113 protein-coding genes and 6 pseudogenes (2 of these 119 cut by a window edge) are annotated in these 111,697 nt (G+C 72.4%); 76 read left to right on the top strand and 43 right to left on the bottom strand.

Annotated features, from left to right (window positions below):
- The 20 genes and pseudogenes from FIV44_RS02185 to FIV44_RS02090 all read left to right on the top strand — a co-directional run.
- Positions 1-1,034: pseudogene (locus tag FIV44_RS02185) on the top strand (homoserine dehydrogenase) (its annotated part extends 259 nt beyond the left edge of the window); the annotation flags it as partial.
- 10 nt (positions 1,035-1,044) lie between these two features.
- The gene (gene thrC / locus FIV44_RS02180) at positions 1,045-2,106 is read left to right on the top strand and encodes a threonine synthase (protein WP_141003059.1); all 1,062 of its coding nucleotides are present in this window, start codon (positions 1,045-1,047) and stop codon (positions 2,104-2,106) included.
- A complete protein-coding gene (gene thrB / locus FIV44_RS02175) occupies positions 2,103-3,014 on the top strand; it encodes a homoserine kinase (protein ID WP_141007695.1) in 912 nt (303 codons plus the stop codon). The genes thrC and thrB overlap by 4 nt, the downstream gene beginning before the upstream one ends.
- Positions 3,015-3,168: 154 nt before the next feature.
- Positions 3,169-4,977: a transcription termination factor Rho gene (gene rho / locus FIV44_RS02170; protein WP_181410936.1), complete on the top strand. Its 1,809-nt coding sequence runs from the start codon at positions 3,169-3,171 to the stop codon at positions 4,975-4,977.
- A gap of 112 nt (positions 4,978-5,089) precedes the next feature.
- The gene (rpmE, locus tag FIV44_RS02165; RefSeq protein ID WP_141003058.1) at positions 5,090-5,305 is read left to right on the top strand and encodes a 50S ribosomal protein L31; all 216 of its coding nucleotides are present in this window, start codon (positions 5,090-5,092) and stop codon (positions 5,303-5,305) included.
- A 157-nt stretch (positions 5,306-5,462) separates the two neighbouring features.
- Positions 5,463-6,536, top strand: coding sequence for a peptide chain release factor 1 (gene prfA, locus FIV44_RS02160; protein WP_141003057.1), 1,074 nt, complete (start codon positions 5,463-5,465; stop codon positions 6,534-6,536).
- Positions 6,536-7,390 (top strand): peptide chain release factor N(5)-glutamine methyltransferase, encoded by an 855-nt coding sequence (gene prmC / locus FIV44_RS02155; RefSeq protein WP_181410935.1) that lies wholly within the window; start codon positions 6,536-6,538, stop codon positions 7,388-7,390. Before prfA ends, prmC begins: the two co-directional genes overlap by 1 nt.
- Before the next feature lie 207 nt (positions 7,391-7,597).
- The gene (locus tag FIV44_RS02150; RefSeq protein WP_141003055.1) at positions 7,598-8,293 is read left to right on the top strand and encodes an L-threonylcarbamoyladenylate synthase; all 696 of its coding nucleotides are present in this window, start codon (positions 7,598-7,600) and stop codon (positions 8,291-8,293) included.
- Positions 8,286-9,545, top strand: a complete 1,260-nt coding sequence (locus FIV44_RS02145; RefSeq protein WP_141003054.1) for a glycosyltransferase family 4 protein — start codon at positions 8,286-8,288, stop codon at positions 9,543-9,545. Before FIV44_RS02150 ends, FIV44_RS02145 begins: the two co-directional genes overlap by 8 nt.
- Positions 9,546-9,616: 71 nt before the next feature.
- The gene (locus FIV44_RS02140; protein ID WP_141003053.1) at positions 9,617-10,063 is read left to right on the top strand and encodes a hypothetical protein; all 447 of its coding nucleotides are present in this window, start codon (positions 9,617-9,619) and stop codon (positions 10,061-10,063) included.
- Between the two features lie 30 nt (positions 10,064-10,093).
- The gene (locus FIV44_RS02135; protein WP_141003052.1) at positions 10,094-10,339 is read left to right on the top strand and encodes an AtpZ/AtpI family protein; all 246 of its coding nucleotides are present in this window, start codon (positions 10,094-10,096) and stop codon (positions 10,337-10,339) included.
- A 16-nt stretch (positions 10,340-10,355) separates the two neighbouring features.
- On the top strand, positions 10,356-11,153 hold the full coding sequence (gene atpB / locus FIV44_RS02130) for a F0F1 ATP synthase subunit A (RefSeq protein ID WP_246086770.1): 798 nt from the start codon (positions 10,356-10,358) through the stop codon (positions 11,151-11,153).
- A 62-nt stretch (positions 11,154-11,215) separates the two neighbouring features.
- Complete coding sequence (atpE, locus tag FIV44_RS02125; protein ID WP_281285795.1) at positions 11,216-11,419, top strand: ATP synthase F0 subunit C; 204 nt, start codon at positions 11,216-11,218, stop codon at positions 11,417-11,419.
- 31 nt (positions 11,420-11,450) lie between these two features.
- On the top strand, positions 11,451-12,014 hold the full coding sequence (locus FIV44_RS02120; protein ID WP_141003051.1) for a F0F1 ATP synthase subunit B: 564 nt from the start codon (positions 11,451-11,453) through the stop codon (positions 12,012-12,014).
- Positions 12,014-12,820 (top strand): F0F1 ATP synthase subunit delta, encoded by an 807-nt coding sequence (locus FIV44_RS02115; protein WP_141003050.1) that lies wholly within the window; start codon positions 12,014-12,016, stop codon positions 12,818-12,820. Before FIV44_RS02120 ends, FIV44_RS02115 begins: the two co-directional genes overlap by 1 nt.
- Positions 12,821-12,871: 51 nt before the next feature.
- Positions 12,872-14,509 (top strand): F0F1 ATP synthase subunit alpha, encoded by a 1,638-nt coding sequence (atpA, locus tag FIV44_RS02110; RefSeq protein ID WP_141003049.1) that lies wholly within the window; start codon positions 12,872-12,874, stop codon positions 14,507-14,509.
- Positions 14,510-14,512: 3 nt separating this feature from the next.
- Positions 14,513-15,427: a F0F1 ATP synthase subunit gamma gene (locus FIV44_RS02105; RefSeq protein ID WP_141003048.1), complete on the top strand. Its 915-nt coding sequence runs from the start codon at positions 14,513-14,515 to the stop codon at positions 15,425-15,427.
- A 33-nt stretch (positions 15,428-15,460) separates the two neighbouring features.
- Positions 15,461-16,914 (top strand): annotated as a pseudogene (gene atpD / locus FIV44_RS02100) (F0F1 ATP synthase subunit beta).
- Positions 16,915-16,916: 2 nt separating this feature from the next.
- Positions 16,917-17,324 (top strand): F0F1 ATP synthase subunit epsilon, encoded by a 408-nt coding sequence (locus tag FIV44_RS02095; protein ID WP_141003047.1) that lies wholly within the window; start codon positions 16,917-16,919, stop codon positions 17,322-17,324.
- Between the two features lie 18 nt (positions 17,325-17,342).
- On the top strand, positions 17,343-17,786 hold the full coding sequence (locus tag FIV44_RS02090; protein WP_141003046.1) for a DUF2550 domain-containing protein: 444 nt from the start codon (positions 17,343-17,345) through the stop codon (positions 17,784-17,786).
- Positions 17,787-17,789: 3 nt separating this feature from the next.
- On the opposite strand, the gene FIV44_RS02085 is transcribed toward FIV44_RS02090, so the two are convergent.
- The 3 genes from FIV44_RS02085 to FIV44_RS02075 form a co-directional block, all read right to left on the bottom strand.
- Positions 17,790-18,821 carry a hypothetical protein gene (locus FIV44_RS02085; protein WP_141003045.1) on the bottom strand — a complete coding sequence of 344 codons (1,032 nt, stop codon included), beginning with the start codon at positions 18,819-18,821 and terminating at the stop codon, positions 17,790-17,792.
- Positions 18,822-18,918: 97 nt separating this feature from the next.
- Positions 18,919-22,092: a DEAD/DEAH box helicase gene (locus FIV44_RS02080; RefSeq protein WP_141003044.1), complete on the bottom strand. Its 3,174-nt coding sequence runs from the start codon at positions 22,090-22,092 to the stop codon at positions 18,919-18,921.
- Between the two features lie 67 nt (positions 22,093-22,159).
- Entirely contained in the window at positions 22,160-22,693 is a 534-nt protein-coding gene (locus FIV44_RS02075) for a hypothetical protein (RefSeq protein ID WP_219996250.1), read from the bottom strand.
- 54 nt (positions 22,694-22,747) lie between these two features.
- On the opposite strand from FIV44_RS02075, the gene FIV44_RS02070 reads away from it, so the two are divergent.
- Positions 22,748-23,050, top strand: coding sequence for an Rdx family protein (locus FIV44_RS02070; RefSeq protein WP_141003043.1), 303 nt, complete (start codon positions 22,748-22,750; stop codon positions 23,048-23,050).
- A 21-nt stretch (positions 23,051-23,071) separates the two neighbouring features.
- Here the strand turns inward: FIV44_RS02070 and FIV44_RS31695 are convergent, their stop codons facing one another.
- Both FIV44_RS31695 and FIV44_RS02060 read right to left on the bottom strand, forming a co-directional pair.
- The gene (locus FIV44_RS31695) at positions 23,072-24,058 is read right to left on the bottom strand and encodes a lytic transglycosylase domain-containing protein (protein ID WP_141003042.1); all 987 of its coding nucleotides are present in this window, start codon (positions 24,056-24,058) and stop codon (positions 23,072-23,074) included.
- Complete coding sequence (locus FIV44_RS02060; protein ID WP_141003041.1) at positions 24,055-24,633, bottom strand: cob(I)yrinic acid a,c-diamide adenosyltransferase; 579 nt, start codon at positions 24,631-24,633, stop codon at positions 24,055-24,057. Before FIV44_RS02060 ends, FIV44_RS31695 begins: the two co-directional genes overlap by 4 nt.
- 129 nt (positions 24,634-24,762) lie before the next feature.
- Between FIV44_RS02060 and FIV44_RS02055 the strand changes: the two genes are divergently transcribed.
- Positions 24,763-25,113, top strand: a complete 351-nt coding sequence (locus tag FIV44_RS02055; RefSeq protein WP_141003040.1) for an STAS domain-containing protein — start codon at positions 24,763-24,765, stop codon at positions 25,111-25,113.
- A gap of 130 nt (positions 25,114-25,243) precedes the next feature.
- Positions 25,244-27,277: a protein meaA gene (locus FIV44_RS02050; protein ID WP_141003039.1), complete on the top strand. Its 2,034-nt coding sequence runs from the start codon at positions 25,244-25,246 to the stop codon at positions 27,275-27,277.
- A gap of 12 nt (positions 27,278-27,289) precedes the next feature.
- Here the strand turns inward: FIV44_RS02050 and FIV44_RS02045 are convergent, their stop codons facing one another.
- On the bottom strand, positions 27,290-27,649 hold the full coding sequence (locus tag FIV44_RS02045) for an ArsC/Spx/MgsR family protein (RefSeq protein WP_246086769.1): 360 nt from the start codon (positions 27,647-27,649) through the stop codon (positions 27,290-27,292).
- Positions 27,650-27,753: 104 nt separating this feature from the next.
- Between FIV44_RS02045 and FIV44_RS02040 the strand changes: the two genes are divergently transcribed.
- Positions 27,754-27,960: a hypothetical protein gene (locus tag FIV44_RS02040; protein ID WP_141003038.1), complete on the top strand. Its 207-nt coding sequence runs from the start codon at positions 27,754-27,756 to the stop codon at positions 27,958-27,960.
- Positions 27,961-27,996: 36 nt separating this feature from the next.
- Positions 27,997-28,521, top strand: coding sequence for a ferritin (locus FIV44_RS02035; RefSeq protein WP_141003037.1), 525 nt, complete (start codon positions 27,997-27,999; stop codon positions 28,519-28,521).
- A gap of 4 nt (positions 28,522-28,525) precedes the next feature.
- Here FIV44_RS02035 and FIV44_RS30145 read toward each other — a convergent pair whose 3' ends face one another.
- Entirely contained in the window at positions 28,526-29,116 is a 591-nt protein-coding gene (locus FIV44_RS30145; protein WP_181410934.1) for a DUF952 domain-containing protein, read from the bottom strand.
- 14 nt (positions 29,117-29,130) lie between these two features.
- Positions 29,131-29,838 (bottom strand): endonuclease NucS, encoded by a 708-nt coding sequence (gene nucS, locus FIV44_RS02025; protein WP_141003036.1) that lies wholly within the window; start codon positions 29,836-29,838, stop codon positions 29,131-29,133.
- 25 nt (positions 29,839-29,863) lie between these two features.
- On the opposite strand from nucS, the gene FIV44_RS02020 reads away from it, so the two are divergent.
- The 6 genes from FIV44_RS02020 (at position 29,864) to FIV44_RS01995 (ending at position 34,798) form a co-directional block, all read left to right on the top strand.
- Positions 29,864-30,166, top strand: coding sequence for a DUF167 domain-containing protein (locus FIV44_RS02020; RefSeq protein WP_219996249.1), 303 nt, complete (start codon positions 29,864-29,866; stop codon positions 30,164-30,166).
- Between the two features lie 83 nt (positions 30,167-30,249).
- Positions 30,250-31,416 (top strand): 3-hydroxyacyl-CoA dehydrogenase NAD-binding domain-containing protein, encoded by a 1,167-nt coding sequence (locus FIV44_RS02015; RefSeq protein ID WP_141003035.1) that lies wholly within the window; start codon positions 30,250-30,252, stop codon positions 31,414-31,416.
- Positions 31,417-31,546: 130 nt separating this feature from the next.
- Positions 31,547-32,332, top strand: a complete 786-nt coding sequence (locus tag FIV44_RS02010; protein WP_141003034.1) for an alpha/beta fold hydrolase — start codon at positions 31,547-31,549, stop codon at positions 32,330-32,332.
- A 51-nt stretch (positions 32,333-32,383) separates the two neighbouring features.
- Positions 32,384-32,968, top strand: coding sequence for an NADPH-dependent FMN reductase (locus tag FIV44_RS02005; RefSeq protein ID WP_141003033.1), 585 nt, complete (start codon positions 32,384-32,386; stop codon positions 32,966-32,968).
- Positions 32,965-33,771 carry an MFS transporter gene (locus FIV44_RS31005; protein ID WP_219996248.1) on the top strand — a complete coding sequence of 269 codons (807 nt, stop codon included), beginning with the start codon at positions 32,965-32,967 and terminating at the stop codon, positions 33,769-33,771. Before FIV44_RS02005 ends, FIV44_RS31005 begins: the two co-directional genes overlap by 4 nt.
- A 658-nt stretch (positions 33,772-34,429) precedes the next feature.
- On the top strand, positions 34,430-34,798 hold the full coding sequence (locus FIV44_RS01995) for a MerR family transcriptional regulator (RefSeq protein WP_141003032.1): 369 nt from the start codon (positions 34,430-34,432) through the stop codon (positions 34,796-34,798).
- Between the two features lie 18 nt (positions 34,799-34,816).
- On the opposite strand, the gene FIV44_RS01990 is transcribed toward FIV44_RS01995, so the two are convergent.
- Entirely contained in the window at positions 34,817-35,356 is a 540-nt protein-coding gene (locus tag FIV44_RS01990; RefSeq protein WP_141003031.1) for a CGNR zinc finger domain-containing protein, read from the bottom strand.
- A gap of 39 nt (positions 35,357-35,395) precedes the next feature.
- Here FIV44_RS01990 and FIV44_RS01985 point away from each other — a divergent pair, with 39 nt between their 5' ends.
- On the top strand, positions 35,396-36,355 hold the full coding sequence (locus FIV44_RS01985; protein WP_141003030.1) for an EamA family transporter: 960 nt from the start codon (positions 35,396-35,398) through the stop codon (positions 36,353-36,355).
- Positions 36,356-36,500: 145 nt separating this feature from the next.
- Here FIV44_RS01985 and FIV44_RS01980 read toward each other — a convergent pair whose 3' ends face one another.
- From FIV44_RS01980 to FIV44_RS33800, 4 genes are all read right to left on the bottom strand, one after another.
- Positions 36,501-37,655: an AI-2E family transporter gene (locus FIV44_RS01980; RefSeq protein WP_141003029.1), complete on the bottom strand. Its 1,155-nt coding sequence runs from the start codon at positions 37,653-37,655 to the stop codon at positions 36,501-36,503.
- Positions 37,652-38,893, bottom strand: a complete 1,242-nt coding sequence (locus tag FIV44_RS01975) for a coiled-coil domain-containing protein (protein ID WP_141003028.1) — start codon at positions 38,891-38,893, stop codon at positions 37,652-37,654. The genes FIV44_RS01980 and FIV44_RS01975 overlap by 4 nt, the downstream gene beginning before the upstream one ends.
- Before the next feature lie 400 nt (positions 38,894-39,293).
- The gene (gene ccrA, locus FIV44_RS01970) at positions 39,294-40,241 is read right to left on the bottom strand and encodes a crotonyl-CoA carboxylase/reductase (RefSeq protein WP_246086768.1); all 948 of its coding nucleotides are present in this window, start codon (positions 40,239-40,241) and stop codon (positions 39,294-39,296) included.
- The gene (locus tag FIV44_RS33800; RefSeq protein WP_246086767.1) at positions 40,238-40,507 is read right to left on the bottom strand and encodes an MDR/zinc-dependent alcohol dehydrogenase-like family protein; all 270 of its coding nucleotides are present in this window, start codon (positions 40,505-40,507) and stop codon (positions 40,238-40,240) included. The genes ccrA and FIV44_RS33800 overlap by 4 nt, the downstream gene beginning before the upstream one ends.
- A gap of 305 nt (positions 40,508-40,812) precedes the next feature.
- Here FIV44_RS33800 and FIV44_RS01965 point away from each other — a divergent pair, with 305 nt between their 5' ends.
- From FIV44_RS01965 to FIV44_RS01955, 3 genes are read left to right on the top strand one after another with little or no spacing between them, the layout of a single operon-like run.
- The gene (locus FIV44_RS01965; protein WP_141003027.1) at positions 40,813-41,565 is read left to right on the top strand and encodes a LamB/YcsF family protein; all 753 of its coding nucleotides are present in this window, start codon (positions 40,813-40,815) and stop codon (positions 41,563-41,565) included.
- Positions 41,562-42,203, top strand: a complete 642-nt coding sequence (locus FIV44_RS01960) for a 5-oxoprolinase subunit B family protein (protein ID WP_141003026.1) — start codon at positions 41,562-41,564, stop codon at positions 42,201-42,203. Before FIV44_RS01965 ends, FIV44_RS01960 begins: the two co-directional genes overlap by 4 nt.
- 7 nt (positions 42,204-42,210) lie before the next feature.
- A complete protein-coding gene (locus tag FIV44_RS01955) occupies positions 42,211-43,065 on the top strand; it encodes a 5-oxoprolinase subunit C family protein (protein ID WP_219996247.1) in 855 nt (284 codons plus the stop codon).
- Here FIV44_RS01955 and mce read toward each other — a convergent pair.
- Positions 43,059-43,520 carry a methylmalonyl-CoA epimerase gene (mce, locus tag FIV44_RS01950; protein WP_425465165.1) on the bottom strand — a complete coding sequence of 154 codons (462 nt, stop codon included), beginning with the start codon at positions 43,518-43,520 and terminating at the stop codon, positions 43,059-43,061. The two genes, FIV44_RS01955 and mce, sit on opposite strands and share 7 nt — an antisense overlap.
- A 143-nt stretch (positions 43,521-43,663) precedes the next feature.
- On the opposite strand from mce, the gene FIV44_RS01945 reads away from it, so the two are divergent.
- Positions 43,664-44,860: an acetyl-CoA C-acetyltransferase gene (locus tag FIV44_RS01945; protein WP_141003024.1), complete on the top strand. Its 1,197-nt coding sequence runs from the start codon at positions 43,664-43,666 to the stop codon at positions 44,858-44,860.
- An 11-nt stretch (positions 44,861-44,871) separates the two neighbouring features.
- Positions 44,872-45,867, top strand: a complete 996-nt coding sequence (meaB, locus tag FIV44_RS01940; RefSeq protein WP_246086766.1) for a methylmalonyl Co-A mutase-associated GTPase MeaB — start codon at positions 44,872-44,874, stop codon at positions 45,865-45,867.
- Here the strand turns inward: meaB and FIV44_RS01935 are convergent.
- On the bottom strand, positions 45,864-46,958 hold the full coding sequence (locus FIV44_RS01935; protein WP_181410933.1) for a polysaccharide deacetylase family protein: 1,095 nt from the start codon (positions 46,956-46,958) through the stop codon (positions 45,864-45,866). The two genes, meaB and FIV44_RS01935, sit on opposite strands and share 4 nt — an antisense overlap.
- A gap of 111 nt (positions 46,959-47,069) precedes the next feature.
- Here FIV44_RS01935 and dxr point away from each other — a divergent pair.
- Together dxr and FIV44_RS01925 are read left to right on the top strand one after the other, a co-directional pair.
- A pseudogene (gene dxr / locus FIV44_RS01930) lies at positions 47,070-48,172 on the top strand (1-deoxy-D-xylulose-5-phosphate reductoisomerase).
- Positions 48,169-49,524 (top strand): M50 family metallopeptidase, encoded by a 1,356-nt coding sequence (locus FIV44_RS01925; RefSeq protein ID WP_141003022.1) that lies wholly within the window; start codon positions 48,169-48,171, stop codon positions 49,522-49,524. The pseudogene dxr and the gene FIV44_RS01925 overlap by 4 nt, the downstream one beginning before the upstream one ends.
- Positions 49,525-49,564: 40 nt before the next feature.
- Here FIV44_RS01925 and FIV44_RS01920 read toward each other — a convergent pair whose 3' ends face one another.
- Positions 49,565-49,978 carry a VOC family protein gene (locus FIV44_RS01920; protein WP_141003021.1) on the bottom strand — a complete coding sequence of 138 codons (414 nt, stop codon included), beginning with the start codon at positions 49,976-49,978 and terminating at the stop codon, positions 49,565-49,567.
- 72 nt (positions 49,979-50,050) lie between these two features.
- Between FIV44_RS01920 and FIV44_RS01915 the strand changes: the two genes are divergently transcribed.
- Both FIV44_RS01915 and ispG read left to right on the top strand, forming a co-directional pair.
- Complete coding sequence (locus FIV44_RS01915; protein WP_141003020.1) at positions 50,051-50,821, top strand: TetR/AcrR family transcriptional regulator C-terminal domain-containing protein; 771 nt, start codon at positions 50,051-50,053, stop codon at positions 50,819-50,821.
- 25 nt (positions 50,822-50,846) lie between these two features.
- A complete protein-coding gene (gene ispG / locus FIV44_RS01910) occupies positions 50,847-51,998 on the top strand; it encodes a flavodoxin-dependent (E)-4-hydroxy-3-methylbut-2-enyl-diphosphate synthase (RefSeq protein ID WP_141003019.1) in 1,152 nt (383 codons plus the stop codon).
- A gap of 59 nt (positions 51,999-52,057) precedes the next feature.
- Here ispG and FIV44_RS01905 read toward each other — a convergent pair whose 3' ends face one another.
- Positions 52,058-53,617: a helix-turn-helix domain-containing protein gene (locus tag FIV44_RS01905; RefSeq protein ID WP_181410932.1), complete on the bottom strand. Its 1,560-nt coding sequence runs from the start codon at positions 53,615-53,617 to the stop codon at positions 52,058-52,060.
- Between the two features lie 104 nt (positions 53,618-53,721).
- On the opposite strand from FIV44_RS01905, the gene FIV44_RS01900 reads away from it, so the two are divergent.
- The 4 genes from FIV44_RS01900 to FIV44_RS01885 are packed head-to-tail and all read left to right on the top strand — an operon-like array spanning position 53,722 to position 57,692.
- On the top strand, positions 53,722-54,756 hold the full coding sequence (locus FIV44_RS01900) for an ABC transporter substrate-binding protein (RefSeq protein WP_219996246.1): 1,035 nt from the start codon (positions 53,722-53,724) through the stop codon (positions 54,754-54,756).
- A complete protein-coding gene (locus tag FIV44_RS01895; protein ID WP_181410931.1) occupies positions 54,746-55,765 on the top strand; it encodes an iron chelate uptake ABC transporter family permease subunit in 1,020 nt (339 codons plus the stop codon). Before FIV44_RS01900 ends, FIV44_RS01895 begins: the two co-directional genes overlap by 11 nt.
- Entirely contained in the window at positions 55,762-56,820 is a 1,059-nt protein-coding gene (locus FIV44_RS01890) for a FecCD family ABC transporter permease (RefSeq protein ID WP_141003017.1), read from the top strand. The genes FIV44_RS01895 and FIV44_RS01890 overlap by 4 nt, the downstream gene beginning before the upstream one ends.
- A gap of 26 nt (positions 56,821-56,846) precedes the next feature.
- Entirely contained in the window at positions 56,847-57,692 is an 846-nt protein-coding gene (locus tag FIV44_RS01885; RefSeq protein ID WP_141003016.1) for a GNAT family N-acetyltransferase, read from the top strand.
- On the opposite strand, the gene FIV44_RS01880 is transcribed toward FIV44_RS01885, so the two are convergent.
- The gene (locus tag FIV44_RS01880; protein WP_219996245.1) at positions 57,682-58,308 is read right to left on the bottom strand and encodes a TetR/AcrR family transcriptional regulator; all 627 of its coding nucleotides are present in this window, start codon (positions 58,306-58,308) and stop codon (positions 57,682-57,684) included. The genes FIV44_RS01885 and FIV44_RS01880 overlap by 11 nt on opposite strands.
- Before the next feature lie 147 nt (positions 58,309-58,455).
- Between FIV44_RS01880 and FIV44_RS01875 the strand changes: the two genes are divergently transcribed.
- From FIV44_RS01875 to FIV44_RS01855, 5 genes are all read left to right on the top strand, one after another.
- On the top strand, positions 58,456-60,204 hold the full coding sequence (locus FIV44_RS01875) for a hydroxysqualene dehydroxylase (RefSeq protein WP_141003015.1): 1,749 nt from the start codon (positions 58,456-58,458) through the stop codon (positions 60,202-60,204).
- 23 nt (positions 60,205-60,227) lie between these two features.
- Positions 60,228-60,593 (top strand): DoxX family protein, encoded by a 366-nt coding sequence (locus tag FIV44_RS01870; RefSeq protein WP_141003014.1) that lies wholly within the window; start codon positions 60,228-60,230, stop codon positions 60,591-60,593.
- 115 nt (positions 60,594-60,708) lie between these two features.
- Positions 60,709-62,475, top strand: a complete 1,767-nt coding sequence (locus FIV44_RS01865) for a proline--tRNA ligase (protein ID WP_141003013.1) — start codon at positions 60,709-60,711, stop codon at positions 62,473-62,475.
- A 4-nt stretch (positions 62,476-62,479) separates the two neighbouring features.
- Positions 62,480-63,985, top strand: a complete 1,506-nt coding sequence (gene scpC / locus FIV44_RS01860; RefSeq protein WP_141003012.1) for a succinyl-CoA:acetate CoA-transferase ScpC — start codon at positions 62,480-62,482, stop codon at positions 63,983-63,985.
- Positions 63,986-64,049: 64 nt separating this feature from the next.
- Entirely contained in the window at positions 64,050-64,712 is a 663-nt protein-coding gene (locus FIV44_RS01855; RefSeq protein WP_246086765.1) for an HAD family hydrolase, read from the top strand.
- Positions 64,713-65,088: 376 nt separating this feature from the next.
- Here the strand turns inward: FIV44_RS01855 and FIV44_RS30140 are convergent, their stop codons facing one another.
- Both FIV44_RS30140 and FIV44_RS30135 read right to left on the bottom strand, forming a co-directional pair.
- Entirely contained in the window at positions 65,089-65,574 is a 486-nt protein-coding gene (locus tag FIV44_RS30140; protein ID WP_181410930.1) for a ferritin-like domain-containing protein, read from the bottom strand.
- Positions 65,571-66,074, bottom strand: coding sequence for a hypothetical protein (locus tag FIV44_RS30135; protein ID WP_181410929.1), 504 nt, complete (start codon positions 66,072-66,074; stop codon positions 65,571-65,573). Before FIV44_RS30135 ends, FIV44_RS30140 begins: the two co-directional genes overlap by 4 nt.
- Before the next feature lie 68 nt (positions 66,075-66,142).
- Between FIV44_RS30135 and rimP the strand changes: the two genes are divergently transcribed.
- From rimP to FIV44_RS01805, 9 genes and pseudogenes are all read left to right on the top strand, one after another.
- On the top strand, positions 66,143-66,661 hold the full coding sequence (gene rimP / locus FIV44_RS01845) for a ribosome maturation factor RimP (protein WP_141003011.1): 519 nt from the start codon (positions 66,143-66,145) through the stop codon (positions 66,659-66,661).
- On the top strand, positions 66,661-67,641 hold the full coding sequence (nusA, locus tag FIV44_RS01840; RefSeq protein ID WP_141003010.1) for a transcription termination factor NusA: 981 nt from the start codon (positions 66,661-66,663) through the stop codon (positions 67,639-67,641). Before rimP ends, nusA begins: the two co-directional genes overlap by 1 nt.
- A 108-nt stretch (positions 67,642-67,749) precedes the next feature.
- On the top strand, positions 67,750-68,112 hold the full coding sequence (locus FIV44_RS01835) for a YlxR family protein (RefSeq protein WP_281285793.1): 363 nt from the start codon (positions 67,750-67,752) through the stop codon (positions 68,110-68,112).
- A gap of 95 nt (positions 68,113-68,207) precedes the next feature.
- Positions 68,208-71,061: pseudogene (gene infB / locus FIV44_RS33795) on the top strand (translation initiation factor IF-2).
- 108 nt (positions 71,062-71,169) lie between these two features.
- Complete coding sequence (rbfA, locus tag FIV44_RS01825; protein ID WP_141003009.1) at positions 71,170-71,622, top strand: 30S ribosome-binding factor RbfA; 453 nt, start codon at positions 71,170-71,172, stop codon at positions 71,620-71,622.
- On the top strand, positions 71,619-72,485 hold the full coding sequence (truB, locus tag FIV44_RS01820; RefSeq protein ID WP_219996244.1) for a tRNA pseudouridine(55) synthase TruB: 867 nt from the start codon (positions 71,619-71,621) through the stop codon (positions 72,483-72,485). Before rbfA ends, truB begins: the two co-directional genes overlap by 4 nt.
- Positions 72,486-72,695: 210 nt before the next feature.
- Positions 72,696-73,643 (top strand): bifunctional riboflavin kinase/FAD synthetase, encoded by a 948-nt coding sequence (locus tag FIV44_RS01815; protein WP_141003008.1) that lies wholly within the window; start codon positions 72,696-72,698, stop codon positions 73,641-73,643.
- Between the two features lie 7 nt (positions 73,644-73,650).
- Positions 73,651-74,556 carry a hypothetical protein gene (locus FIV44_RS01810; protein WP_141003007.1) on the top strand — a complete coding sequence of 302 codons (906 nt, stop codon included), beginning with the start codon at positions 73,651-73,653 and terminating at the stop codon, positions 74,554-74,556.
- Complete coding sequence (locus FIV44_RS01805; protein ID WP_141003006.1) at positions 74,553-75,500, top strand: nucleoside hydrolase; 948 nt, start codon at positions 74,553-74,555, stop codon at positions 75,498-75,500. Before FIV44_RS01810 ends, FIV44_RS01805 begins: the two co-directional genes overlap by 4 nt.
- A gap of 16 nt (positions 75,501-75,516) precedes the next feature.
- On the opposite strand, the gene FIV44_RS30130 is transcribed toward FIV44_RS01805, so the two are convergent.
- From FIV44_RS30130 to FIV44_RS01785, 5 genes are read right to left on the bottom strand one after another with little or no spacing between them, the layout of a single operon-like run.
- Entirely contained in the window at positions 75,517-75,930 is a 414-nt protein-coding gene (locus FIV44_RS30130; protein WP_181410928.1) for a type II toxin-antitoxin system VapC family toxin, read from the bottom strand.
- Positions 75,927-76,247: a ribbon-helix-helix protein, CopG family gene (locus tag FIV44_RS30125; RefSeq protein WP_181410927.1), complete on the bottom strand. Its 321-nt coding sequence runs from the start codon at positions 76,245-76,247 to the stop codon at positions 75,927-75,929. Before FIV44_RS30125 ends, FIV44_RS30130 begins: the two co-directional genes overlap by 4 nt.
- Positions 76,248-76,276: 29 nt before the next feature.
- Complete coding sequence (locus tag FIV44_RS01795; protein ID WP_141003004.1) at positions 76,277-76,522, bottom strand: HPr family phosphocarrier protein; 246 nt, start codon at positions 76,520-76,522, stop codon at positions 76,277-76,279.
- A gap of 47 nt (positions 76,523-76,569) precedes the next feature.
- A complete protein-coding gene (locus FIV44_RS01790) occupies positions 76,570-77,523 on the bottom strand; it encodes a 1-phosphofructokinase family hexose kinase (protein ID WP_246086761.1) in 954 nt (317 codons plus the stop codon).
- Positions 77,520-78,287 carry a DeoR/GlpR family DNA-binding transcription regulator gene (locus FIV44_RS01785; RefSeq protein WP_141003003.1) on the bottom strand — a complete coding sequence of 256 codons (768 nt, stop codon included), beginning with the start codon at positions 78,285-78,287 and terminating at the stop codon, positions 77,520-77,522. Before FIV44_RS01785 ends, FIV44_RS01790 begins: the two co-directional genes overlap by 4 nt.
- 111 nt (positions 78,288-78,398) lie before the next feature.
- On the opposite strand from FIV44_RS01785, the gene ptsP reads away from it, so the two are divergent.
- Positions 78,399-80,105: a phosphoenolpyruvate--protein phosphotransferase gene (ptsP, locus tag FIV44_RS01780; protein ID WP_141003002.1), complete on the top strand. Its 1,707-nt coding sequence runs from the start codon at positions 78,399-78,401 to the stop codon at positions 80,103-80,105.
- Here the strand turns inward: ptsP and FIV44_RS01775 are convergent.
- Complete coding sequence (locus FIV44_RS01775) at positions 80,089-81,147, bottom strand: zinc-dependent dehydrogenase (RefSeq protein ID WP_141003001.1); 1,059 nt, start codon at positions 81,145-81,147, stop codon at positions 80,089-80,091. The two genes, ptsP and FIV44_RS01775, sit on opposite strands and share 17 nt — an antisense overlap.
- Before the next feature lie 214 nt (positions 81,148-81,361).
- Here FIV44_RS01775 and FIV44_RS01770 point away from each other — a divergent pair, with 214 nt between their 5' ends.
- Entirely contained in the window at positions 81,362-83,344 is a 1,983-nt protein-coding gene (locus FIV44_RS01770; protein ID WP_246086760.1) for a PTS mannitol transporter subunit IICBA, read from the top strand.
- 6 nt (positions 83,345-83,350) lie between these two features.
- Here the strand turns inward: FIV44_RS01770 and FIV44_RS01765 are convergent, their stop codons facing one another.
- Both FIV44_RS01765 and arfB read right to left on the bottom strand, forming a co-directional pair.
- A complete protein-coding gene (locus tag FIV44_RS01765) occupies positions 83,351-84,097 on the bottom strand; it encodes an MgtC/SapB family protein (RefSeq protein WP_141003000.1) in 747 nt (248 codons plus the stop codon).
- Between the two features lie 47 nt (positions 84,098-84,144).
- Entirely contained in the window at positions 84,145-84,579 is a 435-nt protein-coding gene (gene arfB, locus FIV44_RS01760) for an alternative ribosome rescue aminoacyl-tRNA hydrolase ArfB (RefSeq protein WP_141002999.1), read from the bottom strand.
- A gap of 132 nt (positions 84,580-84,711) precedes the next feature.
- Here arfB and rpsO point away from each other — a divergent pair, with 132 nt between their 5' ends.
- From rpsO to FIV44_RS01745, 3 genes are all read left to right on the top strand, one after another.
- Complete coding sequence (gene rpsO, locus FIV44_RS01755; RefSeq protein ID WP_036542197.1) at positions 84,712-84,987, top strand: 30S ribosomal protein S15; 276 nt, start codon at positions 84,712-84,714, stop codon at positions 84,985-84,987.
- 191 nt (positions 84,988-85,178) lie between these two features.
- The gene (locus tag FIV44_RS01750) at positions 85,179-87,416 is read left to right on the top strand and encodes a polyribonucleotide nucleotidyltransferase (RefSeq protein WP_141002998.1); all 2,238 of its coding nucleotides are present in this window, start codon (positions 85,179-85,181) and stop codon (positions 87,414-87,416) included.
- Positions 87,413-88,786: a M16 family metallopeptidase gene (locus tag FIV44_RS01745; protein WP_141002997.1), complete on the top strand. Its 1,374-nt coding sequence runs from the start codon at positions 87,413-87,415 to the stop codon at positions 88,784-88,786. Before FIV44_RS01750 ends, FIV44_RS01745 begins: the two co-directional genes overlap by 4 nt.
- Positions 88,787-88,796: 10 nt before the next feature.
- Here FIV44_RS01745 and FIV44_RS01740 read toward each other — a convergent pair whose 3' ends face one another.
- On the bottom strand, positions 88,797-90,542 hold the full coding sequence (locus FIV44_RS01740; RefSeq protein ID WP_141002996.1) for a BCCT family transporter: 1,746 nt from the start codon (positions 90,540-90,542) through the stop codon (positions 88,797-88,799).
- A gap of 224 nt (positions 90,543-90,766) precedes the next feature.
- Positions 90,767-91,282, bottom strand: a complete 516-nt coding sequence (locus tag FIV44_RS01735; RefSeq protein WP_141002995.1) for a class I SAM-dependent methyltransferase — start codon at positions 91,280-91,282, stop codon at positions 90,767-90,769.
- Positions 91,283-91,332: 50 nt separating this feature from the next.
- Here FIV44_RS01735 and dapB point away from each other — a divergent pair, with 50 nt between their 5' ends.
- Complete coding sequence (gene dapB, locus FIV44_RS01730; RefSeq protein WP_141002994.1) at positions 91,333-92,115, top strand: 4-hydroxy-tetrahydrodipicolinate reductase; 783 nt, start codon at positions 91,333-91,335, stop codon at positions 92,113-92,115.
- Here dapB and FIV44_RS01725 read toward each other — a convergent pair.
- Genes FIV44_RS01725 through FIV44_RS01715 form a run of 3 tightly spaced genes read right to left on the bottom strand, consistent with a single transcriptional unit; the run spans position 92,112 to position 93,622 of the window.
- Entirely contained in the window at positions 92,112-92,417 is a 306-nt protein-coding gene (locus FIV44_RS01725; RefSeq protein ID WP_141002993.1) for an AzlD domain-containing protein, read from the bottom strand. The two genes, dapB and FIV44_RS01725, sit on opposite strands and share 4 nt — an antisense overlap.
- Positions 92,414-93,082, bottom strand: coding sequence for an AzlC family ABC transporter permease (locus tag FIV44_RS01720; protein ID WP_141002992.1), 669 nt, complete (start codon positions 93,080-93,082; stop codon positions 92,414-92,416). The genes FIV44_RS01725 and FIV44_RS01720 overlap by 4 nt, the downstream gene beginning before the upstream one ends.
- A gap of 6 nt (positions 93,083-93,088) precedes the next feature.
- Positions 93,089-93,622, bottom strand: coding sequence for a GNAT family N-acetyltransferase (locus FIV44_RS01715; RefSeq protein WP_141002991.1), 534 nt, complete (start codon positions 93,620-93,622; stop codon positions 93,089-93,091).
- A gap of 52 nt (positions 93,623-93,674) precedes the next feature.
- Here FIV44_RS01715 and FIV44_RS01710 point away from each other — a divergent pair, with 52 nt between their 5' ends.
- Positions 93,675-94,685: an aldo/keto reductase family protein gene (locus FIV44_RS01710; RefSeq protein ID WP_141002990.1), complete on the top strand. Its 1,011-nt coding sequence runs from the start codon at positions 93,675-93,677 to the stop codon at positions 94,683-94,685.
- A 225-nt stretch (positions 94,686-94,910) separates the two neighbouring features.
- On the opposite strand, the gene FIV44_RS01705 is transcribed toward FIV44_RS01710, so the two are convergent.
- Positions 94,911-95,498, bottom strand: coding sequence for a DUF3043 domain-containing protein (locus FIV44_RS01705; protein WP_141002989.1), 588 nt, complete (start codon positions 95,496-95,498; stop codon positions 94,911-94,913).
- A 63-nt stretch (positions 95,499-95,561) separates the two neighbouring features.
- The gene (nadA, locus tag FIV44_RS01700) at positions 95,562-96,737 is read right to left on the bottom strand and encodes a quinolinate synthase NadA (protein ID WP_141002988.1); all 1,176 of its coding nucleotides are present in this window, start codon (positions 96,735-96,737) and stop codon (positions 95,562-95,564) included.
- An 82-nt stretch (positions 96,738-96,819) separates the two neighbouring features.
- Between nadA and FIV44_RS33790 the strand changes: the two are divergent.
- From FIV44_RS33790 to FIV44_RS01680, 5 genes and pseudogenes are all read left to right on the top strand, one after another.
- A pseudogene (locus FIV44_RS33790) lies at positions 96,820-97,904 on the top strand (glycerate kinase family protein).
- A 115-nt stretch (positions 97,905-98,019) separates the two neighbouring features.
- Entirely contained in the window at positions 98,020-98,490 is a 471-nt protein-coding gene (locus FIV44_RS01690; RefSeq protein WP_219996242.1) for a DUF4334 domain-containing protein, read from the top strand.
- Positions 98,487-98,618 (top strand): hypothetical protein, encoded by a 132-nt coding sequence (locus FIV44_RS33005; RefSeq protein ID WP_281285792.1) that lies wholly within the window; start codon positions 98,487-98,489, stop codon positions 98,616-98,618. Before FIV44_RS01690 ends, FIV44_RS33005 begins: the two co-directional genes overlap by 4 nt.
- On the top strand, positions 98,573-99,607 hold the full coding sequence (locus FIV44_RS01685; RefSeq protein ID WP_219996241.1) for an NAD(P)-dependent alcohol dehydrogenase: 1,035 nt from the start codon (positions 98,573-98,575) through the stop codon (positions 99,605-99,607). The genes FIV44_RS33005 and FIV44_RS01685 overlap by 46 nt, the downstream gene beginning before the upstream one ends.
- A gap of 58 nt (positions 99,608-99,665) precedes the next feature.
- The gene (locus FIV44_RS01680) at positions 99,666-100,082 is read left to right on the top strand and encodes a HesB/IscA family protein (RefSeq protein ID WP_246086759.1); all 417 of its coding nucleotides are present in this window, start codon (positions 99,666-99,668) and stop codon (positions 100,080-100,082) included.
- 86 nt (positions 100,083-100,168) lie between these two features.
- Here the strand turns inward: FIV44_RS01680 and FIV44_RS01675 are convergent, their stop codons facing one another.
- The gene (locus FIV44_RS01675; RefSeq protein ID WP_141002986.1) at positions 100,169-100,381 is read right to left on the bottom strand and encodes a hypothetical protein; all 213 of its coding nucleotides are present in this window, start codon (positions 100,379-100,381) and stop codon (positions 100,169-100,171) included.
- A 140-nt stretch (positions 100,382-100,521) separates the two neighbouring features.
- Here FIV44_RS01675 and FIV44_RS01670 point away from each other — a divergent pair, with 140 nt between their 5' ends.
- Positions 100,522-101,457, top strand: a complete 936-nt coding sequence (locus FIV44_RS01670; protein ID WP_141007677.1) for a carbohydrate kinase family protein — start codon at positions 100,522-100,524, stop codon at positions 101,455-101,457.
- Here FIV44_RS01670 and FIV44_RS01665 read toward each other — a convergent pair.
- From FIV44_RS01665 to FIV44_RS01655, 3 genes are all read right to left on the bottom strand, one after another.
- Positions 101,454-102,047: a Uma2 family endonuclease gene (locus FIV44_RS01665; RefSeq protein WP_181410926.1), complete on the bottom strand. Its 594-nt coding sequence runs from the start codon at positions 102,045-102,047 to the stop codon at positions 101,454-101,456. The genes FIV44_RS01670 and FIV44_RS01665 overlap by 4 nt on opposite strands.
- A 173-nt stretch (positions 102,048-102,220) precedes the next feature.
- The gene (locus FIV44_RS01660) at positions 102,221-102,445 is read right to left on the bottom strand and encodes a sulfurtransferase TusA family protein (RefSeq protein WP_246086758.1); all 225 of its coding nucleotides are present in this window, start codon (positions 102,443-102,445) and stop codon (positions 102,221-102,223) included.
- Positions 102,446-102,453: 8 nt separating this feature from the next.
- Entirely contained in the window at positions 102,454-103,572 is a 1,119-nt protein-coding gene (locus tag FIV44_RS01655) for a cysteine desulfurase family protein (RefSeq protein ID WP_141002983.1), read from the bottom strand.
- Positions 103,573-103,948: 376 nt separating this feature from the next.
- On the opposite strand from FIV44_RS01655, the gene FIV44_RS01650 reads away from it, so the two are divergent.
- From FIV44_RS01650 to FIV44_RS01635, 4 genes and pseudogenes are all read left to right on the top strand, one after another.
- Positions 103,949-104,542, top strand: a complete 594-nt coding sequence (locus FIV44_RS01650) for a cytochrome c oxidase subunit II (RefSeq protein WP_181410925.1) — start codon at positions 103,949-103,951, stop codon at positions 104,540-104,542.
- A pseudogene (gene ctaD, locus FIV44_RS01645) lies at positions 104,539-106,226 on the top strand (aa3-type cytochrome oxidase subunit I). The gene FIV44_RS01650 and the pseudogene ctaD overlap by 4 nt, the downstream one beginning before the upstream one ends.
- The gene (locus FIV44_RS01640; protein WP_141002981.1) at positions 106,226-106,642 is read left to right on the top strand and encodes a cytochrome c oxidase subunit 4; all 417 of its coding nucleotides are present in this window, start codon (positions 106,226-106,228) and stop codon (positions 106,640-106,642) included. The pseudogene ctaD and the gene FIV44_RS01640 overlap by 1 nt, the downstream one beginning before the upstream one ends.
- A 284-nt stretch (positions 106,643-106,926) precedes the next feature.
- Positions 106,927-108,138 (top strand): L,D-transpeptidase, encoded by a 1,212-nt coding sequence (locus FIV44_RS01635; protein ID WP_246086757.1) that lies wholly within the window; start codon positions 106,927-106,929, stop codon positions 108,136-108,138.
- Here the strand turns inward: FIV44_RS01635 and FIV44_RS01630 are convergent.
- The 4 genes from FIV44_RS01630 to qcrA all read right to left on the bottom strand — a co-directional run.
- Positions 108,111-108,605: a hypothetical protein gene (locus FIV44_RS01630; protein WP_141002980.1), complete on the bottom strand. Its 495-nt coding sequence runs from the start codon at positions 108,603-108,605 to the stop codon at positions 108,111-108,113. The genes FIV44_RS01635 and FIV44_RS01630 overlap by 28 nt on opposite strands.
- Entirely contained in the window at positions 108,590-109,504 is a 915-nt protein-coding gene (locus FIV44_RS01625; RefSeq protein WP_141002979.1) for a hypothetical protein, read from the bottom strand. The genes FIV44_RS01630 and FIV44_RS01625 overlap by 16 nt, the downstream gene beginning before the upstream one ends.
- A 105-nt stretch (positions 109,505-109,609) precedes the next feature.
- Positions 109,610-111,325 carry a cytochrome bc1 complex cytochrome b subunit gene (gene qcrB, locus FIV44_RS01620; protein WP_141002978.1) on the bottom strand — a complete coding sequence of 572 codons (1,716 nt, stop codon included), beginning with the start codon at positions 111,323-111,325 and terminating at the stop codon, positions 109,610-109,612.
- Positions 111,315-111,697, bottom strand: partial view of a cytochrome bc1 complex Rieske iron-sulfur subunit gene (qcrA, locus tag FIV44_RS01615; protein WP_141002977.1) — the final stretch only. The gene runs 721 nt beyond the window's last position; only the last 383 of its 1,104 coding nucleotides appear in the window; its start codon lies beyond the right edge, outside the window; the stop codon is at positions 111,315-111,317. The genes qcrB and qcrA overlap by 11 nt, the downstream gene beginning before the upstream one ends.

Raw genomic sequence — 111,697 nt, 5'->3', positions numbered from 1 at the left:
CCCGCTCCCTCATCCTCTCCGCGCTCGAGCACGGCGCCTCGGTCGTCACCGCCAACAAGGCCCTGCTCGCCGAGGACGGCGCGACGCTCTTCGAGGCGGCCGAGAAGGCCGGCCGCGACCTCTACTACGAGGCGGCCGTCGCCGGCGCCATCCCGATCCTCCGTCCGCTGCGCGAGTCGCTCGCCGGCGACAAGGTGACCCGGGTGCTCGGCATCGTCAACGGCACCACCAACTTCATCCTCGACAAGATGGACACCTCCGGCGCCGGCTTCGGCGACGCGCTCGAGGAGGCCCAGGCGCTCGGGTACGCCGAGGCGGACCCGACCGCCGACGTCGAGGGCTTCGACGCCGCCGCGAAGGCCGCGATCCTGGCCAGTCTGGCGTTCCACTCGCGCGTCACCGCCGCCGACGTCCACCGCGAGGGCATCACCGACGTCACCGCCGGCGACGTCCGCTCCGCGCGCGACATGGGCAGCGTCGTCAAGCTGCTGGCGATCGCCGAGCTGCGCGAGGACTCCGAGGGGGAGGAGGCGGTCAGCGTCCGCGTCCACCCGGCGATGATCCCGCGGTCCCACCCGCTGGCCAGCGTCCGCGAGGCCTACAACGCGGTCTTCGTCGAGTCCGAGGCCGCCGGCCAGCTGATGTTCTACGGCCCCGGCGCCGGCGGCTCGCCGACCGCGAGCGCCGTGCTCGGCGACCTGGTCACGGTCGCCCGCAACCACCGCCAGGGCACGCGCGGCGTCGGCGAGTCGGCGTACGCCGACCGGGCGGTGCTGCCGATGGGGGAGACCCGCACCCGCTACCACGTCGCGATCGACGTCGACGACCGCGCCGGCGTGCTGGCCGCGGTCGCGCACGCCTTCGCCGAGCACGGCGTCTCGATCCAGACCGTCCGCCAGGAGGGCCGGGGCAACGACGCCCAGCTCGTCGTCGTGTCGCACGAGGCGACCGATGCAGCTCTCGCCGCGACGGTCGAGCAGCTGCGGGACATGGAGATCGTCCGCGAGGTCACCTCGGTGATGCGCGTCGAGGGGCAGAAGAGCAGTGAGCGCGCATCAGTGGCGGGGCGTCATCGAGGAGTACCGCGAGCTCCTCGACATCCCGGACGACACCCCCGCGGTCACCCTGCGCGAGGGCGGCACCCCGCTGGTCCACTCCGACTGGCTCTCCGGGCTGACCGGCGCCCAGGTGTGGCTCAAGGTCGAGGGCTGCAATCCCACCGGCTCGTTCAAGGACCGCGGCATGACCACGGCCCTCTCGGTCGCCGTCCACGAGGGCGCCCAGGCCGTGGTCTGCGCGTCCACCGGCAACACGTCCGCCTCGATGGCGGCGTACGCCGCGAAGGCCGGCGTCACCCCGATCGTGCTGGTCCCCGAGGGCAAGATCGCCGCCGGCAAGATGGCGCAGGCCGTGCTCCACGGCTCGCAGGTCATCCAGGTCCGCGGCAACTTCGACGACTGTCTGCGGATGGCCCGCGAGATGGCATGGAAGTACCCCGTCGCGCTGGTCAACTCGGTCAACCCGGCCCGTCTCGAGGGCCAGAAGACCGCCGCCTTCGAGATCGTCGACTTCCTCGGCGACGCCCCCGACTTCCACCTGCTGCCGGTCGGCAACGCCGGCAACATCTCCGCCTACTGGCTCGGCTACACGCAGTACGCCGGCCTCGGCCGCGCCTCGAAGAAGCCGGTGATGCGCGGCTTCCAGGCCGAGGGTGCCGCGCCGCTGGTGACCGGCGAGCCGTTCCCCGACCCGGAGACCCGCGCGACGGCGATCCGGATCGGCAACCCCGCCTCCTGGAAGCTCGCCGAGGCGGCGCGCGACGAGTCGGGCGGCCGGTTCGCCGCGGTCTCCGACGCCCAGATCCTGGCGGCTCAGAAGGCGCTCGCGTCCCACGACGGCGTCTTCGTCGAGCCCGCGTCCGCCGCCGGCATCGCCGGACTGCTCGCCGAGCTGGAGGCGGGGGAGTCCTACCAGGGCGCCACCGTCGCCATCACCGTCACCGGCCACGGCCTCAAGGACATCGCCACCGCGCTCGAGGGACTGGTGCTGCCCGACACCGTCGTGGACGCCGACGTCGACGCCGCCGCGCAGGCAGCCGGTCTGTGACCTTCGTGCAGGGCCCGGTCCGGGTCCGGGTGCCCGCGACGTCGGCCAACCTCGGTCCCGGCTTCGACACCCTCGGCCTCGCCCTCGACCTGCACGACGAGCTGGAGGCCGAGGTCGCCGCGAGCGGCCTGCTCGTCGAGATCGGCGGGTACGGCGACGGGGAGGTCCCGCTCGACGAGCGACATCTCGTCGTCCGCGCGATGCGCGCGACCTTCGAGCGCCTCGGCAAGCAGCCCAGCGGCCTGCGGCTGTCCTGCACGAACGTCATCCCGCACGCCCGCGGGCTCGGCTCGTCCTCGGCCGCGATCGTCGGCGGTGTCTGGCTGGCCCGCGAGCTGGTCGCCGGCGGCCGGCTGCTGCTCGACGACGCCGCGCTCCTCGACCTCGCCGCCCAGCTCGAGGGACATCCCGACAACGTCGCGCCGGCGCTGCTCGGCGGCTTCGTCATCTCCGGCCAGGACGCCGACGGCTCCTTCTGGGCGGTCCCGGGCAGCGTCGACCCGCGGATCGGCGCCGTGGTGCTCGTGCCGGGCTCCCCGGTCTCGACCGAGGCCGCGCGGGGGCTGCTGCCCGCCGACGTACCCCATGCCGACGCGGCGGCGAACGCCGGCCGGGCGGCGCTCCTGGTCGCCGCACTGGCGGGCCACCCCGAGGAGCTGCTGCGGGCGACGGAGGACCGGCTGCACCAGCAGTACCGGCGCCCCGCCATGCCGGAGAGCCTCGCCCTCGTCGAGGCGCTGCGCGCGGACGGCGTCCCGGCGGTGATCTCCGGGGCCGGGCCGACCGTGCTCGCCCTCACCGACGGCCCCGGCTCGGTCACGACCTCCGAGCTGCTCGCCCGCTGCCCCGACGGCTGGGACGCGCGGGCGCTGGCGATCAGCGCCACCGGCGCCGTGGTGGTACATTGACCGTGCGTCGCACTTCTCGGCGCCTCGGCGGGCGCGTCCCGCCCTCTCTTCCAGGTCCGGCCCGGCACCGATCGGGTGGGCCTTCGCAGAACCAGACCAGTGTGCCGTCCCGCTCCGATCGGGCGCCGGGACGTGCGAGATATCTAGGACTCACGTGACAGAGACTCCCGACTCCACCGCGCCCGCCGCGCCCGCCAAGACGGCCCCGAAGAAGCGCGCGGGTGGACTCAACGCCATGCTGCTCGCCGACCTCAAGGCGATGGCGAACGGCATGGGCATCCCCGGCGCCGGCTCGATGAAGAAGGCCGCGCTCGTCGACGCGATCAAGGCCGCCCAGGCCGGGTCGTCGGCGCAGCGCAGCGCTCCCGCCGCTCGGGCGGAGAAGCCCAAGGCCGAGCAGCCCAAGGCTGAGCAGCCGAAGGCTGAGCAGCCGAAGGCCGAACAGCCCAAGGCCGAACAGCCCAAGGCCGAACAGCCCAAGGCCGAACAGCCCAAGGCCGAACAGCCCAAGGCCGAACAGCCCAAGGCGCAGCAGGGCAAGCAGCAGGACCCGAAGCAGCAGGACCAGCGCAAGGCCGACGAGCCGAAGGCCCAACAGCAGCCCAAGGGCGGCCAGCGCCAGGGCAAGCAGGACGGCCAGGGCAAGCAGCAGGACCGCCCGAAGCAGCAGGATCAGAGGCAGCAGGACCAGCCGAAGCCCGACGCCGCCCGCGACGGCGACGACGCGGACGATGCCGACGGCGAGGGCGGCGAGGGCGGCAGCCGCCGCAACCGGCGCCGCCGCGGCCGGGACCGCGACCGGGCCAACCGGACCAGCCGCGAGCCCGACACGGAGGTCCGCGAGGACGACGTCCTGGTGCCCGCGGCCGGCATCCTCGACGTCCTCGACAACTATGCGTTCGTCCGCACCGGCGGCTACCTCGCCGGGCCCGACGACGTCTACCTGTCGCTCTCGATGGTCCGCAAGTACGGTCTGCGCCGCGGCGACGCCGTCACCGGCCAGGTCCGCCAGCCCCGCGAGGGCGAGCGCCGCGAGAAGTTCAACCCGATGGTCCGCATCGATTCGGTCAACGGCGTCGACCCGGAGCAGGCGCGGAACCGGGTCGAGTTCACCCAGCTCACGCCGGTGTCGCCGACCGAGCGGCTCCGCCTGGAGACCGGCCCGGACGACCTGACCGGACGCCTCATCGACATGGCGGCGCCCGTCGGCAAGGGCCAGCGCGGCCTCATCGTCTCGCCCGCGCGGGCCGGCAAGACCACGCTGCTGCAGTCGGTCGCCAACGCGATCACGGCCAACAACCCCGAGTGCCACCTCATGGTCGTCCTCGTCGACGAGCGGCCCGAGGAGGTCACCGACTTCGAGCGCTCGATCAAGGGCGAGGTCATCGCCAGCACCTTCGACCGGCCGGCCGCCGACCACACCACCGTGGCCGAGCTGGCCGTCGAGCGGGCCAAGCGGCTGGTCGAGCTGGGCCACGACGTCGTCGTACTCCTCGACGGCCTGACCCGACTCGGCCGCGCCTACAACCTCGCCGCCCCCGCGAGCGGCCGGATCCTGTCCGGCGGCGTCGACTCCTCGGCGCTGTTCCCGCCGAAGCGGTTCTTCGGCGCGGCCCGCAACATCGAGAACGGCGGCTCGCTGACCATCCTCGCCACCGCGGTCGTCGACTCCGGATCCCGCGTCGACGAGGTGATCTTCGAGGAGCTCCGCGGCACCGAGAACCTCGAGCTGCGACTGCGCAGCGACTTCGCCGAGAAGCGGCTGTTCCCCGCCATCGACCTGGTCGCCTCCGGCACCCGCCGCGAGGAGCTGCTGCTCGGCAAGGAGGAGCTCGAGATCATCTGGAAGCTCCGCCGCGAGCTGGCCGAGGGCGACCGCACCGAGGCGCACGCCGCCCTCCTGCAGCGCCTGCGCAACAGCCGGACCAACTACGAGTTCCTGCTGCGCGTCCAGCGCGACTGAGCACCCGCCGCCGGGCATTTGGGCGGCGTGCCCGGCGCCCGTAGAATCGTCTGTTGGCTCCGGTTCACGCCCCGCAACCCGCGCGGCGACCCGGACCCCGTGAGAGGACACCATGAAGAAGGACATCCACCCCGAGTACGTCGTGACCCAGGTGACCTGCACCTGCGGCGCGTCGTTCACCACCCGCAGCACCGCGACCTCCGGCACCATCCACGCCGACGTCTGCTCGCAGTGCCACCCGTTCTACACCGGCAAGCAGAAGATCCTCGACACCGGCGGCCGCGTCGCCCGCTTCGAGGCCCGCTACGCCAAGGCTGCCAAGAAGTAGCTGCCTCCGAGCGCCGGTCCGTCCCCGTGGGGTGGGCCGGCGCTCGTCATTTGCCGCGGACTTGTCAGGTGTTTCATGCGCTTGTCAGGGGTTGCAACCCCTGACAAGCGCATGAATCCCCGGACATCCGGGGATTCATGCACCCGAAGGAGCCCAGGTGTTCGAAGCCGTCGAGGGCATGCTCACCGAGCACGCCGAGCTGGAGAAGCGGCTCGCGCTGCCGGAGACCCACGCCGACGCCCGGCTGGCGCGCACCCTCAACCGCCGCTACGCCGAGCTCAACGCGGTGATCGCGACCTGGCGGGAGTGGCAGCGGTACGCCGAGGACGCCGACGCCGCACGCGAGCTGGCCGCCGACGACCCGGCCTTCGCGGAGGAGGTCGACTCCCTCCTCGACCAACGCGAGGAGGCCGCCGAGCGGCTGCGCCGGCTGCTCGTGCCGCGCCACCCCGCCGATGACAAGGACGTGCTGCTCGAGGTGAAGTCGGGGGAGGGCGGCGAGGAGAGCGCGCTCTTCGCCGGCGACCTGCTGCGCATGTACACCCGATACGCCGAGCGCCGCGGCTGGAAGACCGAGATCCTCGACGCCACCGAGTCCGACCTGGGCGGCTACAAGTCCGTCACGGTGGCGGTGAAGAGCACCGGCAGCCCGGAGGCCGGGCAGACGCCGTACGCGCTGCTCAAGTTCGAGGGTGGCGTGCACCGCGTGCAGCGGGTGCCCGTCACGGAGTCGCAGGGCCGGATCCACACCAGCGCTGCCGGCGTGCTCGTCATGCCGGAGGCCGAGCAGGTCGACGTCGAGATCAACGACGCCGACCTGCGCATCGACGTCTTCCGTTCCTCGGGCCCGGGCGGGCAGAGCGTCAACACGACCGACTCGGCCGTGCGGATCACCCACCTCCCGACCGGCATCGTGGTCAGCTGCCAGAACGAGAAGTCGCAGCTGCAGAACAAGGAGCAGGCGCTGCGCATCCTGCGCGCCCGGCTGCTCCAGGCCGCGCAGGAGGCCGCGGACGCCGAGGCCAGCGACGCCCGGCGCAGCCAGGTCCGCACCGTCGACCGCTCGGAGCGGATCCGCACCTACAACTTCCCGGAGAACCGGATCTCCGACCACCGCACCGGCTACAAGGCCTACAACCTCGACCAGGTGCTCGACGGCGACCTCCAGCCGGTCCTCGACTCCTGCGTGGAGGCCGACCTGGCGGCCCGCTTGGCCGCCCTCGAGGACTGATGAGCGCGACCCGACAGCTGCTCCGCGACGCCGCCGACCGGCTCCGCGCCGCCGGCGTCGCCAGCCCCGAGCACGACGCCGCCGAGCTGCTCGCCCACGTCCTCGGCACCACCCGGGGTCAGCTCCTCCTCGCCCCCGAGATCGGCGACGACCAGCAGCAGCGGTACGACGACCTGCTGGCCCGCCGCGCCGCGCGCGAGCCGCTGCAGCACCTCACCGGCACCGCCGCCTTCCGCCACGTCGAGGTCGCCGTCGGCCCGGGGGTGTTCGTCCCGCGTCCGGAGACCGAGCTCCTGGCCGGCTGGGCGATCGAGCACGCCGCCGCGATCACGGCGGCAGGGGAGACGCCGGTCGTGGTCGACCTGTGCACGGGCTCGGGGGCGATCGCGAAGGCGATCAAGGACGAGGTCCCCGCGGCCGACGTCCATGCCGTCGAGCTGGATCCGCCCGCCCACGCCTGGGCCGAGCGCAATCTGGCCGGCACCGGCGTCGACCTCCGGCTCGGCGACCTCGCCACCGCGTTCGAGGACCTCGCCGGACAGGTCGACGTGCTGGTCAGCAACCCGCCCTACGTCCCGCTGGAGGCGTGGGAGTCGGTGGCCGTCGAGGCCCGGGACCACGACCCCCATCTCGCCCTCTTCTCCGGCGACGACGGACTCGACGCGATCCGGGTGCTCGCCCGGCGCGGCCTGGTCCTGCTGCGCCCCGGCGGTGTCGTCGGCGTCGAGCACGCCGACGCCCAGGGCGAGTCCGCGCCGGCGGTGTTCAGCGACGGGGCCCGTTGGGAGAAGGTGCGCGACCACCGCGACCTCGCCGGCCGGCCGCGCTTCCTCACGGCACGCCGCCCACGCTGACCCCGCGGCCGAGTGCGAGGATGGACTAGTGGTCATCTCCGGAAGCCCTTCGTGTGTCCCGCACCCCGGGCGCGCACCTGGCGGCGTTGGCGTCGCTCGGAATACAACCCGGCATGCCGTCGCTCCGCCGCCTTGCCCTGCACGCACCCGGGGGCCACTTCGTTCAGACCCGGGCCACCCCCGAACGGCTCCCGGAGATGACCACCGGTGAGTGCCGAGCGGTTCCCGACCCAGACCGACGAGGAGCGCGAGGCGGCGCTGGACGCGGCGAGCCGTGCCGTCCGCCTGGGCCGCCTGGTCGTGATCCCGACCGACACCGTCTACGGCGTCGGCGCGGACGCCTTCGACCCCGAGGCCGTGGCCCGGCTGCTGGCCGCCAAGGGCCGGGGCCGCGAGATGCCGCCGCCCGTGCTCGTCGGCACCAAGGGCACCCTCGAGGCGCTCGCGACCCGGGTGCCGTCGTACGTCGCCCCGCTGGTCGAGCGGTTCTGGCCCGGCGCGCTGACCATCGTGTGCCACCAGCAGCCCTCGCTGCAGTGGGACCTGGGGGAGACCCGCGGCACCGTCGCCATCCGGATGCCCGACCACGTGCTGGCCCGCGAGCTGCTCGACCGGACCGGCCCCCTCGCGGTCAGCTCCGCCAACCTCTCGGGCAGCCCCGCCGCCCTCGACGCGGACGCGGCGCTGGAGATGCTCGGCGAGGCGGTCGCCGTGGTCGTCGACGGCGGCAGCTCCCCGGGCGGGGTGGCCTCGACCATCGTCGACGCCACCAGCGACCGGCCGCGGCTGCTGCGGGCCGGCGCCGTCGCGGTCGCGGACCTCGACGCCGCGCTGGCCGACCTCGGCGTGACCGTCGAGGTCGAGCCGGACGGGGAGCAGGAGGCCGAGCCCGCCGATGCGTGAGTACCTCGTCGTCTTCCTCGTCGCCGCGATCGTCACCTACCTGCTGACGGTGGTCGCCCGGGAGATCGCGATCCGCACCGGGGCGGTCGCCAAGGTCCGCGACCGTGACGTCCACGCCGAGCCGATCCCCTATCTCGGCGGGCTCGCGATGCTCGGCGGCCTGTGGGCGGCGTACGTCGTGGCCCAGCAGCTCCCGTTCCTGAGCACCCGCAACCCCTTCTCGGGCGACGCGCTCTCGGTGCTCGTCGCGGGGACCCTGGTCTGCGCGGTCGGCGTGATCGACGACATCTTCGACCTCGACGCGCTCACCAAGTTCGGCGGCCAGGTGCTCGCCGTCGGCGTGCTCGTCTACGCCGGCATCCAGTTCAAGTACTTCTACCAGGCCACGGGCGAGGTCTTCGCCCTCGACACCGGCCAGGGCGCGCTGCTCACGGCGTTCGTCGTGCTCGCGACCGTCAACGCCGTGAACTTCATCGACGGCCTCGACGGGCTCGCCGCCGGCGTCATCGGCATCAGCGCGTCGGCGTTCTTCCTCTTCTGCTACGCGCTGTCCTATCTCAACGACGTCAGCCGCGCGACGACCGGCGCGCTGCTGTCGGCCGCGCTGGCCGGCGCCTGCGTCGGCTTCCTGATCCACAACTTCCACCCGGCGCGGCTGTTCATGGGGGACAGCGGCTCGATGCTGATCGGCCTGGTGCTCTCCGCCACGGCCATCACCATCACCACCCAGTTCGCACCCGGCGACCTCGCCCAGGGCGCCGACGGCACCCGCTCCAGCCTGCTGCCCGTCCTGCTGCCGTTCGCGCTGCCGATCCTGATCCTGATCGTCCCGCTGGGCGACCTGGTCCTGGCCGTCGTACGACGCACCCGGGCGGGCCGCTCCCCGTTCGCCCCGGACAAGCAGCACCTCCACCACCGGCTGCTCGAGATCGGCCACTCCCACCGCCGGGCGGTGATCATCATGTGGCTGTGGGCGGGCCTGATCGCCTTCGGGGTGGTCCTGGCCAGCGTGTTCACCGGCCCGGTCGTGTGGACCGGTCTCGGCGTCAGCCTGGTGGTGACCGTCGCGCTGACCTTCGCCCTGCCCCACGTGAACGACCCCGCCGAGTCCGCGGAGCCTGCCGACCCGGCCGAGCCCGCCGACCCAGCCGACCCAGCCGACCCGGTCGACCCGGTCGACCCGGTCGACCCCGCCGAGACCGCCGAGACCGCCGGGAGCACCCCCGATTCGGAGCCCTCCGGGACTTTGTGATAACTTTCACGAACTCCGGAGAGCAGTCTCCGGGGACCCGCCCAGGACGCACCCGAGCAGGACGGCCGCCAATGCTGACGACCGAGACCCGGACCCGCCGCGTGGTGATGCGTGCGGCCCTGGTGGCCGCCGTCGCCGCGGTGCTCCTCGTCCTGGTCGCGGCCCTCGCCGTCGGCTCCTCGGCCGCGGCCGGTGCCGCCGTCGGAGGGGCGATCGCGGTGGGCGTCTTCGCCTTCGGCTCCTTCGCCGTCGAGCTGGTGTCCCGGGTGATGCCGGCCGCCTCGCTGCTGTTCGCGATGCTCACCTACACCTTCCAGGTGGCGCTCATGGCGCTGCTCTTCGTCGCCCTCCACCGGTCCGGTCTGCTGGACGGCGCGCTCGACAGCACGTGGGTCGGGATCGCCATCATCCTCGGCGCGTTCGTGTGGATGACGGTGCAGATCGTGCTCGCCACGACGGCCCGGATCCCGGCCTTCGAGCCGCGTCCCGCGGCCCCGTCCGAGGGCGGTGCGCGATGACCATCTGCGGCTGCTATTGTCCGGGTCGCAATGAGTCAGCCCGAGGAGAAGCCCCAGGGCGATCCGTGGCATGCGTTCGGCTACATCGTGGCCGGAGTCGCTTTCTACGGCTTCCTCGGCTGGCTGGCGGACCGGTGGCTGGACACCACGTTCCTCGTCGCGATCGGCATCCTCGTGGGTGCCGCGCTGGGGATCTACCAGACTGCCATGCGGTTCCGCACCGAGTCGCCAGATCCGCCCGACAGCCCGAAGCCCGAACGTACCGACGAGCAGTGACCGCAGAGGAGACCTGGTGATCACCGCAGCCAGCGCCACCATCGCCGCCGAGAGCGGGGAGTCGTTCCACGCGCCCGGCCCGAGCATCTTCGACCTGCCGGGCATCGCCGGCAGCGAGGTCACCAAGCCGATGGTGCAGCTCCTGCTCGCCGCGATCCTCGTGTTCGGCTTCTTCTACCTCGCCTCCCGCAAGCGGGCGCTGGTGCCCGGCAAGCTGCAGTTCGCCGGCGAGGGCGCCTACGGCTTCGTCCGCAACGGCGTCGGCCGCGACATCATCGGCAGCCACGACTTCCAGAAGTTCGTGCCCTATCTCGTCACGATCTTCTTCTTCATCCTGGTCAACAACCTGTTCGCCACGATCCCGTTCATCCAGTTCCCGACCTTCAGCCGGGCCGGCATGGCCTACGCGCTGGCGGGGCTGTCGTGGGTCATCTACAACGCGGTGGGCATCGCCAAGCACGGCCCCATCGGCTACCTCAAGCTGCAGAGCGTCCCCTCGGGCGTCAGCCCCGTGATGTACCCGCTGCTGGTGCCGCTGGAGTTCTTCTCCAACATCCTGGTCCGCCCGGTCACGCTGGCCCTGCGTCTGTTCTGCAACATGTTCGCCGGCCACATCCTGCTGGTCCTCTTCGCCACCGGCGGCTTCCACCTCATCCTCGAGTACGGCGGCATCGGCTACGTGGCCGGCCCGCTCGCGCTCGTGCTGGCCGTCGTCGTGAGCTTCCTGGAGATCCTGATCCAGTTCCTCCAGGCCTACGTGTTCGTCCTCCTCAACGCCATGTACATCCAGGGCGCGCTCGCCGACGAGCACTGAGCTCCACCAGGAACCACCCCACCACCAACCGCAGTAGCAGTAACAACCGAAAGGAAGAAGCCGTGGAAGGCTCCGCAAACATGATCGGTTACGGCCTGGCCGCCATCGGCCCGGGTATCGGCATCGGTCTCATCTTCGCCGCGTACATCAACGGCGTCGCCCGCCAGCCCGAGGCGCAGAGCCGTCTCCAGTCGATCGCGATCCTCGGCTTCGCGCTCGCCGAGGCGCTCGCGATCATCGGTATCGCGCTCGCCTTCGTGCTCTGACCCACGCAGTTCGTACCGAAGGGCCTGCAAGATGCAGTCATTCCTGATTCTCGCCGCGGCGGAGGGGGAGGAGCACAACCCGCTCGTCCCGGTGTGGCAAGAGGTCGTCATCGCCCTCGTCGTCTTCGCCATCCTCTTCTTCGCCATCAAGAAGTTCGTCGTCCCGAACTTCGAGAAGACGTTCGCCGAGCGCTCCTCGGCGATCGAGGGCGGCATCGCCGCGGCTGCCACCAAGCAGGCCGAGGCGGACGCCAAGCTGGCCGAGCTCGAGCAGCAGCTCGCCGAGGCCCGGCACGAGGCCGCGCGCATCCGTGAGGAGGCGCGCGAGCAGGGGGCCGCGATCGTGGCCGAGATGCGGGAGCAGGCCCAGGCCGAGTCCACCCGCATCGTCGAGCACGGCAAGGCCCAGATCGAGGCCGAGCGCCAGCAGGCGGTCACCTCGCTGCGTGCCGAGGTCGGCACCCTCGCGACCGGTCTCGCCGGCCGGATCGTCGGCGAGTCGCTGGAGGACGACGCCCGCCAGGCGCGCGTCATCGAGCGGTTCCTCGCCGACCTCGAGACGGCCGACGCCTCCGACGCGGGCAAGGACGCCTGATGGTGTCCTTCCGCGCTGCCTCCGCAGACGCCATGGCCGCCCTCACCGACCAGGTCGGTGGGGTGGCCGAGGCGTCCGCCTCGGCGGTGGCCGGCGACCTGTTCTCCGCGGCCCGCACGCTGCGGGCCGAGGCGTCGCTGCGCCGGGTCGTGACCGACCAGTCGGTCCCGGCCGCGGCCCGCTCGGGCCTCATCGGCGACCTGTTCACCGGCAAGGTCGACGCCGCCACGGTCGCTCTGCTGCGCGACGCCGCCGGTCGCCGCTGGACCCGCACCGGCGACCTCGCCGACGCCCTGGAGCAGCTGGGGGTGGTGGCCGCCGTCCGGTCGGTCGGGCTCCAGGCCGGCACGCTCGTCGACGAGCTGTTCGCCGTGCGCCAGCTGGTCACCGGCAACAGCGACCTGCGCAACGCCCTCTCGGACCCGGTCCGCTCGGCGGCCGACAAGGGCGCCCTCGTCGACACCCTGCTCGCGGGCAAGGTGCTCCCGGCGACCGTGCAGCTGGTCAAGCAGGCGCTGTCCGGGTCGTACCGGACCGTCGTCGCCGCGCTCGAGGACTATGAGCGCACGGCCGCGCAGGTGCAGGGTGAGGGTGTGGCCACCGTCCACGTCGCCCGCCCGCTCTCCGAGGCCGACCAGCAGCGCCTCGGGTCCGCACTGACGCGCCAGTACGGCCGCCCGGTGCACCTCAACGTCGTCGTCGACCCCGCCGTGCTCGGCGGCGTCCGGGTCGAGATCGGCGACGATGTCATCGACGGCACCGTCCTGAGCCGCCTGGACGACGCCCGCCGCAAGATCGCCGGCTGACCGCCGCACCCCACGACCTCACAGCTGTAGACAAGAGAGAAGGCACCAGAGATGACGGAACTCTCCATCCGTCCGGACGAGATCCGCGACGCCCTCGCCAAGTACGTCGCGGACTTCCAGCCCGCCGCGGCGAGCAAGGAAGAGGTCGGCACCGTCGCCTCGGCTGCCGACGGCATCGCCCGCGTCGCCGGCCTCCCGTCGGCCATGGCCAACGAGCTCCTCGAGTTCGAGGACGGCACGCTCGGCCTCGCGCTCAACCTCGAGGACCGCGAGATCGGTGTCGTCGTCCTCGGTGACTTCGACAAGATCGAGGAGGGCCAGACGGTCCGCCGTACCGGCGAGATCCTCTCGGTCCCCGTCGGCGAGGGCTACCTCGGCCGCGTGGTCGACCCGCTCGGCAAGCCGATCGACGGCCTCGGCGAGATCGCCACCGACGGCCGCCGCGCCCTCGAGCTCCAGGCCCCCGGCGTGATGGCCCGCAAGTCGGTCCACGAGCCGCTCGCCACCGGCATCAAGGCCATCGACTCGATGACCCCGATCGGCCGCGGCCAGCGCCAGCTGATCATCGGCGACCGCGCCACCGGCAAGACCACGGTCGCGATCGACACGATCATCAACCAGAAGCAGAACTGGGAGTCGGGCGACCCGACCAAGCAGGTCCGCTGCATCTACGTCGCCGTCGGCCAGAAGGGCTCGACCATCGCCTCCGTGCGCGGTGCCCTCGAGGAGGCCGGCGCCCTGGAGTACACCACGATCGTGGCGGCTCCGGCGTCCGACAGCGCGGGCTTCAAGTACCTCGCCCCCTACACCGGCTCGGCCATCGGCCAGCACTGGATGTACGACGGCAAGCACGTCCTGATCGTGTTCGACGACCTGACCAAGCAGGCCGAGGCCTACCGCGCCGTGTCGCTGCTGCTGCGCCGCCCGCCGGGCCGCGAGGCGTACCCCGGTGACGTCTTCTACCTGCACTCCCGCCTGCTGGAGCGCTGCGCGAAGCTCTCCGACGAGCTCGGCGCCGGCTCGATGACCGGCCTGCCGATCATCGAGACCAAGGCCAACGACGTCTCGGCGTTCATCCCGACCAACGTCATCTCGATCACCGACGGCCAGATCTTCCTGCAGTCGGACCTGTTCGCGGCCAACCAGCGCCCGGCCATCGACGTCGGCATCTCGGTCTCCCGCGTGGGCGGTGCCGCGATGACCAAGGCGATGAAGGCCGTCACCGGCTCGCTCAAGGTCGACCTCGCGCAGTACCGCGCCATGGAGGCCTTCGCGATGTTCGCCTCCGACCTCGACGCCGCGTCGAAGCAGCAGCTGGCCCGCGGCCAGCGGCTGATGGCACTGCTCAAGCAGCCGGCCTACTCGCCGTACCCGCTGGCGGACATGACCGTGTCGCTGTGGCTGGGCACGTCGGGTCGCCTCGACGTGGTCGACACCGGTGACGTGCTCCGCTTCGAGCGCGAGTTCCTCGACTACCTGCACCGCTCGCACGACGGCATCCTGGCCGCGATCCGCGAGACGCAGAAGTTCGAGGACGAGGACGGCCTCGCCGCCGCCTACGACACCTTCCTGACCCAGTTCGAGACCTCCGAGGGCGGCAGCATCAAGGTCGGGCACGAGCCCGAGGCCGAGGCGCTGGCCGACGACGAGCTCGAGCAGGAGCAGATCGTCAAGCAGAAGCGGGGCTGACGCATGGCCGTATCGCTGCGTGAGTACCGCGCGCGGATCAAGTCGACGGAGTCGATGAAGAAGATCACGCGCGCCATGGAGCTCATCGCTGCGTCCCGGATCATCAAGGCGCAGCAGCGGGCGCAGGCGGCAGCGCCGTACGCCCGGGAGCTGACCCGTGCGGTGTCGGCGGTGGCGACCTTCTCGAACGTCGACCACCCGCTGACCCGCGAGGAGGAGAATCCCAAGCGCGCCGCCGTCCTGGTCATCACCAGCGACCGCGGCCTTGCCGGCGCCTACTCCTCGAGCGTCATCAAGGAGACCGAGCGGCTCGCCGAGCGGCTGCGCGCCGAGGGCAAGGAGCTCGACTTCTACCTCGCCGGACGCAAGGCGGAGGCGTACTTCAAGTTCCGCCAGCGTCCGTACGTCGAGGCCTGGACCGGGTTCTCCGACCAGCCGACCTACGACAAGGCCGCCGAGATCGGCTCGGCGCTGATCGCGGCGTTCCTCAAGGAGCAGGGCGAGGAGGGCGACGTGGACGAGGTCCATGTCGTCTACACCCGCTTCCGCTCGATGCTCACCCAGGAGCCGACCGCGATCCGCCTGCTGCCGCTGGAGGTCGTCGAGGGCGAGGAGGCCCCCGAGGACGACGAGCTGCTGCCGCTGTACGAGTTCGAGCCGTCGGCCGCCCAGGTGCTCGACGGCCTGCTGCCGCAGTACGTCCAGAGCCGGATCTTCTACGCCCTCCTGCAGGCGGCGGCCTCCGAGCTCGCCGCCCGCCAGAAGGCCATGAAGTCCGCGACGGACAATGCCGAGGAGCTGATCAAGAAGCTCACCCGAATCGCCAACCAGGCGCGCCAGGCGGGCATCACCCAGGAGATCAGCGAGATCGTCGGCGGCGTGAACGCGCTCGCCGACGCCCAGGCTGCGAACGACTGACCCCACCAGAGAAAACACCAAACGGAGTAAGACATGACTGCAACGGTTGAAGAGACCACCGCCAGCGGTGCGGCCTCGGTGGGTCGGATCGCACGGGTCATCGGCCCGGTCGTGGACATCGAGTTCCCGACCGACGCGATGCCCGAGATCTACAACAAGCTCGAGGCCGAGATCACCCTCGACGGCGAGACCTCGGTGCTGCCGCTCGAGGTGGCCCAGCACATCGGCGACGGCATGGTCCGCGCCATCTCGCTGAAGCCGACCGACGGCCTGGTCCGCGGCCAGAGCGTCACCGACACCGGCGGCCCGATCACGGTCCCCGTCGGCGACGTCACCCTCGGCCACGTGTTCAACGCGACCGGCGACTTCCTCGACCTCGCCCCGGGCGAGACCCTCGAGGTCAGCGAGCGGTGGGGCATCCACCGCAAGGCGCCGGCCTTCGACCAGCTCGAGTCGAAGACCCAGATGTTCGAGACCGGCATCAAGGTCATCGACCTGCTCACGCCGTACGTCACCGGTGGCAAGATCGGCCTGTTCGGCGGCGCCGGCGTCGGCAAGACCGTGCTCATCCAGGAGATGATCGCGCGCGTCGCCAAGAACCACGGTGGTGTGTCGGTGTTCGCCGGTGTCGGCGAGCGCACCCGTGAGGGCAACGACCTCATCGAGGAGATGAAGGACGCGGGCGTCTTCGACAAGGTCGCCCTGGTCTTCGGCCAGATGGACGAGCCGCCGGGCACGCGTCTGCGCGTCGCGCTCTCCGCGCTGACCATGGCGGAGTACTTCCGCGACGTCCAGAACCAGGACGTGCTGCTGTTCATCGACAACATCTTCCGGTTCACCCAGGCGGGCTCCGAGGTCTCCACGCTGCTCGGCCGGATGCCGTCCGCGGTGGGCTACCAGCCCAACCTGGCCGACGAGATGGGCGTGCTGCAGGAGCGGATCACCTCGACCCGTGGTCGCTCGATCACCTCGATGCAGGCGATCTACGTCCCCGCGGACGACTACACCGACCCGGCCCGGCCACGACCTTCGCGCACCTCGACGCGACGACCGAGCTGTCCCGCGAGATCGCGTCGCTGGGCATCTACCCGGCCGTGGACCCGCTGACCTCGACCTCGCGGATCCTCGACCCGCAGTACATCGGTCAGGCGCACTACGACTGCGCGATCCGGGTCAAGCAGATCCTGCAGCGCAACAAGGAGCTCCAGGACATCATCGCGATCCTCGGTGTCGACGAGCTCTCCGAAGAGGACAAGATCATCGTGTCCCGCGCGCGCCGGATCCAGCGGTTCCTGTCGCAGAACACCTACGTCGCCAAGCAGTTCACCGGCATCGAGGGCTCGACCGTGCCCGTGGCCGACACCATCGAGGCGTTCAACAAGATCGCCGACGGTGAGTACGACCACGTCGCCGAGCAGGCCTTCTTCATGTGCGGTGGTCTCGACGACGTCGAGCGCAACTGGGCCGAGATCCAGAAGAGCCTCTGATCATGGCGGACACGACGGTCGAGCACCTGCACGTCGAGCTCGTCGCGGCCGACCGGACTGTGTGGTCCGGTGAGGCGGCGATGATCATCGCGCGCACGCTCGACGGTGACATCGGCGTGCTGCGCGGTCACGCGCCCACGCTGTCGCTGCTCTCGGCCTCGGTGGTCGAGATCCAGGTGGCCGGCACCAACCAGCTCGTGATCGTCGCCGTGGACGGTGGCTTCCTGTCGGTGGCCAACGACCGCGTGTCGATCCTGGCCGAGCGGGTCGAGCGCGCGGAGGACATCGAGGTCGACCAGGCCCGGATCGACCTCGAGGAGGCCAAGCGCCTGCTCGACTCGAGCAACGAGGCGGAGCAGCGCGTCCGGCACGCCGAGGCGCGCATCCGCGCCGCGGAGAAGGTCTCGTAGAAGGTCACTGACACGCAGATGGCATGGTGGGAGTGGCTGCTCGACATCTGTGGCGCGCTCCTGCTCCTGTGTGTGCTGTACGGCGCCGGACTCATCGTCCGGCGCCGTACGCTCTCCCGGCACGGTGGCACCTTCGAGCTCAGTCACCGCTACCGGACCTCGGCCTCCGAGCGGGGCTGGATCCTCGGCCTCGGGCGCTACTCCGGCGAGACCCTCGAGTGGTTCCGGGTCTTCAGCCTGTCCCCGCGCCCGAAGCGGTCCTGGCGCCGTGACGAGCTCGAGTACGACGGCCGCCGCGAGCCGGTCGGCACCGAGCAGGCCTCGCTGTACCCCGACCACCTCGTCATCCGCTGCCAGTCGCCCGAGGGCCTGGTCGAGCTCGCGATGAGCGTCTCCTCCCTGACCGGCTTCCAGGCCTGGCTCGAGGCGATGCCGCCCGGGACGGACTGGAACCGGCGGTAGCGGTCAGGGCAGGCCGGAGCGGCTGGCGGTCGTGGCGAGGTCGCCCAGATGGGCGACCAGCTGCGCGATCACGGCGATCGTGGCCGCGGCCCCGCCGAGCGTGAGCAGGGTCGTGGCGTCCCAGGGCGCCCCGCGCGGGGAGGTGCCGGTGACCGTGCCGTGGGGGAGCGGTCCGTCGACGCACGTGCGGAGGAGGTCGCCGCGCAGTCGCGGCGGGTCGGCGAGGTAGCGGTCGACGAGCTCCGCGCAGCCCGCGCGGGCGCGCTCGCGCGCAGGCCCGGGCAGGGTCCGGGTCAGCCGCTGGAGTCGCAGCTGGGCCAGCCGCACCAGCGGGGCGTCGGCGACCTGGGCACGGCCCTCGCCGTGGCGCCAGGGATCGGTGGAGCAGAGGAAGTCGTCGTGCCGCTCGACCTGATGTCGATGGAGGACGATCAGCGCCCCGAGCGGGTCGAGCTGCTCGAGCACCCGGTCGTAGAGGATCGTGAGCAGGGCGAGGGCGAGCAGCACCAGCGGAGCCGCCTCGAGGGCGTCGACGGGGCGCCGGGTGCCGACGTAGAGGAGCATCGCTCCCGCGGTGAGCCAGGGCGCGGCCCGGACCCGTCGGGCGAAGGTCCGGAGGAACAGCTGGTTGCCGAGGTGGTCGAGCGACGCGTCCGGGAGCCGGCCGAGCTCGGCGTCCCGGGACGCCCAGTCCCGCCAGCCGGCCGAGCCGGCCGCCCTGCGCGCGGTGCCGAGCAGGGGGAGCAGGGCGGCGAGGGTGAAGACGGCGGTCACGGCGGCCGAGTCGGCGGGTCTGAAGACGGTGGCGCACGCGACCACGTAGCCGACCGGCCCGAGCACCTGCCAGCAGCGCAGGCCGAGCCAGGTGGCGGAGAGCCCGGGCGGTCTGGTGTTGGCCCGCAGGTAGCCCGCGGGCAGGACGGTCAGGCAGAGCAGCGCGACGGCGTAGGCCAGGGGCAGGACGCCGCACGCGACGGCCAGCGCGAGGGCGTCGAGGCGGTCGAAGGTCGCGTCGGTCGAGGTGAGTGCGTGCATCGGTGCTCCCGAGGGGTCGTGGCGTGCGGGAAGGCTGGCACGCACCTCCGACGCAAACCCGGCGCGAGCCCGGAACCGAACCCGGAACCGGCCTGCGTCACTCCTCGAACAGCCCCCGGATGTCGTCGGCGCCGATGGAGGTGCTCATCGCACCGTCGCCGTCGATGACCTGCGCGAACAGCTCGGCCTTGCGGGCCTTGAGCTCCATCACCTTCTCCTCGATGGTGTCGGTGGCGACCAGCCGGTAGACGTGGACGTGCCGGGTCTGGCCGATCCGGTGGGCGCGGTCGACGGCCTGGGCCTCCGCGGCGGGGTTCCACCACGGGTCGAGCACGAAGACGTAGTCGGCCTCGGTGAGGGTGAGGCCGGTGCCGCCGGCCTTGAGCGAGATCAGGAAGACGGGGGCGGCGCCCGAGCGGAACCGCTCGATCACGCCGGTGCGGTCGCGGGTGGTGCCGTCGAGGTAGGTCGTGGCGATGTCGGCGTCGTCGAGGCGGGAGCGGACCCGGGTCAGGAAGGAGGTGAACTGGCTGAACACCAGGGCGCGGTGTCCCTCGGCGGTGATCTCGCCGAGGTGCTCGACGAGGACGTCGAGCTTGGCGGAGCCCACGGTCTCGTGCTCGTCGTCGACGAGGGCCGGGTCGAGCGCGAGCTGGCGCAGCTTGGTCAGCGCGCTGAAGATCGCGACCCGGTTGCGGTCGAAGTCCTCGACCAGGCCGAGGATCCGCTGCCGCTCCTTGGCCAGGTGGGTGTCGTAGATCCGGCGGTGGGCCGGCCCGAGATCGACCTGGAGCACCTGCTCCTGCTTGGGCGGGAGGTCGTCGGCGACGAGCTCCTTGGTGCGTCGCAGCAGGAACGGCCTGATCCGCGCGCGGAACCGGTCGAGGACCACCTGGTCGGCGTCCCGCTCCACCGGCCGGACGACCTTCTCGGCGAACGTGCGCGGCCAGGGATACAGCCCGGGCACGGTGATCGAGAGCAGCGACCACAGCTCCATCAGCCGGTTCTCGAAGGGCGTGCCGGTCACGGCCAGCTTGAACGGCGCCGCCACGCTCCGGACCGCCTGGTAGGTCTTGCTCTGGTGGTTCTTGGCCTGCTGCGCCTCGTCGAGCACGACCCCGGACCAGTCGAGCGCGGCGTACTGCTCGTGCGCCAGTCGCAGCAGCGTGTAGGTCGTGACGACGACGTCGTGGTCGCGGGCCAGCCCCGCCACGTCGTCGGTACGACGGGAGGCGATCGCGACCCGCAGCCCGGGCGCGTGCCGGGCGGCCTCGGTGGCCCAGGCGGTGACGACGCTGGTCGGGGCGACCACGAGGAACGGGGCGCCCCCCGGCCGCTCGGCGCGGGCGTGGGTGATCAGGGCCAGCACCTGCAGCGTCTTGCCGAGCCCCATGTCGTCGGCGAGGACGCCGCCGAGGCCGTGCTGCCACAGGAAGGCCAGCCACCAGAAGCCCTCGCGCTGGTAGCTGCGCAGCGCGGTGGCCAGGCCGCGCGGCTCCGGCTGCGGGATGTCGGTGAGGTCGCGCAGCGCCCGGGCGCGCTCGACCCAGGCGGCGACCTGGGCGTCGACGAGCCCGGTCTCGGCGAGCTGCGCCCACAGCCCGAGGTCGTGGTGGCCGACGCCGATCCGGTCCCCGTCGCGCTCGCGCAGCTCGGCGGCGGCCGTGACGACCTCGCGCAGCCGGTCGAACTCGGGCCGGTCGGTCGTGACGTAGAGCCCGCTCGGCAGGACGAGGAACTCGAGACCGAGGGTGAGCGCCGCCAGCACGTCGGGCAGCGGGATCTGCTCGCCGGCGACGGTCACGGTGACGGCGAGGTCGAGCCAGTCGGTGGCGCCGGGATCGGGCTCCGCCAGGTCGAACCGGATCTCGGGCGCCACGTCGGCCTCGCGGAAGTCCGGACGCTCCTCCTCGACCACGCGGACGCCCTCGATCGCGCGCAGGTGGGGCAGCTCGTGGATGGCGAGGCCGAGCGCATCGCCGTCCGTGACGGTGGAGACCTGCAGCAGCGCCTGGGGGACCGCGGCGAGCAGCGCCTGCTCCGCCGCCCGGTCCCGGACCCCGCCGAGCGAGTCGTGGCTGCTCAGGGGACAGCTGCGCTCCGGGTCGCTGCCGTACTGCCAGTGCCAGGTCAGGCCGGCCTTCGTGGAGGTGTGCCAGGAGACCGTCAGCACCAGGGTCGGGGCCAGCGGCTCGGGCAGCTCGACCGCCGAGGTCTCGGCGCGCACGGGCACCAGGCGCATCAGCCCGGGCAGCGTCTCGCGGAAGTCGGCGAGGTCGGCGGGCGGGACGACGATCGGCGGCCCGTCGACCAGGTGGCGCAGCGCCGGTGGGACCGGCGCCGTGGTGGTCGCGACGACGAGGCGTCCGTCGTCGTCGAGCAGGCCGACGACGGACGCGGGGGAGCCGACCAGCACCACCGACTCGCCCCGCCAGGTGCGGTCGCCGAGGGTGACCGCGGCGCGCATGGTCGTGCCGCCCTCGACGTCGTCGAGCTCGGCGACCACCTCGGCGGCCTCGTCGGCGATCGTCACCGACGTCAGCGGCCGCGCGGCGAGCAGGGTCACCCCGGCGTCCCGGGCGTTGCGCAGGGCGCGGACGACCTGGTCGCCGAACTCGTCGAGGGACGGCGCGACGCCGGCCGTGTAGTAGCCGCGGTGGCCGGCCCACTGGGTGTGCAGCGCGGCGAGGGCGTCGGCCTGCCGCCGCACGAGGCCGCGGGCGCTGCCGGCCACGTCGTTCCACTCGGCGCCGGTCTTGATCCACGGCCTGCTCTTGCCGCGGCGCAGGGGCCGCATCCGCAGGGTCGGCCCGGGCGAGCGGTAGCCGCCGCTGCGCCCCCGGTCGAGCGAGACCTCCAGCGCCAGCGGCACCTCCTCGCGCACCTGCGGCTGCTGGCGCTCCAGCTCGCCGACGAGGCGCTCGACGGACCGCCGCCAGGCCGCCTCGCCGGCCGGCTGGGTGAAGGTCTGCCGCAGCGTGAGCGCGAGCGCGGCGCCGTGCTTGCACACCGACCGCACCGGGCACGTGCACACGGTGAACAGCCAGCCCGCGTAGCTGCCGTTGGGCGCCTCCGCGTGCAGCTGGACCTGGTACGGCGTCGCGCGGCTGCCGAGCACGTCGGCGGTGGCCGTCACCGATCCCGCGGACAGCATCCCGATCTCGGGGCGTCGTACGCCGCCGTCGGCGACGATCCCGCGGGCACGCTCCATCGTCCCGGCGTCGAAGTGCCGCGCCAGGAAGTCGTCGGTCAGCTCGGCCAGGACGTTCACGGTCCCCTCATCGTGGCACGCCCCGCCGACGCATCCGACATCGATCCACAGCCCCGGCGGGCCGGGGTCAGCGTCCGGTCCGGCGTCGCCTCCCGCTGCCCTCGGGGAACGGCCAGGCCAGGGTGATCGAGCCGCCGGCCGGCAGCGCCGCCCACCGGTCGGCGAAGTCGTCGTAGCGGGAGAACAGCCGCTCCAGCAGGTCGGGGTCGATGCCGCTGCCCGCCGCGGTGCCGGGCCACGCCGGGTCGGGACGGCGCCGTCCGCGCGCGACCTCCCACAGGGCGACGCTCAGCGACGCGAGCCGCTCCGAGCGCGCCATGTCGGCCGACTCCGCGGGCGTCGGCGGACGCCGCCGCTTCAGCGACGCCCGTCGCGCGGCCGGGTCGGCCGGCCAGAACATCCCGTCGTCGCCGTCGGCCGCCGCGAGCCGGCCGTAGACCGCGCCGCGGAGCCCGTCCTCGATCTCGACCAGCAGGTGCGCGACGTCGTGCGGCACGGCGTCGCTGTGGCCGGGGCCGTTGCGCGGGGCCAGGGCGGCGCCCGCCGTCCGGTCGACCGCGATCTCGTACCGGCCGGGGAGCTTGGTGAAGGTGACGTCCATCGCCGTCCATGGTCGGCGCCCGCCGGCGCCGCGGGCAACTGGTTTGATGGTGGGGTGACCCGCGTCGTCATCACCTACTGCGCCCGGTGCCGGTGGCTGCTGCGCGCGCAGTGGTACGCCGCCGAGCTGCTCCAGACCTTCGAGGAGGACCTCGACGAGGTGGCCCTGCGCCCCGCGGTCCGCGAGGGCGAGGCGGGCGTCTTCCGGGTCGAGGTCGAGACGGCCTCGGGGAGCACCGGCGTCTGGAACCGCAAGCGCGACGGCGGCTTCCCGGAGATCGTCGAGCTCAAGCGGCGGGTGCGCGACCTGGTCGCGCCGGGCCGGTCGCTGGGGCACGGCGACCGCGCGGCCACCTGACCCGACGTGGGCCGGGCGGGCTCAGTCCGTCGCGGTGCCCAGCAGCCGGTCCGGGTGGCGGGCGACGTAGGTGTCCACGGGGAGGGACGTCGTGCGCCGGTAGCCCTGGGGCAGCCAGAGGTCGCCGCGCTCGGAGAGGTAGAGGATCTGCCAGCGGTACAGCCCGGCGAGCGCGCCGGGGTCGCGCTCGAGGATCCGGGCGTAGGCCCGGACGCCGCGGACGTAGCCGGTGTGGCGGTTGTAGGCGTGCAGGGCGGCGTCGAGCCGGTCGGGCGAGGCGCCGCCGCTGGCCGCGAGGTAGCGGGCCGCCGCGAGGATCGAGTCGTGCGGGTCGTCGATGTCGCCCTCGCCGTACCGTGCCCAGGTCGAGGGGATGAACTGCATCGGGCCGCGGGCGCCGGCGGTGGAGTAGCCGCGGATCCTGCCGAAGCCGGTCTCCACGAGGTTGACCGCGGCGAGCACCTCCCAGGGGACGCCGAAGGTCCGCTCGCCCTCCTCGTAGTGCGCGCGGAGCTCGTCGACGGGCGCCGGCCGGACGATCCGCCACGCCGGGACCTCGCCGGACAGCCGGGTCAGCACGCTGCGCAGGCCGGTCCGGGCCTCGATGTGGTCGGCCATGGTGGCGCGGTACGGTCCGGCGGCCGCGAGCACCCGATCCTGCCAGCCGGTCCGCCGCGCGAGCTGCCGGTAGAGCACCTGGGTGTCGAAGGCCGCCTGGCGCAGCGCGTGCTCCGGCGCCGCCGGGTCGCGCAGGACGTCCTCCGCGGCGACCAGGCGCCGGGCGAGCTCGTCGGCGTCGCCGGCGAGGGTGGGCGCCGCGAGCGCGGGCCGCGGGGCCGGAGGGGTGGCGGTGCCGGCCGAGGCGTCGGGCGGCGCCTCGGGCGCGATCTCGGTCGCCACCCCGGTCGACGGCGCCGGCCGCGGCGCAGGCGCCGGGTCCCCGGCCCCGCAGGCGGCGAGGAGCGGCGCCAGCACGGCCAGCGCGACGGTGGGCCGGCCCGGCCTCACTGCCCTCGCTCGCCGCCCGGCACCCAGAGCACGTCGCCCTGCTCGCGGTTGGCGTGCCGCGCGAGGATGAACACCAGGTCCGAGAGCCGGTTGAGGTAGGTGATCGCCAGCTTGTTCATCACCTCGCCGTGCACCTCGTGCGCCGCCCAGGCGGCCCGCTCGGCCCGGCGTACGACGGTGCGCGCGACGTGGAGGTGGGCGCCGCCGGGCGTGCCGCCGTTGAGGATGAACGAGCGGAGCTTCGGCAGCGGGTCGTTGTACTCGTCGCACCAGCGCTCGAGGCGGTCGACGTAGTCCTGCTCGATGCGCAGCGGTGGGTACTCCGGGTCGGGGACGACCGGCGTGCACAGGTCGGCGCCGACGTCGAAGAGGTCGTTCTGCACGTGGACCAGGACCTGGACCACGTCGTCCTCCAGCCCGCCCGTCGCGACCGCGACCCCGATGTGGGCGTTGGCCTCGTCGACGTCGGCGTAGGCCTGCAGCCGCAGGTCGGTCTTGGTCGTCACGCTCATGTCGCCCAGCCGGGTCTCACCGGCGTCGCCGGTGCGCGTGTAGATGCGGGTGAGGTTGACCATGACCGGAGGGTAGCCCGGCTCCGCCACGGAAAAACTTCCGCCCGGCATGCAACCGATCGGGTTGCCGGAGCGTCATGGTGGGTAACGGGCGTATGGGGACGCCGGCCGGATCGATCTCGGGAGGGAACCATGGCAGCACGACAGTCGACCAGCATCGGCGTCGAGATGGTTCTCGGCGAGCCCGTCCTGATCCTGGCCGGCGACCTCGACGTCCGCAGCACCGGTGAGCTGCGCGCGGCGGTCCACGACCACATCCGCAGCTGCGGCACCGACCTGATCAGCCCCGTCGTCCTCGACATCAGCGCGGTGCGCTCCGTCGACGCGACCGCGCTCAAGGTGATCGCCGCCGCGAGCCGCCAGGCCCAGCGCTACGGCGTGCGGGTCGTGCTGCGCGGCGCCCAGCCGGCCGTGCGCCGCATGCTCCACCTCACCCACCTGATCCGGCTGATCGAGCTCGAGCGGGAGCCGATCCCCGCCTGAGGCGCCGGCACGAAGTGCGAGCTCTGCACGCGCGAAGTGCGGGTCCTGCAGGCCCGAGGTGTGAGTCTGTGCACAACCCCACATGGGACGACGGTTACCAAGGGGTAGGGATCGGCCTACGCTTCGGCCTATGAGCACCACGACCGACGCAGCCGGCACCGCCGGGAAGGCATCGCATCCCAAGGACCGCCCCTGGGTGATGCGGACCTACGCCGGCCACTCCACCGCGGAGGCGTCCAACGCGCTCTACCGCACCAACCTGGCCAAGGGCCAGACCGGCCTGTCGGTCGCGTTCGACCTGGTGACGCAGACGGGCTACGACCCGGACAGCCCGATGGCCCGCGGCGAGGTCGGCAAGGTCGGCGTGCCGATCCCGCATCTCGGCGAGATGCGCAAGCTCTTCGACCAGATCCCCCTCATCGAGATGAACACCTCGATGACGATCAACGCGGTCGCGATGTGGATGCTCGCGATGTACCAGGTCGTCGCCGAGGAGCAGAACCCGGAGATGGAGCCGGCCGAGGTCGCGAAGCTCCTGTCGGGCACGACCCAGAACGACATCATCAAGGAGTACCTCTCGCGGGGGACCTATGTGTTCCCGCCCGAGGCCTCGCTGCGGCTGATCGCCGACATGATCGCCTACACCGTCAACTACATCCCGAAGTGGAACCCGATCAACATCTGCAGCTACCACCTGCAGGAGGCCGGTGCCACGCCGACCCAGGAGCTGGCCTACGCGCTGTGCACCTCGATCGCGGTCCTCGATCAGGTCAAGAACTCCGGGCAGGTCAGCGACGAGGACTTCGAGAAGGTCGTCGGCCGGATCTCGTTCTTCGTCAACGCCGGGGTCCGGTTCATCGAGGAGACGTGCAAGATGCGCGCCTTCACCGAGCTGTGGGACGAGATCGCCCAGGAGCGGTACGGCGTCCAGGACGCCAAGATGCGCCGCTTCCGCTACGGCGTCCAGGTCAACAGCCTCGGCCTCACCGAGGCGCAGCCCGAGAACAACGTCCAGCGGATCGTGCTGGAGATGCTCGGCGTGACGCTCTCCAAGAACGCCCGCGCCCGCGCGGTCCAGCTCCCGGCCTGGAACGAGGCCCTCGGCCTGCCGCGCCCGTGGGACCAGCAGTGGTCGCTGCGCCTGCAGCAGGTCCTCGCGTTCGAGTCCGACCTGCTCGAGTACGACGACATCTTCGACGGCTCGCACGTCATCGAGGCGAAGGTCGCCGAGCTCAAGGAGGGCGCCCGCGCGGAGATGGACCGGGTCCAGGCGATGGGCGGCGCGATGGGCGCGGTCGACTACATGAAGTCCGAGCTGGTCTCCTCCCACGCCCGGCGCCGTGCCCGGATCGAGGCCGGTGACGAGATCATCGTCGGCGTCAACAAGTACGAGACCACCGAGCCCTCGCCGCTGACCGCGAACCTCGACGAGGCGATCATGACCGCCGACCCGAAGGCCGAGGAGGCCGCCCGGGGGTCGGTCGAGGCGTGGAAGGCGCAGCGCGACGAGACCGAGGTCGCCGAGGCGCTCGCCCGGGTCACCGAGGACGCCAAGAGCGGCGCCAACCTGATGCAGGCCACCCTCGCCGCGGCCCGTGCCGGTGCGACCACCGGCGAGTGGGCCGCGACCCTGCGCGAGGTGTTCGGCGAGTTCCGGGCGCCCACCGGCGTGTCCGGCGCCGTCGGCGTCGCCGCCGCCGGCGCCGAGCTGAGCGCGGTCCGCGAGGCGGTGCGGACGACGGGCGAGGAGCTCGGCGGCCGGCTGCGGCTGCTCGTGGGCAAGCCGGGGCTCGACGGGCACTCCAACGGCGCCGAGCAGGTCGCCGTCCGCGCCCGGGACGCGGGCTTCGAGGTGATCTACCAGGGCATCCGGCTCACCCCGGAGCAGATCGTCGCGGCCGCCGTCGCCGAGGACGTCCACTGCGTCGGCCTGTCGATCCTGTCCGGCTCCCACATGGAGCTGGTCCCCGCCGTGATCGAGGGCCTCGAGGCCGCCGGCATGGGCGACGTCCCTGTCATCGTCGGCGGCATCATCCCCGACTCCGACGGCAAGGCGCTGCTGGAGAGCGGCGTCGCCGCCGTCTACACGCCGAAGGACTTCGGTCTGACCGAGATCATGGGCGGCATCGTCGAGGTGATCCGGAAGGCCAACGGCCTGTCCTGACGCCGCGCGCCGTCAGCCGGCGGCGATCACCCGGGACAGCGAGTCCGGGTCGCGGCCGACGACGGTGGTGCCGTCGGCAGCCGTGAGGATCGGGCGCTGCAGGAGTCTCGGGTACGTCGCCAGCAGGTCCAGCCACTGCGCGCGATGGGCGGCGTCGCGGGCGGGCAGGGAGACGCCCAGCTTGCGGGCGTCGGCGGTGCGGGCGATGTCCCACGGCTGCAGGGCGAGCCGGGCCAGCACGTCCTCGAGCTCGGCCACGGTCGGCGGCTCGTCGAGGTAGCGGCGTACGGTGTAGTCGACGCCGGCGGCCCTCAGCTCGCTCTCGGCGGTGCGGCACTTGGAGCAGGCGGGGTTCAGCCAGATCTCGATCACGACCCGCACGCTAGTGGCCCAGGGGGCGCCGGCGACCGCGGGTGGCGCGTGACGCACGTCACGTCGGTTAGGCGTGCCTCGCCTGAATCCCCTACCCTCGTGTCGTGGGCAAGGACAAGAAGAAGTCGAAGGGGAAGGTGCGCAAGCTCCCCAAGACGAAGTGCTGCGTGTCCAAGTCGCGCTGCGGTCGCTGCCCCATCCGGATGCTCAAGGAGGGCACCCTCCCCGAGGGCTACACGGTCAAGAAGCGGGTGCTGGTGCGCGCCGACGGCAGGAAGGCCACCAAGAAGGGCCTGCAGAAGGCCGCCTGAGCGGTCCGCCAGGTCGGGACCACTAGGCTGACGCCCATGGCTGCCCCGCGCTTCACCGACCAGCTCAACGTCCAGATCGGCAACGAGTTCGCCGCGCACAACCAGTACCTCGCGTGCGCCGTCCACTACGACGCGCTGACCATGCCGCAGCTCGCGTCGTTCTTCTACGGCCAGGCGCTCGAGGAGCGGCAGCACGCCATGATGATGGTGCAGTACCTCCTCGACACCGACGCCGCCGTCGAGATCCCCGGCGTCGAGGCTCCCGTCGCGAGCTTCGAGGACGTCGTCGCCCCGGTCGCGCTGGCGCTGGAGCAGGAGAAGCGGGTCACCGAGCAGATCAACGACCTGCTGCGGATCGCCCGCGAGGAGCACGACTTCGCCTCCGAGCAGTTCATGCAGTGGTTCATCAAGGAGCAGGTCGAGGAGGTCGCGACCATGAACGACCTGCTCGCCGTCGTCACCCGCAGCAAGGACGACATCAACGCCATCGAGGACTGGGTCGCCCGCGAGCAGGGCGCTGGCGACGCCGACCCGACCGCGCCGCCGGCCGCCGGGGCCTGACCGCTCAGCCCGGGGCGTGACGGCGGCGGAACAGCACCACCGCCACCACGACGCCGACGGCCACGCCGGCCAGTCCGCCGATCCCGGTCCCGCCGTCCTCGGAGACGGCGTGGCCGGCGACCGCGCCGATCAGCCCGACGGCGATGACGACGCACAGCAGGGCGACGTTGAAGAACATCTCGCGGAAGTAGGCGCGCGAGAAGCTCTCCCGCGGCCGCTCCTGCCGCCCGGCGACCTGTGCCGGCGGGCCTGCGGCGGCCGTGTCGGCCCGGGCCGGGGGGAGCGGGATCACCTTGACGACCGCGCTCACGGGCAGCGGCCCGTAGATGTGCGGGAAGGTGACCGCGCTGCCGGGCTCCGGCGGCTCCTCGACCACCGGTACGTCGAGCAGCGCCGGGTCGATCTGCAGCAGCACCATCGGCTCGGTGACGTCGGCGTAGAACAGGTCGCGCACTCCGGTCCACTGGTCGGCCCGGCTGGCGTGGATGAAGCCCACGTCGGCGAGGCTCCGGTCGCGGGTGGAGACGGCGTACCTCCCGGCCGCCCGGGCCTCCTCCCAGTCCCGGAGCAGCGCGATGTGGAAGATCGGCGTCATGGCGGTCCTCGCGATCAGAACAGCCGGTCTTCGGCGTTGTCGAGGCCGCGCAGGGCGTCGTAGTCGACGACGGCGCAGGTGATCCCGCGGTCCTCGGCGAGCACGCGGGCCTGCGGCTTGATCTGCTGGGCGGCGAAGATCCCGCGCACGGCGCCCTTGCCGGTGAGCAGGGGGTCGCGGTTGAGCAGCTCGAGATAGCGGGTGAGCTGCTCGACGCCGTCGATCTCGCCGCGGCGCTTGATCTCGACGGCGACCGACAGGCCGTCGCCGTCGCGGCACATCAGGTCGACCGGGCCGATCGGGGTGGGGAACTCCCGACGGACGAGGCTCAGCCCGGGGTGCAGGGTGGCCGGGTGCTCGGCGAGCAGCTCCTGGAGGTGCTTCTCGACGCCGTCCTTCTGCAGGCCCGGGTCGATGCCCAGGTCGTGGGACGAGTCGTGGAGCAGCTCCTCGATGAGGATCCGCAGCGTGTCGGGCGTCTGGCCCTTCGGGGCCTTCGCGGTGACCGTCCACACCACCTGCTCGACGCCGTCGTCGTCGACGACCTCCTCCCGCACGGTGCACGGCGGCGACATCCAGTTGAGCGGCTTGTAGGAGCCGCCGTCGGAGTGCACGAGCACCGAGCCGTCCGCCTTGATCATGAGCACCCGGGTCGCCATCGGGAGGTGTGCGGTCAATCGGCCTGCATAGTCCACCTGGCAGCGCGCCACGACGAGTCTCACGGGCCCTGAACATACCCTCAGCGGTGTGGAGATCGAGCCCGACCAGCCGTGGTGGCGTCCCGAGCGGGGGAGTACGACGGCCTGGCTCCTCGCGGTGAGGGTGCAGCCCGGCGCGTCCCGCACGGGCGCGGCCGGCGCCACGGGCGTCGACGGCACCGAGCTGAAGGTCCGGCTCGCGTCGCCGCCCGTGGACGGTCGGGCCAACGACGAGCTGGTGCGGTGGCTGGCCAAGCAGCTCGGCGTACCGCGGTCGGCGGTGACGCTGGTCCGTGGTCGGACCTCCCGCTCGAAGGTGGTGCGGGTCGTCGTATCGCAGCCGCGGGACTGAGTCTCTGTGACCTCCGTCTCGATCGTCGTCCGATGGTTACCGACGGGTAGCCAGGGCGGTTCCCGGCTGTCAGAATCCGGCCCATGACTTCGAGCGAGCAGATCTTCACCACGCTGGTGCTCCCGTACCTGAACCACGCGGTGCGCACCTACGAGTCGGGCTACGCCTCGGTGAGCGACATCGACGCGGCCATGCGCTTCGGCTGCGGCTACCCGAAGGGCCCGCTGACGGTCGTGGACGAGATCGGCGTCGCGCAGGTCCGCGACCTGCTGGGCGCCCGGTACGCCGAGACCGGCGACCACCTGCACGAGCCCGCCGGCCTGCTCGAGAAGCTCGCCGCCGAGGGCCGCACTTTCGCCGACGAGGCCGCCGCCGCGGGCGAGGGCGCCGCGCCGCAGCTCAAGCACGAGATCAACCGGGTCGGCGTCGTCGGCACCGGCACGATGGCCTCCGGCATCGTCCAGGTCTTCGCCCAGGCCGGGTACGACGTGGTGTTCGTCGGCCGCAGCCAGGACAAGCTCGACGGGGTCATCGGCTACATCACCAAGAACCTCGACCGCGCCATCGCCAAGGGCAAGGGCACGGAGGGCGACAAGGACGCGCTGCTGGGCCGCCTCACCGGCGCGACCGAGCGCGAGGCACTGGGCGACGTCGACATCGTCGTCGAGGCGATCGCCGAGGACCTCGACATCAAGCTCGAGCTGTTCCGCGACCTCGACCGGATCGCCAAGCCGGGCGCGATCCTCGCGACCACCACCTCCTCGCTGCCGATCACCAAGCTGGGCGAGGCCACCGGCCGCCCGCAGGACGTCATCGGCATGCACTTCTTCAACCCGGCGCCGGTCATGAAGCTGGTCGAGATCATCACCACCCCGGCCACCTCCGCCGACGTCGACGAGACCGTCCGCGCGCTGACCGCCAACGTCGGCAAGGTCGGCGTCTCGGCCGGTGACCGCTCGGGCTTCATCGTCAACCTGTTGCTGTTCCCCTACCTCAACGACGCCATCAAGCTGGCCGAGGGCGGCGAGGAGCTGGCCACCGTCGATGCCGCGATCAAGGAGACCGCCGGCTTCCCGATGGGCCCGTTCGAGCTGCTCGACGTCGTCGGCAACGACGTGTCGCTGGCGATCCAGAGGGAGCTGTACGGCGAGTTCGGCGAGCCCGGCTTCGAGCCGGCCGCGACGCTGGTCGCCAAGGTCGAGGCCGGCGAGCTGGGCCGCAAGACCGGCAAGGGCTTCCACACGTACTGAGCCGGCCGAAACTGTTGCGGTTTGGTCCCAAACCGCAACAATTCGGGCCTCAGACGTGCGGTTTGTGCCCAATCGACGGGTGTCGGACGGCGGGTTCGGAGCCGGGCGACGGGGCCAGTAGGCTCGGCACGTGACGCTTCACCACACGGCTCTCGGGACCACCGGGAGCCGTGTGGTCTTCCTGCACGGCCTGTTCGGCCAGGGCAAGAACTGGACCACGATCGCCAAGCAGCTCGCCGAGAGCCACCGGGTGCTGCTGGTCGACCTGCCCCACCACGGCCGCTCGCCGTGGCCGGCCCGCTTCGACCTCGTCGAAGCCGCCGCCGACGTGCTCGCCGCCCTGCCCGACGACGAGCCGGTCACCCTGGTCGGCCACTCGCTCGGCGGCAAGGTGGCGATGGTGCTGACGCTGCTGCACCCCGAGCGGGTGGAGCGGCTGTGCGTGGCCGACATCTCGCCGGTGAGCTATCCGGGGAGCAGGGAGTTCCCCGGCTACATCGCGGCGATGCGCGACCTCGACCTGGCCGGCGTCGTGCACCGCTCCGACGCCGACCGGCTGCTCGAGCCGGCGGTGCCCGACACGACGGTGCGCTCGTTCCTGCTGCAGAACCTGCGCCGCGACCCCGCCGCCGCCTCCGGGTGGAGCTGGCAGGTCAACCTCGACGTGCTCGACCGCGACCTCCCGGTCATCAGCGGGTGGCCCGAGGAGCGGCTGGCCGACGTGCCGCCGTACGACGGCCCGGTGCTGTGGCTCGCCGGCGCGCGCTCGCCGTACGTGCTGCCGGAGTACGACGCCGCGATGGACCGCTGGTTCCCGCGCAACCGCAAGGTGACCCTCAAGGACACCGGGCACTGGCTGCACTCCGAGCGCCCCGAGCTCTTCCTCGAGGTGCTGCGCCGCTTCCTCGGCGACTGATCCCCGCGCGGGCTTGAGCTCGCCCATGGGCGAACTCCTAACGTCCGGGGCATGACCACCGACACGTCCCCCGTCCTCCGCATCGCCCTGATCGTCGGCAGCGTCCGGAGCCCGCGGATGGCCGATCCGCTGACCGCCTGGCTGCGCGCCGAGCTGGCCGGGCTCGCCTGGCTGGAGCTGGACGTGATCGACCTCGCCACGGTCCGGCTGCCGCTGGAGCAGCTCGGTCCCGGCGGCGGCCCGGACTCGCCGATCGCGGACCGGCTGGCCGAGGCGGACGGCTTCCTCGTACTCACGCCGGAGTACAACCACAGCTTCCCGGCGGCGCTGAAGAACGCGATCGACTGGCACTTCGCCGAGTGGGCCCGCAAGCCCGTCGCCTTCGTGGGCTACGGCGCCGGCTCGGGCGGGATCCGGGCCGTCGAGCAGCTCCGGGCGGTCTTCCCCGAGGTGCGGGCGACCACGATCCGCGAGGCCGTGCTCCTCCCGATGCCCTGGGAGCGGCTCGGGGCCGGAGGCGGGTTCGAGCCCGCGGCCGGCACCCGTGACGCGCTCCTGGCCATGATGGACGAGCTGCGCTGGTGGGCGGAGTCGCTGCGCGCCGGCCGGGCCCGAGACGCGATGGGCGTCGGATGAGCGGGCTGGCGCCCGCCGAGGCGCGGGTCGGGCTGGTCGTGGCCCTGGGCGGGCTGGTGGCGGTCCTCGACACGACGATCGTCGCGGTGGCGTTCCCGGTGCTGCTGCAGACTTTCGACGCCTCGGTCACCGACGCCCAGTGGATCGCGACCGGCTACACGCTCGCCCTGGTCGCCACCATGCCGCTCGCCCCGGCGGTCGCCGGACGGTGGGGCACCCGCCGGACGTACGTCGTCGCGCTGTGCGGGTTCGCCGCCGCCTCCCTGTGGGCCGCGGCCGCCGGTGGGCTCGGATCGCTGGTCGCGGCGCGGGTCGGCCAGGGCCTGGCCGGCGGCCTGCTGACGCCGCTCGGCCTGACCCTCGCGTTCGCGGCGGTGGCGCCCGAGCGCCGGGCGCGGATGACGGCGTACACGGGACTGCCGCTGCTGATCGGCCCGGTCCTCGGGCCGGTGCTGGGTGGCCTGCTGCTGGACACCGGCAGCTGGCGCTCGCTGTTCCTCGTCACGATCCCGCCCGCGCTGCTGTGCGCGCTCGGCGCCGCCCGGTGGGTGCCGGCGGGCCTCGCCGGGCGCGAGCCCGCGCCCACCGACCTCGTCGGTGCCTGTCTCCTGGTGCCGGGCGTGGTCGCGGTGGCGTACGCGGCGAGCGCCGAGGGGCCGGGCCGGCCGTCCGGCTGGTGGTCCTCGGCCTCGGGGCGCTGCTGCTCGCCTGCTTCGTCCGGCGCTCGCTCGCCCGGCGATGGCCGCTGCTGCGGGTCCGCCTGCTGGCCGACCCGGTCTTCGGCCGCAACGCGGCGGTGCTGATGCTCTATGCGGCGCCGTACTTCGGGTCGATGCTGCTGATGCCCACCTACGTCCAGGTCCTCCGCGCCGACAGCGCGCTGCGCACCGCCGCGCTGATGATCCCCGGCGCGCTCGCGCTCGGGGTGAGCGTGCAGGTCGCGGCCCGGGTCCTCGAGCGCCTCGGGCCGCGCCGGGTGGTCGGTGCCGGCCTGGTGCTCGCCCTGCTGCACGGCCTCGCGCTGGTGGCGGTGCTCCGCCCGGACACGTCGTATGCCGTGCTGGGCGGGCTCGGCGTCCTGCAGGGGCTGGCGAGCGGGGCAGTGATGATGCCGACGATGGCCAGTGCGACGCGCGACCTGCAGGGCGGCGACCTCGCCTCCGGCGCCGCGATCCTGCCGCTGGCGAGCACCATCGCGAACGGCATCGGCACCGCCGTCGTCAGCGCGCTGTTCGCGGCCGCGATCGCGTGGCTGCTGCCGGCCGGCTCCCTCGCGTCGCTGGCGGGGCTGGACGGCGCGGCCCGTACGGCGGCGGTCGCGGACCTCGTGGACGCGCTGCGGCTCACCCAGGCGGCTACGCTCGTGGTGGTCCTGCTCGCGCTGGTGATCCGGCTCGGTGGTCGTCGGGACGCGGGCCGGCGCCGCACGACCGAGCCGACGCCCGCGGGAGGGGTGAGGAGATGAGCGCGACCGACGTCCGGGACGCGACGCTGTCGATCGCCGAGGTCGCGCGCCGGGCCGGGGTGACGACGAACGCGGTGCGCTACTACGAGCGGTACGGCGTCGTCCAGGGCCAGCGCACCAGCGGCAACATCCGTCGCTTCACCATCGACGCCGTGTGCCGGATCAAGCTGGCCAGGGCCGCCCAGCGGGTGGGCCTGACCCTGCGTGAGAGCGCGGAGATCCTCGCCGACATCCCGCCGCTGTGCCCGGACCTGGACAAGTGGATGGGGGCCGGCCGGCAGCTGGTGTCCGCCGGCCAGGAGCGGATCGCCGAGCTGGAGGCGGCCGTGGACGAGTTCCGGGCCGGCGACTTCCTGCGCTCCTGACCCGGCGCCGGCTCGGGCTCAGTCGCTCTCGGCCTGCCGGGCGCGGTAGGCGGCGACGGCGTTCCGGTTGCCGCAGGTGACCGAGCAGAACCGCTTGGACCGGTTGCGCGACAGGTCGAGGACGATGCCCTCGCAGGACTCGTCGGCGCAGACCGCCAGCCGGGACATCTCGTCGGCGCGGATCACGTCGATCATCGCCATCGCCGTCTCCACGACGATCCGCTCGGCGAACGGGCGGTCGGGATCGATCGCGTGCAGGTGCCAGTCGTAGCCGTCGTGGCGGCGCAGCTGGGGGAGCGCGGAGGCGTCGCGCAGCATGGCGTTGACGATCTCGACGGCGTCGTCGCGGTCGGCGGTCAGCAGCTCCCGCAGCTGCGGCGCGATCGCGAGGACGGCGTCCACCTCGGCCTGGTCGCCGTCGTGGCGGCCGGTGTAGCCGAAGTCGGCGAAGAACGCGTCGAGCTCGTCGGGCGTCCCGATCGTCACCGGGTCGAGGCTGCCGTTGGCCAGGGCGACCGCAGCCTGGAGGGACAGCGACGTGTCATGGGCGAAAACCACATTGACAGATTACCGCACCGAACCCTAGTGTCATGAGTCATGACGACGTTGACTCGTGACACCTTGCGTGACACGACCTCGAGCGGCCTCGCCTTCGCGCTGACCTCGGCCACCGCGTTCGCCCTCTCCGGCTCCCTCGCCCGTCCGCTGCTCGACAGCGGCTGGACGGCCGGCAGCATCGTCCTGCTGCGGATCGCGATCGGCGCCGCCGTCGTCCTGCCCTTCGGGCTCGTCGCCCTGCGCGGCCGCTGGGGGCTGCTGTGGCGATCGGCGCCCACCGTCGTCCTGTACGGCGCCCTGGCGGTCGCCGGCGCGCAGTACTGCTACTTCTCCGCTGTGCGCACCATGGACGTCGGGCCGGCCCTGCTGATCGAGTACACCGCGCCGGCCGCCGTCGTCGTCTGGATGTGGCTGATGCACGGCCAGCGCCCGGGGCGGCTCACCGTGGCCGGGGCGGTGGTGGCCGCGCTCGGGCTGGTGCTGGTGCTCGACCTGGTGTCGGGCGCCGACGTCGACCTGCGGGGAGCGGCCTGGGCGCTCGCGGCGATGGTGGGCGCGGCGGCGTACTTCGTCATCTCCGCCGACGAGCGCGGCGGCCTTCCGCCGCTCACCCTCGCGGCGGGCGGTCTCGTCGTCGGCGGCGTGCTGCTGGGCGTGCTCGGCCTGGTCGGCCTGATGCCGATGGCGTCATCGTCCGCGCCGGTCGCCTACGCCGGGCTCGACGTCGCGCCCTGGGCCGCCCTGCTGCTCCTGGGCCTGGTGACGGCGGCGCTCGCCTACACGACCGGCATCGCCGCCATCCGCCGCCTCGGCTCGCGGCTGGCCTCCTTCGTCGCGCTCAGCGAGGTCGTCGCCGCCGTCGTATGGGCCTGGCTGCTGCTCGGCCAGCTGCCCGCGGCGCTCCAGCTCCTCGGCGGCGTGCTGATCCTCGCCGGCGTCGTCGGGGTCAAGCTGGGGGAGCGCGGGGTGGTCGAGCAGACCGAGCCGGTCCTTGTCTGATGGGCCGAGCGTGTCGCAGACGCCGCTTGCCGCACAGACCTCGCTCCGCTCGGCCCGCGGGCGACGCGCCGTGCCGCTTCGCGGCGATGCGCCACGCTGCCGGCCGAGTCTGACGGGCCGGGTCTGAGCCGGCCCCGGCCCAGACTCAGCGCAGGTCCTGGCGCCGGACCACGACCTCGCGGAAGATCAGCAGCACCGCCGCCGCGGCCGGGATGGCGAGCAGCGCGCCGACCACGCCCAGCAGGCCGGCGCCGATCAGCGCGGCGATCACGATCACCGCACCCGGCAGGTCGACGGACTTGCTCATCACCCGCGGGTAGACGACGTAGTTCTCGAACTGCTGGTAGATGACGAAGAAGATGACGCAGGCGATGCCGCTCTTGAGATCGGTGGCGAACGCGATCGCCGAGACCAGCACGGCCCCGAGGGTGGCGCCGATCATCGGGATCACGTCCAGCAGCGCGACGACGAAGGCGAGCGCGACGGCGTACTGGCGCACCTCGGTGAAGTAGAGGAAGACCAGCGAGCTCAGGCCCGCGCAGAGCGCGACCAGGAAGGCTCCGGAGACGTAGCCGCCGACATTGGCGATCACCTTGTCGCCCAGCGAGGAGAAGCGCTCGCGGCGCGAGGCCGGGGCGAGCTTGTAGACCGCGCCGGTGGTCGTCTTGAGCGAGGCGAGGAAGTAGAGCGTCAGCACGAAGATGACGAAGGCGTTGAACAGCGCCCCGATCACCTTGAGGCCGACGCCGAGCGCCCCGCCGAACAGCGTGGAGATGAAGTCGCCGTCGGTGACGAACGAGGTGATCTTGTCGAGGATGCCGTACTCCTCGTTGAGATCCTGGACCTTCTTGTTGCGCTCCAGCTCGTCGATCCAGAGCGGGACGTTCTTGCTCAGCGCGGTGACCTGGTCGGTGATGACCGGGACGATCGCGATCAGGAACATGCCGACCACCGCGAGCGCGATCACGATGACGACCACGACCGCGAGCGAGCGGCGCAGGCCGCGGCGCTCCAGGAACTCCACCGCCGGGTTCAGGCCCGCGGCCAGGAAGAACGCCACCACGATGAGCATCAGCGTGGAGCCGATGCCGAGGAGGGCGTTGAAGAGCCAGAACGCGGTCAGCGCGCCGAGCGCGCCGACGAAGCCGTAGAAGAACGGCGAGCGGCGGTCGAACGGCTTGCCCGGCTCGCCGTACGCCGACGGGGCCGGCGCCGGCGTCGCCGCGGCGGGATCGACGCCGGCGTGCTCGCTCACGCCGTCGTCGTCGGTCGCGGTGTCCGGGCGGTCGGGGCCGCTCAACTCTCGTCCTCGCCGAAGCCGGCGACGAGGTCGGCGAGCGAGGACAGCTGGGCGGTGATCGACGCGCGCCGCTTGGTCAGGCGGTCGAGCTCGGCGCGCTTGGCCGCGATCTCGCGCTGGAGGTCCGCGTCCCCGCTGGCGGTGATCGCCTCGGCCTGGGCGCGGGCGGAGGCGATGACCTGCTCGGCCTCGCGCCGGGCCCGGGTCAGCAGGCCCTCGGCCTCGGTCTGTGCGGCGGCCCGGTTGGCGGCGGACTGCTTGCTGGCCTCGGCGGCGCGCGCCTCGGCCGCGTTGGCGCGCTCCTCGGCCTCGTCGACCAGGCGACGGGTCTCGGCGACCGCGGTGTTGTGGTGGTCGGTGGCCTCGCGGGCGAGCCGCTCCTTCTCCATGGCCAGCGCGCGGCGGGCCTCCTGGACCTCGCGGTCGACGGCCGCGCGGGCCTGCTCGACCTCGCGCTGCGCCTGGCTGCGCTGCTCGGTGACCTCCTGCTGGGCGGCCAGGCGGAGCTGGTCGGCCTCGCGCCGGGCGGCCGCGAGGGTGTCCTCGGCCTCGCTCCGGGCGAGGGCCCGCTCCTGCTCGGCGTCGGCGAGCAGGCGGGTGCGGTTCTCCTCGAGCTCGCGCAGCTGGACCGCGCGCATGTCGTCGGCCTCACGGGCCGCCTCGGCGCGGATCGCCTTGGCGTCGCGGCTGGCCTGGTCGCGGATCTCGGCGGCGTCGGCCTCGGCCGTCGTCCGGATCTCGGAGGCCTCCTCCTCGGCGAGACGCAGCATGGCGCTGGCCCGCCCGCCGAGACCGGCGTACGACGGGTTGTCCATCTCGGCGAGCTCCGAGCGCAGCCGCGCGATCTCCCCCTCGAGGTCGATCACCCGCTGCTCGGACTCGCTCAGGCTGGCGCCGAGCGTGGCCTTCTCGCTGGAGAGCTGGCGGATCTGGGCGTCCACCGCGTCGCGGTCGTAGCCGCCCTTGCGGACGATCGGGAGTCCGCCGGTCGCGCCGGGGGCGTTGAAGCCGACCGGCCGGGCGGGGCTGGGGGACGGGGGCGGCGCGGTGGGCCGGGAGGCGGGCACCGGCCGGGCGGGCGCCGCCTGCGGCCGCGGTGGCGCCGCGGGAGTCTCGGTGGTCTTCACCGCCGGGATGACCTGGGTCGGCTCGTCGTCGGTGGCCTTGGTGGTCACGGTCTTGGACTCCTCGGTCGGGGTGGGCTCGTCGTCGAAGATGGACAGACCCTCGTCGCTCATGGAACTGAGCCTCCCTGGCTCTCGCTGCGGTCATGGGGATGGAACCGGTGGTGGAACCCGCCCATGATCCCTGATCGTCGCAACCTTTCCCACCCCGCGTAGTGGTCCGGCGCAGAAATGGCTCACCACCTCACGCACCCAGGGCACGCACCTCGCCACGTTGGCGACGCTCGGAAGACGCCAGCGGAGCCCCGGGTTGTCGGGAAGTCGCTCCGCTCCTGCCCGACAACCCGGTATGCCGTCGCGCCGCCGCCTTGCGATGCACGCACCCTGGACACGTGAGCCGGCAAGCCATTTCCGCGCCACACCACTCGCCGGATCGGACGGCGGTCCCGTGCCGGGGTGCGGAAATGCGGGACGGGCCGGTGCGTCGCACCGGCCCGTCCGTCGTGCTCCCTGCTCAGATGCCGCGGAACAGGTTGATCTTGTCGAGGTGCTGGGCGCGGAGCTCCTCGTTGCGTACGCCGAGGCCCTCCTGGGGGGACAGGCAGAGCACGCCGACCTTGCCCTGGTGCTTGTTGTGGTGCACGTCGAGCGCGGCCTGGCCGGTGTCCTCGAGGGTGTAGGTGCGCGAGAGGGTGGGGTGGATCTTGCCCTGGGCGATGAGGCGGTTGGCCTCCCACGACTCGCGGTAGTTGGCGAAGTGGCTGGAGATGATCCGCTTCAGGTTCATCCACAGGTACCGGTTGTCGTACTCGTGCATGTAGCCCGAGGTCGAGGCGCAGGTGGTGATGGTGCCGCCCTTGCGGGTCACGAACACCGACGCGCCGAAGGTCTCGCGGCCGGGGTGCTCGAAGACGATGTCGATGTCCTCGCCGCCGGTGAGCTCGCGGATGGCCTTGCCGAAGCGCAGCCACTCCTTCGGGTCCTGCTTCGTGCCCTCGGCGTTCCAGAACTTCGGCGCGAGCTCGGAGCGGTTGATGACCATCTCGGCGCCCATCTTGCGCACGATCTGGGCCTTCTCCTCGTTCGAGACCACGCACACCGGGTTCGCGCCGCCGTTGAGGGCGTACTGGGTCGCGAACCCGCCCAGGCCGCCCGAGGCGCCCCAGATCAGCACGTTGTCGCCCTGCTTCATGTTGCCGCCGTTGGCCGAGACGAGCTGGCGGTAGGCCGTGCAGTTGACCAGGCCAGGCGAGGCGGCCTCCTCCCAGGTGAGGTGCTCGGGCTTGGGCATCAGCTGGTTGGCCTTGACCATCGCCACGTCGGCCAGGCCGCCGAAGTTGGTCTCGAACCCCCAGATCCGCTGGGAGGGATCCATCATCGTGTCGTTGTGGCCGTCGGGGGCCTCGAGCTCGACCGAGAGGCAGTGCGCGACGACCCGGTCGCCGGGCTTCCACTTGGTCACCCCGCGCCCACGGCCAGCACGACGCCGGACAGGTCCGAGCCGACGATGTGGTACGGCAGGTCGTGGCGGGCGCCGAGGTCGGACTCGCGGCCGTAGCGCTCGAGGAACCCGAACGTGGACACCGGCTCGAAGATCGAGGTCCACACGGTGTTGTAATTGATCGCCGAGGCCATGACCGCGACGAACGCCTCCCCGGGACCGAGCTCGGGCAGGGCGACCTGGTCGACATGCAGGGACTTGCGGGGATCCTTCTCCTTCGAGGGCACCCCTCGAACATGTCGACCTCGTCCTTGTGGACCGTCACGGCCCGGTAGGACTCCGGGAGCTCGAGGTGGGCGAAGTCCTCCGCAGAGGTGCCTTCGGCGAGGATGGCGTCGAGGATGTGCTGCACGGTCGTCGTCTCCCTGGGATCGGTGCGTGCCAGTCGGGCTGGATGGCAATACGGCCGCCGCGAAGATACCCGTCGGTAACCTCCGGGTGGGGGGTTCGTGACGCTCGTCTCACCGAGGGTCACGCGCGGCGGCTGCACCGTCCTGGGCTCGGCGGCGCGTCGATGGGCCACGATAGGGCCATGACGTCGCATCCGGGTCGCCCGTCCACGAAGGAGGGGGTCGTCGACCTCAACGCCGACGTCGGCGAGTCCTTCGGGCGGTGGCGGCTCGGCGACGACGACGCCCTGCTCCCGCACCTGACGAGCGCCAACGTGGCCTGCGGCTTCCACGCCGGCGACCCGCTCACGCTGCGGCGTACCTGCGAGCTCGCGGTGTCGCTGGGCGTCGCCATCGGCGCCCAGGTGGGCTACCGCGACCTCGCCGGCTTCGGGCGCCGGTACGTCGACGTGCCGGCCGCCGAGCTCGAGGCCGAGGTCCTCTACCAGCTCGGCGCGCTCGACGGCATCGCGCGCGCGGCCGGCGGCCGGGTCGCCTACGTCAAGCCGCACGGCGCGCTCTACCACGCGGTCTCCCGCGACCCCGAGCAGGCGGACGCGGTGGTCGGCGCCGTGCGTGCCTACGGCGGGCTCCCGGTGCTGGGACTGGCCGGCTCGTCCTTCCTGGCGGCCGCCGCGGACGCGGGCCTGGAGGTGGTCGGGGAGGGCTTCGCCGACCGCGCCTACCTGCCGGACGGCGGCCTGGTGCCGCGCTCGGCGCCCGGCGCCGTGCTCACCGACCCGGCCGCTGCGGCGGCCCAGGCCGTGGTGCTGGCCCGCAGCGGCGAGGTGCGCTCGCTCTGCGTCCACGGCGACTCGCCCGGCGCGCCCGCCCTCGCCGCGGCGGTGCGGGCGGCCCTGGGCGAGGCCGGGATCGCGGTCGGCTCCTTCGGATGAGGCTGCTCCCGTACGGCGACCGCGGGCTCCTCGTCGAGCTCGACGACACCGCGTCCGTGGTCGCCCTCGCCGACCTGGTCCGCGCCCACCCCGCCGCCGCGGACCTCCTCGCCGACGTCGTCCCCGGCGCCCGCACCGTGCTGGTCGTGGCGCGTCCGGGCGTCCCTCGCGACCGGCTCCGGAGCGTCGTACCGACCGGATCGGTCGTCGCGGAGCGCTCGGGACGACACAGACGGACGGTGCGCGGCGACACGGCCGGCGAGGTCGTGATCCCGGTCGTGTACGACGGCCCGGACCTGGCGGCGGTGGCGAGCCTGACCGGGCTGGGGGAGCGGGAGGTGGTGGCGGCGCACACGGGGACGCCGTGGCGGGTGGCGTTCGGGGGCTTCGCGCCGGGCTTCGCCTATCTCGTGGGCGGCGACCCGCGGCTGCGGGTGCCGCGCCGGTCCGAGCCGCGGACCGGCGTGCCGGCCGGATCGGTCGGGCTGGCGGGGGAGTTCAGCGGGGTCTACCCCCGCGCATCGCCCGGTGGGTGGCAGCTGATCGGCCGCACCGACCTGCCGCTGTGGGACCTCGACCGCGACCCGCCGGCGCTGCTGACCGCCGGTGCGACGGTGCGCTTCGAGGCGGCCCGGTGAGCATCCCGTGACCGCGCTGCTGGTCCGCGCCGTCGGCGGGCCCTGCCTGGTGCAGGACGCCGGCCGGCCCGGGTACGCCGCGATCGGGGTGGGCGCGAGCGGCGCGGCCGACCGGGCGTCGTACGCGCTGGGGGAGCGGCTGCTCGGCAACGCCGACGGCGCCGCGGCCGTGGAGGTGGTGCTGGGCGGGCTCGAGGTCGAGGCGACCGGCGTGGTGTGGGCCTGCGTGACCGGCGCGCCCGTGCCCCTCGACGTCGACGGGCGGCCCGAGCCGACCGGCGCGGTGCTCGCGCTGCAGCCGGGCCAGCGGCTGCGGCTGGGCGTGCCGCCGTCCGGACTGCGGTCCTATCTCGGCGTGCGCGGCGGATTCGGCGTGCCGCCGCTGCTGGCCTCGCGCTCGCGCGACACGCTCTCCGGGCTCGGCCCCGCGCCGTTGGCGGCGGGCGACCTCCTGCCCGTCGGGAGGGACGTGGCGGGAGAGATGCTCGTCGACGCCGTGCCCCCGGCGGCGTACGACGACCGGCCGGTGCTGCGCGTCGTCCGCGGCCCGCGGGACGACTGGGTGGACGCCGCCGACCGGCTGGTGGAACAGGTCTGGCGGGTCGGCGCCGCGAGCGACCGGGTGGGCCTGCGCCTCGAGGGCGAGCCGCTCACCCCGGCGCCGGCGAGGGGCGAGCTCCCGAGCGAGGGCGCCCTGCGCGGGGCGATCCAGGTGCCGCCGGGCGGGGCGCCGGTCGTGTTCGGCCCCGACCACCCCGTCACCGGCGGCTACCCCGTGATCGGCGTGGTCGCCGACGCCGACACCGACCGCCTGGCCCAGCTCCGCCCGGGCGAGCAGGTCCAATTCCGTTGGGCTCAGTGACCCCCGTCGGCAGCGGGCTCCACGAGCTCGACGAGGACCCCGCCGGCGTCCTTGGGGTGCACGAAGTTGATCCGGCTGTCGGCGGTGCCGCGGCGGGCTTCGGGGTAGAGCAGGCGCAGGCCGCGCTCGCGCAGGATGGCGGAGACCTGGTCGAGGTCGGTGACGCGGTAGGCGAGTTGCTGCAGGCCCGGGCCGCTGCGGTCGAGGAACTTGGCGATCGTCGAGTCCGCGTTGAGCGGGGCGAGCAGCTGGATCCGGGAGTCGGTGTCGCCGACGGCGACCATCGCCTCGCGCACGCCCTGCTCCTCGTTGGTCTCCTCGTGCGTGACGTGCATGCCGAAGTTGTCGCGGTAGAACGCGATCGCGTCGTCCAGGTCGGGCACCGCGATGCCGACGTGGTCGATCGCCGTGAAGAGGTGGGTGGGGACGCCGTCTGTGATGCTCATGCGGGCCATTGTGCCGTCGCCCCTGCCGTCGCCGGGCGCCCGCCCGCCGTGTGACGAGCGACTCACCGACCGCACGGTGGACCCCTCGCTCGCTCCGGCTACCCCCGAGTACAGTCGCAAACGTTCCGACCACACGTCTGCACGGAGGAAACATGTCCGACAACCCCAGCGTCATCGTCGCCGGCGCGCGTACGCCGATCGGCCGCCTGCTCGGCGGCCTGAAGACCCTCTCGGCCGCCGACCTCGCCGGTGTCGCGATCAAGGGCGCGCTGGAGAAGGCGGGCGTGGCCCCCGACCAGGTCGACTACCTCATCGTCGGCCAGGTCCTGCAGGCCGGTGCCGGCCAGAACCCGGCCCGCACCGCCGGCATCAAGGCCGGACTGCCGCTGAGCGTCCCCTCCATCACGATCAACAAGGTCTGCCTCTCCGGCATCAACGCCATCGCGCAGGCCGACCAGCTGATCCGCGCGGGCGAGGCCGAGATCGTCGTCGCGGGCGGCACCGAGTCGATGACCAACGCCCCGCACCTGCTGCCCAAGAGCCGCGAGGGCTTCAAGTACGGCGACACCGCGCTCGTCGACTCGATGGCCTACGACGCGCTCTACGACCAGGCCACCCAGCAGGCGATGGGCAACCTGACCGAGGCCGTCAACGCCGACCGCGAGAACCCGCTGAGCCGCGAGGAGCAGGACGAGTTCTCCGCCCGCTCCCACCAGCTCGCCGCCGCCGCGCAGAAGAACGGCGTCTTCGACGACGAGATCGTCCCGGTGAGCATCCCGCAGCGCAAGGGCGACCCGGTCGTCGTCAGCGCCGACGAGGGCGTCCGCGGCGACACCACCGCGGAGTCGCTGGCCAAGCTGCGCCCGGCGTTCTCCAAGGACGGCACGATCACCGCCGGCTCCGCGTCGCAGATCTCCGACGGCGCCGCCGCCGTGGTCGTGACGAGCAGGAGCAAGGCCGAGGAGCTCGGCCTGCCGATCCTCGCCGAGATCGTCAGCCACGGCCAGGTCGCCGGCCCCGACTCGACCCTGCAGCTGCAGCCCGCCAACGCCACGAAGAAGGCCCTCGACAAGGCCGGCCTGAGCGCCGCCGACCTCGACCTGGTCGAGTTCAACGAGGCCTTCGCCGCGGTCGGCATCGAGTCCGCCCGCGCCCTCGGCATCGACGAGGACAAGGTCAACGTCAACGGCGGCGCGATCGCCATCGGCCACCCGCTCGGCGCCTCCGGCGCGCGGATCACGCTGCACCTCGCGCTCGAGCTCAAGCGCCGCGGCGGCGGCGTCGGCGCGGCCGCCCTCTGCGGCGGCGGCGGCCAGGGCGACGCCCTGGTCATCCGGGTTCCCGCCTGACGAGAACCGGCTTGACCGAAGCACCACAGGCACCACGGGGCGGCCGCCGCGGGATCACCGCGGCGGCCGTTCCCGACCTGGTGGCCCGCGCTCGCGAGGGCGATCCCCGCTCCGTGGGCCGGCTGGTGTCGCTCGTGGAGGACGAGTCGCCGCTCCTGCCGGAGCTGGCGCGCACCCTCGCGCCGTACGCCGGGCACGCCCACGTCGTCGGCATCACCGGCGCCCCGGGAGTCGGCAAGTCGACGTCCACCAACGCGCTGATCGGCGAGCTCCGGCGGCGCGACCGGCGGGTCGCCGTCCTGGCGGTGGACCCGTCCTCGCCGTTCTCCGGCGGCGCCCTGCTCGGCGACCGGATCCGGATGGGCGACCACGTCCTCGACCCCGGGGTCTTCATCCGGTCGATGGCCGCCCGCGGCCACCTCGGCGGGCTCGCCTGGACGACCCCGCAGGCGCTGCGGGTGCTCGACGCCGCCGGCTTCGACGTCGTCCTCGTCGAGACCGTCGGCGTCGGCCAGAGCGAGGTCGAGATCGCCGGCCAGGCCGACTCCACCATCGTGCTCCTCGCACCCGGCATGGGCGACGGGATCCAGGCGGCGAAGGCCGGCATCCTCGAGATCGGCGACCTCTACGTCGTCAACAAGTCCGACCGCGACGGCGCCGACAAGGTGCGCCGCGACCTGCGCTCGATGCTCGGCCTCGCCGAGCGCCGCGAGGGCGCCTGGCGTCCGCCGGTGCTCAAGACCGTCGCGTCCACGGGGGACGGCATCGCCGACGTCGCGGACGCGCTCGACGAGCACGCCGCGTGGCTGCGGGAGAGCGGCGAGCTCCGGCGTCGCCGGGTGCGCCGGGCGCGCGACGAGATCGAGGCCCTCGCCCTCACCGCGCTCCGGCGCCGCTGGGGGAGCGTCGGCGACGGCGACCTGCTCGACGAGCTCGCCGCGGCCGTGGTCGCCGGCGAGGTCGACCCGCACACCGCGGCCGACCGGCTCACCGACGCCGGAACCTAGCTGTACTTCGGCCCGAGCGCCAGGAACGGCGGTCCGGGCAGGTCGGTCCGGGTGGCCGGAGCGGCCGGAGCGGTCGGCGGGGGCACGTCGAGGACGGCGACCTGCGTCGTCTCCTGGACGATCCGCAGGCCCTCGGGGTGACGCAGCCGGAGCGTGAAGTGCTCGGTGGGCTCGGCCACCGCGTCCGCCGTGATCGGGATCCGCACCTTGGCCTTCAGCCGGCCGGCCGGGATCTCCACGCGCAGGTGCAGCGGCGGCAGGTCGGCGCCGACGGTCGCCGTACCGGACAGCGCCTCGACCACCACGGCCGTGTCGCGGCCGGCGGGCTTGTCCAGCCGGAGGGTGACGACGGCCTCGCCGCCCTCGGTGCCGTCCTTCGCGGTCGCGGTCACCGTCGGCGTGGGGAAGCCCGGACGGCCCCGCTCGTCCAGGGCGGTGAAGCAGTACCCGCGCCGCTTCGCCACCCGGATCACCTGGCTCACGGCGGCGACCGAGATCGGGGACCGGTTCACGCCGTCGTGCTGGAGCACGATATTCCTCTTCCCGGGGCGCAGGCCGCCGAGGATGCGGCGCGCGATCTGGTCGGCGTCGCCGGACTTCCAGTCCAGCGAGTCGGCACTCCACATGACCGGCACGTAGCCGGCGTCGCGGATCGCCCTGCGCGCGGGCGGGGCGAGCGCGCCGTACGGCGGGCGCATCAGGTCGGTCGGGTGCAGCCCGGCCCGCTTCATCGCGCGGCGGGTGGCGCGCAGCGACTGCCGGACCTCGCGGTAGGACTGGGTGCGCATGTCCCGGTGGTCCCAGCTGTGGTTGGCGGTCAGGAAGCCGGCCCGCTCGACCTCGCGCGCCGCGCGGGGGTCGGCGGCGACCCGCTGGCCGACCATGAAGAAGGTCGCCGGGACCCGCTTCTTCTGCAGGATCTGCAGCAGGCGGTGGGTGGTGCCCCGCGCCGGACCGTCGTCGAAGGTGAGCGCGACCAGGCCCTTGCAGCCCTTCGCGCGCGGGAGCGGCGCGGCCGGAGCCGGGGCGGCGATCGCCACGCTGGCGACGAGGAAGAGCACGGTGAGGAGAGCACGGACCGGACGATGCACGCGCACAGCATGGACGCTGAGCCCCCTCCGGTCCGGCATTTGAGGCGTTTCTCACCCGGCGAGCCACCTCACCCGCCCGGGCGGCCGCGCCCGTCCTGCGAGGATGACCGGGTGAAGGACGTCGTCATCCTCGGCTCGACCGGCTCGATCGGCACCCAGGCGCTGGACCTGGTGCGCGCCAACCCCGACCGCTTCCGGGTGGTCGGGCTGACCGCGGGCGGCGGCAGCCCGGACCTGTTCGCCCAGCAGGTGGCCGAGTTCGCGCCGGCGTATCACGGGCTGGGGGAGGAGGCGAGCGTCGAGGCGGCCCAGCGGCCGTGCGACGTCGTGCTGAACGGCATCACCGGCGCCGTCGGCCTCCGGCCCACGCTGGCGGCGCTCGACGCCGGCACCACCCTCGCGCTGGCCAACAAGGAGTCACTCGTCATGGCCGGCCCGCTGGTGCTGGAGCGGGCCGCGCCGGGGCAGATCGTGCCGGTCGACTCCGAGCACAGCGCGCTCGCGCAGTGCCTGCGCGGCAGCACCCCCGACGAGGTACGACGGCTGGTGCTCACCGCCAGCGGCGGACCCTTCCGCGGCCGGACCCGCGCCGAGCTCGCCGACGTCACCCCGGAGCAGGCGGGCAACCATCCCACCTGGGACATGGGCCCGGTCATCACCATCAACTCCGCGACCCTGGTCAACAAGGGGCTGGAGGTGATCGAGGCGCACCTGCTCTTCGGCGTGCCCTACGACCGGATCGAGGTCGTGGTGCACCCGACCAGCGTCGTGCACTCGATGGTGGAGTTCGTCGACGGCTCGACCCTGGTGCAGGCGAGCCCGCCGACCATGCTGATCCCGATCGCGCTCGGCCTCGCCTGGCCCGAGCGGGTGCCGGACTCGGCGCCCGCCGTGGACTGGACCACGCCGGAGACCTGGCAGTTCCTCCCCTCGACGACGAGGCCTTCCCCGCGGTGGCGCTGGCCCGGCAGGCGGGGGAGCGGGGCGGCACCGCCCCCGCCGTCTACAACGCGGCCAACGAGGTCGCCGTGGACGCCTTCCGCACCGGCCGGCTGGCGTTCACCGGCATCGTCGACGTCGTTGCCGACCTCGTAGCCGCCCACGACGTACCCTCGGAGGGGCAGCTCTCCCTCGACGACGTGCTCGCGGCCGACGCGTGGGCGCGGGAGGCGGCCACCCAGCTCATCGAACCGAGGACCGCATCCCGCCCATGACCGCTCTGCTCTACCTGCTCGGTGTCGTCGTCTTCGTGGTGGCGATCCTGGCCTCGATCGGGCTCCACGAGCTCGGCCACCTGATCCCGGCGAAGAGGTTCGGCGGGAAGGTCACGCAGTACTTCATCGGCTTCGGGCCGACCGTGTGGAGCAGGCAGGTCGGCGAGACCGAGTACGGCGTCAAGGCGATCCCGCTCGGCGGCTACGTCAAGATCGTCGGCATGCTCCCGCCCGGCGCGGTCGAGCTCGCCGACCGGGTCGAGGTCGACGCCGAGGGCAACCAGGTCGTCCGGGTCCGCAAGTCCAACACCGGCATGTTCACCCAGCTCATCTCGGACGCCCGCGCGGCCGAGTGGGAGACCATCCGCCCCGAGGACGCCGACCGGCTGTTCTACACGTTCCCGTGGTGGCAGAAGGTCGTCGTCATGGGCGGCGGCCCGACGGTCAACATCGTCATCGCGTTCCTGATCTTCGCCGGCGTCTTCGCGACCTACGGCAACCCGGGCGACCGGACGGCCGAGACCACGCTCCAGGAGGTCAACGCGTGCGTGCTCCCGGCCGAGGAGTCGGGCCGGGTGTGCACGGCGGAGGAGCTCCGCGACGACCCGACGCCGGCGTACTCCGCGGGCATCCGGGCCGGCGACCGGATCGTGTCGTTCAACGGCACCGAGATCACCAGCTGGGAGCAGGTGCAGAGGCTGGTCCGGGCCAATGGCACCGACGAGGCCGAGATCGTCGTTGAGCGCGACGGGGAGCGGATCCCGTTCCGCACCGAGACCGTCGTCCGCCCGCCCGACCGGGTGGGCGGGAAGGTGGACGACAAGGTCGGCTTCCTCGGCGTCGTCCCCGACAACCACCCGACCACCGGCGGCGTGCTCTACACCGTCGGCCAGATGGGCCACATGACCGTCGAGGTCGTGAAGGCCCTCGGGACCCTGCCGGCGAAGGTCTGGGGCGTCGCGAAGGCGATCGTCGGGGTCGAGGAGCGCGACCCGATGGGCCCGGTCAGCATCGTCGGCGGCGGCCGCCTGGCCGGCGAGACGGCCGCCCACGACGAGATCCCGCTGCAGTCGAAGATCGTGTCGCTGTTCCTGCTGGTCGCGGGCTTCAACTTCTTCATCGGCATGTTCAACTTCGTGCCGCTCCTGCCGCTGGACGGCGGCCACATCGCGGGCGCCCTGTGGGAGGCGGTACGCCGGGGCTGGGCCCGGCTGCGGCGCCGGCCCGACCCCGGGTACGTCGACGTGGCGAAGCTGCTGCCGATCGCCTATGTCGTCGGCCTGGCGATCCTGGTGATGGGCGTCGTGCTGATCGTCGGCGACCTCGTCGTACCGGTGCACCTGGAGTCCTAGTGTCCTGTCAGCGCTTCAACCTGACAGGACACTGAGCGGCTCAGGGCGTGGCTGCGCCGGCGTACTGCGGGTCGGGCGGCGTCACCCACTGCACGAGCTGGTAGATCACGCCGTTCGGGTCGGCCATCTGGAAGTAGCGCTCTCCCCACGGCTCGGTCTCGATCGGGGTGACCACGTCGACCCCCTCCTCACGCAGCCGGGCGTAGTCGGCGTCGACGTCCTCGACGGTGAAGACGACGAGCAGCCCGTCGGCGCGCCCCGCGGCGGACGCCGGCCGGAAGGTCGGCAGCCCGGTGCGCAGGTAGACGAGATGGCAGCCGGCCTCGGGATGGGCCAGCGAGCAGAACCCGTCGGCGGCCATCTCCTCGGCGAAGCCGAGGTGCCGGCGCACCCAGGCTGCGGACGCCTCGACGTCGGGGACGTTGAGGGAGAGGGCGGTGTCGGTGATGTGCATGCGATCCTCCTGGATTTCTCCGTACGATGTATAGTGTACAACGTACAACGAACTTGTGGCAGGATGGCTCCCGTGACCTCCGCCAGCACCGGGTCGGGTGAGCCCAGCCGCACGCTCGCCCTCCTCTGGGGCGAGCCGGCCGGGGCGCGCCGCAAGGGGCCGGCGCGGTCGGTGACCGTCGCCCAGGTGGTCGACGCGGCGCTGGCGCTCGCCGACGCGGAGGGCCTGGCGGCGGTGACGATGCGGGCGGTGGCCGAGCGGGTGGGCGTCTCGGCGATGTCGGTCTACACCTATGTCCCGGGCAAGCCCGAGCTGCTCGACCTGATGGTCGACGCGCGCTACGCGCGGATGCCGCGCGAGCCGTGGGGACGACAGGCGTGGCGGCAGCGGCTGACCACCGTGGCGGAGGCCAACCGCGACCTGCTCGCCGCCCACCCCTGGCTCACCGAGGTGGCCGCGCTGAGCCGGCCGCCGCTGGGGCCGGGGGTGATGGCGAAGTACGAGCACGAGCTCGCCGCCCTGGACGACACCGGGCTGAGCGAGGTCGACACCGACGCCGCGCTCGCCTACCTGCTGGGTTTCGTGCAGTCCCACGGCCGCTCCGCGCACGACGCGGCGCGGGTCGGCACCGACTCCGCGATGAGCGACGCCGAGTGGTGGGCGGCCAACCAGCCGGTGCTCGCGCGGGCGCTCGACCCGGCGGCGTACCCGCGCGCGGTCCGGATCGGCGCCGCGGCCGGTGCCGCGCAGGGCAGCGCGTGGAGCGCGGAGCGGGCGTGGGAGTTCGGCCTGGCCCGGACCCTCGACGGGCTGGCGGCCCTGATCGGCGATGGGGTCGGGTGACGGCGGAGCCTCTAATCTTGAGGCCATGACGTCGATCAGCCTCGGCATGCCGGCCGCGCCGCCGCCGGTGCTCGCCCCCCGCCGCCCGACCCGCCAGATCCGGGTGGGCAAGGTCGGGGTCGGCAGCGACCACCCGATCTCGGTGCAGTCGATGACCACGACGCTGACCTCCGACGTCAACAGCACGCTGCAGCAGATCGCCCAGCTCACCGCGGCCGGCTGCGACATCGTCCGGATCGCCTGCCCGAGCCAGGACGACGCCGACGCGCTGCCCGAGATCGCCCGGCACAGCCAGATCCCGGTGATCGCCGACATCCACTTCCAGCCCAAGTACGTCTTCGCCGCGATCGACGCCGGCTGCGCCGCCGTCCGGGTGAACCCGGGCAACATCAAGAAGTTCGACGACCAGGTCAAGGAGATCGCCAAGGCGGCGCAGGACCGCGGCACGTCGATCCGGATCGGCGTCAACGCCGGCTCGCTCGACAAGCGGCTGCTCGAGAAGTACGGCAAGGCCACGCCCGAGGCGCTCGTCGAGTCCGCGGTGTGGGAGGCCAGTCTCTTCGAGGAGCACGGCTTCCGCGACTTCAAGATCTCGGTCAAGCACAACGACCCGGTCGTCATGGTGCGCGCCTACGAGCTGCTCGCCGAGCAGGGCGACTGGCCGCTCCACCTCGGCGTCACCGAGGCCGGCCCGGCCTTCCAGGGCACCATCAAGTCCGCGACCGCCTTCGGCGCGCTGCTCTCCCGCGGCATCGGCGACACCATCCGGGTCTCGCTCTCCGCGCCGCCGGTCGAGGAGGTCAAGGTCGGCCTGCAGATCCTGCAGTCCCTCAACCTCCGCCCGCGCAAGCTCGAGATCGTCTCCTGCCCGTCCTGCGGGCGCGCCCAGGTCGACGTCTACACCCTCGCCGAGCGGGTGACCGCCGGCCTCGACGGGCTCGAGGTCCCGCTGCGGGTCGCCGTCATGGGCTGCGTCGTCAACGGCCCCGGCGAGGCCCGGGAGGCCGACCTCGGCGTCGCCTCCGGCAACGGCAAGGGCCAGATCTTCGTCAAGGGCGAGGTCATCAAGACCGTCCCCGAGGCCGAGATCGTCGAGACGCTGATCGAGGAGGCGATGAAGATCGCCGAGACGATGGAGCCGGTCGAGGGCGCGGAGCCGAGCGTCTCGGTCTCCTAGTGTCGTCGTGTCAGGTTGAAGCGCCGACTATGGCGGCGAATCAGCCTGACACGACGACACTAGGCCGACGTGTCGCCCTCTCGGCGCTGGTGCTCGCTGGGCGACATCCCATGAGCGGTGGTGAAGGCGTTCGTGAACGCCGCGGCGCTGGAGTAGCCGAGCTGCTTGGCGACCTGGCCGGGAGGATCGCCCAGGCACAGGAGCCAGCGGGCGATGTCCATCCGGTGCTGCGCACGCCAGCGGGGGAAGGTCTCCCCGGTCTGGCTCAGGAACTCCCGGCCCAGCTCGCGCGGGCTGGTGCCCAGGTGCGCCGCCCACTCCAGGAGCGATCGTGCGTCGCTGGGGTCGCGTCGCATCGCGCGCGTGACGGTGCCGACGGCCCCGGTGAGACCGGCCGTCGCCGCGGTGTCGCGGTCGGCGATGAACTGCGCCCGGAACAGCTCCTCGACGAAGGACCGCCGCCTCCGCGCGGGCTGGAAGAGCGTGTAGCTGACCAGCGAGGTGTGGAGGAGGAAGTCCTGCGCCTCCGGCGGGAAGGAGAGGACCGACAGGTCGTCGACGTCGAGACCGACCGGTGTGTGGCTGTACCCGAGGGGCACCGCGACGGAGCCGGCGAGCCCCTCCACCGCGTTCGGCACGCCGGCGGGCAGCCAGAGGGCGTGGCCGGCCCGCAGGCGGATGTCGCGGGAGCCGACCCGGACGTCCGCCTCGCCGCAGTACATCCACAGCAGCACGTGCTCCCCGTTGACCCGTGTCCAGGTACGCCGGGCCGCGACCGCCGGCGGCTCCGGCGCCGCCTCGGCGGCGAGGGCCGCGACGTGCCCGACGACGGCGTCCGGGGCGGTCCGTGTCGCGGATGACCGCTCGCGCGCCCGACCGGCGTACGCGCGCGGCGTCAGGCCCACCAGACGGCGGAACGCCTTGGTGAAGCCGGCCGGGGTCGCGTAGCCCACGTGCCGGCCGGTCCATCCGACCGTGCGCCCCGCCGCGAGATGGCGTGCCGCGGCCACGACCCGTGCCCGGCTGCGCCAGTCGGCGAACGCCAGGCCCGTCTCGCGGTGGAACTGACGCTGCAGCGTCTTCACGCTGACGCTCTCCCTCGCGGCGAACGACGTCAGCGACATCGGCGTGCCCGGGTCCCTCAGCAGGGTCCGCGCCGTGCTCAGTGCGGCGTGGGACACCGGCAGCCGCAGTGCCTCGGCGCCGGTCCACCGCTCGTCGTCGGAGCTGGGGGCGCGGGCGATCATCCCGAGCAGGGTGCCCGTGTCGGGGAGGGCGTCCTGGACGTCGTGGGCGAGGTGACAGTCGTCGACGTGGCGCTGGACCAGCCATCTGGCCCACGTGGGCGGGACGGTGATCGTGCGGGTCGTCGTCAGCGCCTCCGGCAGCTCGTCGGAGCGGGGGAAGATCGGGAGGACCACCGCGCCGGCGTCCGCCCGGGTGCGGTGCGGGATGCCGGGGGGCACCCAGACCGCCTCGCCCGCGGCGAGACGACGGACCGTTCCGGCCGTCTCGATCGTGGCCGTGCCCGTGTGGACGTACAGCAGCACGACCGAGCGGTCCTCGATGACGGGGCCGGTGGCGGTGGGCGGGATCGTCCAGTCGTGCGTCGGCATCATCGGATCGCCCCCTGACATGAACAAGCCGTCGCCTCCGGATAAGCGTGTGAAGTTAGGCAAGGCTACATTAAGTCGGCTTTGCATCCGACAGACAAGGAACCCCGTTGAAGCTGTCCACCGCGCACCCGCGCTGCCCGGCACTGCTCGCCGCGACGATGGTCGCCGTCCTGGCGCTCGCCGGCTGCGGCAGCGACACTCCGGCCGCCGACGACGCCTCCGCGCCGGCGTCGGCCGACGGCGCCTTCCCGGTCACCATCGACACCGCCTACGGCGAGGTCACCGTCGAGGCGAAGCCGGAGCGCATCGTCGTGCTCACCAGCACCTACCTGGAGCTGCTGCCGTACGTCGACGAGAAGCCGCTCACCTCGCCGGACGACGACGAGGCCCTCGCCTGGGCGCCGTGGCTGGGTGAGGTGGACAAGGGCGAGGTCGACACCGACCTGATCAACGCGGACTGGGCGCCCTCGCCCGAGGCGATCGCCACGTGGGAGCCGGACCTGATCCTGACCGACATCTGGAACACCGACGAGAAGCTCTACAAGCAGCTGTCCCAGGTCGCGCCGACCTACGTCGGGATCGAGACCGACACGCAGACCAGCTGGCAGGACCACCTCGCCTCGCTCGCCACGCTCACGGGACACGACACCGCGGTCGTCGACGAGGTGGAGGCCGAGCTCTCCGCCGACTTCGATGCCGCCGCCGAGAGGCTCCCCGGCCTGCAGGGCAGGTCGTACGTCATCCCGGTCTTCAAGGACGACCAGTTCTGGCCGACGGAGTACGGCAACGAGCCGTTCGTCGCGCTGGGTCTCGAGCCCGGCGGGCACCAGCCGCACGGCGAGGTCACCTCCGCCGAGGTGGACACCTTCTCCCTGGAGAACATCGACCAGCTCACCGAGGACGTGGTGATCGTCGCCGCCTCCGGCGCCGAGAGCCAGGAGACCATCGACAAGACCTACGCCTCGCTGAAGGCCGACCCGCGCGTCGCGGACCTGCCCGCGTCCGAGAACGGCACGTGGATCTACCTCGACGGGCCGCAGTGGTCCGCCATCAACGGCGGCACCCCGCTGAGCTACCGCTGGTGGCTCGACCAGGTCCTGCCCGAGCTCGAGGAGTCGGCGCTGAACCAGCGTGCCCGGTAGCCCGGAGGGGCGAGCGCCGTCGCGCCGGCTGGTCGGTCTGCTGGTCGCGACGGTGCTCCTGGGCGCGCTGCTGCTGCTCAGCATCGCGATCGGCTCGAAGAACATCCCGCTGTCGGTGGTGATCGAGGCGCTGCGCCACGACACCGGCAAGGGGGACGCGTACGTCGTCTGGGACCTGCGCGTCCCCCGTACCGCGGTGGGGCTGTGCGTCGGGATCGCGCTGGGGCTGTCGGGAGCCCTGATCCAGGCACTGACCCGCAACCCGCTCGCCGACCCGGGCATCCTCGGCGTCAGCGCGGGTGCGGAGTTCTTCGTCGCCCTCGGCATCGCCCTGTTCGGCGTGACCGCCGTCAGCGGGTACGTCTGGTTCGCCTTCGCCGGGGCGCTGGTCGTGACGGTGGTCGTGTACGCGATCGGCTCGGCCGGCCGGGGCGGGGCCGATCCGATCCACCTCACGCTGGCCGGGGTCGCGATCGGCGCGCTGCTGTCAGGGATCGTGACCGCGATGGTGCTGAGCGACCCGCGCTCGTTCGACCGGATGCGGGGCTGGTACGCCGGCAGCCTGGTCGACCGCGGCTGGGACATCCTCCTCCCGGTGCTGCCGTTCCTGGTCCTCGGCACGCTGCTCGCCGCGGTCGCGGCGAGCGCGCTCAACGCCATCGCGCTGGGCGACGACCTGGCCACCTCGCTGGGAGCGGGGATCACCCGGACCCGGGTGATCGTGGTCGTCGCGGTGACCCTGCTCGCGGGCGGCGCGACGGCGATCTGCGGGCCGGTCGGCTTCGTGGGCCTGATGGTGCCGCACGTCGCCCGGTGGTTCACCGGCCCGGAGCAGCGGTGGATCCTCGCCTACACGCTCGTGCTGGCCCCGTCGCTGCTGCTCGCCTCCGACGTCATCGGCCGCCTCGTGATCCGCCCGGGCGAGCTCCCGGTGGGGCTCGTCACCGCGTTCGTGGGTGCTCCGATGCTGATCGCCCTGGTCCGCCGCAGGCGGGTGAGCGCCCTGTGAGCCGGCCCGGTGTCCTCGGCCCGGCCCGCCCGGCCCTCGTCGTACGGGCCGGCGGCCTCTCCCTGCGCTGGCGCAGCCGCACCGTCGCCGTCTGCGCGGTGCTGGGTGTGCTGACCGTGACGACCAGCGCCGCCTCGCTGATGCTCGGCGAATACCCGCTCACCCTCGCCCGGGTCTGGGCTGCGCTGACGGGCGACCCGGAGGCAGGGTTCGCCCGGGTCGTGGTGGTGGAGTGGCGCTCGCCGCGCGCTCTCGCGGCCGTCGTGTTCGGCGCCGCACTGGGCGTCTCCGGGGCGCTGTTCCAGTCGTTGACCCGCAACCCGCTCGCCAGCCCGGACATCATCGGCCTCTCCGCCGGCTCCTACGCCGGCGCGCTGGTCGTGATCGTCCTCATCGGGGGCAGCTACGCCCAGCTCGTCGGCGGTGCCCTGGTGGGCGGCCTGGCGACCGCCACGGTCGTCTACCTGCTGGCCTGGCGCCACGGCGTGCAGGGGTTCCGGCTGATCATCGTCGGCATCGCGGTCTCGGTGATGCTGGGCTCCTTCAACGCCTGGCTCGTCATCAACGCCCGGCTCGAGGTCGCGGTCCGGGCCGCCGTGTGGGGAGCCGGCTCGCTCGGCGGCACCGGGTGGCCGCAGGTGCTGTGGGGCGGCGCCACCGTGCTGCTCCTGCTGGCGGCGCTGGTGGCGCTGGCGCCCGGGTTGCGCCAGCTCGAGCTCGGGGACGACGCCGCCCGGGCCACGGGCACCCGGACGGAGCAGGTCCGGGTCGCTGCGGTCGTGACGGGTGTCGCCCTGACGGCGACGGTGACCGCCGCGGCGGGCCCGATCGCATTCGTCGCGCTCGCCGCGCCGCAGATCGCCCGCCGCCTCGCCCGCACGCCCGGCGTGACGCTGGCGCCTGCCGCCTTCCTGGGCGCCTTCATGCTGGCGGCGGCGGACCTGACCGCGCAGCACCTGCTGCCGGTGGTGATGCCGGTCGGGGTGGTCACCGTCGTCGCGGGCGGGGCCTATCTGGTCTGGCTGATCGTTCGCGAGGTCCGTCGGCGCTCCTGATGGCCCGGACACCCTAGGGTGGTCCCGTGTTGACCACCCGGCACGGCGTGCGTGTCCTCGCGCAGGCCGACCTTCCCGCCTTCGTGGCCCTGGCCGGCCGCGACCCGGTCGTCAACGTGTTCGCGATCCATCGCGCCCACACCACCAACCTCGAGCCGCGCTGGCTCGGCGGCGAGATGTGGGGGCGCTTCGACGGCGGCCACCTCGTCGCCGCCTGCCACGTGGCCGCCAACCTGGTGCCGGTCCAGGCCACGCCGGAGGACGCCGAGGTGTTCGCCGGCCGGGCGCTGGCCCGGCGGCGTACCGCCTCGACGATCGTCGGGCCGCAGGACGCCGTCCGGGCGTTCTGGGGCCAGGTCGGCGAGCAGTGGGGCCGGCCGCGCGACGTGCGCTGGGACCAGCGCCACCTCGCCATCGACGGCGAGCCGCTCGTGACGCCCGACCCGGGCGTGCGCTGCAGCACTCCCGACGACATCGCCACGCTCTACCCCGCGTGCGTGGCCATGTACACCGAGGAGGTCGGGGTCTCCCCGGAGCTCGGCGGGGGAGCGGACCTCTACCGTGCGCGGGTCGCGCAGCTGGTCGGCCGTGGCTGGTCCTTCGTCCGGTACGACGGCGGCGAGCTCGTCTTCAAGGCCGAGGTGGCCTGCGCGACGCCCGACGCCGCCCAGATCCAGGGGGTGTGGGTGCCCCCTCACCGGCGTGGCCAGGGGATCGCGACCGCCGGCATGGCCGCTGTGGTCCGGCAGGTCCGCGCGCGGATCGCGCCGACGGTCTCGCTCTACGTCAACGACTGGAACCACACGGCCCGGGCGGCGTACGAGCGGGTCGGGTTCGTGGAGACCGCGCGCTTCGCCACCGTCATGTTCTGAGCTCGCCCAGGCGCGGCAGCCCGTTCCACAGCAGCCGGGTGGCCACCTCGGTGACCTCCTCCAGCGAGGCGGCGGGATGCTCCTGCCACCACCGGGCGACGCCGTCGACGCCGGTGATGAGGAGCTCGACGACGACGTCGGCCGCCGTCGAGCCGTGGGGGAGCCCGGAGCGGGCGAGGTCGGGGCCGAGCATGGTGGCGACCGCCTGGGTGCGGGCGGTGCGGAAGGTGCGCAGCGCCCGGTCGAGCTCCCGGTCCCCGGTGGGGATCGGGTCGACCAGGATCCGGCGGGCCGCGGGACGCTGCCGCGCGAAGGAGAGGTACGCCGCCACGGTGGCCCGCATCCGGTCCCGTCCCGCGCCGGCGCCCGTGATGCCGGCGCCCACCTCGGCGAGCATCGCGGCGTTCTGGGTGTCGAGGACGTGGAGGTAGAGCTCGCGCTTGGAGCGGAAGTGGTCGTAGAGCACGGTCCGGGTGACGCCGGCGGCGCCGGCGATCTCGCCGACCGACGCGGCGTCGTACCCGCGCTCGGCGAAGACCTCGACGGCGGCGGCCTCGATCCGCTCGCGCCGCGCCGGACCGGTGAGCCGGCGGCGCACGACCTCGGTGGTGCTCACGGGTCTCCTCCTCCCACCGTCGACTGTGACCGACGAATGTGTCGGTTGTGGACCGGTATGCCTTGACCTGATGTGGTGTGGATCACGATACTCGCTGCCAACGGATACCGACACTGGTGTCGGTTGGAGATCATGGGGTGATCGCCGATGGCGCAGCTGGACCGTCGTACCTTGCTCACGTCCGCGGGCGCCGTCGGCGCCGGCGTGGTCCTCGCCGGGACCGGCCTCGCGCCGGCCTTCGCCGCGACGCCGGGCCGCCGGGTCGCCGTGCTCGGCGGAGGCATGGCCGGCCTGACCGCGGCGCACGAGCTCGTCGAGCGCGGCTTCGAGGTCACCGTCTTCGAGCCGTCCGCCTGGGGCGGCAAGGCCCGCAGCATCCCGGTGGCCGGCACGGGCGTAGGCGGTCGCGCCGACCTGCCCGGCGAGCACGGCTTCCGGTTCTTCCCCGGCTTCTACCACCACGTGCCGGACACGATGCGCCGCATCCCGTTCGGCGACGGCACCGTCGGCGACAACCTGGTCGCCGCCAGTGGCGGCAAGTTCCTGCGCTCCGGCGACCATGCCGACGCCTTCGTGTTCGGCATCGGCCCGGACCCGCAGCAGATCCTCACCGTCGACGGCCTGCGCCGCTTCCTGCGCGACACCCTCGGCGGCCACTCCGTGCCACCCCACGAGCTCACCTACTTCGTCGAGCGACTGCTGGTGTTCCTCACCAGCTGCGACGAGCGCCGGCTCGGGCAGTGGGAGAAGGTCAGCTGGTGGGACTTCGTCGGCGCGGAGAGGCGCTCGAAGCCCTACCAGCAGATCCTCGCCGCCGGCCTGACCCGCAACCTGGTCGCGGCGAAGGAGACCGTCGCCAGCACCCGCACCATCGGCACCATGGGCGAGGCGTTCGTCTACAACATCATGGGCCGCGGCAACGACGGCGCCCTCGACCGGGTGCTCGACCTGCCTACCGACGAGGCGTGGATCGACCCGTGGCTGACCTACCTGCGCGGGCGCGGCGTCCGCTTCGTCGGCGGCCAGGGGCTGGTCCGCTACGAGACCGCCGGCGGCCGGGTCGCCGCCGCGGTCCTCGCCGACGCCGCCGGTACGACGAGCCGCGTCGAGGCCGACTGGTTCGTCAGCGCCATGCCGGTGGAGCGGGTGGTGCCGACGCTCACCGCCGACGTACTGGCGCTGGACCCCGGCCTGCAGCGGCTCGCCGCGCTCGACACGGACTGGATGGTCGGCATCCAGTTCTTCCTGCGCGCGCCGGTCGACATCACCCACGGCCACATCACCTTCATCGACTCCCCGTGGGCGCTCACCGCCCTGACCCAGGGGCAGTTCTGGGAGGACCGCGTGATCGCGCGCGACTACGGCGACGGCGACGTCGTCGACATCCTCTCGGTCGACATCTCCAACTGGGACGCGCCCGGCGTCCTGCACGGCCGGCCGGCCAAGGAGTGCAGCCCCCAGCAGATCGCCGACGAGGTGCTGGCGCAGATCCGCGACCACCACACCGCCGGCGACCTGCTGCCCGACGGCGTCGTCCACTCCTGGTTCCTCGACCCGGGCGTGCAGTGGGACGCCGCGAGCCGCCGCAACACCAACGAGACGCCGCTGCTCGTCAACACGGTCGACTCCTGGAGCAGCCGGCCCACCGCGCGCACGAGGATCCCCAACCTGCTGATGAGCGGCGACTTCGTGCAGACCGACATCGACCTCGCGACGATGGAGGGCGCCAACGAGTCGGCCCGCCACGCTGTCAACGCGATCCTCGACGAGGTGGGCTCCCCGGCGGCCCGGGCGGCGACCTTCCGGCTCTACGACCCGCCGGAGTTCACCGCGCTCAAGCAGACCGACCGGGTGCTCTACAAGCTCGGCATGCGCAACGTGCTCGACCTGGGCTGACCGCTGCTGGGAGGCTGGGCGGCATGAGCGTCCCCTTCACCGCCAAGGCCGTCACCGGCGCCTTCCTCGTCAGCGGGGTCGTGCATCTCGTCCGGCCCCAGGTGTTCGAGCCGCTGATCCCGGAGCAGCTCCCGGCCCCACGCCAGCTCGTGATCTGGAGCGGCGTCGCGGAGCTGGCCTGCGCCGCCGGCATGATGCACCCGCGGACCCGCCGCGCCGCGGCGTACGCCGGTGCCGCCCTGCTCGTCGGAGTCTTCCCCGGCAACGTGAAGATGGCGCTCGACGCGCAGCGCGGCGACAACACCATGCTCAAGGCCGGGACGCTGGCCCGGCTCCCGCTCCAGCTGCCGATGATCCGCGGGATGCTCGAGGCCGCACGCGAGGCCTGAGCCGTTACTGGTTCGCCGTCGTGTCGGGCGCGCCCGTAGGCTTCGGCCCGTGAGTTCACCCCACGGAAATGCTCGCTTCGCTCCGCTTTCCGCGGGGACCCCGAAGCTCCTGCGGATGTCGACCCTGTTCGTCCGGACCCTGCGTGAGGACCCCTCGGACGCGGAGGTCCCGAGCCACCGGCTGCTGGTGCGGGCCGGCTACATCCGCCGCGCCGCGCCGGGCATCTACACCTGGCTGCCGCTCGGCCTGGCCGTGCTGCGCAGGATCGAGGGCATCATCCGCGAGGAGATGAACGCCATCGGCGCCCAGGAGGTCACCTTCCCGGCGCTGCTGCCCCGCGAGCCCTACGAGGCCACCGGTCGCTGGACCGAGTACGGCGACAACATCTTCCGGCTCCAGGACCGCAAGGGCGCCGACTACCTGCTCGGCCCGACGCACGAGGAGATGTTCACGCTCCTGGTCAAGGACATGTACAGCTCCTACAAGGACCTGCCGCTGAGCCTCTACCAGATCCAGACCAAGTACCGCGACGAGGCGCGGCCCCGCGCCGGGCTGCTGCGCGGGCGCGAGTTCACCATGAAGGACTCCTACTCCTTCGACGTCAGCGACGCCGGCCTCGACGCGTCGTACCAGAGGCACCGCGACGCCTACGTCCGGATCTTCGACCGGCTCGGCTTCGACTACGCCATCGTCAAGGCGACCGCCGGCGCGATGGGCGGCTCGAAGTCGGAGGAGTTCCTCGCCAAGGCCGCGGTCGGCGAGGACACCTACGTGCGCTGCACGCGCTGCGACTACGCCGCCAACGTCGAGGCCGTCCAGGTGCGCCCGCCCGCGCCCACGCCGTACGACGCCGTGCCGGCCGCCCACGCCGAGGCGACCCCCGACACCCCGACCATCGACACCCTGGTCGACCACCTCGACGCGGCCTTCCCGCGCGAGGACCGCCCGTGGGCGGCCGGCGACACCCTCAAGAACGTGCTCGTCGTGCTCAAGCACCCCGACGGCACCCGCGAGCCGCTCGCCATCGGCGTCCCCGGCGACCGCGAGGTCGACCAGAAGCGCTTGGAGGGGCAGCTCGAGCCGATCGAGGTCGAGCCCATGGACGAGGCGGAGCTGGCGAAGCACCCCGCGCTGGTCAAGGGCTACATCGGTCCCGGCGTGCTGGGGGAGGAGAGCGCCAGCGGCATCCGCTATCTCGTCGACCCCCGCGTCGCCGAGGGCTCCCGCTGGGTCACCGGCGCCGACGTCGCCGGCTCCCACGTGATCGACCTGGTCGCGGGCCGCGACTTCACCCCCGACGGCACCATCGAGGCCGCCGAGGTCCGCGACGGTGACGCCTGCCCCAACTGCGAGGACGGCGTGCTGGAGTCCGCGCGCGGCATCGAGATGGGCCATGTCTTCCAGCTCGGCCGCAAGTACGCCGAGGCGCTCGACCTCAGGGTCCTCGACGAGAACGGCAAGCTGGTCACCGTCACCATGGGCTCCTACGGCATCGGCGTCACCCGCGCGGTGGCCGCGATCGCCGAGAACACCCTCGACGAGATCGGCCTGTGCTGGCCGCGCGACGTCGCCCCCGCCGACGTCCACGTGGTCGCCGCCGGCAAGGACGAGGCCGTCTTCGCCGCGGCCGAGGAGCTCGTCGCCGGGCTCACCGCCGCCGGCCTCGACGTCCTCTACGACGACCGCGCGGGCAAGATCAGCCCCGGCGTGAAGTTCAAGGACGCCGAGCTGATCGGCGTACCGACGATCGTCACGGTCGGCCGCGGCGTGGCCGACCCCGACAACAGGGTGATCGAGGTCAAGGACCGTCGCACGGGAGAGCGGACCGAGGTCGCGCTCGACGTGGCGGCCGACGAGATCCGGGCCCTGGTGCGGGGCTGACCCGATGGCCCGCGTGACCTGCCCGGTCCTCGGGCGGCGCATCGCCACCGCCGAGGAGGCGGCCGCGCACATCCGGCCCGGCGACTCGGTGGGCATCAGCGGCTTCACCGGCGCCGGCTTCCCCAAGGCGGTGCCCCAGGCCCTGGCCCGCCGGATCGGCGAGGCGCACGCGCGCGGCGAGGAGTTCCGGATCGGACTGTGGTCGGGAGCGTCGACCGGGCCGAGCGTCGACGGCGCCCTCGCCGAGGTGCACGGCCTCGACAAGCGGCTGCCCTACAGCTCGGACCCCGCGCTGCGGAGGCTGATCAACAGCGGGGAGGTCGACTACGTCGACGCCCACCTGTCGCACTCGGCGCAGCAGGCGTGGTTCGGCTTCTACGGGCCGCTCGACGTCGCGGTCGTCGAGGTCGCCGCGATCCTGCCCAACGGACTGCTCGTCCCCGGCACCTCGGTCGGCAACAACAAGACCTGGCTGGACCGTGCGGAGAAGGTGATCCTCGAGGTCAACCGCTGGCTGCCGCGCGACCTCGAGGGCTTCCACGACGTCTACTACGGCGCGGCCGTGCCCCCGCACCGGATCCCCATCCAGCTCACCCACCCGCTGCAGCGGATCGGCGATCCGTACCTGCGCGTCGATCCCGCCAAGGTGGTCGCCGTCGTGGAGACCGACGCGCCCGATCGCAACAGCCCGCTCGACGCGCCGGACGACAGCTCGCGCGCGATGGCCGAGCTCCTCGTCGACTTCCTGCGGCACGAGGTGCGCGCCGGGCGGATGCCGCCCGGCCTGCTGCCGCTGCAGTCCGGCGTCGGCAGCACGCCGAACGCGGTCATGGAAGGGCTGCTCCACGCCGAGTTCGAGGGCCTCACGTCGTTCACCGAGGTGATCCAGGACGGCCTGCTCGACCTGCTGGACGCCGGCAAGCTGGCCTCGCTCTCGGCCACCTCCTTCGGGCTGTCCCCGGCCGGGCAGCAGCGCTTCCTCGACAACGTCGGCTCCTACAAGGGCCGGATCCTGCTGCGCAGCCAGGAGATCTCGAACCACCCCGAGCTGGTCCGCCGGCTCGGCGTCATCGCCATCAACGGCATGATCGAGGCCGACGTCTACGGCAACGTGAACTCCAGCCACGTCATGGGATCGGCGATCATGAACGGCATCGGCGGCTCCGGCGACTTCGCCCGCAACGCCTACCTCAACTTCTTCGTCTCCGACTCGCTGGCCAAGGGCGGCCTGATCTCCTCGATCGTGCCGATGGTCAGCCACGTCGACCACACCGAGCACGACGTGCACGTGCTGATCACCGAGCAGGGCCTGGCCGACCTGCGCGGCCTGTCGCCCTCGGACCGCGCCGACCGGGTGATCGCCCACTGCGCGCACCCCGACTACCGCGACCGGCTGCGCGACTACGTCGACCGGGCCCGCGCGGCCCGCCCGGAGGCCCGGCACACGCCCCACCTGCTGGAGGAGGCGCTCGGCTGGCACGCGGCGTACCTGCGCGACGGGAGGATGTGACGATGGGCATGCGTGACACGGGCGTCGAGGCGGTCATCTTCGACTGGGGCGGCACGCTCACGGCGTGGCACGACATCGACTTCCACGCGGAGTCGCTCGCGCTGGCGCAGGCGGTGCTGACGACGCCGGACACCTCCGACGACCACCACGCCCACGCCGCCCGGCTGCACGAGGCGGGCAGCGTGATCTGGGGTCGCAGCCGCGACCACCAGCGGAGCGCGACGATCGCCGACCTCTTCGAGGCCGCCGGGCTCGACCACGACCCGGACCTGCTCGACGCCTACTACGCGTTCTGGGAGCCGCACACCCTCACCGACCCGGAGGTGGCGCCGCTGTTGGCTGGCTGCGCGCGGAGGGGATCCGGGTCGGCGTGCTGTCCAACACGATCTGGCCCCGCGCCTGGCATCGCGGGTTCTTCGAGCGCGACGGGGTGCTCGACCTGATCGACGGCGACGTCTACACCAGCGAGGTGCCGTGGACGAAGCCGTCCCCGCAGGCCTTCCGCGCCGCGATGGACGCCGTCGGCGTCGCCGACCCGGCTGCCTGCGTGTACGTCGGCGACCGGCTCTTCGACGACGTGTGGGGCGCCCATGGCGCCGGGATGCGCGCGATCCACGTCCCGCACAGCACGATCCCGGCCGACCAGCACGGCCACACCGAGGGCCGGCCGGACGCAGTCGCCCGGCGCCTCGCCGACCTCCCGGAGCTGCTCGCTCCCTGGCGCTGACCGCCGTCTCGCGGCCGTTGTCCGCGGCTCGGGTGAGGGTCACCTCACCTGCAGGTTTGTGCAGTGCACATTTATGAGGATCGCCATCGCGAGACCGCGTGCCCGTTCTGTTGCATGATTGTGCACGGCGATCGGTGAGCCCCACCTCTCCCGTCGCCGATGACCGTTGTCCCCGGTCACCAGCGGTTCGCGACCCCGACTTCGGGGGACGTCTCGGGAGTTCCCCGGATGTCGGAGGTCGCGAACCGTTGGTTTTGGGCCGAGCGTGTCGGATACCGAGCTCGCCGCCCGGTCCTCGCTCCGCTCGGACCGCGGGCTTCGCTCGGTGCGGGGCTGGTTCGCGGCCAGACGTTGGTCGTCGCGGCTGCTTCGGCTCTCAGAGGCCGGGGAGGCGGTCCGGGCGGGCGCCGAAGCCCAGGCCGCGCACGGCGGCGTCGAGCAGCGCGTCGATCGCCCACGTCCGGGCGTCCTCGGTGGTGCTGGCCACGAGATAGGCGTAGGTCGCTGCGGCGGACTCCTCGAGCGCCCGCGCCCGGGCGGTGACGCCCTCCGGCGTGCCGAGGTCGGCGGGCAGCCCGTAGCCGGGCTCGGCCGCGACCGGGTCGACGCCGGCGGCGTGCAGCCGGGCCATCAGGTCGTCGCGCCGGGTCCGGTGGATCGTGTACGCCGACGTCAGGGCGGCGTACAGCGCGGGGCTGCCGGACTGCGAGGTCTGCCCGCCGAGGACGCCGTAGACGAAGACGGCGGCGTGCTCGGCCGCGAGCGTGGTCTGCAGGGCGGTGATCGCGGGGTCGGCGTCGCCGGACGGAGGAGGCGACTGAGGCGACTGGGGAGACGGCGCCGGGGTGGGCGTCACGGTCATGCCAGCACCGCCCGCTGCTGGGCGATCGCGGCGGCCATCGCGGCCAGCACCTGGGCCAGCGCGCCGCTCCGGGCCTGCTGGGCGGCGCCGACGAGCCGCTCCTGGAGGTCGGCCTCCGCGGCCAGGAGGGCGGCCCGGGCCGGCTTCCGGGCGGCGGCGACCTGCGGCGGGTCGGTGGTGGCGGTGCCGCCGAGCTCGGCCGCGTGGGCGTCGTGGAGGCGCGCCAGGCGGGAGCCGATCCGGGCCAGGCCCGGGAACGCCGTACCGGTGGCGGTGGCCAGCGCCCCGGTGGCCGCGATCGCCTCGAGGATCCCCTCGACGAGGGTGCTGTCGGCGTCGGCCGGGGGCGCGGTCGGGGTGACGGCGCCCGACACGCCCGGGTCGTCGTCGCCGCCGAGGACGTCGTCGAGCAGGTCGCATCCGGCGAGCGCCAGCGCGGCCCCGCCGAGCCCACCGGCCAGGACCAGGCGTCGCGGGACGGACGCGGGACTGTCGGGCACCCGGCGACCCTATATCGGCGGGTAGGGTGGGCCCGCACAGCCACAACAGGACACGGGGAGGACTCACCATGGGTACTCATTCCGCTCAGGGAGCGACAGCAGAGCGGATCGAGCACGTCCTCGTCGCTCCTCTCGCCGAGCTGGGCCTCGATGTCGAGGCCGTCGAGCTCACCCCGGCCGGGAAGCGCCGGGTGCTGCGGATCGCCGTCGACACCGACGGCGGGCTGACGCTCGACGATGTCGCCGCCGCCACGAAGGTCATCGACCGGGTCCTGGAGGACGACGGTCCCGACGGCGCCGCCGACGCCCTGGGCGAGCTGCCGTACACCCTCGAGGTCACCTCCCGTGGCGTGGACCGGCCGCTGACCCTCCCGCGCCACTGGCGCCGCAACGAGGGGCGCCTGGTCAAGGCGGTGCTCGGCGGTGACGAGACGCTGACCGGCCGGATCGGGGCGTCCGACGACGAGGGCGTGCTGCTGGACGTGGACGGCGCGGAGCGCCGCATCGCCTACGCGGACGTGCGCAAGGCGCTCGTCCAGATCGAGTTCAACCGCAAGGACCGCACGAAGGACAAGGACGCCGACTGATGGACATCGACCTCAGCATCCTCCGGACGCTGGAGCGTGAGAAGGAGATCAAGTTCGACATCCTCGTCGAGGCGATCGAGCAGGCGCTGCTCACGGCGTACCACAAGACCGAGGGCTCGGTCCCGCAGGCGCGAGTCGAGCTCAACCGCAAGACCGGGCACGTGACCGTGCTGGCCGCCGAGCTCGACGACGAGGGCAACAAGATCGGCGAGTACGACGACACGCCGGACGGCTTCGGCCGGATCGCGGCGACGACGGCGAAGCAGATCATGCTGCAGCGCCTGCGCGACGCCGAGGACGAGGTGAAGTTCGGCGAGTTCTCCGGCAAGGAGGGCGACATCATCTCCGGCGTCATCCAGCAGGGCCGCAACCCCGACGACGTGCTCGTCGACCTGGGCCGGATCGAGGCCCAGCTGCCCGCCAGCGAGCGGGTGCCGGGCGAGGACTACGCCCACGGCACCCGGATCAAGTGCCTCGTGGTGTCGGTCCGCAAGGGCATGCGCGGCCCGCAGGTCACCCTGTCGCGGTCGCACCCCAGCCTGGTGAAGAAGCTGTTCGCCCTCGAGGTCCCCGAGATCGCCGACGGCACCGTCGAGATCGCGGCGATCGCCCGCGAGGCCGGCCACCGCACCAAGATCGCGGTCAAGTCCACGGTGTCCGGTGTCAACGCCAAGGGCGCCTGCATCGGCCCGATGGGCCAGCGGGTGCGCAACGTGATGGCCGAGCTGGGCGGCGAGAAGATCGACATCGTCGACTGGTCCGACGAGCCCGCGAGACTCGTCGCCAACGCGCTGTCGCCCGCGCAGGTCCAGTCGGTCACCGTCGTCGACGCGGCCGCCCGCTCGGCGCGGGTCGTCGTCCCGGACTTCCAGCTCTCGCTCGCGATCGGCAAGGAGGGCCAGAACGCCCGGCTCGCCGCGCGCCTCACCGGCTGGCGCATCGACATCCATTCGGACGAGGAGGCTTCCGAAGGAAGCTGACGAAGTCCGAGTGGATGGCGCCGGGTCGGCGTGTTTTTGCGCCGGGTCGGCGTCAACAGGCCTCCCGGTTCGTTGACTCGACACTCCAAGGGCTAGACTCAACCTTTGGTGGCACGCCGACTGAATTCCCCTGCTCGACCAGACGAACCCCGCATCGCGGGACCCGTCCGGACCTGCATCGGATGCCGGGCGCGCGCCGCCAGAAGCGAGTTGTTGCGGGTGACCGCCGGCTCGGGCCCCGACGGCCACCCGGCCGTCGTACCCGATCCTGACGGCACCGCGCCGGGTCGTGGAGCGCACCTGCACCCCACGACCGGTTGCTACGACCTCGCGGTACGTCGCAAGGCTTTTGCCCGTGCGCTCCGGATCTCCGGGGCCGCGCTGGACGACGTGCCGGTGGGGGAGTACGTCGCCCAGGCGGCCGCAGCTCGGACCGATCCGACCGACAGAGACTGGAGCAACAGCTCATGAGCACTCGATGAGTACCTCGCGATGAGCCAGTTCGTTCTGCACCACCCACCAACGGTCTAGAGATCCCTGCCGGGTCTTGGGCCAGAAGGAGAACCGTGGCCAAGACCCGAGTTTCCGAACTCGCGAAGAAGTACGGCATCCCCAGCAAGGAAGCGCTGGAGAAGCTGAGCGCCATTGGCGAGTTCGCCAAGACTGCGTCCTCGAGCATCGAGCTTCCTGCCGTCAAGAAGTTCGAGGACACCTACGGAGCCGAGCTCCTCGCCAAGATGAAGCCGGCCGCCGAGCCGGCGGGCGAGACCGCGAAGCCGGCTCCCAAGGCCCCGGCGAAGAAGGCCGCAGCCGCGCCCGCCGCCGAGGTCCCGGCCGCCCCCGCCACCCCCGCGGAGGCGCCTGCCGCCGAGGCTCCGGCCGCCACGTCGGCGCCCCGTCCGGGCCCGCGCCCGGGACCGGCCAAGGCCCCGCCGCCCCGGAGGCTCCGGAGCCCCCGGCCCAGGAGAAGCCCGCCGCTGCCGCGGCTCCGGCCGCTCCCGAGGCGCCGGCCGCCCCGAGCAAGCCGGCCGCTCCCAAGGGCCCCACGCCCAAGGCGCCGGCGCCGCGTCCGGTCGGCAAGCCCGGCGGTACGCCGCGGCCCGGCAACAACCCGTTCGCGCCCAGCCAGGGCATGGGCCGTCGTCCCGCCCCGCCGCCGCGCGAGGGCGAGGCCGGTCCGGCCGGCCCGCGCCCGCCGGCCGGTGCCGGCGGCGGTGGCCGTCCCGGCATGCCGCGCCCCAACCCGGCGATGATGCCGAAGTCCGCCGGCTCGTTCGGCCAGGGCGGACCCGGCGGTGGCCGTGGACCCGGCGGTGGCCGTGGTCCCGGCGGCCCGGGTCGTCCCGGCGGTCCCGGCGGCCGGGCCGGTGCGCCCGGTCGCGGCGGTGCGGGCGCCGGTGCGGGCGCCGGCGCTCCCGGTGGTCGCGGCCCCGGTGGCTTCGGCCCCGGCGGTGGCGGTCGTCCCGGCGGCGGTCGTCCCGGCCAGCGCGGCCAGACCCAGGGTGCCTTCGGGCGTCCGGGCGGTCCGGCGCGCCGTGGCCGCAAGTCGAAGCGGGCGCGTCGCCAGGAGTTCGAGGCCATGGAGGCCCCGACGATCGGCGGCATGCGGGTCCGCAAGGGCAACGGCGAGACCGTCCGTCTCGCCCGCGGCTCCTCGCTGACCGACTTCGCCGAGAAGATCGGCGTCGACGCGGCCTCGCTGGTGCAGATGCTCTTCCACCTCGGCGAGATGGTCACGGCCACCCAGTCGGTGGGCGACGAGACCCTCGAGCTGCTCGGCGACGAGCTCAACTACAAGGTCGAGGTCGTCTCCCCGGAGGACGAGGACCGCGAGCTGCTGGAGTCCTTCGACATCGAGTTCGGTGCCGACGAGGGCGACGAGTCCGATCTGGTCGTGCGGCCCCGGTCGTCACGGTCATGGGTCACGTCGACCACGGAAAGACCAAGCTCCTCGACGCGCTGCGCGACGCCAACGTGGTCGACAAGGAGGCCGGTGGCATCACCCAGCACATCGGCGCCTACCAGGTCCACACCGAGGTCGACGGCGACGACCGCCGGATCACCTTCATCGACACCCCGGGTCACGAGGCGTTCACCGCCATGCGTGCCCGCGGTGCCCAGGCGACCGACATCGCCGTCCTGGTGGTCGCGGCCGACGACGGCGTGATGCCGCAGACGATCGAGGCGCTCAACCACGCCAAGGCGGCCGACGTGCCGATCGTGGTCGCGGTCAACAAGATCGACAAGCCGGAGGCGGACCCGACCAAGGTCCGCGGCCAGCTCTCCGAGTACGGCCTGGTGCCCGAGGAGTACGGCGGCGACGCGATGTTCGTCGACGTCTCGGCCAAGGCGGGCCTCAACCTCGACAAGCTGCTCGAGGCGATCGTGCTCACCGCCGACGCGTCCCTGGACCTGCGGGCCAACCCGACCCAGGACGCCCAGGGCCTGGTCGTCGAGGCGCACCTCGACCGCGGTCGCGGTCCGGTCGCCACGATCCTGGTCCAGCGCGGCACGCTGAAGGTCGGCGACTCGATCGTCGCCGGCCCGGCCCACGGTCGCGTCCGCGCCATGCTCGACGAGCACGGCCAGGAGCTGGAGGTGGCCGACCCGGCCCGTCCCGCGATGGTGCTCGGCCTCTCGTCCGTCCCGGGCGCCGGCCAGAACTTCATCGTGGTCGAGGACGACCGGATGGCGCGCCAGATCGCCGAGAAGCGGGAGGCGCGCGAGCGTGCCGCCCTGCAGGCCAAGCGCCGCGTGCGTCGTACCCTCGAGGACTTCATGGCCTCCATGGAGAAGGGCGAGAGCCAGGAGCTCAACCTCATCCTCAAGGGCGACGTGTCCGGCTCGGTCGAGGCCCTCGAGGACGCCCTCGCGCAGATCGACGTGGGCGAGGAGGTCAGCCTGCGGGTCATCGACCGCGGTGTCGGTGCGATCACCGAGACCAATGTCGACCTGGCCGCGGCGTCCGACGCGATCATCATCGGCTTCAACGTCCGCCCGCAGGGCAAGGCGGGTCAGATGGCCGAGAAGGAAGGCGTCGAGATCCGCTACTACTCGGTCATCTACCAGGCGATCGAGGAGATCGAGGCGGCGCTCAAGGGCATGCTCAAGCCCGAGTACGAGGAGCAGACCCTGGGCCAGGCGGAGATCCGCGCGATCTTCCGCTCGTCCAAGATCGGCAACATCGCGGGCTGCATGGTCATCGGCGGCGTCATCCGCCGCAACGCCAAGGTCCGTGTGCTCCGCGACGGTGCGGTCATCGCCGACAACCTCGACCTGGCCTCGCTCAAGCGGGAGAAGGACGACGCGTCGGAGGTCCGGGAGGGCTTCGAGTGCGGTCTCGTGCTCAAGAACTTCCAGGACATCAAGGAGGGCGACATCGTCGAGGCCTTCGAGATGCGGGAGATCCCGCGGGGCTGACACACCGACCCGTCGCAAATGTGCGCCTCATGCGGCACATTTGCGACGGGTCGGACTGATTCCCGCGCACATTTGCGACGGGTCGGTGCAAAGAGAGGAAACTGACTCATGGCTTCGCCTCGCGTGCGCAAGATCGCCGACCGGATCCAGGTGATCGTCGCCGAGATGCTCGAGCGCCGGATCAAGGACCCGCGCCTCGGCTTCGTCACGGTGACCGAGGTCCGGCTCACCGGCGACGCGCAGAACGCCACCGTCTACTACACGGTCCTGGGCGAGGACGCCGACCAGCAGGCGAGCGCCACGGCGCTGGAGTCGGCCAAGGGCCTCCTGCGCTCCGAGGTCGGCAAGCAGCTCGGCATGCGGCACGTCCCCACCCTCGCGTTCGAGTTCGACGGCGTCCCCGAGACCGCCCGCCACCTCGACGAGGTGCTGGCCAAGGCCCGCGAGGCCGATGCCGCGGTCGCCGCGGCGCGGGCGGGCGCTCAGCCGGCCGGCGAGGCGGACCCGTACAAGAAGCCGCGCGCGATCGAGGCCGACGAAGAGGCCGAGGACACCGAGTGACCACAGGCGTGCCGTCGGGGCTCGTCGTCGTCGACAAGCCCGCCGGCATGACCTCCCACGCGGTCGTCTCCCGGGTACGCCGCGCGGTCGGCACCCGCAAGGTCGGCCACGCCGGCACCCTCGACCCGATGGCGACCGGCGTGCTGGTGCTGGGCGTCGAGCGGGCCACCCGGCTGCTCGGCCACCTGATGCTCACCGAGAAGGCGTACGACGCCACGGTGCGCCTCGGCGCGTCGACGACCACCGACGACGCGGAGGGTGAGCTGGTCGCCACCGCCGCGGCCGGGCACCTGGAGCCCGCGGCGGTCCTGGCGGCGTTCGAGCAGCAGGTCGGCGAGATCCGGCAGGTGCCGACCGCGGTCAGCGCGATCAAGGTCGACGGCAAGCGCGCCTACCAGCGCGTGCGCGACGGCGAGGAGGTCGAGCTCGAGGCCCGCCCGGTGACCGTCCACGAGCTGACCGTCCTCGACCAGCGGGTCGTGGGCGAGCTCCTCGACGTCGACATCCGGGTCCGCTGCTCCAGCGGCACCTACATCCGGGCGATCGCCCGCGACGTCGGCGCCGCGCTCGGCGTCGGCGGGCACCTGACGGCGCTGCGTCGTACCGCCGTCGGGCCGTTCACGCTCGACGGCGCCGTCACCGATCTCGACGAGGTGACGGTGACCCCGCTCGCCGAGGCGGCCCGGGCGAGCTTCCCGGCGCTCGACCTCGACGCCGAGCAGGCCCAGGCGGTGCGCTACGGCCGGCCGCTGCCGCTCGCCATCGACGCGCTCACCGGCGTGTTCGCCCCCGGAGGGGAGTTCCTCGCCCTCTACCGGCCCGAGGGCGGCGCCGCGCGCCCGGCGGCCGTCTTCGTCGGCTGAGGCTTGGGGGTCTGCCTCCCCACTCCCGCCTGCTGCGCGACATTTCGCATCCGATCTGGCTCCAAAGGATCGAAATAGCGGCGTCGCTCGACGTGCTGCGCAGATTTGGCCAGCATGCCGTCGCTCCGCCGCCTTGCCAGATCGGCGCGAAACGCCGCTCGCGACGGCGCGAGTGACGAGGCAGACCCCCGGTGTGGGAGAGTTGCGGCCGTGCGAGTGTGGCGTGACCTCTCCGACGTGCCCGGCGATCTCGGTCGCACGGTGGTGACGATCGGGAACTTCGACGGCATGCACCTGGGCCACCAGCACGTCGTACGACGAGCGCGCGAGGTCGCCGCCGAGGTCGGCGTCGAGCACGTGGTGGCGGTGACCTTCGACCCGCACCCGATCGCGGTGCTGCGCCCCGAGCACGCCCCGCCGACGATCACCACGATCGACGAGCGGCTGCGCCTGCTGGGCCACGCCGGCGTGGACGACGTGCTCGTGATCCCGTTCTCCCGCGACATCGCCGCCTGGACCCCGGGGGAGTTCATCGACCGGATCCTGCTCGACACGCTGCATGTCCGGGCGGTCGTGGTCGGGGCCAACTTCCGGTTCGGCAACCGGGCCGCGGGCGACTGCAACCTGCTGCGCGCGGCGGGGGCGGAGCACGACTTCGTCCTGGAGGAGGTCAGCCTCGACGGCGGGCCGCAGGTCTGGTCCTCGACCTACGTCCGGACCTGCCTGGCCGCGGGCGACGTCACGGGGGCCGCGGAGGCGCTGGGCCGGGTCTTCACCGTCACCGGCACCGTCGTGGAGGGCGACAAGCGCGGCCGGGAGCTCGGCTTCCCGACCGCCAACGTCCCGGTCCGACCCGGTGCCGCCGCGCCGGCCGACGGCGTCTACGCCGGGCGGTTCACCGTGCTCGACGGGCCCGACGCCGGCACGACGTACCCCGCCGCCATCAGCGTCGGCACCAACCCGACCTTCGCCGGGGAGCGCGAGCGCCGGGTCGAGTCGTACGTGCTCGACCGCACCGACCTGGAGCTCTACGGGCACGAGGTCGAGGTCGCCTTCGTCGAGCGGCTGCGCGGCATGGTGCGCTTCGACTCGATCGAGGACCTGCTGACCGCCATGGCCGGCGACGTCGACCGCACGCGGGCGATCCTCGCGGACTGAGCCGAGCGTGCCGACGCCGACGACCGACCGCGCCGCCGCCGAGCGGTGGTTCGTCGAGCACGGCCTGCCGTACTTCGTCGACGACTACCGCGCCGCCGTGGCGCGCGGCCTGCGCCGCTCGCGGCTGCTCCCGGTGCTCCTGGCCGCCCTCCTGCTCGCCGCCGTCGCCGGGGCGGTCGCCGGACCCTGGCTGGGGGCCGCGGCCGGACTGGGCGCCGCGCTGACGGCCTTCGGCGTCGCGCTCGCGGCGTACGCCGTCGCGACCCTGCGAGCCTGGCTGATCGTCGGCTGGGCGGTCCGGCGCACCCTCCGCTCGCTCGGCCTGATGCTGCCCCTGGTCACCCGGGCGCTGCCGCTGCTCCTGCTCTTCATCATCTTCCTGTTCATCAACGCCGAGGTCTGGCAGGTCGCGGCGAGCCTGGACGGCGGCGTGCTGTGGGTCGCGGTGCTGCTGTTCGCCGCGATCGCGGTCGGCTTCCTGCTCACCCGCCTGCCGGAGGAGCTCGACAGCGTCGACGACGAGGTGCGCGGCCTGGAGCGGGCCAACCTGGTGCTGGTCCTGCTCGTCGCGCAGGCGGTGCAGGTGCTGCTGCTCGCCCTCGCCGTGTTCGCGTTCTTCATCGTCTTCGGGCTGGTCGCGATGGCGCCCGAGGTCGTCAGCCAGTGGACGACCCACCCGCTGCACCCGCTGGACGGCCCGCTGGGCGAGCTGTTCGGCACCCGGCTCAGCCTCGAGCTGCTCCGGGTCTCCACCTTCCTCGCGGCGTTCAGCGGCCTCTACTTCACCGTCTACGCGGTCACCGACGAGCTGTACCGGCGGCAGTTCTTCTCGTCGGTGATCCACGAGCTCGAGCGCGCGGTGCGCGCCCGCGCCGCCTACCGGCTCCTGCGCGGCGACGAGGAGCCCGGATGACCGCGCGGCTGCCCGTGGTCCTCGACTGCGACACCGGCACCGACGACGCCGTCGCGATCCTGCTCGCGGCGCTGCACCCGCGCCTCGACCTGCTCGGCGTGACGACGGTGTGGGGCAACCACGACGTGCGGCACACCACCGACAACTCGCTGCGCGTGCTCGACCTGGTGGGCCGCGGCGGTGTCGGCGGTGTCGGCGTCCACCCGGGCCGCAACGAGCCGGTCCGGCCGCGCCTCGAGCCGCTCCCCAGCGGCCGGGACGACCTGCCGCCCACCCTCGACCTCCCGGCCCCCACCTCGGTCGCGGGCGCCGACGCGGTCGAGTGGCTGGTCGCCACGCTGCGCGCCGCCACCGAGCCGGTGGCGCTGGTCGCCACGGGTCCGCTCACCAACCTCGCCGCCGCGCTGGCCGCCGACCGGTCGATCACCGGATCGGTCGCCCGGCTGGTCGTGCTCGGCGGGGCGCACCGCGAGGCCGGCGTCACGCCGTACGCCGAGCGCAACGTGTGGTGCGACCCCGAGGCCGCCGCCGACGTCCTCGCCGCGCCCTTCCGCGACGTCCTGCTGGTGACCATGGACGCGACCTTCTCCGCCCCGCTCACGGCGGCCGACGCGGCCCGGCTCCGCGCGCTCGGCACGCCGGCGGCCACCGCCGCCGCGGCCTTCGTCGAGGCCCGGATCGACTGGTACCGCCGCGACCGGGCGATGGCCGCCGTCGGCGGCGCCCCGCTGCACGACCCGCTCGCGGTGGCCGCGCTGGTCGACCCCGGCCTGCTCACCACGCTGCGGGCCTCGGTGCGCGTCGAGCGCACCGACCCGGCGACGTACGGCGCGACCCGGTTCGCCGCGGAGGTCGACGAGGCGCGCGGGCGGCTGGCGGTCGCGGTCCGTGCCGACCATGACAGGTACCTCGACCTGCTCTGCGCCGCGTTGGCGCGGGTGTGAGCCGCTGCCTTCGGGCTCAGAGCCCCAGTTGGTCCGGTGCCACCGGAGTCAGGCCGGGCACGACCACGAAGTCGGCGTCGGTGGTGACGATCTCGGCGAAGCCGTGCTCCAGGGCGGTCGCGGCGTGGATGGCGTCGCGGCCCCGGATCGGAGTCGATTCGACCAGCCGGAGGGCGCGGTCCCAGATGACATGGTCGAAGTCGTGAGCCCGCGTGACGGTGGCGACCCTCTCTGCCTGCTGGAGTGCGAGCGACCGGGGACACCGGCGCATCCGGTGGTGGAGGAACTCCTGAAGCGCCTCCACGCTGACGTGGACCGCGACCTCGCCGGCTGCCGCGGCCTGGACCAGCGCCTGGGAGGGGAGCCTCCAGCGATGTGCTTCGCCGAAGCCGTAGAGCAGCACGGCGCTGTCGACGAAGACTCGCCTCACGACGCCGAAGCCTGTCGCCCCTCGGTCTCCAGCCGCTTCATCTCGCGTGACCAGTCGTTCTCGTAGTAGGCGTCCTCGTCGAATCCCTCGAACGGGGGCTCGTGCTCGCTCGCCTTCATCATCTCGAGCAGCTCGCGCGCCGCGGCTGCCCGGCGGGCGTCGGCCTCCTCGTCGGCGTACCGCGCGGTGATCGCCTCGCGCAGCACGGCGTTGACGCTGCGGCCGGTGCGGGCGGCCTCGTCGGCGACACGCTGATAGGTCTCCTGGTCGAGCAGGAGCTGGACCCGGCGGTCGAAGACGACATCGGGGCGTGACATGCACATACAGTAGCATGTGCATGTCCGGCTCAGTCCGCGTCGAGGTCCTGCTCGACGAGGGCGGCGATGGTGGCGACGGCGGTGTCGTCGTCGCCGGCGACCTCCACCGTGTCGCCGCACTTCGCGCCGAGGGTCATGATCATCAGCGACGAGCTGGCGTCGACGCCGTTGATGGTGACCGTTCCGGTGGCGGCCTCGGCCGCCTCGGCGATGATCGCGGCGGGACGGGCGTGCAGGCCGACGGACGAGCCGACGACGACGGACGTGCTGGGCATCCTCACTCCTGTCTGCAGACGGGGCGCCTGCGGGTGCTGCGTGGCGCTCAGGTGAGCGCCAGCTCGCGGAGGGCGACCTGCTCGGGGCGCAGGACGTCCAGTCCGGGGATCGTGGTGCCGGGGAGACCGGCCGCGGCGCTGCCGTAGGCCACCGCGAGGGCGAGTCGCTCGGGCGGCGGCAGCCCGCGCAGCTGGGCGAGCAGGTAGCCGAACAGCGTGCAGTCGCCGGCGCCCACGGTGCTGACGACCGTGGTGGGTGGTGGCGTGGCGTGCCAGGCGCCGTCGGCGTCGACGAGGACGGCGCCGTGGCCGCCCAGGGTGGCCAGGACCGCGCCGACGCCCCGGTCGAGCAGGGTGCGGGCCGCCGCCGCGGTCGCGGTGGGGCTCGCCTCGAGGTCCGCAGCGGAGGCGCCGGTGACCGAGGCCAGCTCCTCGGCGTTCGGCTTCATCAGGTCCGGCGCGGCGCCGGGGAGGGCCGCGACGAGGGCGGCCAGCGGCGCGTCGCTGGTGTCGACGGCCACCCGGGTCATGCCGCGCAGCCGGGGCACCAGGGCGGCGTAGAAGTCGACGCCGACGCCGGGTGGCAGGGAGCCTGCCAGCACCGTCCAGTCGCCGCCCTCGGCGTGCCGGACGAGGGTGGCGGCCAGGTCGTCGGCGTGCTCGGCGTCGACGGCGGCGCCGGGCTCGTTGAGCTTGGTGGTCGTGCCGTCGGGCTCGGTCAGGGTCAGGTTGACCCGGATGGCGCCCGCGGGGGAGGAGGTCCGGCAGTCGATGCCGGCCGCGGTCAGCTCGTGGACGAAGGGGTCGTCGGCCCGGGCGGGCAGCACGGCGAGGGTGTCGAGGCCCGCGGCGACGGCGGCGCGGGAGATGTTGACGCCCTTGCCGCCGGCCTGCGAGGTCATCGCCTCGATCCGGGACACGGTGCCACGCTCCAGCGGACCCGGCAGCGCGACCGTCTGGTCGAAGCTCGGGTTGGCGGTGAGCGTGACGATCCGGCTCACGCCCGGATCACCTCGAGGCCGGCGTCGAGGAAGGCCCGCTCGTCGGCGTCGGCGATGGCGTCGTCGGTGACCAGGACGTCGACGTCGGCGAGGTCGGCGAAGCTGACCATCCGCTCCTGGCCCACCTTGGCGGCGTCGGTGAGGACCACCACCCGGTCGGCGCTCGCCACGAGCGCGCGCTTGGTCGCGGCCTCCTCGGGGTCGGGCGTGGAGAGGCCGTGCCGGACGGTGATGCCGTTGGTGCCGAGGAAGGCCACGTCGGCGCGAAAGTGGCCGACGGCCTCGACCGTCGCGTGGCCGACCGCGGCCTGGGTGGCCGTGCGGACCCGCCCCGGCAGCAGGTGCAGCTCGACATGGGGGAGCGGGGCGAGCATCGCCGCGATCGGCGTCGCGTGGGTGATCACGGTCCAGTGCTCGCCGGCGGGCAGCAGGGAGGCGAACCGGGCGGTGGTGGTGCCGGCGTCGAGCAGCAGGGTGCCGCCGCCCTCCGGGAGCAGGGCGACGGCGGCGCGCGCGATCCGCTCCTTCTGCTCCTCGTTGGCGTGGTCCCGGTCGTCCAGGCGCGGCTCGAGCATGGTCACCGAGCGGGTGGAGACGGCGCCGCCGTGCACCCGGCGCAGCAGCTTGAGCCGCTCCAGCTGGGACAGGTCGCGGCGCACGGTCTCGGTGGTCACGTCGAAGTGGCCGGCGAGCTCGGTCACCGAGACCCGGCCCCGCTGGGCGACCAGCTCGGCGATCGACTGGTGCCGCTCCTCGGCGTACATGCGTGCTCCTCACCTCGATCGGTGCCGACCGGCATCCGATCGCATCTGTGATTATGTTGTTTTAGACCCGAATGTGTTGACTGTCAAGCGAGGGTGGCCTTGAATGTGGCCATGGTCACCCCCACATTGTCCGCCGTCGAGGGCACGCCCCTCCACGGCACGCCGGTCGTCCCCGGAGTCGCCTACGGGCCTGTGGTCCAGGTCGCGCAGGAGGTCTCGGCCGCGGCCATCGAGAAGTACGCCGCCGTCCGGGCGCCGGACGCCGACCATGCGCTCGAGGAGTACGACGCCGCGTCGGCCGCCGTCGCCGACGGCTTCGCGGCCAAGGCGGCCCGGGCCAGCGGCGCCGCGGCCGCCGTGCTGACGGCCAGCGCGGGCCTGGCGCGCGACAAGGGGCTGCGCCAGGCCGTCGCCACGCGGCTGGGCTCCGGGGAGTCGCTGCTCGCCGCCGTCCACGACGGCATCGCGCAGTTCGTCGACGTCTTCACCGCCATGGGCGGCCTGATGGCCGAGCGGGCCACCGACCTGCGCGACATCGAGCGCCGCCTGGTGGCCCGGCTCGTCGGCGAGCCCGAGCCCGGTGTCGTCGGGTTCGAGGAGCCGTCGGTGCTCGTGGCGGCCGACCTCGCCCCCGCCGACGCCGCCGGCCTCGACCCCGAGCAGGTGCTCGGCCTGGTCACCGAGCGCGGCGGCGCCACCAGCCACACCGCGATCATCGCGCGCCAGCTGGGGATCCCGTGCGTCGTCGGGGTCGCCGGCGCGACCGCCCTGCCGAGCGGACTCGCCGTCCTGGTCGACGCGGCCGCCGGGCTGGTCGACCCGACCGTCGACGCCGGGGACGCCGGTGCCCGGGTCGCCGCCGACCGGGAGGCCAGGGCGGCGATCGAGCAGTGGACCGGGCCGGCCACCACCACCGACGGCGTCCGGGTGAAGCTGCTCGCCAACGTCGGCGACGCCGAGTCCGCCCGCGCGGCGGCCGCCGCGCCGGTCGAGGGCGTCGGCCTGTTCCGCACCGAGCTGTGCTTCCTGGACCGCCGCGACGAGCCGTCGGTCGACGAGCAGGCGGCGCTGTACGCCGACGCGCTGCGGCCGTTCGCCGCGGACGGCCGGCCGGTCGTCGTACGCACCCTCGACGCCGGCTCCGACAAGCCGATCGCGTTCGCGACCCTCGACGAGGAGGAGAACCCCGCGCTGGGGGTGCGCGGCCTGCGCCTGGCCGAGCACAATCCCGCGCTGCTCGAGCGCCAGCTGGACGGGATCGCCGCCGCGGCGAGGGAGACCGGCGCCGAGACCTGGGTGATGGCGCCCATGGTCGCGACCGTCGCCGAGGCCGCCGGGTTCGCCGCCCAGGTGCGCGAGCGCGGGCTCCGGGCGGGCGTGATGATCGAGGTGCCCAGCGCCGCGATCCTCGCCGAGCGGCTGCTCGCCGAGGTCGACTTCCTCTCGATCGGCACCAACGACCTGACCCAGTACGTCATGGCGGCCGACCGGCTGGCCTCGGACCTCGCCCACCTCACCGATCCCTGGCAGCCGGCGGTGCTGCAGCTGGTCGCCGCGACCGCGGCGGCCGGCCGCGCGGCCGGCAAGCCGGTCGGCGTCTGCGGTGAGGCCGCGGCCGACCCGCTGCTGGCGGTCGCCCTCATCGGCATGGGCATCACCTCGCTGTCGATGGCGCCGGCGGCGGTGCGGCCCGTGGGCGCCCAGCTCTCCGCGGTGTCCTTCGCCGCCTGCGAGGAGGCGGCCCGGGTCGCCATGGGTGCCGCCGACCCGGCCGCCGGCCGTCAGGCGGTCCGGGACGTGGTCACGGCTCGACGGTGACCTTGATCGCCTCGCCGTTCTGCACGATGGAGAAGGCGTCCATCACCTCGGTGAGCGGGATGTGCCGGGTGATCAGGTCCTTGACCGGCACCTGACCGGTCGAGATGTACTCCAGCGCCCGCTTGTTGTGCTCGGGCGCGGAGCCGTTGGCGCCGTGGATGTGCAGCTGGCGGTAGTGCACGACGTTGGAGTCGCAGGTGATGGTCGGGTTCGTCTTGGGCAGGCCGCCGAAGAAGGAGATCCGGCCGTTGCGGGCGGCCATCGCGATGGCCTGCTCCTGGGTGACGTTGGCGGCGGTGGCGGTGATGACGACGTCGGCGCCGCGCCCGCCGGTCAGCTCCATGACCCGCTCGACGACGTCGACCTGGCCGGCGTCGATGACCTCGTCGGGGGCGACCGCCTCCGCGGACATCTTCAGCCGCTCGGCGTTGACGTCGACCAGGTAGACCGGGCCGGCCCGGTGGACGCCGCGGGCGATCCGGATGTGCATGCAGCCGATCGGGCCGGCGCCGAAGACGACGACGGTGTCGCCCTCCTCGATGCCGAGCAGCTCCTGGGCGTTGATGGCGCAGGCGAAGGGCTCGGCGGCCGACGCCTCGTCGTACCCCACGTTGTCGGGGATCCGGTTGAGGCCGTCGACCTTGAGCACCTGGCGGGGGACGATCATGTACTCGGCGAACCCGCCGTCGTACTGGTAGCCGACCGAGGTCTGGTTCTGGCACACCGCCATCCAGCCCTTGCGGCACTCGTGGCACTCGCCGCACGGGACGGCCGCGATGACCTGGGCGCGGTCGCCGACCTTCCAGTCGGAGCCGTACGTCGCGTTCACGCCGTCGCCGACCTCCACGACCTCGCCGGCGATCTCGTGCCCGATGGTGCGCGGCGGGGTGAGGTTCTGGTGGCCGTTGTGGAGGATCTTCACGTCGGTGCCGCAGGTCGAGCAGTTGCGCACGCGCAGCTTGACCTCGTCCGGGCCGCACACCGGCTCGGGCACCTCCTCGAGACGGAGGTCCTCGGGGGCGTAGAAGCGCAGTGCCAGCATGACGACGGTGTCCTTTCGCAGGGGCGGTCACGGCGACGCTAGTCCGCCCTGGAGCAAAAGACCACATTCTCGGACGTGAATTTGTGCCCGAATGCTTGGCAACGTGCCCGATTATGTGCAAACTGGACCTCAGGAGACGTGATGCACGTCACTCGACGAGAGGAACCCAGATGGCTTCGACGGCCACGGCCCCCGCGGGGGCGCCCGCGTTCGGGTGCAGCAGTTCGGCACCTTCCTGTCCAACATGGTGCTGCCCAACATCGGTGCGTTCATCGCCTGGGGCCTGATCACCGCGCTCTTCATCCAGACCGGGTGGATCACCCTCGTGGGCGACAAGATCTTCGGCTACGCGCCGGGTCTCGAGCCGGGTCAGTACGACTACGGCTTCGTGTCGAGCCTCGGCGGCTGGGACGCCGACGGCGGCGGCATCGTCGGGCCGATGATCACGTATCTGCTGCCCATCCTCATCGGCTACACGGGCGGCCGGATGGCGTACGGCGGCGACAACGCGCGCGGCGGCGTCGTCGGCGCGATCGCCACCATGGGCGCGGTCACCGGTGCCGACGTGCCGATGTTCCTCGGCGCGATGATCATGGGCCCGCTGGGCGGGTACACGATGCGCCGCCTCGACGCGCTGTGGAGCCACCGGATCCGGCCCGGCTTCGAGATGCTGGTCAACAACTTCTCCGCCGGCATCTGGGGCATGATCCTGGCGATCTTCGGCTTCGCCGTCGCCGGTCCGTTCGTCAAGGGCTTCTCCAACGGGGCGGAGAGCGTCGTCGACTTCCTCGTCGAGCACGACCTGCTGCCGCTCACCTCGATCTTCGTCGAGCCCGCCAAGGTCCTCTTCCTCAACAACGCGATCAACCACGGCGTCTTCACCCCGCTCGGCACCTCGCAGGCGGTCGAGGACGGCAAGTCCATCCTGTTCCTCATCGAGGCCAACCCCGGACCCGGCCTGGGTCTGCTGCTGGCCTTCATGTTCTTCGGCAAGGGCATGGCGAAGGCGTCGGCCTCCGGCGCCGCCGTCATCCACTTCCTCGGCGGCATCCACGAGATCTACTTCCCGTACGTGCTGATGAAGCCGCGTCTCATCCTCGCCCTCATGGCCGGAGGCATGACGGGCGTCGCGACCAACCTGGTCTTCGACTCCGGGCTGCGGGCGCCGGCCGCGCCCGGCTCGATCATCGCCGTCTGGCTGCAGGCGCCGGCCGACAGCCTGCTCGGGGTCACCTGCTCGGTGGTCTTCGCCGCGGGGGTCACCTTCCTCGTCGCCGCCTTCCTGCTCAAGACCGAGCGGTCCGCCGACGAGGGCGACCTCTCCGACGCGACGGCGTCCATGGAGTCGATGAAGGGCAAGAGGTCCCTGGCCTCCTCCGTGCTCGGGGGCGGCCGGACCAGCGGGATCTCGTCGATCGTCTTCGCCTGCGACGCCGGCATGGGCTCCTCCGCCATGGGCGCGTCGGTGCTGCGCCGCAAGATCCAGGCCGCCGGCTTCCCGGACGTCACGGTCGTCAACAAGGCGATCTCGGGCCTCGACGACGTCTACGACCTCGTCGTGTCCCACCAGGACCTCACCGAGCGGGCGCGGCGTCGTACCCCGTCGGCGGTGCACGTGTCGGTGGACAACTTCATGGGCAGCCCGCGCTACGACGAGATCGTCGAGCTGCTCCGCGAGTCGTCCGGTGGGCCGGGCTCCACGGAGGCGGCCGGTGGTCCGGCGGCAAGGGCGGCAACGGCGGCACCGTCGGCGCCGGCGGCGACAGGTGGGGTGCTGTCGCCGGCGTCGATCGTGCTCGGCGGGACCGCGACCGGGCGGGAGGCCGCGATCGACGAGGCCGGGCGGCTGCTGGTCGCCACCGGCGCGGTCGACCCCGGCTACGTCGAGGCCATGCACGAGCGCGAGACCTCGGTCTCCACGCACATGGGCAACGGCCTGGCGATCCCGCACGGCACCAACGAGGCCAAGGGCCTGATCCGGTCCAGCGCCCTCTCCTTCGTCCGGTACGACGAGCCGATCGACTGGAACGGCAAGCCGACCGAGTTCGTGATCGGCATCGCCGGCGCGGGCGACGACCACCTGGCCCTGCTCTCCCGGATCGCGGAGACCTTCGTCGACGCCGAGGCGGTGGCCCGGCTGCGGGCGGCGCGCACGGCGGAGGACGTCCTGGTGGTGCTCGAGGGGGTCGGCGTCTGAGCGCCGTCAGTCGTCCTCGGTGTCGCCGGCGTCGATCTGGACCACGCCGTCGAGCTCGCCGAGCACCGCTGCCGCGTCGGTCGCGCCGGGACCGAGGATGGTGAGGGTGACCGTCACCATCCTCGTCCCGGTGGCCTGCGCCGTGTCCCGTCCGGGCTCGCCGGGCTCGCTGTAGCCGGCGATCGACATGGACTGCACCCTCCAGGCGTGGGCGGTGCAGGCGGCCAGCAGCTCTCGCAGGACCCCGCGATTGTCCAGGTAGGTCACGGTGTAGCTGCGTTCGGCGTGCCCACGGCTGGCGACGAAGCGGCCGAGTGGCGTGTAGGCCAGCACGATCACGAAGTGGAGTCCGGTGACGACCAGCGCCAGGATCGGAAGGCCCGCACCGGCGGCCATCCCGATGGCGGCGGCCTCCCAGACCGATGCGGCGGTGGTCAGGCCGCGGATGGCGCCCCGGCGCGTGATGATCAGCCCGGCTCCCAGGAATCCGATCCCGGACACGATCTGGGCGGCCACGCGGGACGGGTCCAGGACGACCGACTCCCGGCCGAGGACGTCGTCGAAGCCGTACTTGCCGACCAGCAGGATGAGAGCCGATGCGGTGCCCACGATGCTCTGGGTGCGCAGGCCGGCGCTCTTGCCCCGGAACTGCCGCTCCAGCCCGATGATCGACGTCAGAGCGAAGGCGAGGGACAGATCGCCGACCTGGCGCCATCCCTGCCCACCGGTTGCTGCGACCTCAGCGATGCTCATCGATCGATTGTGCCTCCGGTCGCTCTCGGCCACATCCGCGTGGTCGCCTACCGGTCGTCGACGCGGCCGCGCAGCTCCTTGGCGCGGCCGCGTCGGCGCTTGGCGTCGAGCCGGCGCTCCTTCGAGCCTCGGGTCGGCTTCGTCGCCCGGCGCTGTGGTGGCGGCGGAGCGAGCAGCTCGCGCACCCGGGCGGCCAGTCGCTCCCGCGCGGCGACCCGGTTGCGGTGCTGGGAGCGGTGCTCGTGGGCCACGACCGTGATCGGCCCGCCGGCCCGGCCGAGCAGGCGCGTGCGCTGCGCGTCGGTCAGCGCCGTCGAGGCGGCGGGATCCCAGACCAGCTCGACCCGGCTGTCGGTGGTGTTGACCGACTGCCCGCCGGGCCCGGGGGAGCGGGAGAACCGCTCGACCAGCTCGCCGTCCGGGATGACCAGGCCCTCCGGCAGGCCGGGTCCGGGAGCGACGGTCAGGTCCACGGAGCGCATCGTCGCACAGCGATTCGGTCCGGAGTGATCCCCGCTGTTAGCCTTGTGCGGTTGCCGTCAGAACGGCCGCGGACCAAGAGAGCTCCAGGATTTCAGGCTGGGGCGCCGCGCAACGAGTGAACAGGGAGTCCCATGGCAGTCGGTACCGACGCTGAGACCAAGAAGAAGATCATCGCCGAGTACGCCACGACCGAGGGCGACACCGGTTCGCCCGAGGTGCAGATCGCGTTGCTCAGCCACCGCATCAGCCACCTGACCGAGCACCTCAAGCAGCACAAGCACGACCACCACAGCCGTCGTGGCCTGCTCCTGCTCGTCGGCCAGCGCCGCCGTCTTCTCAACTACCTGAAGAAGACCGAGATCGAGCGCTACCGCTCCATCGTCGAGCGCTTGGGCCTTCGTCGCTGATCTCGCCGCTCGGCGGAGCGTCCCCGGCGTTGCGGCCGCACGCGCCGAGCGACGGGATAGTGTCGTGAACGGGCGACCCTCCGGGGTCGCCCGTTCTGCATTTCGCCGCGTTGGTCGTTACGCTGACCGGTGACAACCAAGTCCATTCCCGCGGGGCAGCGTGCCCCGCACGTACGAATAAGAGAAGACAGTTGACTGAACCCGTCATCTCCGAGGTCGAGACCGTTCTCGACAACGGCAAGTTCGGCACCCGCAAGATCAAGTTCGAGACGGGCCTCCTGGCCCGGCAGGCCGCCGGATCGGTGACCGCCTACCTCGACGACGACACCATGCTGCTCTCGGCCACCACCGCCGGCAAGCACCCCAAGGACCACTTCGACTTCTTCCCGCTCACGATCGACGTCGAGGAGCGGATGTACGCCGCGGGCCGGATCCCCGGCTCGTTCTTCCGCTCCGAGGGCCGCCCGGGCGAGGACGCGATCCTCACCTGCCGCCTGATCGACCGGCCGCTGCGCCCGACCTTCAAGAAGGGCCTGCGCAACGAGGTGCAGGTCGTCATCACCGTGATGGCGCTCAACCCCGACACGCCGTACGACGTGCTCGCGATCAACGCCGCGTCGCTGTCCACCCAGCTCTCCGGCCTGCCGTTCAGCGGACCGGTCGGCGCCACCCGCGTCGCCCTCATCGACGGCCAGTGGGTCGCCTTCCCGACCCACAGCCAGCTGGAGAAGGCCGTCTTCGACATGGTCGTCGCCGGCCGGGTCACCGAGACCGGCGACGTCGCGATCATGATGGTCGAGGCCGAGGCCACCGAGGAGACCATCGAGCTGGTCCGCGGCGGTGCCCAGGCGCCGACCGAGGAGGTCGTGGCCGGTGGTCTCGAGGCCGCCAAGCCGTTCATCAAGCAGCTGGTCGAGGCCCAGGTCGAGCTGGCCAACGTGGCCGCCAAGCCGGTCCAGGAGTTCCCGGTCTTCCTCGACTACGAGGACGACGTCTACGCCGCCGTCGAGGCCGCGGTCAAGGACGACCTGACCGGCGCGATGACCATCGGCGACAAGCAGGAGCGCGAGGCGCGCACCGACGAGCTCAAGGCCGGCCTGCTGGAGAAGCTCACCGGCCAGTTCGAGGGTCGCGAGAAGGAGATCGGAGCGGCCTTCCGCTCGGTCAACAAGCAGGTCGTGCGCGAGCGCATCCTGCGCGACAAGGTCCGCATCGACGGTCGCGGCCTGGCCGACATCCGGCCGCTGCACGCCGAGGTCGACGTGGTCCCGCGGGTGCACGGCTCGGCGCTGTTCGAGCGCGGCGAGACCCAGATCCTGGGCGTCACCACCCTCGACATGCTCAAGATGGAGCAGCAGATCGACACGCTGTCGCCGGAGACCCACCGGCGCTACATGCACAAGTACATCTTCCCGCCGTTCTCGACCGGCGAGACCGGCCGCGTCGGCTCGCCGAAGCGCCGCGAGGTCGGCCACGGCGCGCTCGCCCGCCGGGCGCTGCTGCCGGTGCTCCCCGACCGTGAGGAGTTCCCGTACGCCATCCGCCAGCTCTCCGAGGCGATGGGCTCCAACGGCTCCACCTCGATGGGCTCGGTCTGCGCCTCGACCCTGTCGCTGCTGCAGGCCGGCGTGCCGCTGAAGGCGCCGGTCGCGGGCATCGCCATGGGCCTGGTGTCCGGCGAGATCGACGGCAAGACGGAGTACGTCGCGCTCACCGACATCCTCGGCGCGGAGGACGCGTTCGGCGACATGGACTTCAAGGTCGCCGGCACCAAGGAGTTCGTCACCGCGCTCCAGCTCGACACCAAGCTCGACGGCATCCCGGCCGAGGTCCTCGCGCAGGCCCTCACCCAGGCCCGCGACGCCCGCCTGACGATCCTCGAGGTCATGGGCGAGGCCATCGACGCTCCCGAGGAGATGTCGATCCACGCGCCCCGGATCATCACCGTCAAGGTGCCCGTCGACAAGATCGGCGAGGTCATCGGGCCCAAGGGCAAGGTCATCAACCAGCTGCAGGACGACACCGGCGCCTCGATCTCCATCGAGGACGACGGCACCGTCTACATCGGCGCGACCAACGGTGAGGCCGCCGAGGCCGCCCGTGCGGCGATCAACGCGATCGCCAACCCGACGATGCCGGAGGTCGGCGAGCGCTACCTCGGCACCGTCGTGAAGACGACCAACTTCGGCGCGTTCATCGCGCTGCTGCCCGGCAAGGACGGCCTGCTGCACATCAGCAAGCTGCGCTCTCTCGCCGGCGGCAAGCGCGTCGAGAACGTCGAGGACGTCGTCTCGGTCGGGCAGAAGCTGCAGGTCGAGATCGCCGAGATCGACGACCGCGGCAAGCTCTCGCTCATCCCCGTGGTCGAGGAGGCCGAGGGCGCTGAGGGCGGCGAGGCCGCCGAGGGCGAGGAGTCGGACTCCGAGTGAGCACGGCCCGCTCCACGACGGCCGGTCAGCGCTCCGCTGGCCGGCCGTCGGCCGTCTCCCGTGCCGGTGCCTCGACCCGCACGCTCGAGACCGTCCGCGACCCCTCCGGCCAGGTGACCTCGCTGGTACGGCGTACCCGGCTGCCGTCCGGGCTGCGGATCGTCACCGAGCAGATGGCCGGCGCCCGGTCCGCGTCGATCGGTGTCTGGGTCGGGGTCGGCTCCCGCGACGAGCGGGCCAGCACGCACGGCGCCTCGCACTTCCTCGAGCACCTGCTCTTCAAGGGCACCACCGAGCGCTCCGCGCTCGACATCTCCATCGAGCTCGACGCCGTGGGCGGGGAGTTCAACGCGTTCACCGCGAAGGAGTACACCTGCTTCCACGCCCGGGTGCTCTCCGGCGACCTGCCCCTGGCCGTCGACGTCCTCGGCGACATGATCACCGGCTCCGTCATCGCCACCCACGACGTCGACGCCGAGCGGGACGTGATCCTCGACGAGATCGCCATGCACGACGACGACCCCGACGACGTCGTGCAGAACCTGCTCGCGGCGCTCACCTGGGGCGAGGACTCCGCGCTCGGGCGCCCGATCGCCGGCACCACCGGCTCGATCGAGGCGATGACCCCGGCGCAGATCAAGCGCTTCTACCGGCGGCACTACGCGCCGGCCAACACCGTGGTCTCGGTCGCCGGCGCGCTCGACCACGCGGCCGTCGTACGAGCGGTGAAGAGGGCGTTCGGCCGCCACGGCTGGCTCGAGGGCACCGCCGCCCCCACGCCCTCCCGTACGACGACCGCCCGGCGCCGCCCGAGGGTGGCCGCGGCCGCCGGGCAGGTGGACCGGCCCTTCGAGCAGGTCAACCTGGTCGTCGGCCGCGAGGGCCTGACCCGTGACGACGACCGGCGCTACGCCCTCGGGGTGCTCAACACCGCCCTGGGCGGCGGGACGTCGAGCCGGCTCTTCCAGGAGGTCCGCGAGCAGCGCGGGCTGGCCTACTCCGTCTACTCCTTCGCCAGCCACTACGCCGACTCCGGCCTCGTCGGCGTGGCGGTGGGCTGCCTGCCCGACCGCGCCGACGAGGTGCTGCACGTCGTCCGCGAGCAGCTCGACCTGATCGCCGACGAGGGGATCACGGCCGACGAGCTCGCCCGCGGCAAGGGACAGCTGGTCGGCGGGATGATCCTGGGCCTGGAGGACTCCGGCTCGCGGATGATGCGCCTGGGCAAGAACGAGCTCGTCAACGGCGAGGTGCTCGGCATCGACGAGGTGATCGCGCGGATCGAGGCGGTCACGCTCGACGACGTCCGCGACGTCGCTGCCGCGGTCTTCGGCCGGCCCGAGCTGCTCGCCCTCGTCGGGCCGGCCTAGCGACGTAACGTCAGCGCGGGAAAGCGTCCTCGGGCTCCGGGTCCACCGGCTCGATCGCGAGCGCGAAGTCGTCGCCGTGCTCGGTCACGCCGGTGATGACGGCCTGCTCGACCGCCTCCTCGCCGTACCGGCGGCGCACGACCATCGGGTCGTTGCGCAGCTCGCGGACGAGGGAGGCCGCGAGGCCGACCATGATCAGCACGAACGGCAGCGCCGCGACGATGGTGATCGTCTGGAGGCCCTCGAGGGCGTCGGTGCCGCCGGCCAGCAGCATCACCGCCGCCACGGCGCCGGTCGCGACGCCCCAGAAGATCACCACGGGACGGCGCGGCTCGGTGGTGCCGCGCTCGGACAGGCTGCCCATCACGATCGAGGCGGCGTCGGCGCCGGAGACGAAGAAGATCGCGACCAGGACCATCACCAGGATGCTGGCGAGCGTCGCGAGGGGGAGGGCGTCGAGGGTGCCGAAGAGCTGCGCCTCCAGCCCGCCGGCGCCGGCGATGTCGGTGCCGCTCTCCTGCAGGTCGATGGCGGTGCCGCCGAGGATGCAGAACCACAGCACGCTCACGACGCTCGGCACGAGCAGTACGCCGGTGACGAACTGGCGGATGGTGCGCCCGCGCGAGATGCGCGCGATGAACATGCCGACGAAGGGCGTCCACGAGAGCCACCAGGCCCAGTAGAAGACGGTCCAGCCGCTCAGCCAGGCCTCGGTGTCGGCGCCCTCGGCGCCGGTGCGGGCGGCCATCATGGCCAGGTCCTGCGCGTAGCTGCCGAGCGAGGTGGGGACCAGGTTGAGGATGAACACGGTCGGCCCGACGACGAACAGGAACAGCGCGAGCACGAGGGCCAGCACCATGTTGATATTGGACAGCCACTGGATGCCCTTGGCCACGCCGGAGACCGCCGAGAGCACGAAGGCGACGGTCAGCACGGTGATGATCACGACGAGGGCGCCGTTGCCGAGCGGGCCGATGTCGCCGACGATCTCGAGCCCGCTGCTGATCTGCAGCGCGCCCAGGCCGAGGGAGGTGGCCGAGCCGAACAGCGTCGCGAAGATCGCGAACATGTCGATCACCCGGCCGGCGCCGCCGGAGGCCCGCTTGCCGAGCAGCGGCGCGAACGCCGCGGAGATGAGCTGGACCCGGCCCTTGCGGTAGACGCCGTACGCGATCGCGAGGCCGACGACGGCGTAGATCGCCCACGGGTGCAGCGTCCAGTGGAACATCGTCGTCGCCATCGCGGTCTGCGCGGCGGTGTCGCCGCCGTCCGTGCCCGGCGGCGGGGTGACGAAGTGTGAGAGCGGCTCGCTGACGCCGTAGAACATCAGGCCGATGCCCATGCCGGCGCTGAACATCATCGCGATCCACGACGTCGTCCGGAACTCCGGCTCCTCGTCGTCGCGGCCCAGCGGGATCGTGCCGTACTTGCTCACCGCCAGCCAGATCACGAACACCACGAAGCCGCTGGAGGTCAGCACGAACAGCCAGCCGGTGTTCTGCATGACCCAGTCCAGGGCGTGGCCCGAGGCGGTGCTGAGCGAGGACGTGCTCACCAGCCCCCAGACGACGAAGGCGATGCTCACCGCGCCGGCGATGCCGAACACGATCGGGTCCAGGCCGCGGCGGGTGGGCTCGTCCACCTCGACCGCCTGGTCCAGCGCCGGATGGGGTACGACGTCCGCGGCCGGCGTCGTCAGCGCCTCGGCCAGCCCGGTGGCGCGCGGATGCTCGGTCCTGCTGGTGGTGTCGGTCACGTCTCTCCAGGGTCTCGCGGGTCAGGACGCATGTCCGTTCCCGGCGGTTCCCGGAGGCGCGGCCCCGACGCGACGGCGCGGTGCGTCACCGAGCGGTCGCGTCAGGATCGCGAGTTCCGAGAGTCAGGCCAGCCTGGGAGGCGGGCATGCTGCCCCGGCAGATTAACAACAGGTGACGTCGTCAGGGCCAATCGGGCACCGCGCCGCGGGCCCGCGGAGCGGGCTCAGCGGCGCCCGATGATGCCGATCACGGGGGGCATCTTGGAGTCGACGATGTAGACCCGGAAGCCGCCGTCGCGCAGCTGCGCGGACGCCTTGGCGAGGATGTCCGGCACCTGCTCGGGGCGCGAGGTGTCGAAGAACAGGTTGACCGAGCCGCCGGGCATCAGCCGCTCGTGGAGGAGCGCGATCTCCTCGTGGGCGTCGCGCACCCAGAACAGGTTGACGTCGAAGGCGAAGACCTTGGTGAGGCGCTTGACGGGCACCCGGAGGGTGGCCAGGTCGATCTGGCGCACGGTGAGCCGGCCGGCCTCGATGTGCTCGGCGCAGCGCTGCTTGGTGCGGTCGACACCCGCCTCGGAGCGGTCGATCGCGAACATCTTGCCCTTGCCCTCGAGCCGGCGGCAGATGAGGTCCGCCGCCGCGCCGTTGCCGCAGCCGATCTCCAGCACGTGGTCGTTGGGCTGGACGTCCATGAAGTCCACCGCCCACCGGATCCGGGCCGGGATCTTGTTCACCATGGGGTCAGCCTGCCAGAACGGGGGCCGGGCCGACGCACTACCTTGGTGCCGTGAGTTCACGTGTCGCGGATCAGGCAGCAGGCGAGCGACTCCGGGTGGGCGTCCTCGGGTCCCGGGGGAAGGTGGGCGCCGAGGTCGTCAGCGCGGTCGAGGGCGCCGACGACCTCGACTTCACCGTCGGGGTCGACCAGGGCGACCCGATCGCCGCCCTCGCCGAGAGCGGCACCCGCGTGGTCGTCGACTTCACCCACCCCGACGTGGTGATGGACAACCTGCGCTACTGCGTCGAGAACGGCATCCACGCCGTCGTCGGTACGACGGGCTTCGACGACGCCCGCCTCGACATCCTCCGCGGCTGGCTCGCCGACAGCCCGGGCACCGGCGTGCTCATCGCCCCCAACTTCTCCATCGGCGCGATCCTGATGATGAGGTTCTCGGCCGTCGCCGCGCCCTTCTTCGAGTCGGTCGAGGTCGTCGAGCTGCACCACCCGACCAAGGCCGACGCGCCGAGCGGGACCGCGCGTCGTACCGCCGAGCTGATCGCGGCCGCCCGCCGCGAGGCCGGCAGCCCGCCGATCCCGGACGCGACGAGCACCGGCCTGGAGGGCGCCCGCGGCGCCGACGTCGACGGGATCCGGGTCCACGGCCTGCGGATCCGCGGCCTGGTCGCCCACCAGGAGGTCGTCCTCGGCGGCCTGGGGGAGACGCTCACCATCCGCCACGACTCCCTCGACCGGGTGTCCTTCACGCCCGGCGTCCTCACCGGTGTCCGCAGGATCGGCTCGTTCCCCGGCCTCACGGTCGGCCTCGAGCACTTCCTGGACCTCGACTAGAGCAGGCGGACCAGCGCCGCCGCGGCGGCCGAGCCGAAGACCACGACGAGGAAGGGCGCGCGGGCGAGGAGCAGCAGGACGGCCACGCCCAGCGCGAGCAGCCGGGCGTCGAGCACCAGCGCACGGCCCTCGGGCGCGGCCAGCACCTGCACGGTGACGAGCGCGGCGAGCAGCGCCACCGGGATGAGGTCGGCGATCCGGGCCACCAGCGGGTTGCCCAGCACCTTCGCGGGCACGGAGAGCCCGGCGAGCTTGAGCAGGTAGCAGCCGACCCCGGCGCCGAGCACCGCCCACCAGATCATCGGGTCAGCGCTCCCACCAGGACGGCGACACCCGCCGCGACGAGCACCGGCACGCCGGCCGGCGTCACCGTCACCGCACCCGCGGCGACCAGCGCCGCCAGCACCGCGGTCGCCCGCAGCACCGGCGTGCTCAGCCGCGGCCAGAGCAGCGCCAGGAAGGCCGCGCCGACGGCGGCGTCCAGGCCGAGGTCGCGCGGGTCGCCGAGCTGCTCGCCGGCGACCGCGCCGGCGAGCGTCGTGAGGTTCCAGAGCACGAAGATGGTCAGCCCGGTCGTGAGGAACCCGGTCCGCGCCAGCTCCCGGCTCGGGCGGGTCACGCTCATCGCGGTGGACTCGTCGATGAGCACCTGGGCGGCGGCGATTCGCCGCCAGCCGCGGTAGCCGAGCAGCGGCGCCATCCGCAGGCCGTAGAGCGTGTTGCGGGTCCCGAGCAGGAGGGCGGTCAGCGCGCCCGCGAGGGGTGTGCCGCCCGAGCCGAGCACGCCCGCCATCGCGAACTGCGACGCCCCGGTGAACATCACCAGCGACAGGGCGCAGGTCTGGGCGACGTCCAGCCCCGAGGCCACGCCCACCGCGCCGAAGCTGAGCCCGTAGGTCCCGGTCGCGATCGCCACCCCCAGGCTGTCCCGTACGACGCCCCGCCGGGCCTCCTGCTCGGTGCTCATCGGCCGTCAGGCGAGCGCGGTGTGCAGCCGGACCTGCTTGACGGACCCGCTCCCGGCCTCGTCGGCGAGCTCGCGGCTCGCGCCGTCGGGACCCCAGCCGGCGTCGGTCAGGAACGCCCGCAGCACGTCGTCGGTGGCCTCGACCCAGCACACCGCGCGGCCGAAGCCGTCGGCGACCAGGGTGTCGACGCAGGCCTGGAGCAGGCGGGAGCCGTGGCCGGCCCGCTGCTCGGCCGGGTCGACGGTGAACTCGGCCATCTCCCCGTCGGCGGCCGGGTCGGCGTCCGGGTCGGGGCTGGGGCCGGTCACGGCGAAGCCGACCACCCGGTCGTGCGCCAGTGCCACCAGGGCGCGGTGCCGGGCCTCGGGCGGGCGCGCGAGGGACTGCTGCCAGGCCTCGGCGAGGGTGGCGTCGTCGAGCCCGAGCCGCGCGGCCAGCCCGTCGTCGTACCGCTCCCTCCAGGCGCGGAGCTGGACCGCGGCGATCCCGGCGGCGTCGGCCGGCCAGGCGACCCGTACGGAGACGTCAGCAGCGACCATGGCCGCCAGTCTGGCAGGGCGCCGGCATGGACCTGCCCACTAGGGTCGGGGCATGGAGATTCGCAACCTCGGCGCGAGTGGCCTCCGCATCTCGGCCATCGCCTACGGCAACTGGCTCACGCACGGCTCCCAGGTCGAGGAGGACGCCGCGCTGGCGTGCGTCCGGCAGGCCATCGACGAGGGCATCACGACCTTCGACACCGCCGACGTCTACGCCAACACCGCTGCTGAGACGGTGCTCGGGAAGGCGCTGGCGGGGGAGCGGCGCGAGGGCCTGGAGATCTTCACCAAGGTCTTCTGGCCGACCGGTCCGGGCAAGCACAACGACCACGGCCTGTCCCGCAAGCACATCATGGAGTCGATCGACGGCTCGCTGCGCCGGCTCGGCACCGACTACGTCGACCTCTACCAGGCCCACCGCTACGACCACGAGACGCCGCTGGAGGAGACCATGCTGGCCTTCGCGGACGTCGTCCGCTCAGGGAAGGCGCTCTACATCGGGGTCTCGGAGTGGCGCGCCGAGGAGATCCGCGCCGCCGCCGCGCTGGCGAAGGAGCTCCGGGTGCCGCTGATCTCCAACCAGCCGCAGTACTCCATGCTGTGGCGGGTCATCGAGGCCGAGGTGGTCCCGGCGTCGAAGGAGCTCGGGATCGGCCAGATCGTCTGGTCGCCGATCGCCCAGGGCGTGCTGACCGGCAAGTACCTCCCGGGCCGGCCGCCCCCGGCGGGCTCGCGCGCCACCGACACCAAGGGCGGCGCCGACAACGTCGGCCGCTGGCTCAAGGACGACGTGCTGGAGCGGGTCCAGCAGCTGCAGCCGATCGCGGAGGCGGCGGGGCTCTCGATGGCCCAGCTCGCCGTCGCATGGGTGCTGCAGAACGACAACGTCTCCGCGGCGATCATCGGCGCCAGCCGGCCCGAGCAGGTCACCGAGAACGTCGCGGCCGCCGGCGTGCGGCTGGACGCCGAGACGCTGGCCGCGATCGACCGGGTGCTCGACGGCATCGTCGTCACCGATCCGGCCAAGACCCGGTCCCCGCGCCGCTCGGAGATCCTCGGCTGAGCCCCCTCGGCCGCGCCTGGGTCGGGGCGGGCGCTGCTGTAACACGTTGTTCGCAGCCCTGGCAGCCCCGTGGCGACTGTTCCAGCCCCGCACAGACGCCCGATGGCGATGTCTTGCGGCTGGTAGGGGCGCGAACCACGTGTTACAGCCGGCTCGGCCCGTCCGGAGCAACGAGAGCGGCGTTGCGGCTCGCGCGCGGCGCCCGCGGGGGAGCGGTGGCCCGCGCTACTTGTCGTAGTCCTCCGGCAGCGGCTGGCCGATCTTCACGCGGGCCTTGGGCAGGCGCATGAACTTCATCTGCATCGAGCGGGTCAGCGCGTAGTAGGTGGTGCCCTTGAGCGGCTCGTCGGGGAACCGGCGGCGCAGCTCGCGGCGCAGCCGGAACCGCAGCAGCACCATGTCGGTCACCACGAACAGCACCGTGGCCAGCAGGACCAGGCTGCTCGCCTGCACCAGCGCGGAGTTGCCGGTGTAGCCGAGGATCAGGCCGACGATCATCAGCGGGATGACCATCTCGACGATCGAGAAGCGCGCGTCGACGTAGTCGCGGATGAACCGGCGTACCCGGCCCTTGTCGCGGGGCAGGAAGTAGCGCTCGTCGCCGCTCTTCATCCCCTGGCGGATCTTGCGGCTCTCCTCGGCCCGGAACTCGCGCTGCCGGCGCGAGGCCTCCTTGCGGTCGCGCGGCGCCTTGGCGCGGGCCTTCGCGGCGGCCTCGGCCTCCTTGCGGGTGGGCGTCGGGCGGCCCTTGCCGCCCTCCTTGGCGGGCGCGGCGCCCTGCTGCTCGACGGGGGACTTGGTGCGCTTGAACACGCTCAGGCCTTCCTGGCCGGACTGGACTTCGGCTGCGTCGGCCCGGACCGGCCGACCTCGGTGTCAGTCACGATGGGACTTCCCCGGGAGGTCGAGCATCCGCTGCAGCGCGGTGAGCGCGTCGGCCTCGGTCTGCGGGTCGACCTCGATCTGGTTGACGACCACGCCCTCGACGAGGTTCTCCAGCGCCCACACGAAGTGGGGCAGGTCGATCCGGTTCATCGTCGAGCAGTAGCAGACGTTCCGGTCCAGGAACATGATGTTCTTGTCCGGGTGGGCGTCGGCGAGGCGCTGCACGAGGTTGAGCTCGGTGCCGATCGCCCAGCTCGAGCCGGCGGGCGCCGCCTCGATGGTCTTGATGATGAACTCCGTGGAGCCGACCAGGTCGGCCTTGAGGACCACCTCGTGCTGGCACTCCGGGTGGACGAGCACGTTGAGGTCGGGGACCTTCGCCCGCAGCTCGTCGATGACGTCGGCGGAGAACCGGCCGTGGACCGAGCAGTGGCCCTTCCACAGGATCATCCGGGCGTTGGCGAGCTCCTCGGCGCTCAGCCCGCCGTTCGGCTTGTGGGGGTTCCACACGACGCACTCGTCGAGCCCGATGCCGAGCTGCAGGACGGCGGTGTTGCGGCCGAGGTGCTGGTCGGGCAGGAACAGCACCTTGGTGTCCGCGCCCTTCTGCTGGAAGGCCCAGTCGAGCGCGACCTCGGCGTTTGAGGAGGTGCACACGACCCCGCCGTTGCGGCCGCAGAACGCCTTGATCGCGGCGCTGGAGTTCATGTAGGTCACCGGGACGACGGCGTCCTGCACCCCGGCCGCCGCGAGCGCCTCCCAGGCCCTCTCGACCTGCGCGATCCGCGCCATGTCGGCCATCGAGCAGCCGGCGGCGAGGTCGGGCAGGATCACCCGCTGCCGCGGCCCGGTGAGGATGTCGGCCGACTCGGCCATGAAGTGCACGCCGCAGAAGACGATGTACTCCGCGTCCGGGCGCGCCGCCGCGTCGCGGGCGAGCTTGAAGGAGTCGCCGGTGACATCGGCGAACTGGATGACCTCGTCGCGCTGGTAGTGGTGCCCGAGCACGAAGAGCCGCTCGCCGAGCTTCTCCTTGGCCGCGCGGGCGCGCGCCACCAGGTCCGGGTCGGAGGGCGCCGGCAGGTCGCCCGGGCACTCGACGCCCCGCTCGGAGAGCGGGTCCGTGCCCCGGCCCAGCGGCAGCAGCGGAAGGTCCACGGTGGTCATGGCTCCATCCTAGTTTGGCCACCGGCGGACACGGGCCTCGGTGGTGGCCCCACGCCCGTCCGGCTTCCGCCATGATGACGCCATGCGCGTCCTCGTCGCCCCTGACAAGTTCGCGGGCACCCTGACGGCCGTCGAGGCGGCCGAGGCGATCGCGGCCGGCTGGCGCCGGTACGCGCCCGACGACGAGGTCGTCCTCGCGCCCATGTCCGACGGGGGCCCCGGCTTCGTCGACGTGCTGCACGCGAGCCTCGGCGGTGACCTGCTGGCCGTCGTGGCGGAGGCGCCGCAGGGGCACGAGGTGCCGGCGACGATCCTCAAGGTCGGCGACACGGTGTACGTCGAGAGCGCCCAGGTCTGCGGGGTCCACCTGACCGGCGGCACGATGGGCGAGTTCGGTACGACGGTCGGCGTCGGGCGGCTGCTGCTCGAGGCGGTCAACGCGGGCGCGACCCGGGTGGTGGTCGGGCTCGGCGGGTCGGGGACGAACGACGGCGGGGCGGGGCTGCTGGCCGCGCTGGGCGCCGACGCGGACGTCTCGCTGGACGTCGGCGGGATCTTCCTCGACGGGGTCACCCGGGTCGACCTCAGCATCGCCCGGGGACTGATCGACGGGGTCGAGATCATCGCGGCGACCGACGTCGACAGCCCGCTCACCGGCCTGTTCGGGGCGACCCGGACCTTCGGCGCGCAGAAGGGCCTCGACGAGGAGGCCCAGATCCTGCTCGACGGCTTCCTGGAGCAGTTCGCCGCGGCGACCGACCGCCGGGTGTCGCTGGAGCCGGGCGCGGGGGCCGCCGGCGGCCTGGGCTTCGCGCTGATGCTGCTCGGGGGACCCGGGTCTCGGGCATCGAGCTGGTCGCCGAGGCGGTGGACCTCGCCCGGCAGGCGGGCGCCGCCGACCTGGTCCTCACCGGTGAGGGCGCCTTCGACTTCAGCAGCCGGGCCGGCAAGGTGCCGGCGGGCGTGGCGGCGGTCGCCGCGGCCGCCCTCCGGCCGTGCGTGGCGCTCGCGGGCCAGGTCCTGGTCGGCTCGCGCGAGATGCGCGCGCTCGGCATGGACGCGGCGTACTCCCTCGTCGACGCGGTGGGGGAGGAGCGCGCCTTCGGCGACCCGGCGGGGGCGCTGGCCGAGCTCGCCGCACGGGTGGCGCGGACCTGGTCGGGCTGAGAGATTCCGCCAGCAGGTGCCGCCTGCTGCGCGCCGTGATGCACGCACACTGGCGGAATCTCTGAATCCCGCGCATCCCTCGCCCGAACAGTGGAACGTGTTCTAGATTGCTCGCGTGACCGACCTCAGAACGCGCTTCGACGACCTGCGGGCCGCCGCGCACGCCGATCCCGGCGACCTGGACGCCCTCTGGGCCGATCTCGCGACCGTGGCGGTCGACGAGATGCTCGGCGCCTGGCGTGGCGGCGACTTCGCCACCGGGCACGTCGCCGGCACGATCCTGCAGGAGGTGCGCTGGCACGGGAAGCGGTTCGACAGTCCGCTCGAGGCGGTCCCGCTGGTCTGCCGCGACGAGGACGGCCAGCTCTACTCCAACCTCGCGGCCGGTGGCGGCGGCGAGGCGTCGCTGTGGCCGGTCGGCTTCCGTGGCGAGGTCACCGCCACGATGGTCTACGACAGGCTGCCCGTCCTCGACCACTTCAAGAAGGTCGACGCCGACACCGTGATGGGGATCATGAACGGCAAGCTCGCCGGCACCTTCGGCATCGACGACCTCTACTACTTCTGGCTGGAGCGTGACGCGTGAGGACCACCGCCTATCTCGTCGAGGAGCCGGGCGGCGACTTCGTCCGCGCCGACGTCGACCTCGAGGAGCCCGCGACGACGAGGTGCTGGTCCGGGTCGTCGCCACCGGGCTGTGCCACACCGACCTGACCGTGCCGACGATGCTGCCGCAGGAGATGCTGCCGACCGTCGTCGGCCACGAGGGCACCGGCGTCGTCGAGAGGGTCGGCTCCGCCGTCGCCGGCATCGAGGTCGGCGACCACGTGGTGATGAGCTTCCGCTCCTGCCGGGCCTGCGAGCCGTGCAAGGCCGGCGACGTCGGCTACTGCGAGCAGTCGCTGCTGCTCAACTACCTGGGCATGCGGGCCGACGGCTCGACCACCATGAGGCGCGCGGACGGCGACGGGACCGTCTTCGGCAGCTTCTTCGGCCAGTCCAGCCTCGCCCGCCACGCCCTGGCGTACGCCGACAACTGCGTCGTCGTCGACAAGGCGCTCGACCTGACCCGGCTGGCGCCCTTCGCCTGCGGCTTCCAGACCGGGGCCGGCACCGTGCTCAACGTCCTCGACCCGTCGCCGGAGGAGCCGATCGTGGTGTTCGGCGCGGGCGCGGTCGGCCTGGCCGCGATCGCCGTCGCCCGCGGCGCGGGCCTGGAGACGGTCGTGGCCGTCGACCCGGTCGCCGCGCGGCGCGCCCTCGCCGAGGAGTACGGCGCCCACGCCGTCGACCCCGCCGACGAGACCGCCGACGAGACCGCCGGGCCGGTCGAGGAGCGGGTCAAGGCGCTCACGGGCGGCGGCGCGGCGTACGCGATCGACACGACGGCGCTCGCGCCGGTCGTGCTGCAGGCCCAGCGCTCGCTGCGGCCGCGGGGCCTGCTCGTCGCGCTCGGCCTGGGCGCGGCGGAGTACACCATCGACGCGATCGACCTGCTCCAGTCCGGCAAGATCGTCCGCTCGTCGATCGAGGGGGAGGCCGACCCGCTGGTCACCATCCCCGAGCTGATCGCGCTGCGGGAGGCAGGGAGGTTCGACGTCGACCACCTCGTGACGACGTACCCGTTCGAGCGGATCGCCGACGCCGTGGCCGACGCGAAGGCCGGCACCGTGGTCAAGCCGGTCCTGGTCTGGGGGGAATAACCGCGAGTGTGCGACCATTGAGGCAGTCGAACACCGACCTGACACACCTGGAGTGAGCATGAGCGACAGCTGCTGCGGAGGCGGCCACAGCCACGAGGCCCCCGGCGCGACCACGACCGTCGCGGCACCGGTGGACTTCGAGCGCCGTGAGGACCAGATCAACCTGAGCCCGGTGGCGGCCGCGAAGGTCAGCAGCCTGCTCGAGCAGGAGGGTCGCGACGACCTGTCGCTGCGGATCTCGGTGCAGCCCGGCGGCTGCTCGGGTCTGCGCTACCAGCTCTTCTTCGACGAGCGCACCCTCGACGGCGACGTCGTCACCGACTTCGACGGCGTGGCCGTCGTCGTCGACCGGATGAGCGTCCCCTACCTCAACGGCGCGGTCATCGACTTCGTCGACACGATCGAGAAGCAGGGCTTCACGATCGACAACCCGAACGCCACGGGCTCCTGCGCCTGCGGCGACTCGTTCCACTGAGTCGCACGCCGCACGGCGACGACGAAGGCCCCAGCCGATCGGCTGGGGCCTTCGTCGTTCCCGCCGTGTACGCGGGACGCTGCCGCTCAGTCCAGGTGGAGGTGGAGCGCGTTGGCGAGGCGCTGGGCGGCCTCGGAGATCTCGATGTCGCGCTTGGGGGTCTCGCGCGGGCGCTCGTCGTAGTGGAAACTGGGCGCGGGGCGGGTGGCCTTCACCGCCGCCTCCTGCAGGCGGCGGCTGACGGCCTGGCAGTCGGCGTGCAGGTCGGCGGGGGCGGCGATCTCTTCGTACGGCGGCATGTCCTCGACGCTAAGCGTTACTTCCGGGTATCCCCAGTGGGATCGCGGTCGCCGCGGCAACGGCTCGGTTAAGGTTCCGTGTCGTGACTGCACCCACGGGCTCCCTCCTGATCGCCGGCTCGATCGCCACCGACCACCTGATGACCTTCGGCGGCCGGTTCGCCGACTCGCTGGTCGTCGACCAGCTCGACAAGCTCTCGGTCTCCTTCCTGGTCAACGACCTCGAGATCCGCCGCGGCGGGGTGGCGCCCAACATGTGCTTCGGCCTGGCCCGCCTCGGGCTGCGGCCGGTGCTCGTCGGGGCGGCGGGCGAGGACTTCGCCGACTACCGCTCCTGGCTCGAGCGCAACGGGGTCGACTGCGACTCCGTGCACATCTCCGAGAGCAGGCACACCGCCCGCTTCGTGTGCACCACCGACACCACGATGGCCCAGTTCGCCTCCTTCTACCCCGGTGCGATGAGCGAGGCCAGCCAGATCGAGCTGCTCCCGATCGTCGAGCGGGTCGGGGCACCGGCGTACGTCCTCATCGGCGCCGACGACCCCGAGGCGATGAAGCGGCACACCGAGGAGTGCCGCCAGCGCGGCTACGCCTTCATCGCCGACTGCTCCCAGCAGCTCGCGTTCGCCGAGGGCGACCTGATCCGCGACCTCATCGACGGCGCCGCGATCCTGTTCTCCAACGAGTACGAGTCGCACGTCATCGAGAAGAAGACCGGCTGGAGCGAGGCGGAGATCCTCACCCGCGTCGGCCTGCAGGTCACCACGCTCGGCAAGGACGGCGTCCGGGTCACCTCCAGCGACGGCACGTCCTTCGAGATCCCGGCGGCCAAGGACGTCGCCGCCGTCGAGCCGACCGGCGTGGGCGACGCCTTCCGCGGCGGCTTCCTCGCGGCGCTCTCCTGGGGCACCTCGCTCGAGCGCGCCGCCCAGGTCGGCTGCGTGCTCGCCGCCTACGTCGTCGAGACCGTCGGCACGCAGGAGTACGACTTCACCCACGAGCAGTTCGTGGGCCGGATCCGGGACTCGTACGGCGACGAGGCCGCTGCCGAGGTCGCCAAGCACCTGGGCGTCTAAGGGCGCAGCAGCGCGTCGAGGTCGAGCGCGACCTCGCCCCACTCGCCGACCGTCACCGTGCCGGTCGGGGACTTCTCGTCGAGGTCGAGCAGTCGGTCCCAGCCCTCGCCGTTGTTGACGAACACCGACAGCGTGCGCCGGTCCCGGTCCACGATCCAGTACTGCGTGACCTCCCCCTGCTGGTACTCCCCGGACTTGCGGACCGTGTCCTCGCTGGCGGTCGACGGTGAGAGCACCTCGACGACGAGGATCGGCGTGCTGTCGTCGTAGACCACGGCCGGGTCCTTCTCGGGGAAGACCGCCACGTCGGGGATCCGGTAGCGCTGCTGGCGCTGCCAGCCCGCCTCGGTCCGCACATCGAGCTCGTCCGCCAGCGACTCCTCGATCACGTTGGCGATCCGGCGCTGGGCCTTGTTGTGGCCGCTGGCGGCCGGCGGGCTCACGATGACCTCGCCGTCGACGTACTCGGCGTGCATCCCCTCAGGGAGTGCCAGGTACTCCTCGAGCGACATCGGCAGGCGCTCCAACTTGGTCGGCCACGCCGGCCAGTCCGCCCACGCGGGCAACGACGACATAGTGACTCCCGACATCGACACATTCCTGCTCCCATCATGATGACACGCGAACCGTGCGAGGAGCATCGATCAGCCGCCAGGCGCCGGCAACCGCTCATCCACAGCACTCGTCTGCGCCGAGCGCGTCTCCGGCGCGATGACGAGGGGCAGCAAGCTGCCGTCGCGCGCCTCCCGCCGCGCTGCCGGCGTCAGCTGACCCGCCGCACGACGTACCGCGGCGCGCCGTCGTCGGCGACCTCCTCGCCGACGTACTCCTGCCCGCGCATCCGGCACCACGCCGGTACGTCGTGGCGGGCGGCCGGGTCCCGGGCGACCACGGCCAGCAGGTCGCCGACCGCGACGCCGGGCAGCGCCTTGGCGAGCTCGATGATCGGCCGGGGGCAGGGGAGGTCGCGGCAGTCGATCTCGGTCACGGGCGAGCTCACAGGCCGGCCTCCGCCCGGATCCGGTGGACCTCCTCGGCGAGGGCCGCGCAGAACGCCTCGACCTGCTCGACGGTGGTGTCGCGGCCGAGGGAGACCCGGACGTTGCCGTGGGTGAGGGCGCCCATGGCGGCCAGCACGTGGCTGGGCTCGAGCGTGGAGGCCGTGCAGGCGGAGCCGCTGGCGACGCCGAAGCCGCGGCGGGCGAGGGCGGCCACGATCTCGTCGCCGCCGACGTACAGGCAGGAGAAGGTGACCAGGTGGGGGAGCCGGGCGACCGGGTCGCCGACCACCTCGGTGTCCGGCAGGGCGCCGGCGGCGGCGCGGATCCGGTCGACCAGCGCGAACCGTCGCGCGGCGACCTCCTCCCGCTCGGCCAGGACCGCCTGGAGTGCCGCCGCGGCGGCGAGCGCTCCCGGGACGTCCGGGAACCCGCCGAGCTGGTCGAGGCCGTCGTCGCCGGGGAACGGGTTGGTCCAGCGGGTGCCGCGGCGCACCGCGAGGACCCCGACGCCCGCAGGCCCGCCCCACTTGTGGGCGGACGCCGTCAGCGCGGCCCAGCGGCGGGGCAGCGGCACGTGGCCGGCCGCGGCCGCCGCATCGACCAGGAGGGGTACGTCGGCGGGCAGCTCCGCCTCGTCGACCGGCTGCAGCGTGCCGACCTCCTGGTTGGCGGCCTGCAGCGCGACCGCGCCCACGCCGGGCCGGCCGGCGGCCTCGGCGAGGGCGGCCAGGTCGACCCGCCCGGCGGCGTCCACCGGGACGCTCGCATGGGCGGTCGAGGGGCGCCAGGCGGCTGCATGGAGGACCGAGGAGTGCTCCACCGCGCCGTGCACGATCCCGTCCCGTCCGGTGGCCGCGGTCAGGCCGAGCAGGCCGCGATGGACGGCCTCGGTGCCCGAGGCGGTGAAGCCCACCTCGTCGGGGCGGGCGCCGAGGCACTCGGCGACCACGGCGCGGGCGTTGTCGAGGAGCAGCCGGGCGTCGCGCCCGGCGGCGTGGAGGCGCCGCGGATCGCCGTACCCACGGTCCAGGGCGGCCAGGAGCGTCTCCCGCGCGGCCGGGTGCAGCGGTGCCGACGAGGCCGTGTCGAGGTAGACCTCGGAAATGCTGCTCACGACCCGACTCTAGGGGAGGCCCCCGTGCCCGGTGGGGGTCGCTCTCCGCTAGTGTTCGCAATAGTTCTGACCCTCGAGAGGAAGGCTCGTTCGTGGGCTGGTGGCACCCCGAGCGCACGCGTGGCAGGCAGCGACGATTCCGTCGCGCGACCCCGCTCGCCGGATTCGTCGTACTCGCGCTCGTGCTCTCCGGATGCGGCACCGACTCCCAGTGGGAGCGGGTGGGCATGCCGGAGATCAAGTCCGAGCAGGGCGAGCACATCCTGCAGCTGTGGCAGGGCGCCTGGATCGCCGCGCTGGTGGTCGGTGTGATCACCTGGGCGCTGATCATCGGGGTCCCGATCTGGTTCCGCCGTCGCAGCGACGACGAGGTCCCGTGCAGACCCGCTACAACCTGCCGATCGAGATCTTCTACACGATCTTCCCGGTCATCATGGTCATCGCGTTCTTCGCGCAGACCGTGCGGGTCCAGAACATCGCGCTCGAGCACGTCGACAACCCCGACGTGATCGTCAAGGTCGTCGGCCAGAAGTGGCAGTGGACGTTCAACTACCCCGACTCGGTGGACACCCCGGAGGGCACGAACGTCTTCGTCTCCGGCACCGGTGACGACATCCCCACCCTGGTCATCCCGGTCGACAAGACCATCGAGTTCCAGCTCTACAGCCCCGACGTCATCCACAACTTCGGCATCCCGTCCTTCGCGATGCGCATGGACGTCGTGCCGGGCAACGACAACTCCTACCAGGTGACCCCGACGGCGACCGGCGAGTTCGCCGGCAAGTGCTACGAGCTGTGCGGCGCCTATCACTCGCGGATGCTGTTCAACGTCAAGGTCGTCACCGAGGCGGAGTACGAGGCCTTCCTCGCCGATCTCGCCGAGGATCCCGCGCACGTCTCGGAGGAGCCGATCAAGGGCGGCAAGTACTCCACCGAGCTCATCAACGACGACGAGGGAGAGCACGAGTGACCACTCTCGCGCGTTCCGCGGACCTGAGCCAGCGCAAGCCGCTCGGCAAGCAGCTCGTCCGCATCATGACGACGACCGATCACAAGCTGATCGGCAACCTCTACTTCGGCACCGCCATGGCCTGGTTCATCGCCGGCGGCATCATGGCGCTCCTCATCCGGTCGGAGCTCGCCTATCCCGGCAGCCAGGTCGTCAACGAGGAGCTCTACAACCAGCTCTTCACGATGCACGGCACGATCATGCTGCTGCTGTTCGCGACGCCGCTGTTCTTCGGCTTCGGCAACGCGATCATGCCGCTGCAGATCGGCGCGCCCGACGTCGCGTTCCCGCGCCTGAACATGTTCAGCTACTGGCTGTACCTGTTCGGCGGCCTGATCGCCGGCGCCGGCTTCCTCACCCCGCAGGGCGCCGCGTCCTTCGGCTGGTTCGCCTACACGCCGCTCTCCGACTCGGTCAACAGCCCCGGCGTCGGCGGCGACCTGTGGATCATGGGTCTGTGGATGGCCGGTCTCGGCACCATCCTCGGCGCGGTCAACTTCATCACCACGATCATCTGCATGCGCGTCCCCGGCATGACCATGTTCCGGATGCCGATCTTCGTCTGGACCGTGCTGATCACCGCGATCCTCGTGCTGATCGCGTTCCCGATCCTCGCCGGCGCGCTGCTGTCGCTCGAGGCCGACCGACAGCTCGGCGCCCACGTGTTCGACAGCTCCCACGGCGGCGCCATCCTCTGGCAGCACCTGTTCTGGTTCTTCGGCCATCCCGAGGTCTACATCATCGCGCTGCCGTTCTTCGGGATCATCTCCGAGATCCTGCCGGTCTTCAGCCGCAAGCCGATCTTCGGCTACATCGGCCTGGTCGGCGCGACCCTCGGCATCGCGATCCTCTCGGTCGCCGTGTGGGCCACCACATGTTCGTCACCGGCGCGGTCAATCTGCCGTTCTTCTCCGGCATGACCTTCCTCATCGCCGTCCCGACCGGCGTGAAGTTCTTCAACTGGATCGGCACGATGTGGGGCGGATCCGTGCGCATGGACACGCCCATGCTCTGGTCCATCGGCTTCCTCACCACCTTCCTGTTCGGTGGCCTGACCGGCATCATCCTGGCCAGCCCGCCGCTGGACTTCCACGTGTCGGACTCCTACTTCGTGGTGGCGCACTTCCACTACACGGTCTTCGGCACGGTCGTGTTCGCGATGTTCGCGGGCTTCTACTTCTGGTGGCCCAAGCTCACCGGCCGGATGCTCGACGAGCGGCTCGGCAAGATCCACTTCTGGCTGCTGTTCATCGGCTTCCACACCACCTTCCTGGTCCAGCACTGGCTGGGTGTCGAGGGCATGTCGCGCCGCTACGCCGACTACCTGCCCAAGGACGGCTTCACCGCGCTCAACCAGGTGTCGACCATCGGCGCGTTCATCCTCGCCTCCTCGATGCTGCCGTTCTTCTACAACGTCTACGTCTCCCGCAAGGGCCCGCTCGTCAACACCGACGACCCGTGGGGCTGGGGCCGGTCGCTGGAGTGGGCCACGAGCTGCCCGCCGCCGCGTCACAACTTCCACTCGATCCCGCGGATCCGCTCGGAGTCGCCCGCGTTCGACCTCCACCACCCGGAGATCGCCGCCATCGAGATGTACGACGAGCCGGTCGCCGCAGGCGCCGGCGCCAAGGAGGTCGACGCCTGATGAAGGTCGAAGCATGGATCTTCGGCGTGACGACCGTCTTCCTGGTGCTCGTCAGCCCCGCGTACTGGTTCATCACCGACGCCGGTGACTCCGGCGCCGACTGGACCGGCACCTCCGCGCTGGTCATGACCACCCTCCTGTGCGCCATGATCACCCTGTACCTCGGCTTCCACGCCAACCGGATGGACGCCCGGCCGGAGGACCTCAAGGACGGCGAGATCGCCGACGGCGCGGGCGAGCTCGGCTTCTTCCCGCCGTACTCCTGGTGGCCGCTGTGGTGCGCTGCGACCCTGAGCCTGATGGTGTTCGCGCTGGCCGTGCTCGCTTGGTGGCTGTTCATCATCGGGATCGTGCTCGGCGCGCTCGCGCTCAGCGGCTGGATCTTCGAGTACTACCGCGGGGTCTACGCGCACTGAGTTGGTTGGCGCGAGCGCGTCGCCTGTCGAGCAGCACCGCACGGTCCCTCGCTGCGCTCGGACCGCGGGCGCCGCTCGACGCGCTTCGCGCGGGCGCCGCGCTGCCGCGCTCGCGGTCGAGGTCCGCTCGGTGAGCGGCTCGCTGGCGGCCAGACGCTTCGGCGCTTGAGGTCCGCTCGGTGAGCGGCTCGCTGGCGGCCGGACGCGGTCGCGGAGCTCACGGTGTGACACCGCCGACGTGTTTCCAGCCGGGAATCGGTGTGTCGGGCAGGTATTCTCGTGCGGTGCCTTCCCCGCTCACCCGTCGTCAGCGCGCCCTGCGCCTCGCCGCCGTCCTGTCGGCGATCGTGCTCGTCGCGTCCGGATGCGACGGGTCGGGCTTCGTGCCGGGCGGTGGCGGCGGGTCCGCCGACGAGACCACGGCCGCGGCGGCGTCCGAGGCGGTCGTCACCACCAACGTGAAGGACGACGCGACCGGCGTACCGGTCGACAAGGTCGTCAAGGTGCGGGCCGAGGAGGGCACGCTCACCTCCGTGGTGCTCAAGTCGAAGGCGGGCCGGATCGAGGGCGAGCTCCGCGCCGACGGCACCCGCTGGGTCGCGTCGGGCCTGCTCGAGCCCGGGGTCCGCTACCGGGTGCGGGCGGTCGCGCAGAACAGCGACGGCAAGCAGGTCGAGAGCGTGTCCACCTTCACCACCCGGGAGCTGAGCCTCGCCGAGCAGACCTATCCGTCGGTCGCGCCGCTGGAGGGGGAGACGGTCGGCGTGGGCATGCCCGTCATCGTCACCTTCGACCTCCCGGTCGAGGACAAGGCGAGCTTCGAGCGGCACATGACCGTCACCTCGACGCCCGCCCAGGCCGGCTCGTGGTACTGGGTCAGCAGCAAGGAGGCGCACTGGCGCCCCGAGAAGTACTGGAAGGCCGGCACCAAGGTCAGCGTCGACGTCGCCGTCAACAGCGTCAGCGCCGGCGGCGGCATCTACGGCCAGGAGGACCGCAAGGTCGACTTCGAGGTCGGCGACAAGCACGTCTACAAGGTCAACGCGCGCACCCACCAGATGCGGGTCCTCGAGAACGGCAAGCTGCTCCGCACGCTGCCGATCACCACCGGCAAGGCCGGCTTCACCACCCGCTCCGGCGTCAAGGTGATCATGGAGAAGTACACCCAGAAGCGGATGAACTCCGAGACCGTCGGCATCGCCCGCGGCTCCGCCGAGGCCTACGACATCGACAACGTCAAGTGGGCCATGCGCGTGACCAGCTCCGGCGAGTTCATCCACGCCGCCCCCTGGTCGGTCGGCTCCCAGGGCCGCGCCAACGTCTCCCACGGCTGTACCGGCATGAGCACCGACGACGCCGCGTGGCTCTACGACATGACCCGCCGTGGCGACGTCGTCGAGTACGTCGGCACCGACCGCCCGATGGAGCCCGGCAACGGCTGGGGCGACTGGAACATCTCGTGGGCCGACTACGTCGCGGGCTCCGCGCTCAGCTGAGCGCTCTCAGCGGCTTCCAGGGCGCTGTCCGTACCGACAGGCCGTTGGCCGAGGATCCGTGCGAGAACCAGCGCGAGGAGCGCACCCGCACCGGCCGCGGCGGCGATGAGCGCGAGCTGATCCCTGGCGGCCAGGTAGAGGTCGTTCTCCCGCCAGGCGAAGCCGCGACTGTATGCGATGTCGTAGACGGCTCCGGGAAAGACGAGGGCGCTCTGGCAGCACACGGCGACCACGGAGAGCAGCCGCTCGACCGGCCGGACCTCGTGCAGACAGCAGGCCAGCAGCGGCACCAGACACGTCAGGGTCTCCAGGCCGAGCCGATTGCCCCAGAATCCGGTGCCGCCGTGGAACTGGTTCAAGGCAGCCTGGACCAGGAGGTAGGCCGCACCGGCGCCCGCCAGGACCCGTGCCCAGTCGGGAGTCGCTCGCCATCCCCTGGCTACGGGAGCAATCAAGACGAGCAGCACCGGCGTCCAGACGAAGAGCCCGGCCCGGGCGAGACGAGGTAGCCGAGCACGTTGGCGATGCCCAGAGTGCTGCGCTCGCCCAGCCGATCGACGCCTCCGTAGCCTCCCGTGGCCGCGTTGAGCCCCCATGCGCCGTACATCCAGTGCCCCCAGACGAACGTCAGAGTCAGCAGCGCGACGCTGGGGATGCCGACCTGGACTGCGATCGCCGGCCGGCGCCGCCACAGGGCGACGCCGAGCCCCAGCAGCGCGACGATGAGGGCCACGTGGAGTCGCCCCCACAGCCCGATCCCGCCGAAGAGACCGACCAGCCACCAGCGCTCGCGGCGGGCGCCCCACGCCATTCCGGCGATGCCGAGGGTGGTCACCCCGTGGGTCCAGAGGGCGTCGGCCAGCAGTGACCAGTACGGGGTGGCGAGGGCAAGTGTCAGGCCGACGGCGACGAGCGCACGGCGAGGGACGAGGTCGCGGACCGAGAGCAGCACGAGAAGCACGGTGGTTGCGGCGAGGAGCGCGGCCGTCAGCCCGCCGGGTACGGCCGAGGGCGTCGAGGCAGAGTCTGGGGCGAGTCGCGCCTGGATCCAGTACGCCGGCACCCCGGCCGCGATGACGCCTGGGGTCCGGCGGACGACGGCACGCCCGTTGTGCTCGTTGTAGGTCCAGAAGAGGCCGAGCTCCGACCACTCCCCGGCGCTTGCGGTGCCGTCGGCGGTGCGCCGTCCTCCCTCCGGGTTGTCCAGCCAGGGCGCGCCTGTGTGGGCGATCTGCCAGGATGCGACCTCGGCCGAGGCGATATCGACGCTCCGCCAGCTCGTTGAGATCGTCAGGCCGTAGGTCGTGGCGAGGAGCAGCCAGCACAGAGCCCAGACGGCGCGTTCGCGGCGTAGGAGGGTGGTCACGGGAGAACGGTAGGCGCGCCGATGGGGAAGGCGGATCGGCCGAACCGCTCGGAAATCGCGACGGCCGTAGTCCTGAGGGACTACGGCCGTCGTGGTGGCGCCGGCTCAGTGCTCGGTCGGACCGTGCCGGTTGGGCCCGGCGGCGATCTGCGACTCCAGCTCGTGGAGCTCGTGCTCGGCGTGGTGCTGGGCGTCGTGCAGCTCCTCGGCCGTGGGCTTCTGGACGTTGTCCGCGAAGAACACGGTGGCGAGTCGTGCGCGCAGCCTGCGCAGCCGCAGGCTGCGGCCCGTGGCGCCGGAGGCCTCGATCTGCTCGGGCGTCTCGGGCGTGGGGTCGTCGTCGCGCGCGGTGAGCGTGTAGGCCTTCGCCTCGGGCAGCGGCAGGTGCTTCTCGGCGTACGCGCCGTCGGGGGAGCGGACCAGGACGCCGGACTCGTAGCCGTGGAGCAGCTTCTCCTCGTCGTGACGCTGCAGCGAGATGCACCAGCGCCGGGTGATGAGGAACGCGATCACCGGACCGATGAACACCGCGGCTCGCAGGAAGTACGTGATCTGGTTGATGCTCAGGTGCATCTTGATCGCGATGATGTCGTTGCCGCCCGCGGCCCAGGAGAGGCCGTAGAAGGTCATCAGCGCGACCATGATCGCGGTCCGCGTCGGCGCATTGCGCGGGCGCTGGAGCAGGTGGTGCTCCCGCTTGTCGCCGGTGATCCAGGCCTCGATGAACGGCAGCGCCATCAGGATCATCAGCATCAGCGGCGGCATCACGAGGATCGGGATCATGACGTTCCACGACAGGGTGATGCCCCAGATGTGGGTCTCCCACGGCGGGATGATCCGGAGCAGGCCGTCGGGCCAGCCCATGTACCAGTCGGGCTGCGAGCCCGCGGTCACCTTGGACGGGTCGTACGGGCCGTACTTCCACACGGCGTTGATCGAGAACAGGCCGCCCATCATCGCGATCGTGCCGAACACGATGAAGAAGAAGCCGCCCGCCTTGGCCGCGTAGACCGGGAGCATCGGGTAGCCGACGACGTTCTGCTCGGTCCGGCCGGGCCCGGGCCACTGCGTGTGCTTGTGGTAGACGAGCAGCAGCATGTGCGCGGCGACCAGGGCGAGCAGCAGGGCCGGGATCAGCAGGATGTGCATGGCGTAGAAGCGGGGGATGATCGCGTCGCCCGGGAACTCGCCGCCGAACAGGAAGAACGACATGTACGAGCCGATGACCGGGGAGGCCTTCATGAAGCCGTCCGCGGCCCGGACGCCGGTGCCCGAGAGCAGGTCGTCGGGGAGCGAGTAGCCGGTGAAGCCCTCGATCGTGCCCAGCAGCAGCAGGAGGCAGCCGATGACCCAGTTCAGCTCGCGGGGCTTGCGGAACGCGCCGGTCAGGTAGACCCGGAGCATGTGGATCATCATCGAGGCGATGAAGATCATCGCGCCCCAGTGATGCATCTGCCGCATGAGCAGACCGCCGCGGACGTCGAAGGAGATGTCCAGCGTGGAGGCCATGGCCGAGGACATGTGGACGCCGCGCAGCGGGTCGTAGGAGCCGTCGTACTGGATCTCGGTCATGCTCGGGTCGAACCAGAGCGTCAGGAAGACACCGGTCAGCAGGACGACGACGAAGCTCCACAGCGCGATCTCGCCGAGCATGAACGACCAGTGGTCCGGAAAGACCTTGCGGATGTTCTTCTTCATCGCCGCGCCGAGGCCGAGCCGCTCGTCGGCCCAGTTGGCGATGGCGCCGGCGGCCTGGCCGCCCTTGGTGGTCGCGGGGGTCGTGCCGTTGGTCGTGGCGACCTTGCTCACATCAACGCTCATAGTAGTCACGCTCCCAGAAGCTCGGGCCGACCGGTTCGTCGAAGTCGCTCTGCGCGACCAGGTAGCCCTCGTCGTCGACCGTGATCGGCAGCTGCGGCAGCGGGCGCCCGGCAGGACCGAACACCACCTTGCCGGAGTCGGCGAGGTCGAAGGTGGACTGGTGGCACGGGCAGAGCAGGTGGTGGGTCGTCCGCTCGTTCAGCGAGATCGGGCAGCCGACGTGGGTGCAGATCTTCGAGTAGGCGACGATGCCGTTGACCGTCCAGTTGGCCCTGCTGTCGCCGTTCGCGTCCTTGCCCGGCTTGATGTCGCCCGGGTTCATCCGGAGCAGGATCAGCGACGCCTTGGACTTGTGGATCTGGAGGTTCACGC

Origin of the sequence: Nocardioides humi (genome assembly GCF_006494775.1) — a bacterium.
Lineage (GTDB): Bacteria > Actinomycetota > Actinomycetes > Propionibacteriales > Nocardioidaceae > Nocardioides > Nocardioides humi.
Note: the sequence above shows the minus strand (reverse complement) of the source record. Positions and strands in the feature narration are given on the sequence as shown.

What these genes read in the sequence shown, in the direction of transcription:
- FIV44_RS01920 (WP_141003021.1), bottom strand. Translation starts at nt 49,978, where the DNA reads ATGCACATCACCGACACCGCCCTCTCCCTCAACGTCCCCGACGTCGAG.
- FIV44_RS02050 (WP_141003039.1), top strand. Translation starts at nt 25,244, where the DNA reads ATGAGCACCACGACCGACGCAGCCGGCACCGCCGGGAAGGCATCGCAT.
- mce (WP_425465165.1), bottom strand. Translation starts at nt 43,520, where the DNA reads ATGGCCCGCATGAGCATCACAGACGGCGTCCCCACCCACCTCTTCACG.
- FIV44_RS01905 (WP_181410932.1), bottom strand. Translation starts at nt 53,617, where the DNA reads ATGATGCCGACGCACGACTGGACGATCCCGCCCACCGCCACCGGCCCC.
- FIV44_RS02075 (WP_219996250.1), bottom strand. Translation starts at nt 22,693, where the DNA reads ATGGACGTCACCTTCACCAAGCTCCCCGGCCGGTACGAGATCGCGGTC.
- ptsP (WP_141003002.1), top strand. Translation starts at nt 78,399, where the DNA reads ATGGTCACCCCCACATTGTCCGCCGTCGAGGGCACGCCCCTCCACGGC.
- FIV44_RS02085 (WP_141003045.1), bottom strand. Translation starts at nt 18,821, where the DNA reads ATGCACGCACTCACCTCGACCGACGCGACCTTCGACCGCCTCGACGCC.
- qcrB (WP_141002978.1), bottom strand. Translation starts at nt 111,325, where the DNA reads ATGAGCGTTGATGTGAGCAAGGTCGCCACGACCAACGGCACGACCCCC.
- FIV44_RS30125 (WP_181410927.1), bottom strand. Translation starts at nt 76,247, where the DNA reads ATGTCACGCCCCGATGTCGTCTTCGACCGCCGGGTCCAGCTCCTGCTC.
- atpA (WP_141003049.1), top strand. Translation starts at nt 12,872, where the DNA reads ATGACGGAACTCTCCATCCGTCCGGACGAGATCCGCGACGCCCTCGCC.
- nusA (WP_141003010.1), top strand. Translation starts at nt 66,661, where the DNA reads ATGGACATCGACCTCAGCATCCTCCGGACGCTGGAGCGTGAGAAGGAG.
- FIV44_RS02135 (WP_141003052.1), top strand. Translation starts at nt 10,094, where the DNA reads ATGAGTCAGCCCGAGGAGAAGCCCCAGGGCGATCCGTGGCATGCGTTC.
- FIV44_RS02095 (WP_141003047.1), top strand. Translation starts at nt 16,917, where the DNA reads ATGGCGGACACGACGGTCGAGCACCTGCACGTCGAGCTCGTCGCGGCC.
- FIV44_RS01765 (WP_141003000.1), bottom strand. Translation starts at nt 84,097, where the DNA reads ATGAGCATCGCTGAGGTCGCAGCAACCGGTGGGCAGGGATGGCGCCAG.
- FIV44_RS01865 (WP_141003013.1), top strand. Translation starts at nt 60,709, where the DNA reads ATGTCGACCCTGTTCGTCCGGACCCTGCGTGAGGACCCCTCGGACGCG.
- FIV44_RS01965 (WP_141003027.1), top strand. Translation starts at nt 40,813, where the DNA reads ATGACGTCGCATCCGGGTCGCCCGTCCACGAAGGAGGGGGTCGTCGAC.
- prmC (WP_181410935.1), top strand. Translation starts at nt 6,536, where the DNA reads ATGAGCGCGACCCGACAGCTGCTCCGCGACGCCGCCGACCGGCTCCGC.
- FIV44_RS01995 (WP_141003032.1), top strand. Translation starts at nt 34,430, where the DNA reads ATGAGCGCGACCGACGTCCGGGACGCGACGCTGTCGATCGCCGAGGTC.
- FIV44_RS01945 (WP_141003024.1), top strand. Translation starts at nt 43,664, where the DNA reads ATGTCCGACAACCCCAGCGTCATCGTCGCCGGCGCGCGTACGCCGATC.
- FIV44_RS01725 (WP_141002993.1), bottom strand. Translation starts at nt 92,417, where the DNA reads ATGATCTGGTGGGCGGTGCTCGGCGCCGGGGTCGGCTGCTACCTGCTC.
- rbfA (WP_141003009.1), top strand. Translation starts at nt 71,170, where the DNA reads ATGGCTTCGCCTCGCGTGCGCAAGATCGCCGACCGGATCCAGGTGATC.
- FIV44_RS02090 (WP_141003046.1), top strand. Translation starts at nt 17,343, where the DNA reads ATGGCATGGTGGGAGTGGCTGCTCGACATCTGTGGCGCGCTCCTGCTC.
- scpC (WP_141003012.1), top strand. Translation starts at nt 62,480, where the DNA reads ATGGCCCGCGTGACCTGCCCGGTCCTCGGGCGGCGCATCGCCACCGCC.
- FIV44_RS02060 (WP_141003041.1), bottom strand. Translation starts at nt 24,633, where the DNA reads ATGGTCAACCTCACCCGCATCTACACGCGCACCGGCGACGCCGGTGAG.
- ispG (WP_141003019.1), top strand. Translation starts at nt 50,847, where the DNA reads ATGACGTCGATCAGCCTCGGCATGCCGGCCGCGCCGCCGCCGGTGCTC.
- FIV44_RS02115 (WP_141003050.1), top strand. Translation starts at nt 12,014, where the DNA reads ATGGTGTCCTTCCGCGCTGCCTCCGCAGACGCCATGGCCGCCCTCACC.
- FIV44_RS02055 (WP_141003040.1), top strand. Translation starts at nt 24,763, where the DNA reads ATGGCAGCACGACAGTCGACCAGCATCGGCGTCGAGATGGTTCTCGGC.
- FIV44_RS01640 (WP_141002981.1), top strand. Translation starts at nt 106,226, where the DNA reads ATGAAGGTCGAAGCATGGATCTTCGGCGTGACGACCGTCTTCCTGGTG.
- rimP (WP_141003011.1), top strand. Translation starts at nt 66,143, where the DNA reads ATGGGTACTCATTCCGCTCAGGGAGCGACAGCAGAGCGGATCGAGCAC.
- FIV44_RS02120 (WP_141003051.1), top strand. Translation starts at nt 11,451, where the DNA reads ATGCAGTCATTCCTGATTCTCGCCGCGGCGGAGGGGGAGGAGCACAAC.
- FIV44_RS01870 (WP_141003014.1), top strand. Translation starts at nt 60,228, where the DNA reads ATGAGCGTCCCCTTCACCGCCAAGGCCGTCACCGGCGCCTTCCTCGTC.
- FIV44_RS02015 (WP_141003035.1), top strand. Translation starts at nt 30,250, where the DNA reads ATGACTTCGAGCGAGCAGATCTTCACCACGCTGGTGCTCCCGTACCTG.
- FIV44_RS01960 (WP_141003026.1), top strand. Translation starts at nt 41,562, where the DNA reads ATGAGGCTGCTCCCGTACGGCGACCGCGGGCTCCTCGTCGAGCTCGAC.
- FIV44_RS01775 (WP_141003001.1), bottom strand. Translation starts at nt 81,147, where the DNA reads ATGCTGGCACTGCGCTTCTACGCCCCCGAGGACCTCCGTCTCGAGGAG.
- FIV44_RS02035 (WP_141003037.1), top strand. Translation starts at nt 27,997, where the DNA reads ATGGCTGCCCCGCGCTTCACCGACCAGCTCAACGTCCAGATCGGCAAC.
- FIV44_RS02005 (WP_141003033.1), top strand. Translation starts at nt 32,384, where the DNA reads ATGACCACCGACACGTCCCCCGTCCTCCGCATCGCCCTGATCGTCGGC.
- FIV44_RS02105 (WP_141003048.1), top strand. Translation starts at nt 14,513, where the DNA reads ATGGCCGTATCGCTGCGTGAGTACCGCGCGCGGATCAAGTCGACGGAG.
- FIV44_RS01805 (WP_141003006.1), top strand. Translation starts at nt 74,553, where the DNA reads ATGACCGCGCGGCTGCCCGTGGTCCTCGACTGCGACACCGGCACCGAC.
- FIV44_RS01985 (WP_141003030.1), top strand. Translation starts at nt 35,396, where the DNA reads ATGACGACGTTGACTCGTGACACCTTGCGTGACACGACCTCGAGCGGC.
- FIV44_RS02145 (WP_141003054.1), top strand. Translation starts at nt 8,286, where the DNA reads ATGCGTGAGTACCTCGTCGTCTTCCTCGTCGCCGCGATCGTCACCTAC.
- FIV44_RS01665 (WP_181410926.1), bottom strand. Translation starts at nt 102,047, where the DNA reads ATGTCGGGAGTCACTATGTCGTCGTTGCCCGCGTGGGCGGACTGGCCG.
- FIV44_RS01710 (WP_141002990.1), top strand. Translation starts at nt 93,675, where the DNA reads ATGGAGATTCGCAACCTCGGCGCGAGTGGCCTCCGCATCTCGGCCATC.
- FIV44_RS01720 (WP_141002992.1), bottom strand. Translation starts at nt 93,082, where the DNA reads ATGAGCACCGAGCAGGAGGCCCGGCGGGGCGTCGTACGGGACAGCCTG.
- FIV44_RS01670 (WP_141007677.1), top strand. Translation starts at nt 100,522, where the DNA reads ATGACCTTCGGCGGCCGGTTCGCCGACTCGCTGGTCGTCGACCAGCTC.
- FIV44_RS01785 (WP_141003003.1), bottom strand. Translation starts at nt 78,287, where the DNA reads ATGTACGCCGAGGAGCGGCACCAGTCGATCGCCGAGCTGGTCGCCCAG.
- arfB (WP_141002999.1), bottom strand. Translation starts at nt 84,579, where the DNA reads ATGCGCTCCGTGGACCTGACCGTCGCTCCCGGACCCGGCCTGCCGGAG.
- FIV44_RS01875 (WP_141003015.1), top strand. Translation starts at nt 58,456, where the DNA reads ATGGCGCAGCTGGACCGTCGTACCTTGCTCACGTCCGCGGGCGCCGTC.
- rpsO (WP_036542197.1), top strand. Translation starts at nt 84,712, where the DNA reads ATGGCAGTCGGTACCGACGCTGAGACCAAGAAGAAGATCATCGCCGAG.
- rpmE (WP_141003058.1), top strand. Translation starts at nt 5,090, where the DNA reads ATGAAGAAGGACATCCACCCCGAGTACGTCGTGACCCAGGTGACCTGC.
- FIV44_RS30140 (WP_181410930.1), bottom strand. Translation starts at nt 65,574, where the DNA reads ATGACCGTGACGCCCACCCCGGCGCCGTCTCCCCAGTCGCCTCAGTCG.
- FIV44_RS02140 (WP_141003053.1), top strand. Translation starts at nt 9,617, where the DNA reads ATGCTGACGACCGAGACCCGGACCCGCCGCGTGGTGATGCGTGCGGCC.
- FIV44_RS01975 (WP_141003028.1), bottom strand. Translation starts at nt 38,893, where the DNA reads ATGAGCGACGAGGGTCTGTCCATCTTCGACGACGAGCCCACCCCGACC.
- FIV44_RS01675 (WP_141002986.1), bottom strand. Translation starts at nt 100,381, where the DNA reads ATGCCGCCGTACGAAGAGATCGCCGCCCCCGCCGACCTGCACGCCGAC.
- FIV44_RS01735 (WP_141002995.1), bottom strand. Translation starts at nt 91,282, where the DNA reads ATGGTGAACAAGATCCCGGCCCGGATCCGGTGGGCGGTGGACTTCATG.
- FIV44_RS01925 (WP_141003022.1), top strand. Translation starts at nt 48,169, where the DNA reads ATGACCGCTCTGCTCTACCTGCTCGGTGTCGTCGTCTTCGTGGTGGCG.
- FIV44_RS30145 (WP_181410934.1), bottom strand. Translation starts at nt 29,116, where the DNA reads ATGACGCCGATCTTCCACATCGCGCTGCTCCGGGACTGGGAGGAGGCC.
- FIV44_RS01795 (WP_141003004.1), bottom strand. Translation starts at nt 76,522, where the DNA reads ATGCCCAGCACGTCCGTCGTCGTCGGCTCGTCCGTCGGCCTGCACGCC.
- nadA (WP_141002988.1), bottom strand. Translation starts at nt 96,737, where the DNA reads ATGACCACCGTGGACCTTCCGCTGCTGCCGCTGGGCCGGGGCACGGAC.
- FIV44_RS01680 (WP_246086759.1), top strand. Translation starts at nt 99,666, where the DNA reads ATGAGCGACAGCTGCTGCGGAGGCGGCCACAGCCACGAGGCCCCCGGC.
- FIV44_RS31005 (WP_219996248.1), top strand. Translation starts at nt 32,965, where the DNA reads ATGAGCGGGCTGGCGCCCGCCGAGGCGCGGGTCGGGCTGGTCGTGGCC.
- FIV44_RS01715 (WP_141002991.1), bottom strand. Translation starts at nt 93,622, where the DNA reads ATGGTCGCTGCTGACGTCTCCGTACGGGTCGCCTGGCCGGCCGACGCC.